Source organism: Holophagales bacterium (genome assembly GCA_016719485.1).
Taxonomy (GTDB): domain Bacteria; phylum Acidobacteriota; class Thermoanaerobaculia; order UBA5066; family UBA5066; genus UBA5066.
On record JADJZB010000026.1, the window covers coordinates 1 to 113703 of the forward strand.

The following is a 113703-nucleotide window of genomic DNA, read 5'->3' on the forward strand; positions in this document are numbered from 1 at the left end:
CGTCGGCGCGCAGCCAGGTCGCTCGAGCGCGCACGACACGAGGTCATCGCCTTCACCGACGACGGCTGCGTCCTGGAGCCAGGGTGGCTCCAGAGCGGTGGGCGCAGGTTCCTCCGCGCCGGCAGCATCGGCATGGTCGAGGATGGGTCTGCCACGAAACTTTTGACGCCTTCAGCCATCGACACCTACTATGCGACCTTCCACCGCAACACCACCTGGGGCCAGGACGATGATCATTAGAGCTGCCGAGCACGACCTCCAGCCGGACTACAGGGGGCGGCCGCGTGCGCCGCTACCGGATGGGCTTCTTCCACTTCTCGAACAGCAACCTGGCTCTCCGCCGCCTGTGCCCGCGACCTCGGCGGCTCCGACCTCCCGGCGATTAGATCCGAGGACGTGGAGAACGCTGCTGCGCCTCGCGCGCAGTGACTGGGTCGCCCTGAGGAGCACGGCGCCGTCGTGAGGCCACAAGGGCGCGGCGCTTTCGTTGCGGATTCGTCCCCCAGCTCTGGGGATGGGGTTTTCAGCTGCGCGTACCGGAAGACCGGCCTCGGGGTTCCACCTCTGCCGGGTACGGACGGACGACCACCAGATCAGCCCCGCGTACGAAACATAAACGGTTCCTTACCCGCCTGCATCTTCGTCACCGACTTCCATCTCTTTCCTTCTGGCTCCTCCTCCTCATTACTCCCGCGGCGGCCGCCAGACTCTGGCCCGCGGCGGGCGCAGCGGCGGCAATCGCCACCTGACGTTACCTCGGGCGCTCGCTCGCGGACGAGCGCCGGGCCAGGACTTCCGCCGGGGAGACAGCCGCGCTCGCCTTCCACCACTGGGTCGCCAGCATCCCCTTCAAGCCACGTCCGGCGTCCTGGGCAGCCTGCGGCACGGGCTGATCCTGCTGCCGGCCTCGATCTTCCCTGACCCTCGACGCCCTCGGGAGGCAGCCGAGAGAGGCGCTACTGCAGCTCCCGCGCGCAGCATGCGCCCCGCAGAAAGACATGGAGACCCGGACGTGAGCGGCGAGGACCGGTGAAGACGATCGGCTCCTTCTACGGCGCGACGGTCGACCGTGGGGACGGGAGACGAGGAAGTCGCGCGACTCCTCGCGGTGTACGACGCTGCTCTCTTCACCGCGAGGCACCGCACGCGGGCAGGGCACCTGTCGATCGGGCGGCCGCAGGCGTCCCGACTACGGCGCGCTCCCGCCGCTCACGGCGACCGTCTACCCCGGAACATCGCTACTCCGGCGGGACCTGACTGCATCGTTCCGCTTCGGCCGGGCGCTCGCCTCTACGACCGCAGGCTCCGATCGCTCGACGTGTCGTGCGACGACCTCGACCTCCTCCACGAGATCATCTACCTGGCGATCCCTCTCCCGCGTCTCCGAAACGCTCCGAACGCGACGGGCTCCACCGCGTCCACGCCTTCGGCCTCCGAGGCCGGAGGGATGCGGCGCTCTTCCTGATGCCTCCGGCGGCGGGGAAGACGACGCTCACGCTCGGCTCCCTGAAGCTCAGGGCTCCATTTCGACTCATCTCGGAAGACAGCCCGTTCGTCGACCGAAGGGCGCCGCGTCCACCTTCCGCTCCGGATCGGCATCCTCGGCACCCAGCCGCCTCCTCTCCCGGCAGAGACGTCACCTTCATCCGGAGGATGGAGTTCGAGCCAAGCACCTCGTCTCCCTGCCGCCTTGGGGGACTGCCTGGCCACCGGAAGCGTCCGCGCCGCGGTTCTCTTCATCGGGCGGCGAAGCCTCGGGGGGAGCTGCACGATCCGCGCTGTTGGGAAGTGGACGGGGTGGAAGCCGCTCGTCGAAGGGATGATCGTCGGGGTGGGCTCTACCAGGGCGTCGAGTTCCTCGCAGGACGTCGGTCCTGGATCTCCTGAGGCTGGCCGCCTGGGGCTCTCCCGCACGCGCCCCATGGGCGCTCCTGCGCCGCCCGACGTCCGTCGTGGAGCTCCGGAGGACGGAGCGGTCAACGTCGAAACCGTCGGGCGTTCCTGGCCGCGAAGGGCTTCGGCGCGAAGGCTCGGAGCCATCGCGGAGGATGATGCCGGGCGCCCCCGCCCCCGACCCCGACCCCGGCCCCTTTACGATCGCGGCACGCTGGTCCCTGGCCGGGCTTATCGCGTTCGCCGCGCCGCTGCGCCTCCGCCTCCTCAGGGTCACCCAGGTCGAGTGGTGGATTCCACGATCTACCGCTGAGGCCAGGGGAGGATCGCTTCAGGGCTCCATGAGGGCCCCTCCTCCGAAGGCACCGCGCGCCACTCCTCCCGTGGATCGGCGCGCTCTCCTACGGCGCCGGCCTCGACGAGGCCGGGCTCTCTACCGCGAACGTCGTCTTCTCGGTCGGCACGGTATGGCTGATGTTCAGGGCGGGAGCCTCCTCGCCCGGAAGGCGTGCCGGCCTCGTCTCGGGCCTGATGGCGGTCTCCTGGGAGTCGCTCTTCTTCGCAGCGGGTGCTCACGGAGACGCCGGCCCTCTTCTTCTGGGTGCTGTCGATCGTCGTTCATGCCGAGGCCGCCGTGCGGGCCGGACGGCCTGGCTGCCACTCCTCGGGCCGGCCGTCGCTTTCGCCTACTCGCGCACTTCCGCGCCGCCGCGACGTCTCCGCCCTCGCGCCCCACTTCGTCGTCGCGGGGACGTGGAGGCGGCTGAGGCAGAGGGGAGGTCCTCGCCTCGATCGCCCTCGGGCTCTGGGCTCCGCGTCGTACGCCGCCTTCTCCGCGCGAAGGTGGGGGCGCCGTTCGAGCTCTCCGGTCGTACCAGGTCAGCGCCTCGGCTCGATCGGGACCGCGCAGCTCGGCGTCTTCGCGCGATACCTCGACTACGTCCCGTCTTACCTCGGCAGCTTCCTCTTGCGCTTCTCCTCGCGCCCTCGCGTTCGCTCGGCGGCGCGCTGCTGTCCCTCGCAAGGGGCGCGATCCGCGATCGGCGCGCGCGGCTCCGCCGGGGAGTCCTCCTGGCGGGGCTCGTTCTCGTGCCGCTCGCCGTGCCGGGTTTCTTCGAGAGTTCCACCACCGTCTCGGGGTCCTCTGCCTCCCGGGCTCTTCCTCGTGCTCGGCGCTGCCGTAGCCAGGATCGAGGCCTGGGTGCGCGTACAGAGCGTTGCGGTCGCGCGCGCGTGCGTCGCCGCCGTCCTCGCCGTCGCCGCCACGCAGCAGCTCGCGACGGCGGACGCGTGGCTCCACGCGGAGGGACGTCGTACCTCTCGGTGAAGGACGCCGGGCTCTGGGTCGGCGAGCGGGCGGACACGGGAGCCGTCATCGTGACGACGTCCTGGCCCCAGGTGAACTTCTACGCCGAGCGCCCGGCCGCCGACGTGCCCGGCACGGCCAGGAGTTCGAGGCGCTGGTGCTGAGCAGGCGCGCGCCCTTCCTCGTCCTCTCCGACTACGAGCGGATGCCGGCTGGGTGGGCCCCTACCCGAGGCGAACGCCGCCCGGCTGCCCCTCGTCTTCGCCTCCGGGGACCTCAAGGGTACCGGACACGCGTCTACGACCTCTCACGGCTCACCGGCGATTCGGGCGGGCGCGAGCTCGGCCGTCTCGATACGCGCGCCGGGGAAGGGCTCCGGCCCCGCGCTCGCGGCGACGTGGTCGGCCTCCCGTGACGGGAACGGGCGCCCCGCGGAAAGCGCGTGCCGGGCGAGCCCGGCGCCGAACCCCAGCGCGCCGCAGAGGTAGTGGAGCCCGTGCAGGGGAATCGCGGCGACGAGGAAGGCCGGCCCGCGGAGCGTGACGAGGCGCCGGTAGAACGGGACGTTCGCCGCGAGAAGCGCCACGAGAGCGGGGGCGGCCAGGAGAAGACCGAGAAGCGGCCAGAAGGGGATGGCGACGAGCCCGGCGACGAGCGTCAGGGCGGCGGCGGTACTGACCCGGTGGCCGGGCCGCAGGTTCAGGTCGCGGGGAAGACGGCGCTCGGCCAGGATCAGCTCCGTCCACGGGAGGGCGCGGTCGCGCACGTCCGTCACGACCATGCCCCAGAGGCTCCAGCGCTTGAGGTGCTTCACCTGGAGGGACCGGTCGAGGCGGATGCGCCGGCCGGCCCGGACGAGCCGGGAGCCGAGCTCGATGTCCTCGACCGAGGGTCGGGCATAGCGCTCGTCGAAGCCTCCGCTCGCGCCGAGCACGCTCGTCCTGAGGGCGCCGCAGCCCGACCAGAACGACGACGCCTCCGGCTGACTCGTCTGGTGGACGTGGTGGTGGAGCAGGTTCCGGAAGACCGAGACGACGCCGGGGCCGCGGGAGCGGCGTCGTAGGAACCGAAGATGGCCGTCGAGCCGCGGATCCTGGTCGAAAGCCGCGGCCACACGGTCCATCAGGTCTGACGGCGCGACGACATCGGCGTCGAGGAAGAGCACGACCGCGCCGGCCGCCTCCCGGGCGCCCCGGTTCCGCGCGACCGCGGGCCCTTCGCCGCCGTTCGTGACGAGCACCCTCGCTCCCGCTGCGGCGGCGAGAGCCGTGCATCCGGGCGCCTCGCCGTCGACCACGACGATCACCTCGCCCGCCGGAGGCCGGCAGGAGGCCACGGAGGCGAGGCAGGCGCGGAAGCCCTCGTCAGCATGATGGGCGGGGATGACGACGCTGACGGCGGCGGCACTCACGCGCGGGTCCGGCAGAACACCCTCCGTCACGGCGGCAATGGTAGCCCGTTCGGCCGAAACCCGGGATCTGCGGCGAGGGGCCGGGGAGCGCCTCAGCCCTCCTCGGCCGCCCGCTCCTCGTGGTGGTCGCTCTCGGTGTTGATGTCCCAGACTCTCGCCTTGTCCGTCCGGCCCGCGAGGAGGTCGTCGACGGCGGTCATCGCCGTGAGCATCGAGTGGTCCTGGTTGTTGTAGCGATGCATACCGTTCCGGCCCAGGACCCAGAGGTTCGGAATGCCGTCGAGGAACGCGCGCAGGCGCGGAAGGCGGTCGTAGCTGCCGAGGTACGTCGGGTAGGCCTTCGGCATCCGGATGACGACGCCGTCCCTCACCTTCAGGGGGTCGACGATGCCGATCCGCTCCATCTCGGACACCGCGAGCGCGATCATTGCCGCGTCGTCGAGACGCCAGGCCTCGTCCCCGGCGTTGCAGAAGTACTCCAGCCCGATCCAGGCCTTGCTCGGTCGGCGACCATGCCGGGCCTCCAGTTGTTGAAGACCTGCATCCGGCCGACGAGGACGTCCGGCTCCTGGATGTAGATCCAGTTGTCCTGGATCAGGCCGCCCCCCTCCTCTTCGACCTCGAGCCGGTCGACGAGGAGCCCCACGGTAATGAAGTCCCGGTAGACGAGGCCGGCGGCGACCTCCGCTGCTTCGGGAGGCGCCGGCGGGTCGAGCGCCCGGACGAGGTGCCGTAGCGGCATCGTCGAGAGGACGACGCCGGCGGGGACCGTGTGGCGGCGCCCCTCTCCGTCGGTGTACGAGACCGACGAGAGCCGCTCGCCTTCGCGGGTCAGCCCGTCGACCCGGCAGCCGAGCCGGACCTCGCCGCCCCGCGCCTCGACCCGCCGCGCGACCTCCTCCCACAGCTGCCCCGGGCCGAGCCTGGGGTAGAGGAACCTCTCGATGAGCGAGGTCTCGACCGCCTTCTGCGAGAGGTCGCCGGCTGCGCCGCGCACCAGGACCTGCAGACGGTGGCGCACCGCCTTCGCGACCGAGAGGCCCCTGATCCTCTGTGCTCCCCACTCGGCGCTGATGCTCCCGCACGGGACCCCCCAGACCTTCTCGGTGTAGTCGCGAAAGAAAGTCCGGTAGAGCTCGCGCCCGAAACGGTTGACGAGGAAGTCCTCGAGGTTTCTCTCGGGCGCGACGGGCCGCACGACGGCCCGGAGGTAGCTGGCGCCGATCCGGACGGACCGGACGAGGCCGAGGTTGCGGAAGGTCGAGAGGCTCAGGCGGATCGGGTAGTCGAAAAAGCGCCGGCCGTGGTAGATCCGGGAGCGCCTCTCACGGAGGAGCATGACGAGATCGGCGTCGTCCGTCGCCGTTCGACCGTGCTCCTCCCCGATCGACCGTGCCGCTCCCTGGTAGGCGATCGCCGCTCCGGCTCCACCTCGCTCGAGCGGCAGGATCGAGAGCCACCAGTCCATCACCCGGTCGGACTTGGAGAAGAAGCGGTGGCCCCCGAGGTCGATCCGGTTGCCGTTGTGGGTGACGGTCCGGGCGATGCCGCCGACGAGCCCGCTCCTCTCGAGGACGACGGGCCGGACGTCGGAACGCGTCGCGAGCTCGTACGCCGCAGTGAGCCCGGCGGGCCCGGCACCCACGATGACGGCGGTACGTTGCTGGCTCATGGAGGTACGGGCTCGATGGGCCGCGGAGGTGGGCGGCGCGAGTGGCCGCCCGCCGTCGCGGGACACCGAGCGCGGATGCTACCGCGACGCGCCGTCGCCGAGCAGGTCGAGCATCGACTGGATGTCGGCGATCTTGTCGCGCGGGGCCCCGCGAAGGGCGCCGCGCGCGACCTCCACCTCGTCGAGACGCTTCCAGTCCGAGAAGGCGACGACCGGCACCCCGCGCCCGGAGAGTCGCGCGTTCATCTCCTCGCGCGGCGGCAGGTCGCGCGGGGCGGCCGTCCCGGCTCGCCAGTCGTCGAACATCCGGGCGACCACCTCCGCCGATCCCGTCCGGTGCGAGCCGATGAGGCCCTTCGCGCCGGTTCGCGCCCAGCCGACGACGTACTCGTTCGGGACGATCCGGCCCGTCGAAGGGTCGAAGACCCGCCCATCCCGGTTCGAGACGGTCCGCGCGGCATCGTCGAAGGGAACGCCGGGGATCTGGTCGGCGGCGAAGCCGACCGCAGTGAGGGCGAGCCCCGCCTCGAGGGATTCGGTCTCGCCGGTCGGCCGGGCGACGACCGTGCCGTCCGGGCCCGCCTCGAGACGGTTGCGTTCGAGCGTCAGCCCGGAGAGGCGGCCGGAGGCGTCGGCCACGAAGGCCGAGGGGGAGACGCAGAACCGCAGGTGCAGGATGCGCGCCTTGCCCGTCGGCCCGCGGACGGCGGCGTCCCGAAGGATGGCGAGGTTCTTCTGCCGCTGCGGCGAGCCGGCGACCTCCGCCTCGCTGGCGGGGTCGAGGACGAGCTCGGCCGGATCGACGCAGAGGTCCGTGTCGGCCAGCTCCGCCAGCTCGCCGAGCTCTTGCGGCGTGAAGGCGGCCTGTGCGGGCCCCCGCCGCCCGAGCAGCCAGATCTCGCGTACGCGGCTCGCCGCGAGCGCCTCCCGCACGGTGACGGGCATGTCCGTCGACGCCAGCTCCTCGGGTCAGGAGGAGGATCCGCGCCGCGTCGACGGCGACGTTGCCGTTGCCGATGATCGCGGCCCGCCCGGCATCCAGGCGGATCCGCGCCAGGCGGTAGTCGGGGTGCCCGTTGTACCAGCCGACGAAAACGGTCGCCGGCGTCGAGCCGGGAACGCCCTCGCCGGGAATTCCGAGCCGCCGGTCGGCCTCGTTTCCCGTCGCGTAGACGATCTGGTGGTAGTGGTCGCGCAGGTCCTCGACCTTGAGATCGCGACCGAGCCTCACGTTCCCGAGGAAACGGAAGGCCGGCCGTTCCGCCGTCCGCTCCAGGACCCGGGCGACGCTCTTGATCTTCGGGTGGTCGGGGGCCACGCCCCCCCGCACGAGGCCGTAGGGCGTCGGAAGGCGATCGAAGACGTCGACCTCGACGGCCACCTCCGTGCCTCGCAGCAGCGCCTCGGCGGCATAGAAGCCGGCCGGGCCGGAGCCGACGACGGCGACGCGCAGGGGAGAGGGTCTTCCTGCGGTAAGGCTCATGGCGACGGGGGCAGGCTATCCCACGCCGGGGCCTTTGGTGCGTCAGGTCTTCCTGCGGAACAGGCGGGCTCCCGCCTTCACGACGCCGACCGCCAGGCCTCCGGCGACGACCCCGACGAGGGCCCCGACGAGGGCCGGGCCCAGCGCAGCCACCAGGCCGCCGCCGGCCGCGAGCCCTTCGGCGAAGTGGTGGAGGGGCGGGATGCCGTGGACGAGGATTCCGCCGCCGACGAGGAACATCGCTGCGGTGCCGGCGATCGACAGGACCCGCATCAGGACGGGCGCGGCCTTGAGGATCCCGCCGCCCAAGGCCCTGCGCAGCCGCGCGTTCGCCGACGTGCCCTCGCTCCGGCTCAGGTGGATACCGAGGTCGTCGAGCTTCACGATGGCGGCGACGAGGCCGTAGACGCCGACGGTCATCGCGATGGCGACCCCGGCGAGCACGCCGAGGCGCGTCACGAAGGGCGCTGCGGCCACCGTGCCGAGCGTGATCGCGACGATCTCGGCCGAGAGGACGAAGTCGGTCCTCACCGCTCCCTTGATCTTCTCCTTCTCGACCTTCGCGAGGTCGACGTCCGGGCGAAGGAGGGCGGCGGTCAGCTCGGCGTGGTGGGCCTCGTCCTCGCCCTTCCCGTGCAGGAGCTTGTGGGCGACCTTCTCGAAACCCTCGAAACAGAGGAACAGCCCGCCGATCATCAGCAGCGGCGTGACCGCCCACGGCGCGACCGCGCTGATGGCGAGCGCGGCCGGCACGAGGATCAGCTTGTTGACCATCGAGCCCTTGAAGACGGCCCAGACGACCGGCAGCTCGCGGTCCGCGCGCACGCCCGTCACCTGCTCGGCGTTGAGCGCGAGGTCGTCCCCGAGAACGCCGGCCGTCTTCTTCGCGGCGGCCTGCGAGAGGACGGCGACGTCGTCCGCGACCACCGAGGCCTTCTTCGCGGCGACCTTGGTCAGGATCGCGACGTCGTCGAGGACGGTGGCGATGTCGTCCAGGAGGGCAAGGAAGCCGGAAGCGGGCATGGACGCGGGATGCTAGCAGGCCGCCAGTCGCGAGGGCATGCCCTCGCGACGGGATTGACGGCCGCGCGCTTCGTCAGTCCGACAGGACCTTCAGCTTCCCGGTCTCCCCCTCGACGGCGACGTGGAAGACCTCCTTGTAGTCGTCGCCGGAGTAGGAGACGTGCCAGAGGGTCGTTCCGGGCTTCACCGCGCTCGCGACGATCCCGAGCGTCACCTTCGCCCCCTTCGCGCGGTGTGCGGCGCCCCCCGCCTCGTCGGCCATCTGCACGAGCTTCTTCGAGTCGAAGAGCGTCTCCGGCTTCACGGGGATGCCGCGCCCTCCGGTTCCGTCCATCTCGAAGGTCGTCAGGACGCCGTCGTTGACGCTCATCATGTTCATCTTCCCGGCGGACTTCGACGACCACTTCAGGTTCCAGGCCGTCGAGCGTCCTTCCGTGTCCACCGGGCCCGTGGAGAGATTGCCGAAGCCGAAGAGCTCGGCGTCGGCCTGCCACTTCACTGCGGCGGCCTTCGCCTTGTCGTACGCCGTCTTCGCGTCGACCGCGACGGACTTGCCGGCGCCTTTCGGCTGGGCTGCGGCCGGGATCGCAGCAGCAAGGAGGAGAGCGGCGAGCGTGGGGAGGACGAGTGGTCGTCGATTCGACATTCGGGTGACCTCCGTCAGAAGAGCTTGAAGTTCAGGCCGATCGTGCCCGCCCAGAAGTCGCCGTTGTAGTCGGCCACGGCGCTCTCGAAGGCCTCGTCGACGCTGTCCGCATTGAGGAAGACGTAACGGACGTCGCCGTTCAGCGAGATGGTCTTGCTGAGGTTGATGTCCACCCCGGCGCCGGCGTGCGCGGACCACTTCGAGTCCGTCACCTCGCCGATCCCGACGTCTTTCCCGTTCACCTTCAGGCTGCTGTAGGTGCCCCCGCCGAGGAGGTAGAGCCCGACCTTCGGGAGCTTGATCAGGTAGAGCATCCCGGAGACCTGGAACGGGACGTTCTCGATGTCGACCGAGCCGAGCTGGCCGAGGTCGTAGGTGTCGCTGTAGTACGACGCCCGGGCTTCGGCCCCGATGATCCAGAAGAGGTGGAAGCGCGCCTGCGCGCCGCCGACGAAGCTGTTCCCGTTGCCCCCGTCCGTTCCGACGACACCTCCGTGAAGGCCGAGATCCATCCCGAAACCGTCAGCTGCGGCGGGGGAAGCCGCGAGGGCGAACGCGAGGAGCGCGAGGGCCGGAAGGGCCATGGACTTTTTCATGAACGCAGGTCTCCTTCTACCGGAAGTGCCCTAAGCTAACATGGGCCGGCTGCGGGAAGCACCGCGGTCGACCCGCGAATCGCTCAGCAGCCCTTCATCATCTCCGCCATCCGCTTCTGCATCTCCTCGGGGGAGACGTCCTCGACGTGGGTGGCGAACGCCCACTGGTGGCCGAAGGGGTCCGTGACCTTGGCGAAGCGATCGCCCCAGAACTCGTCTTTCGGCTCCTGGGTCGCCGCGCAGCCGGCTTCGACGGCCCGCTTGAACGCCGCGTCGCAGTCCTCGACGTAGAGCATCATCGTGCAGGTCGTCCCACCCCTCGAGATCGGGCCGAGCTGGCCCCAGTCGGGGAACTCGTCCGAAACCATCACGATCGAGCTGCCGATCTTCACCTCGGCGTGCATCACCATGTCGCCCGGTCCCGGCATCCGGAAGAGCTCCTCGGCGCCGAGCGCCTTGTTCCAGAGCTCGATCGCCGCCGCGGCGCCCTTGACGCAGAGGTAGGGGGTGACGCTGCCATACCCCTCGGGAATCGGGTTCACCTTTCCAGCCATCGTCGTCTCCTTTCGTTCCGCCCCGGAAGGGGCACTCTTCCCGGCCACGGGCTCTCCCCGCGGACGGTGTTCTCCCGATGTGTCGTTCCGACGTACTACGTCAGACGGCCCTCCGGGTTTCCTACCGGGCCGCCCTTTCCGTACCGCGCCGTCACGTATCCGGTGACGAGACCGACCAGTGCGCCGGGAAGCATCAGCTCGAAGTAGTACTTGCCCATCTGCGCGGCCACGAGGTAGGCGAAGAAGCCGCTCACCAGGACGCCGAAGACGATCGTCGCCGGAATCGAGGCGACCTTCTTCGAGAAGAAACCGATGAGGAGACCTGCGACGAGCCCCTTGAACGTCGACCCCATCACGATCCCGAGGATGTCCTTGCGGACCTCGGGCGTGAACCACGCCGTGAGCCCGTCGAGAACGCCGAGCCCTCCTCCCAGAAGCAGCCCCAGAAGCACCTTGTTCATCGTCGATCTCCCTTCATCCCACCTGTTCAACGGCCTCGCCGTTTTCATTAACGCCCGGTCACGAGGAGGATCGCGGCCCGCGCCGCGAGGTAGGCCGCCACGAGGAGGAGCGCCACGCGGTGCCGGCCGGCAAACCGCGCGGCTCTCTCCCAGAACCTCTCGCGATAGGCCGTGACCGGTTCTCCGTCCAGGAGGCGGGTCACGTCCGCGGCGAGAGACGGAACGTCGGGGTACCTCTCGTCCTGCCGGGCGGCCGTCGCCCGGGCGACGATCGCCGCGAGGCGGCGGCTCGTGGGAACCGCCTCCCCGACGAGTGCGGCGAGCAGCGCGCCGAGGGCGAAGACGTCGGCGCGGTGGTCGACCCCGCCTTCACCCCGGGCCTGCTCCGGGGCCATGAAGCCGGGCGTCCCGAGGACCGACCCGGCGGCGGTCCCCGCCGCGGGAGGGGCCTTCTCCACCGCCTCGCCTGCCGGCTCCGCCCCTCTGCGGCTGGGGCGTTCCAGGCCCGCATCCGAGATCACGCGCGCGATCCCCCAGTCGAGGACGAGGACCTCTCCGAACGGCCCGACCATGACGTTCTCGGGCTTGAGGTCGCGGTGGACGACGCCGCGCGCGTGGGCGAAGGCGACCGGCTCGCAGACGCGCAGGAAGAGCCGGAGTCTCTCGGGGAGAGTCGCGAGGCGCGCCGCGGCCACGTCGAGCCGTTCGCCGCGAACGATCTTCATCGCGTAGAAGGGGCGCCCGTCGGGGAGGCTCCCGACGTCGTGGACCGGGACGATCCCGGGGTGCTCGAGCCGCGCCAGGACGCGGGCCTCGAGCCGGAGGCGGGCGGCGAGATCCCCGGAATCGTCGGGAAGGTCGAGGACCTTCACCGCGACGCTCCGCGCCAGGTCGGGGTCCTCGGCCTCCCAGACGCTCCCCATCCCTCCGCGGCCGATCTCCCGGAGGAGGAGGAATCGGGTCCCCGAAAGATCTGGGGCTCGAAGCGCCCGGGCGAGGCGCCCGACGTCCACCCCCGCCAGCGGCCTCACGGCCCGTCCACCCCGAGGAGGGCCCGCGCCTCGAGCCGGAACTCCTCGTCGCTCCCCGTCATCTCGCCCAGGAGGCCGAGGACGATCTTGCGGAGCTCGCGCCGCGCCAGCGAGAGGCCGTTCGTGACGTCGGAGACGGAGACGCCGAAGCGCTGGGCGAGGGCGGCATAGGGGGGAGGAGGCTCTCCCTCCGCCCCCAGGTCGTAGATCTCGAAGAGGCGCGCCGCGATCCCCTTGCCCCGCCCGGCGAGGGCGATCTCGAGCCGCGCGAGGCCGAGCTCGAGGACGCTCCGCGCCCACTCCTTCTCGAACTCGCGCTCGGGCGACTCCCCGGGAGCGGCCAGCGCGTGCTCCAGCTCCTCGCGGGCCCCCTCGAAATCGAGGGACAGGAGAGGCACCCCGCCCCCCCGCTTCAGCCGCCCCGCCGCCTTCTCCGCGTTGGCGACGAGGCCGTCGACGCAGACCCGGAGGTACGTGCGGAGCTTCGCCTTCGACGGATCGAAGCGGGCGAGGAGGTCGCGCTCGAGGAGCTCGGCGAAGAACTCCTGCGTCAGGTCGGCGGCTTCCTCGTGCTCCTTCCCCCACTTCCGGCGCACGTGCCGGTAGACCGGTCGCCAGTAGGCGGCGACGAGCGTCTCGAGCGCGCGCCGGCGCTCCCCGGCGTCCGCGCTTCGCGCCGCCTCGACGACCGAGGCCCGCGTCGGCGGGAAGAAGCCTGCGCTCATCCCTTCGGACGGAGCCTCTTCAGGACCTGCACCTGCCCGCAGTGGTAGAGGTCGTGCGCCGCCACGCCCCGCACGAGGTGGAGCGCCTTCGCACGGGCTGAGCCCGAGAGCCCGGGAGCGTCCGGGCGACGGCGGCGACGAGCGCGCCGTGCTCGGCGGCGAGGAGGGCGAGATCGGCCTTCCACGCGGCCTCGTCGGGCTCGCCCTCCGGGCGCCGGAACCAGTTGCTCCCCTCGAGGGCGAAGGACCCTCGCTTCTCCCCGGTCAGCTTCCGCCTCACCGCGTACTTCCAGTAGGCGGCGTGAAGGGCCAGCTCCCAGGCGTTCGGCCGCCCCTCTCCCGGGGCGCCACGCCGCCTCGCCCGCCGTCATCCCGCGGAACGAGCCGCGCAGGTTCGTGCCGTGCCACGACTTCCTCTCGAACGCCTCGGCCAGGAGGTCGATGAGCAGGGACGTCTCGGGATCGCGCGGGGTTCGCGCCATCGGGCCACCTCTCGAACGGGAATAAAGCGGGAGTTTAGGCCCCCTTTCCGTGCGTGACAGGGAGCCGTCCTCCGGGGCATCGTCCGCCCGACGGAGGCCCACATGCCGACTCCCCTGGACCGCCGACGGTTCCTCGCCCGCTCCGCAGCCTCGGCCGCCGCGCTTCTCGCGGTGCGCGAAGGGCTCGCGCAGTCGCTGGCCGTACCGGCTCCCGACGCCGCCCCGGCCGCTCCGGCCTCCTCCGCCGGTGGTCTGGTGCGCCTCGGCCAGAACGAGAACCCGTGGGGCCCGTCGGAGGCCGCCCGGCGGGCCGCGGTGGACGCCGTCTCCTCTGGGAACCGCTACGTCCAGGGAGTCCCGGAGTTCGAGAGAAAGCTGGCTGCGCGCGAGGGGCTTGCTCCAGAGCAGGTCGTCCTCGGCTCAGGCTCCCACGCCCTCCTCTGCATGGCCGCCGCCGCCTGGGGCTCGGCCGGCGCCGAGGTCGTCACCGCCGACCCGACCTACCCCGGCCTCGGGCTCTACGCGGAGGCCCTCGGCGGAAAGGTCGTCCGCGTTCCGCACGACCCCGCGTTCCGGACCGACCTCGCCGCGATGGAGGCGCGCGTCGGGCCGGCGACGCGCCTCGTCTACGTCTGCAACCCCGCGAACCCGACGGGTACCGTCGTCGATCCCGCCGCGCTGCGCTCCTTCTGCGAGCGGGTGTCGGCGAAGGCGGTCGTCGTCGTCGACGAGGCCTACCGCGACTACCCCGACGCCGCGCGGTTCGCCTCGATGCTCCCGCTCGTGAAGAGGGGGCTCCCCGTCGTCGTGACGTACACGTTCTCGAAGCTCCACGGCCTCGCGGGGCTCCGCGTCGGCACTGCGATGACGACTCCCGCCCTCGCCGGCGCGCTCCGGAAGGTGCGGATGGGGGGCGCGCCGCTCGCCGTCTCCAACGTCGCCGTCGCGGCCGCGTCGGCGAGCCTCGACGACACGGCGTTCCTCGAGTCGTGCCGCCGCCGCACCGTCGCCGGGCGCGAGGCGCTCGCGGCATTCCTGCGCGAGGAGGGGCTCCCGACGCCGCCGTCGGAGACGAACTTCGTCTTCGTCCCGATGGCCTCGGGCGCCCCGGAGCTCGCGCGCGCCCTGGAGGCGCGCGGCATCCGCGTCTCCGCCCGCGACCCGAAGCTCGGCCTGCGGGTCACCGTCGGGACGGAGGAGGACATGGCCCGCTTCCGCGTCGCGTTCCGCGAGGCGCGGGCGGCGCTCGCTTCCGCCTGACTGCTACAGCCCCCCGTCGAACGCGACCTTGCCGCCGACGATCGTCGCGAGGACGCGCGTCGAAGGGATCTCCGCGTCCGGAATCGTCGAGAGGTCCTTCGAGAGGACGACGACGTCGGCGAGCTTGCCGGGCGTCAGCGTTCCCTTGAGGTCCTCCTCGAATCCGGCGTATGCATTCGCGACGGTGTAGGAGCGAAGGGCCTCCAGCCGCGTCATCCGCTGCTCGGGAAAGAAGGCCGGCCCCTTCGCCGGCTGGCGCGTCACGGAAGCGTGGATGGAGGCGATCGGGTCGACGTCCTCGACGGGGGCGTCGGTCCCGTTCCCGATCCGCGCGCCGGCGTCGAGGACCCGGCGCCAGGCGTAGGCCCCTTCCCTCGCGCGCTTCTCGCCGAGGCGGGCGGCGACGAACGGGGCGTCGGACGGGCAGTGGATCCCCTGCATCATCGCGAGGACCGGGAGCCTGGCGAAGCGGGGAACGTCGGCCGGGTCGAGGTGCTGCGCGTGCTCGATCCGGAAGCGCAGGTCCTTCTTCGGGTGGCGCGCGAGGACGCGCTCGTAGACGTCGAGGACCTCCCGGTTCGCCCGGTCGCCGATCGCGTGGACGCCCAGCTGGAAGCCGTTCGTCACGGCGATCTCGGCCGTCCGCTCGAGGTCCTTCATGGCGTAGGTGTTCAGCCCGGTGCTCCCCGGCGCGTCGGCGTAGGGCGCCAGGAGCCACGCCCCGCGCGAGCCGAGGGCCCCGTCGGCGAGCCGCTTGATGGCCCTCACCGTGAGGTGGTTCCGTCCCGCGCCGACGACCCTCGCCTTCGCGGCGCTCTTCTCGAGCTCCTCGTTCGAGGCGGAGAGCATCGCGTAGACGCGGATGCCGAGCGTCCCCGCCTCGGCCCGCTGCCGATACCGCTCGACGACGTCGAAGGAGACCCCCGCGTCGTGGAGGGTCGTGACCCCCTTGCGGAGGCACTCCTCGACGGCGAGGTCGATCCGCCGGTCGAGGTCGGCGGTCACCTCGGCCGGAGTCCTTTTCGCGAGGTCGGCCTTCAGCGCCGCGTCGACGAGGTCCTCCGCGGTTTCCCGCAGGAGGCCCGTCGGCTCGCCCGAGGCGTCCTTCAGGATGTCGCCTCCCGCGGGCGGCTTCGTGTCGCGGCCGACGCCGCCGCGCACGAGCGCCGCGGCGTTCACGAAGGCCGCGTGCCCGCTGGCGTGAGAGAGAAGGACCGGGTTCGACGGGGAGGCCGCGCTGAGACTGGCGTGGAGCGGAAACCCCTCGACGTTCGGCTCGGGGGGCGAGCTCCACTCCTTCTGGTGCCAGCCGCGCCCCAGGATCCACTCGCCGGGGCGGGCCTTCTTCACGGCCGCGGCGACGCGTGAGACGACCTCGTCCCAGCTCTTCGCACCCCTCAGGTCGAGGGCGATCCGGGCGTCGCCGATCCCGGCGAGGTGCGCGTGCCCGTCGATGAAGCCGGGGCTGGCGGTCCTTCCGGCGAGGTCGATCACGCGCGTCGCGTCGCCTCGGAGTCTCTCTATTGCGGCATCGGTGCCGACGGCGACGATCCGGTCCCCGGAAACGGCGATCGCCGTCGCCTCCGGCCGGGCGGCGTCCATCGTCACGACCTTTCCGTTCTTCAGGATCAGGTCCGCGGGCCTCTCCGCCGACACCGCCACGAGCGCACCTCCGAGAAGGACCGCCAGGCCACCGCCGAGTCTCCTCACGCGTCACCTCCGCAGGGCCGCATTCTGCCCCTTCCGCTCGTCGGCGGAATCGACCGCTCGTCGGCCGGCCGCGCCGTTCGCCGGCTTCCCCGTGACGCCCCGGCCCCGGCGGATCAGATTTCCCGCATGATCGGCGCACCCGGACCGAATCCCACGACCCGCGCGGACGCGAAGTCCCTGCTGGCCATCCTGGAGGTCGTCGTGAAGAGAGCGCTCGTTCTGCTCGCCGCCATCGTTCTCCTCGCCCTTCTCCTCGTGCCTCTCCTGGCGACGGCGGCCCCTCCGGAAGAGGCCGACGCGGCGGTCCGGGCGCCGGTCGAGGCCTACCTGCGCGGTCACGCGACGGGCGACGGCGAGGAGTGGCGGAAGGCCTTCCACCCTTCGGCCATGGTCACGGGCGTGAGGGACGGCAAGCTCGTCTCGATGACCGCGCCCGACTTCGTGTCGCGGGCCGCCGGAAAGCCGCCCGCCGACGAGGCGCAGCGCAAACGCCGGATCGTCTCGATCGACGTGGCGGGCGACGCGGCCCTCGCGAAGGTGGAGCTCGACTACCCGAAAGTCTTCTTCGTCGACTACCTCTCGCTCCTGAGGATCGACGGCGAGTGGAAGATCGCCCAGAAGACCTACACCGGCACCTCGAAGAAGGCGCCTTGACGCCGCGTCGGCGGCGCCCGACCGGAATCACACCGTGAAGCTCCCCGGCCGTCCCTTCTGGATCGCCCAGGTCGCAGGCTGGGGCGGGTATCTCCTCGTCCTCTGGCTCTCGGGTCTCGTCTACCTCTCCGAGCCGTCCTTTGCCGCCCTCCTCGAGAACCTCCACTTCAAGGCGGTCGCGGCGGCGGGTGGATTCCTCACGAGCGTCGGTCTCTGGGCCGTCTACCAGCGGCTCCTCCCCGAGAGACCGAAGACCGGGAGGATCGTTCTCGTCGCCGTGACCTTCTCCTTCCTCCTCGGTCTGGTCTGGTCGGCGGCGGCCGCGCGGGTGCTCTGGCCCGAGAAGCCACTATGGCCCGGCGCTTTCAAGAGCGCCACGAACTACGGCATCACGCTCCTGGCCTGGAGCGCGCTCTACCTCGCCTTCACCTATCGCGCCCGGCTCGACGCCGAGACGGAGCGCGCCCTGCGCGCCGACGCCCTCGCGAGCCAGGCGCGCCTCGAGATGCTCCGCTACCAGGTGAACCCCCACTTCCTCTTCAACGCGCTCAACTCCATCCGTGCGCTCATCGAGGAGGACCGGGACAAGGCGCGCCTCATGGTGACCGAGCTGTCGGAGTTCTTTCGCTATTCGCTCCTCCACGCCCGCTCGGGCGAGATCCCTCTCGAGGCCGAGCTGGAGGCCATCCGCAGCTACCTCGCCATACAGAAGATCCGCTTCGAGGAGCGGCTCGAGGTGAGCTGGGAGGTCTCCGCCGAGGCGTCTGCCGCGCACCTCCCCGGTTTCCTGGTCCACCCGCTCGTCGAGAACGCGGTGAAGCACGGCATGGAGACGAGCCCGATGCCGCTGCGGATCGGGATCGCGGCGCGCCTCCGGGGGCGCCGCCTCGTCGTGGAGGTGACGAACAGCGGGAGGCTCGCGCCGAACGGGACGTGCGAGGGGACCGGCACCGGCCTCGCGAACGTCCGCGAGCGGCTCGCGCACCACTTCCCCGGCCGCCACTCCTTCACGATTGCCGAAGAGAAGGACCTCGTCGTGGCCCGGCTCGAGGTCGACACGGAGGCACCGTGAAGCCCCGCCTGACGGCGCTCGTCGTCGACGACGAGCGTCTCGCCCGCGTCGAGCTCCGCCGGATGCTCGCCGTCCACCCCGAAATCGAGGTCGCCGGAGAGGCGGGCGACGTCGCCGAGGCCGAGGCCGAGATCGCCCGGCTCACTCCCGACGTCGTCTTCCTCGACATCCGGATGCCGGGCGCGAGCGGCTTCGACCTCGTCGAGAAGATCCCCGCCGGGACCCGCGTCGTCTTCGTGACCGCCTACAGCGAGTACGCGCTCCGCGCCTTCGAGGCGAACGCCCTCGACTACCTGATGAAGCCGGTCCCGCCCGAACGGCTCGCCGCCGCCGTCCGCAAGCTCCTCGACGGAACGCCGTCCGCGGCGACGCCCGGCCGGCCCCTCCACCTCGACGACCCGCTCATCGTCCCCGCCGGGACGCACTACCGGGTCGTCCGGGTGCGGCAGATCGTCTGCCTCCGGGCCGCGCGCGACTCCTCCGAGGCGGTCACCGCCGACGGCCGGACGACGCTCGTCGGCAGGAGCCTCAAGGAGTGGGAGGAGCTCCTCCCGCCCCGCCACTTCCTGAGGGTCCACCGGTCGACGATCGTGAACGTCGACCACGTGGAGCGGATCGAGCCCTGGTTCAAGGCCGGGTTCCGGGTGCGCCTGCGCGGCCTCGAGGAGCCGGTCGAGGTGAGCCGGCGACACGCGGCGCTCCTCAGGGCGCGGCTCGTCTGACGGCTCGGGCGGGACCTCGGTTAGCATCCCCGCCACACATCATGAGAACGCTGCTCCCCGGCCTCGGCACGGCCGCCCTCGGCGTCGCCGTCCTCCTGACGCTCGCCCTCGCCCTGACGACGAAGCTCTTCACGCTCCGGCCCCCGAGCGGGCCCGACGCGATGGGGCTCGTCGTCGTCTTCTTCCTCCCCATCGGCGCGTGGCTCCTCGTCCTCTTCGGAGCCCTCGTCTGCGTCGCGCGCGGGGGATTCGACTGGGTGAGCCGTTCACCGGGCATCCCGACGCTCGCCGTCCTGGGCACCGTCGTCGGACTCGGCATCCTCTCCGTCGGGGCGGCAGTCTTCTCGCTCGAGGTCCGTTACGCGTCGCGGACGGTTGCCGGCCTGGCCGGCGGCTTTCTTCTCCCCCTCCTCGTGATCGGCCTCCTCGGGTTCCTCCTCTGGTCCGAGCCCGGTTCCGTCTCCGGGACAGCGTGGCTTCGCCCTGCCGGTGCGGTCCTCGCGGGTCTCGCCGTACTCGCCTACTGCGGAGCGTTCGCGCTTTTCGTCAAGGATTCCGCGGAGGACGCCAGGAGGGCCGAAGAAGGGCGCGTCGCCGACGAGGCGCGGCAGGCCGAAATGCGGGCCGAGGACGCCAGGCGCGTCGAGGCCCAGGCCGCCGAGCTCGCGGCGCTCCCCGACGACGCCCCGCTCGAGACGTTCCTCACGCACCTCTTCATCGACAAGAGCGAGGCGCACCACCGGAAGGCCATCGAGCGCATCCGGGCGCTCCCTGGGCTGACGGAGAGAATGGCGGCGCGACTCGAGCACCCCGAGCCGCTCCAGCGCGAGTACGTCCTGAATTTCGTGAAGATGGCCGGGGCGCCCGACCCGGCGTGGGAGCCGCTCGTGCGCCAGGCGATCGTCCGTCTCGCGGCCGATTACCGCGCGGAGGCGAAGGACCTCTCCCTCGGCCGGATCACGCACGTGAAGGGGCTGTCGTGGGGCGCCCTCCTCGCCGCGCAGACGTTCGGGCCGAAACGCTTCGAAGCGGAGGCCAGGGAGCTCCGAGAGGCCGTCGCCCGGTGGCCGAACGAGGAGCCACGGAACGACGCGCTCGAGGTCATCGACCTCTACCTCGCGGGCGGGCCCCTCCCGGAATAGCGGGCGCCCGCCGTTACCGCGGCATCAGCCCCAGCGCCTTCGGCCAGGTCCCCGTCGGCTCCCAGGGCTGCGGGTGAAGCACCCGCTCGACGAGGAACTCGGCCATTTCGGCCACGATCCAGCGGAAGGTCTCCTCGCCGACCGAGTTGAGGTCGGCGTCGGGGGCGCAGTTCATGAAGTCGATGGCGTACGGGACGCCGTCCCGGACGGCGAACTCGACGGTGTTCATGTCGTAGCCGAGCGCATCGCAGAGGGCGAGGGCGTCCTTCGTCACGCGCAGCGCCATGTCATCCGGGACGACCTGCCCGGCGACTGCCGAATAGCGCGACTCGTGGGGCTCCTTCGGGGCGTACGGGATGATCTTCACCTTCCGCCGGCCCGCGACCCAGCAGCGGTAGTAGTCGGTGAACTCGATCGCCTCCTGGGCCATCATCGTCAGGGTGTGCGTCTTGTCGTACGCCTCGAAGAACTCCTCGCGGCTGTGGACCTTGTAGACGTCCTTCCAGCCGCCGCCGTAGGCCGGCTTCATGAAGATGGGGAAGCCGAGGTAACGGAAGACCTCGTCCCAGTCGACGAGCCCCATGTTCCGGAACGACTTCTCGGTCGTGTTCGGCGGGTGCTCCTTGTGCGGCAGGAGAACCGTCCGGGGCACGGCGACCCCAACGGCCCTCGCGACGACGTTGTCGAAGAACTTGTCGTCGGCCGACCACCAGAACGGACTGTTGACGATCTGCACGCCGCGCGCGGCCGCGCACTTGAGGAACGTCCTGTAGAACGGCACCTCGTGGCTGATGCGGTCGAGGATCACGTCGTACGTAAACGCCTGCTCCTGCGAGACGTGGCCGATCTGGACGGGCTCCCCCTTCACCGCGAGGCCGCGACGCCGGGCCAGCTCGTTGATCTCGTGGCAGAGGGCCCACGGAAAGGTGTCCTCCATGCCGAACAGGACCCCGATCGTCTTCACGCTCACGTCACCCTCCACGGATCCGGTTCTTCCGCGTCCGGGATCGTATCGGACCCCCCCTCGAGCCGCAAAGCTCCGAGCCTCGATAGACTCCGTGGCATGAGGCGCGAATACCACTCCTGGGTCAGTCACCACCTGGGCCGGACGATGGAGTTCCTCTGGTTCGGAGACCGCGGCTACCCCGTCGTCATCTTTCCCACCTCGATGGGGCGCTTCTGGCAGGCAGAGGACTTCGGCCTCACCGGCGCTCTCGCCGACAAGGTGGATGCCGGCTACATCCAGCTGGTCTGCGTCGATTCCATCGACACCGAGAGCTGGTACAACAAGAACGCGCCTCCCGCCTACCGCGTGAGGCGGCACGCCGACTACGACCGCTACCTCTCGAACGAGCTCGTCCCCTACATCCAGCACCGCTCCGGCCGCGGCGACCTCGGCGTCTGCGGCGCCTCGTTCGGCGCCTACCATGCCGCGAGCTTCGCCGGGCGCTACCCGGGCCTGGTCACGAAGGCGGTCCTCTTCTCGGGCCTCTACCACGTGGGGCAGTTCCTCGACGGCTACTGGGACGACCTCTGCTACTTCCACTGTCCAGAGGCCTTCGTCGCGAACGCCGACGAGGGGCTCGTCCAGCGCCTCCGCCAGGTCGACTGGTTCGTCGCAACCGGCGAGCACGATGCGCTCATCGGCGAGAACCGGCACTTCGCGGGCCTCCTGCAGGGCAAGGGGATCCCCGTCCACGCCGAGTTCTGGCCCGGGGTCTTCGGGCACGACTGGCCGTTCTGGCGCGACGCCATACGGCGATTCCTGTAGGAACCGGGAAGGAGGGAGCCGCCCGGGGGCTGTCCCGCCCGGCTCGGAACGAATCCTGCAAACCGTTCTCACGAAACGACATGACATCGCCGGGGAAAACCCCCGGCGCGTCGCCTGCGTATAAAACTGCCAAGGTGAGGTGTCCATGACCATAAGCAGACAAGTCCTCGTCGCCACAGTCGCCACAGTCGCCGCGGTCCTCCTTCTCGGAGGCCCCGCCGCGGCCCAGGAAGTCAAAGCCGAGGAGCACGTCCTCCCGAACGGGATGAAGCTCCTCCTCGTCCATCGGCCGGACGAGCCGTCCGTGTCGGCCGGCTGGGTCGCGAAGGTCGGCAGCGTCAACGAGCGCGTCGGCATCACCGGCATCAGCCACCTCTTCGAGCACATGATGTTCAAGGGGACGACGACGCTCGGCTCGAAGGACCCCAAGCGGGACCTCGAGATCATCGGCGAGCAGGAGAAGCTGCGCGACGAGATGCGGGCCGAGGAGTCGAAGATGCGCGCCGCCTGGCGGCGGGGCGAAGTCGACGACATCACGAAGCCGGAGAGCAAGACTCCGCGCTACAAGGAGCTCGAGGTGAAGTTCGACGCGCTCGTCAAGGAGCAGCGCGACCTCCTCGTGAAGAACGAATTCGACCGGATCTACACGAAGAACGGCGCCTCGGGGATGAACGCCTTCACGACGAACGACCTGACGGCCTACTTCATCACCGTCCCCAAGAACAAGCTGGAGCTCTGGTTCTGGATGGAGTCCGACCGGCTGAAGGACCCCGTCTTCCGCGAGTTCTACGCCGAGCGGGACGTCGTCTACGAGGAGCGCCGGCTCCGCGTCGAGTCGACCCCGACCGGGAAGCTCGACGAGGCGTTCGAGTCGATCTTCTGGCACTCGACGCCGTACACCTGGCCCGTCATCGGCTACGCCTCCGACGTCGCGAACATCACGAAGGCGCAGGCCGACGACTACTTCGCGACCTACTACGCCCCGAACAACCTCACCGCCGTCCTCGTCGGCGCCTTCGACAGGGCCGAGGCGCTGAGGCTCGCGAACGAATACTTCGGGCGCATTCCGCGCGGAAAGGTCGCGCCCCCCGAGGTCGTCACGCTCCCGACGAAGTGGCAGTACGACCTGCGCTTCGAGGGCGAGGCCGACACGAACCCCACCGCCGAGATCCGCTGGCACACCGTGCCGTTCCAGCACAAGGACTCGTACGCCCTCTCGGTCCTGGCCGAGCTCCTGAACGGCCGGACGGGGCGCCTCTACAAGTCGATGGTCCTCCCTTCCGACGCCGTCGCGACCCAGGCGAGCGCCTCGCACAACTCCTTCGGCGCCCCGGGCAAGTACGCCGGGTCCTTCACGTTCGGCGCCGAGGTCAAGGAAGGGAAGACGCCGGCCGAGGTCGCAGCAAAGGCCCTCGGCGAGATCGAGCGCCTGAAGAAGGAGCCCGTCCCCGTCGACGAGCTCCAGAAGGTGAAGAACAACATCGCGGCGGGATCGTTCCGCCGGCTCTCCTCGAACTTCCCGATCCTCGTCCAGCTGATGGTCAACGAGGCCTACGGCGACTGGCAGGAGATGAACACCGGGCCGAAGAAGCTCGAGGCGGTCACGGCCGCCGACGTCCAGCGGGTTGCGCAGACCTATCTCGTGAAGGAGAACCAGGCGACGGCGCTCGTCTCTCGCAAGGCGGGCTCGGCCCCGTCGGAAGACGACGCCGCCCTCGCGGACGTCCCGGAGCAGATCCGCCCGATGATCAGGCAGTCGCTCCAGCGCCTCGGCGCCGAAACCGACGCCGCGAAGCTGAAGGACGGCATCGCGAAGATGGAAGCCCAGTCGGCCCAGGTGCCCCCCGAGATGAAGAAGGGTTTCGACCTGCTCGTCGCGAAGGCGAAGGAGCGCCTCGCCGAGCTCGAGACGGCCGGGAAGAAGTGAGGAGCGGAGAGTGAAGACCAAGGTGAAGACGATGAAGACCCTCGTTCGGACGTCCGCCCTCGCCGTCCTCGGCGCCCTCCTCCTCGCCCCCGCAGCCCAGGGAGTCCCGCCGCATCCGGACAAGCTGACCTACCCGAAGTTCACCTACCAGCCTCCGACGGCGAAGGAGTACAGGACGGTCCTGAAGTCCGGCCCGGTCGCCTTCGTCGCCGAGGACCGCGAGCTCCCGCTCGTCTCGGTCACGGTGACCCTGCGCGGCGGCACGTACCTCAGCCCGCCCGGGAAGGAAGGGCTCGCCGAGCTGGCCGGCTACCTTCTGGCGCGCGGAGGGACGAAGTCCAAGACGGCCGAGCAGCTCGAGGAGCGCCTCGCCTTCCTCGCCGCCAACCTGAACTCGAGCTACGCCTTCGACCGCGGCTCCGTCTCCCTCAACCTCCTCGCCAAGGACCTCGACGAGGGGCTCGCGATCCTCCGCGAGGCGCTCACCGAGCCCCGTTTCCAGGACGACAAGCTGAAGCTCCGCAGGGACCAGCTCCTGACCGAGATGAAGTCCCGCAACGACGACACCGCCGACATCGAGCAGCGGGAGCGCGGCTTCCTCGCCTTCGGCGAGGGCTACTACCTGAACCGCTACTGGACGAAGGCCTCCCTCGAATCGATTACACGCGACGACCTCGTCGCGTTCCACCGGAAGTGGGTCGACCCGAAGAACGTCGTCGTCGCCGCCTCGGGAGACTTCGGAAAGGGCGTCACCCGGGCGCAGATGATCGCCAAGCTCGACGCCCTGTTCGCGAATTGGCCGTACAAGGGCGAGGCGGCGCCGTCCGTCCCGAAGCCGGCCCACGCGATGGCCCCCGGCCTCTACCTCGTCGACAAGGACGTCAACCAGGGACGCGTCTCGGTCATGCTCCCCGCGCTCCAGCGCGACGACCCCGACACCTTCGCCGCCCTCGTCATGAACGACATCCTCGGCGGCGGCGGCTTCACGAGCCGGATCACGAACCGCGTCCGCTCCGACGAGGGGCTCGCCTATTCGGCTGGCTCCGGCCTGCCGGGAGGCATCTGGTTCCCCGGCACCTTCCGCGCCTCCTTCCAGTCGAAGGTGCGGACCTGTGCCTACGCCACCCAGATCGTCCTCGAGGAGATGAAGAAGATCCGCGAGGCCGACGTCACGGACGAGGAGCTCCAGACCGCGAAGAGCTCCTTCATCGACACGCTCTCGAGGAACTTCACGACGAAGGGCCAGACCATGAGCGTCTTCCTCGACGAGGAGTTCACGGGCCGCTTCGCGAAGGAGCCCGAGTACTGGCGCAGCTACGCCGCGAACGTCGAGAAGGTGACGAAGGCCGACGTGAAGCGGGTCGCCCAGCGCCTCCTCGCGACGGACAAGGTCACCGTCCTGGCCGTCGGCAAGAAGGACGACATGCTGAACCCCGACCCGAAGCACCCTGTGAAGTTCCCCGAGCTGACGGCGGGCAAGGTGACCGACGTCCCGCTCCGCGACCCGTTCACGATGAAGCCGATGGCGGCCGGAACGAAGTAGCACCGGGCCCGCGTACGCTGAGTCGGAAGGCTGGCGGAATCCGGAACCGAAAGGAGTCAGGAGTGAGGATTCGACTGACGGCCCTGCTCGTCTGCGGACTCGCCGCGAGCATGGGCCTGGCGGCGGCTCCGCCGAAACCGAAGATGACGACGGACATTCCGGCCGGGATCGCCGCGCCGGACATGGTGCAGACGCGGCTCGGCACGCTGAGCTTTTTCGACGGCTTTCCGGACGAGGCGACGGTCGGGAAGGTCTACGACAACCTCGACTTCCAGCGCGCGGTCCAGTCCTACCTGCTGGCTCTGGCGCCGGTGAACATGGCCGGGCTGCGCGAGGGATTGCTCGGAGTCGGCCCCGCGAACGTCACCGTCCCGACGTTCGAAGCCAACATGAACGCGCGTTCGATCTTCCTCACGGCGAACGCGACCACACCCTACACGTGGATCTGGATCAACCTGCACGACGGCCCGCTGGTGGTCGAGGTGCCCCCCAGAACGCTCGGCATGATCGACGACTTCTGGTTCAGGTACGTGACCGACATCGGAATCGTCGGCCCGGACAAGGGCAAGGGCGGCAAGTACCTGCTGCTGCCGCCCGGGTACCAGGGCGAAGCGCCCGCGGGGTACATGCCGGTGCGGGTGCCGACGTTCGAGTCCATCCTCGTCTGGCGCAACATGCCGGTGAAAGGGGACATCCGGCCTGCGATCGAGAGCCTGCACAAGAACACGCGCATCTATCCCCTGTCGCAGGCCGGGAATCCGCCGCCCAACAAGTTCGTCAACGTGTCCGACCGGGCCTTCTCCACGGTGGCGCCGGGGGATTACCGGTTCTGGGAGCTTCTCGACTACGTGGTCCAGAACGAACCCGTCGCGTCGCTCGATCCGGTCACCCTCGGTTTCTTCGCCTCGATCGGCATCGAGAAGGGGAGGCCTTTCGCGCCCGACGCCCGCATGAAGGCGATCCTGACCGAGGCCGCCGCGGTGGGCGACGCGACCGCGCGCACCCTCACCTACAAGAGCCGCATACCCGAGGCCTTCTATTATCCCAAGAGCACCTGGCGCCAGTGGCTGGGCGGCTACAAGTTCGAGAAGCAGCCCGGCGTGGCCTACCTGGACGCGGCCGCCTTCTTCTATTTCTACGCCACGGGAGTCACGCCCGCGATGGAAGCCAAGATGGTCGGCCAGGGCTCCCAGTACGCCGTCGGACTCCTGGATTCCCAGGGCAATCCGCTGGACGGCGGCAAGACCTATCGACTGCACGTGCTGCCCAAGGCTCCGGCAAAGGACTTCTGGTCCGCGATCGTGTACGACAACCAGACCCGTTCCATGCTCCAGACCGACGAAGACTTCCCGCAGGTGAGCAGCCTCGACAACGGCCTGGTCGTCAGCAAGGACGGCTCGGTGGACGTCTACTTCGGGCCCAGTGCCCCTTCCGGCATGGAAAACAACTGGATCCAGACCATCCCCGGCAAGGGGTGGAACATGCTGTTCCGGCTGTACGGCCCGCTCGAGCCCTGGTTCGACAAGACGTGGAAACTGAGCGAGATCGAGCTGTTGAAGTAGCGCCCTCCGGTGACGACCGGTCACAGCGGACGGCATTCCCCCGCTGTTGAAACGGAGCGTTCGCGGGTCCTGACCCGCAAAAGGCGCCCCCCGGCTTCCGGGGGGCGCTTCCTTTTCGGCTATCGTCGGGCGCGATGCGTCCTGCCCTGCCGATCGCGCTCCTCGCCGCCGCCTCCCTCCTCGCGCCCGCCCTCGCCGTCTCCGGCGCCGACCCCGCGCCGAAGAAGGCGCTCACCCTCGAGCGCGTCTACGCCGCCGAGCCCCTCGTCGAGCCCGCGCCGACGGCCCTCCGGTGGAGGGACGCGACGCGCTTCACCTACCTGAGGAAGGCGGGCTCCGGGCCCGAGGCGAAGGCCGTCCTCTGGGAAGAGGACGCCGAGACGGGAAGGCGCGGAAGCTCCTCGAGGCGATCCCCGCCGAGGGGACCGGGAAGGACGGCAAGCCCCGGACGTTCCCCGTGGACGGCGCGACCTGGAACGAGGCCGGGACGGCGCTCCTCGTCGCCGCCGAGAAGGACCTGTGGCACTACGAGCCCGGCGCGAAGGCGGCCCGGCGGCTCACGAACGACGAGGCCGAGGAGGAGCTGCCGGGCTTCTCCCCCGACGGCGCGAAGGTCGCCTTCGTCAAGGGGAACGACCTCTGGTTCGTCGAGGTCGCCACGGGCAAGGCCACCCGCCTGACGGCGGACGGGAGCCCCACGCTCCTGAACGGTCGGCTCGACTGGGTCTACGAGGAGGAGCTCGCGGGCCGCGGCGACGGCCGGGCCTACGAGTGGGCGCCCGATTCCTCGGCGATCGCATTCCTGCGCCTCGACGTCTCGAAGGTCCCGGAATACCCGCTCGTCGACTTCCTCCCGACGAACGGAAAGCACCTGCCCCAGCGCTACCCGAAGCCCGGCGACCCGAACGCCTCTCCGTCGGTGAAGGTCGTCGGCTGGGGGAGCCCCGACGGGACGACGACCTCGAGGGTCGTCAACTTCGACGGGAACGACGTCCTCCTCGGCCCGGATCTCTCCTGGACGCCCGACTCCTCGGCCGTCGCCTTCACGAAGATGAACCGGACGCAGACCCGAATCGAGGCCTTCCTCCTTCCTCGATCCGGGGACGGCGTCCTGCGCAGCCTCCTGACGGAGACCTCGGCCTCGTGGATCAACGCCCACCAGCCCCCGCTCTTTCTCCCCGACGGCTCCGGGTTCCTCTGGCGCTCCGAGCGGAGCGGGTTCCTGCACCTCTGGCGTTACCGGATGGACGGCACGCTCGTCGGCCCCGTCACGACGGGAGATTGGGCGATCGAGGGCGACCCGAAGCTCGACGCCGGGTCGGGCGCGGTCTTCTTCACCTCCACCGCGAAGGATCCCCGCGAGCGGCACCTCTACCGTGTCGGCCTCGACGGCTCCGGCCTCGCACAGCTCACGTTCGACAAGGGGACGCATCAGGCGATCCCCTCCCCCGGCGGGCGGTTCGTCCTCGACGCCTGGTCGAACGTCGACACGCCCCCGCGCGTCGTCCTGAGGCGGCAGGACGGGACGCTGATCCGGAGCGTCTTCGTACCGAAGACGTCCCTCGACGAGTTCGCCCTCGCGACGACGGAGATGGGCTCCTTCACCGGCTCCGACGGCACGCTCTTTTACACGAGGCTCGTGAAGCCGGCCGACTTCGACCCGTCGAAGAGGTACCCGGTCGTCGTCTACGTCTACGGCGGCCCGCACGCCCAGCTCGTCCAGGAGCGCTGGGGGGGCACGTCCCTGCTCGACCACGTCCTCGCCTCGAAGGGGTTCCTGGTCTGGGCGGTCGACAACCGCGGCTCCGGCGGGCGCGGCCTCGCCTTCGAGTCGGCGATCCTCAGGCGCCTCGGCGAGGTCGAGCTGAAGGACCAGCTCGAGGGGATCGCCGAGCTGAAGAAGCTCCCCTTCGTCGACCCGGCCCGCCTCGGGATCCACGGCTGGTCCTACGGCGGCTACATGACTCTCACCGCCGCGACGCGCGCGCCGGGGGTCTTCCGGGCCGCCTTCGCCGGCGCGCCGGTGACCCACTGGAAGTACTACGACTCGATCTACACCGAGCGCTACATGAAGCTCCCGAAGGAGAACCCCGAAGGCTACGAGGCGACGGCCCCGCTGACGCACGCTGCGCAGCTCGGCCCGAAGCTCCTCGTCGTCCACGGCACGGCGGACGACAACGTCCACATGCAGCAGTCGATCGCCTTCGCCGACGCCCTCAACAAGGCGCGCAAGGAGTACGTCTTCGTCCCCTTCGCCGGCATGAAGCACGGCCCCCGCGACCGCGCGACCCGCCACGCCGTCCACCAGCGCCTCGTCTCCTTCTTCGAAGAGAATCTCTGACGGGGTCAGGTCTTGATTTTCCATTGTAGAACCCGGGCGGGGCGCGCCGAGGGACCCGCGCGACGGCGCGGCCGTCCTCTGTCAGGATGAGACCGGAGGTTCGCATGGCCCACCCCGTCAAGGACCCGATCAACTGGCTCTACCCCGAGATCGAGCCGTATCGCACCGGCCGCCTTCGCGTCTCCGACGTGCACGAGCTCCACTTCGAGGAGTGCGGGAACCCCGCCGGGAAGCCCGTCGTCTTCCTGCACGGCGGACCCGGCGGCGGGACCGACGGGAAGATGCGGCGCTTCTTCCACCCGGAGAAGTACCGGATCGTCCTCTTCGACCAGCGCGGCAGCGGGAAGAGCACGCCGCACGCGAGCCTCGAGGCGAACACGACGTGGGACCTCGTCGAGGACACCGAGAAGGTCCGCGAGCACCTCGGCATCGCGAAGTGGCAGGTCTTCGGCGGCTCCTGGGGCTCGACGCTCGCCCTCGCCTACGCCGAAAGGCACCCCGACCGGGTCACCGAGCTCGTCCTGCGCGGGATCTTCCTGCTCCGCAGGAAGGAGATCGAGTGGTTCTACCAGGAGGGGGCCTCGATCCTCTTCCCCGACGCCTGGGAGCCCTACCTCGCGCACATCCCCGAGTCCGAGCGCGGCGACATGGTCGCGGCGTACCACCGGCGCCTGACGAGCGACGACCCCGGCGTCCGCCTCGCCGCCGCGAAGATCTGGAGCGGCTGGGAGGGGGCGACGTCGAAGCTCCTCCCCGACGCGGCCTTCACGGGGCACTACGAGGAGGACGAGTTCGCCCTCGCCTTCGCGCGGATCGAGGCCCACTACTTCCAGAACCGCGGCTTCTTCGAGGTCGACGACCAGCTCCTGCGCGACGTGGGCCGGATCCGGCACATTCCCGCGGTCATCGTCCAGGGCCGCTACGACGTCGTCTGCCCGATCTTCAGCGCCTGGGCGCTTCACCGCGCCTGGCCCGAAGCCGACTTCATCGTCACGCCCGACTCCGGCCACAGCGCCTTCGAGGCGCCGAACAGCCGGGCCCTCGTCGCCGCGACGGACCGCTTCGCCAGCCTCTGACCCTGACCCGGCAGCCCGATGCGCGCCGGGCGGCATCCGCCGCCCGGCGCGCAGAGTGTAGAGCGTAGACCAGACCCCATCCTTGGGTCCGTGGATATCATGCGGGCGTGCTTGGGGTATCGCTCGCGTTGGCGTTCTTCGCGCTCCTCTTCCGGCTCGTCTCCCCTTCCGAGATCCGCGCGCTCCTCGATCTCCACCTTCTCTCGCTCTTCCTCGTCCTGATCCTGGCGGTCGAGTGCCTGAAGCGTTCGGGCCTCGTCGAGGCCGTCGTCGGGAAGGTCCTTTCGCGCGTCCGATCCGAGCGGACGCTCGCCGTCGCCGCGATCCTCACGACCGGGGCGGTGTCGGCGATGGTGACGAACGACGTCGCGCTCCTGCTCGTCGTCCCCTTCACGCTCGCCTTCGAGAAGGTCGCGCCGGAGTTCGACCCGCTCCGCGTCGTCGTCCTCGAGATCCAGGCCGCGAACCTCCTCGGTTGCCTCACGCCGACGGGCAACCCCCAGAACCTCCTGCTCTTCTCGCGCGGCGGCTTCACGACGGCGGGGTTCTTCGCGGCGCAGCTTCCGTGGGTCGCGGGAATGGCCGTCGCCACGCTCGCCCTCGTCCCGATCCTCGTCCCGCGTCGTCCGCTGCCCGCGCCGCCGGAGACGGAGCGCCCCGTCGAGCCGCGGCTCGCGACCGCAGGCCTCTTCCTCCTCTCACTCCAGCTCCTCGCGATCTCGCAGGCGATCCCGCGGCTCGCACCCCTCGTCGCCGCCGTTCCCGCCGCCGCCCTCCTCGGGCGCGGTCTCCTGAAGACCGACTTCACGCTGCTCGGCGTCTTCTCCGCCCTCTTCGTCGGCGTCGAGGGGCTCCGCCGCTCGGCGCTCTTTACGGCGCTCGACCCCGTCGCGCTTCTCGGCGCGACGCCCGCAGGCTTCGTCCTCTCGGGCGCGCTCCTCTCGCAGATCGTCTCGAACGTCCCGGCGGCGATCCTCCTCGCCCCCGAAGCGGCGCAGGCGGGGGGCGGGGTCCTCTTCACCGCGCTCCTCTACGGCGTGAACGCCGGAGGTTGCGGAACCCCGATCTCATCCCTCGCGAACCTGATCGGCGCCGACCTCTACCTCCGCGGACGCGCCCATCGCGCCCCGTTCTGGAGGGTCTTCCTGGCTGTGTCGTTCGCGCTTCTCACCGTCGCGGTCGCCCTCTCGCTCGCCCTGGCCTGAGGGGGGGGTCAGGTCTACCTTCTACACTCTGCGCACGGGCGCAGAGTGTAGAAGGTAGACCTGACCCCATGATTCTGCCCCCCGGGCTCTATTCCCAGCGGAGGGCTTCGATGGGGTCGAGGCGGGCGGCCTTGAGGGCGGGGTAGAGGCCGAAGAAGAGGCCGATGGAGAGGCTGACGCCGAGGCCGAGGAGGACGCTCCAGAGCGGCGTCGCGGTCTTGAGCGGCGAGACGGCCCCGACCACGAGGGCCGTCAGGAGGCCGAGGCCGACGCCGACCGCCCCGCCCAGGCCCGTGAGCGTCATCGCTTCCGTCAGGAACTGGAGGCTGATGTCGCGCCTGAGCGCCCCGACGGACTTGCGCAGGCCGATCTCCTTGGTCCGTTCGGTGACGGAGACGAGCATGATGTTCATGACGCCGACGCCGCCGACGAGGAGCGCGATGGCGGCGATGAAGACCATGACCCCCGAGATCGCGTTCGTGACCGCCGTCATCTGGGTGATCATCTTCTCGGCGGTGAAGATGGCGAAGTCGTTCGGTTTGTTGAACGGCACCTTCCGCCGGGCCCGGAGGATGTTCGTCCCTTCCTCGATCGCGTTCGGGATCAGCTCGGGTGACCTCGGGATCGTGGCGATGTGGAGGGTGTCGCCGCCCGAGTTCTTGATCTGAGGGAAGAAGACGTCGAAGGTCGTGATCGGGATCAGGATGAAGTTGTCGGGGCTGCCGCCCATCTGCGAGCCCTTCTTCTCGAGAACGCCGACGATCAGGACCCGCCGCCCGTTGATCGTGATCGGCTTCCCCACCGGGTCCTTCCCCTCGAAGAGCGCGTCGACGACGTCCCACCCGACGACGGCGACGTCGGTGGCGTGCTGGACGTCGACGTCGGTGATGTTCCGTCCGTCCTGCATCGTCCAGTTGTTGCAGACGAGGTAGCTCTGGGTGCCGCCCGAGACCGTCGGCGAGTTCGCTTCCTTCCCGTTCCCCTTCACCTTCGAGCCGCCCCAGAGGTAGCGCTCGGGCGAGACGGCGGCGATGGAGGGGGCGAGGCGGGCGATGGCCTCGGCGTCCTCGATCGTGAGGTCCTTGCGGTTGCGCTCTTCCTCGGGAGGCCGGTGGCCGCCGCCGAAGAAGCGGGGCTCGAACTTCTGGAACTGGACGAGCGTCGTGCCGAACGACGAGAAGGCGGCCATCGTCGACCGGTTGAAGCCGGTCACGAGCGCGACCATGGCGATGACGGTCCAGACCCCGATGACGATGCCGACGATCGTCAGGAAGGCGCGCAGCTTGTGCGCGCGCAGGGCGATGGACGCGAAGCGGAGGTTCTCTCCCAGCGTGCGGCGGAGGCCGTCGAAGAAGCGCTCACTCATAGCGAAGGGCCTCGATCGGCGGCAGGCGCGACGCCTTGACCGCCGGGAAGACGCCGGCGAGAAGGCCGGTGAGCGTGGCGAGCGTGAGGCCCGTGAGGATCAGGCCGGGGGTCACGAGCGTCGGAAGGGGCGAGAACGCGTTGATGAGGGACGAGATGATCCATCCGAAGAGGACGCCGACGGCGCCGCCGCCGAGGGAGAGGAGGGCCGCCTCGAGGAGGAACTGGCGGCGGATGTCGCGCTTCTTCGCGCCGATGGCGAGGCGGATGCCGATCTCCTTCGTCCTCTCGACGACGGAGACGAGCATGATGTTCGCGATGACGATCGCCCCGACGACGAGCGAGATGCCGCTGATGAAGACGAGGAGGGCGAAGGCGCCGGCCGAGATCGAGCGCCAGACGACCTGGATCGCCTCGGCCGTGACGAACGAGACCGGGTCGGGGGCCGAGGGCGCGGTCTTGCGGAGCGCCCGGAAGATGGCGCGCGCCTCGTCCATCGAGGCCGGAATCCCTTCGACGCCGCCCCTGGCCTTCACGTAGATCGACAGCCCCCGCCGCGCGCCCCAGGCCTTCGCGAGAGCTTCGCGCGGGACGTAGACGACGTTGTCCTGGCTCTGCCCGAAGGCGGAACCCTGCTTGACGAGGAGGCCGACGACGCGGAACGGGATCCCGTCGATCGAGATCGTCCGGCCGACCGGGTCGAGCCGCGGGTAGAGTTCGTCGCGGACCTCCGTCCCGATGACGGCGACGAAGGCGCGCCGCTCGTTCTCCGACTCGGTGAAGAAGCGCCCGAGGTCGACGTCGAGGTTGGAGAGCTCGGCGACGTTCGCCGTCACGCCCGAGATCTGGACGTCGGAGAGGCGCCTGCTTCCCGACCTCACCGGGCGGGTGGTTCCCGAGCGGGCGCCCACCATGGCCGCGGTCTTCGAGAGGCGCTGGAACATCTCGAAGTCGCTCTTCTGGATCCGCTTCCGCTTCAACGCCTCGAGGAACCCGTCCCGGGTCGTGATGATGCCGAAGCGCTCGATCGTGTAGACGTCGGGGGAAAGGGAGAAGAGCTTCGTCGCGACGTAGTTGTTGAGACCCTGGATGACCGACACCACCGCGATGACGGTCATCACCCCGATGATGACGCCGAGGAGCGTCAGGAACGACCGCAGCTTGTGGGCGCTGATGGCCCGCCAGGCGACGCGGAGGAGCTCCCCGTTCAGCATGTCGACGGTCTACGAGCTCTTCTCGTCCCGCGGGACGCCGCTGTTGTCCACCTTCACGCGGTCGCCGATCCGGAGGGCCCGGAGCGCCCGGAACGGGCCGGAGACGATCTCGTCGCCCTCCTTCAGCCCCTCGACGATCTCGATCTGGAGCTCGGCCGTGATGCCGGTCTTCACCTTCCGGAAGTCGACCTTGCCGTCCTTGTCGACGACGAAGACCCCCTCGACGTCCTTCTTCTTTTCCTTGTCTTCGGCGGACGGGGTCGGGGTCGGGGCCGGCTTCTTCCCCTTCTCGACGCGCTTGAGCGAAGACTCCTCGGCGACGACGAGCGCCGGAATCGGGATCGCGAGGGCGCCGGGCCGCTTGTCGGTCTCGATCTCTCCCGAGACGGAGAAACCGGGGCGGATGGCGGCGGGCGGGTCCTTCAGCTGGACCTTGACCTTGAAATTGACGGCCGTGGCGTCGGTCCCGAGCGCCGACTTCGTGATCGGGCTGCCGCCGATCTCGGTCACGACCCCCTCGTACTTCTTGTCCGGCCAGGCGTCGAGCGTCAGCTTCGCCTTCTGGCCCACTTTCACGTTCGGGATGTCGGTCTCGTCGACCTCCATCTCCGCCTCGACGATCGACATGTCGGAGATCGTCAGGAGAACGGTGCCGGGGTTGTTCATCGTGCCGACGACGGCGTTCTCGCCCTGTTCGACGGGGCGCGCCGTGACGATGCCGTTCATCGGCGCGACGAGGGTCGTCTTGCCGAGGGAGTCCCTGCTGCCGAGGAGCTGGGCGCGGGCCTGCTCGATCCGCCGCTCCACCGCGTTGAGCGAGGCGATTCCGGCGTCGAGCTGGAGCTTGGCCTTCTGCATGACCTGCTCGGATGTGATCTTCGCCTCGAAGTTCTTCCGCTCGCGGTCGTAGTCGCGCCGGGCCTGCTCCACCGTCGCCCGGTCCGCCTCGCGCTGGGCGAAGAGGGCCTCGAGGTTCGCCTGCTGCGCCTTCGTGGAGGCGTCGTACTGGGCCTTGTCGATCTGAAGGAGGAAGTCCCCCTTCTTCACGAGGTCTCCCTCCTCGACGGCGAGGTTGACGATCTGGCCCATGACCTGGGAAGAGATCTCGACCTTGGTTTTCGCCTGGACGCGTCCGTTGCAGCTGACGGTCGAGACCAGGTCCGACTTCCCCACCTTCGCGGTGGTGACGCGGGTGAGGTTCCGGTCCTTGCCGGCGACGGAAGCGACGATGACGAGGGCGACGACGACAACGGCGACCGCCCCGAGGATCCATTTCAGCCGGGAGCTCATCTGTCTCGCATTCCTTTCGAAAGGGGCGCCGGAGGGCGCCAGAAGGTGATTACGCAGGAAGGCCCTCCCGAGTTTCCCGACCGGGGGGCCACCCGGGACGGAAAGCCCCCGATTCGAGGGTGTTACGGCGGCCCGGGAGGCCTCAGCCGGCGGCGACCCGGTTGCGCCCGCCCGCCTTGGCCCGGTAGAGGGCTTCGTCCGCGCGTCCGAGGAGCACGGCCGCCTCGAGAGGCTTCGGGGAGTCCTCGGTGGAGGCGACCCCGATCGAGACGGTCAGGGCCACGTCGACGCTCTGGCCGAGGGGAAGGGCCTCCGTCGCCCGGCGGATCCGCTCCGCGACGAGGGCTGCGCCGACACGGCCCGTCATCGGCAGGAGGACCGCGAACTCCTCCCCCCCGATCCGGGCGGCGAGATCTCCCTTCCGGCAGCACCGGTTCAGGACCCGCGAGAAGCCCGCGAGGACCTCGTCCCCGACGGCGTGGCCGTGGGTGTCGTTCACGCGCTTGAACTCGTCGAGGTCCATGAACAGAAGGCTCGCCGGGCGCTCGTGGCGGGCGACGCGGGCCACCTCTGCATCGAGAGCATCCAGGAACGCCCGCCGGTTCGCCAGGCCCGTCAGGGCGTCGGTCAGCGCGAGCTTCTCCAGGATCTCGTTCTTGGCCGCCAGCTCGCCGAGGGCCTTCTGGAGCCGCAGCCCCACCCTCACCCGGGCGTTCAGCTCGACCGGGTCCACAGGCTTGACGAGGTAGTCGTCCGCACCGGTCTCGAGGCCCGTGACCTTCGCTTCCGTTTCCCCCCGGGCCGACAGCATGAGGACGTGCGTGAATCGCGTCTCGTCGCTGCCCTTGAGGATCCGGCAGAGGGTCAAGCCGTCCATTCGGGGCATCTGCCAGTCCGTCACGACGACGTCGGGCCGGCGGCTCCTCACCTTCGCGAGAGCCTCCTGTCCGTCGGCCGCCGAGTCGACGTCGCACCCCGCAGTGCCGAGGGCCTGCTCGAGGATCCTCCTCGAGAGTGGGTCGTCGTCGACGACGAGGACGCGGGGGCGGAACTCGGCCACGGCTGCGATCGAATCTTGACACGGAGGGGGGTGGCGGAGGAGGAGGGATTCGAACCCCCGGAGCCTTGCAGCTCAACGGTTTTCAAGACCGCCGCCTTAAACCACTCGGCCACTCCTCCGGCGGAGGAACTGGCGGACAGGGGGGGATTCGAACCCCCGGTAGGCTTTTAAGGCCTACGACGGTTTAGCAAACCGTTGGATTAAGCCACTCTCCCACCTGTCCGCTTCCCGCGGGGCGCGAATATTACCTCAGCCGGGCCGTCGGATCTCGGAGAGCCCTCCGCAGTACGGCCGGAGTGCTGCCGGGATCCCGACCGACCCGTCCTCCCGCTGGAAGTTCTCGAGGATCGCGACGAGCGTCCGCCCCACCGCCAGGCCCGACCCGTTGAGCGTGTGGACGTACTCGTTGCGCGTCTTCCCGTCCGCGCCCGCCCTCTTCACGCGGATCGCGGCCCGGCGGGCCTGGAACGCCTCGAAGTTCGAGCAGGAGGAGATCTCGCGGTAGGCGTTCTGCCCCGGCAGCCAGACCTCCAGGTCGTAGGTCTTCGCCGAGGCGAACCCCATGTCGCCGCGGCACAGGACGACGCGACGGTACGGCAGCTCGAGCCGCTCCAGGACGGTCTCGGCGTCGCGGGTCAGCTGCTCGTGCGCCGCGGGGGAGTCCTCGGCCCGGGTGAACTTCACGAGCTCGACCTTGTCGAACTGGTGCTGGCGAATGAGCCCCCGGGTGTCCTTCCCCGCCGCTCCGGCCTCGGCGCGAAAGCAGGGGGTGTAGGCGCAGTAGGAGATCGGGAGCTGCTCGTCCCGAAGGACCTCGTCGCGGTGGAGGTTCGTGACGGGCACCTCGGCCGTCGGGGCGAGGTACCAGTCGGTCCCCTGCAGGCGGAAGAGGTCCGCCTCGAACTTCGGGAGCTGACCGGTCCCGAAGAGCGACGCGGCGTTCACGATGAACGGCGGCAGGACCTCGCGGTAGCCGTGCTCGCGGGTATGGAGGTCGAGCATGAAGGCGATCAGCGCGCGAGAGAGGAGCGAGGCCTCTCCCGAGAGGACGGTGAAGCGCGCACCGGTGACCTTGGCCGCCCGCTCGAAGTCCAGGATGCCGAGGTCGGGTCCGATCTCCCAGTGGGGCCTCGGCGTGAACGAGAAGGCCCCCGGCTCGCCCCACGTCTTCAGGACGGTGTTGCCGGTCTCGTCCTCCCCCTCGGGAACGCTCTCGTGCGGGACGTTCGGCAGGGCCTGCTCGATGGCGAAGAACTCGCTCTCGATCTCCTCGACCCTCTTCTCCTGCGCCGCGACGGAAACGCCGAGAGCCTTCGCCCGATCCATCTCGGCGGTGGCGTCTTCCTTCGCCTTCTTCTTGCGGCCCACCTCGGCCGAAAGCGTGTTCCGTTCCGCTTTCATCGCCTCGACGATGGTCAGGACGTGGCGGCGCTCGGCGTCCAGCTCCCCCCAGCGCGACAGGGACCCGGCATCGAACGTCCTGCTGCGCAGGAGGTGGGGTATCTCGGTGAAGTGCGTGCGGAGGAAATCTCGAGCCAGCATGGGAGGCGAATTCTACGGCGGCCCCGATAATCCGCCCGATGGAGAGGCTTCCCGCCGGAGTCGTCGTCGTGAACTGGAACGGGGGAGCGCTCCTCGATTCCTGTCTCGACGCCCTCGACGGGCAGGGAGCCGCGAGGATCGTCGTCGTCGACAACGGCTCAGAGGCGGCGGAGCTCCGGCGGCTCGCGGACCGCGCCGGCGTCGTCGTCCTGCCCCTCGGGACGAACCGGGGATTCGCCCCCGCCTCGAACGCCGGGGCCGTCGACGCCCGCATGAAGGCCCTCCCCTACGTCGCTTTCGTCAACAACGACGCCGTCCTGGCGCCGGGCTACCTCGCCGCCTGCATCGCGGCGCTCGAGGCCGACCCGGGCCTGTCCGCCGTCCAGGGCGTCGTCCTGGACGCCGGGGGACGGCTCGTGGACGGCCTCGGCATCGCCTGGAACAGGCGCCGCGAAGCCGTCCAGCGCGGGCACGGCGCGCCGCCTCCCGCCGCCGACGTGCCGCCCTTCCCGGTGGCGGGCGTCTCCGGCACGGCCCCGGTCTTCCGGCGCCGCGACTTCGAGCGGGCCGGGGGATTCGCCGGGTCGTTCTTCGCCTGGTACGAGGACGCCGACCTGGCGCTTCGCCTCCTGCGCGCCGGGGGGCGATTCGCCTGCGTTCCCTCCGCGCGGGCGCGCCACGTCGGCTCGGCCACCGGCCGGCGTACTCCCGGTCTCAAGTGGCGGCTCCTGTTCCAGAACAGGGTCCGGACGCTGCGGCGCAACCTCTCGGCCACGGCTCGCTTCAGGACGCTCCTACGCCACCCGCTGCCGCTCCCCGCCCTCAGGGACGCCGTTCTCGAGCTCGGCCTGGCGAGGGCGCTGGGCGCGGTGGCCGGGGCGGCCCTGGGAGTCTTCGCGAACCTCGCGGAGGACCGGGCCGCACGCCGGGCCCTCCCGCTCCTGACGAGGCTTCCCGAGTGATCGCCGATCGGGCCCGCGTGAGGGCCGTCGTCGTCTCCTGGAACTCGGAAGGGCTCGTCGGCCGGGCTGCCGCGTCGGTTCCCGCTCCCGCCCGGGTCGTCGTCGTCGACAACGCCTCGACGGACGCCTCGGCTTCGGAGGCCGAACGGGCCGGGGCCGTCGTCGTGCGGCTCGCCGGGAACAGGGGATTCGGCCCCGCGTGCAACCTCGGCGCCGGCGAGGTCGACGGCCTCCCGCCCGCGGAGACGCTCCTCTTCCTGAATCCCGACGCCGCGCTCCTCGACGGCCCGGCCTCCCTCGAGGCCCTCCTCGCCGAGCTGGACGCCGACCCTGGCGTCGCTGCCACGGCGCCTGCGCTCGAGGGGGACGGACAGGAAGCGTTCCAGCTCCGGCGCCTCCCCTCGCTCGGCTCTCTCGCCCGGGAAGCCTTCCTCGTGAACCGCCTCTTCCCCCGGAACCGGGGATTCCTCCGGGAGCGCTACCTCGACCGGGACCGGCGCGCACCGTTCGACGTGGAGCAGCCGGCGGCCGCTGCCCTCCTCGTCCGGGCCTCGGTCTTCGCCCAGGTCGGCGGATTCGACCCCGCCTTCGCCCCGGCCTGGTTCGAGGACGTCGACCTCTGCGCGAAGATCCTCGAATCGGGGTACCGTATCCGCTTCGTCCCCGCGGCTCGCGCGAGCCACGTCGGCGGCACCACGATGCGCGCGCTTCCTTACGACGACTACCTCCCGCTCTACACGCGGAACCTCCTCCGATACCTCCGGCGGCACGCGGGGTTGCCGTCGCGCGCCGCGGCCCGGATCGTCCTCGCCGCCGGGGCGATCCTCCGCCTCGCCCTCCTCCCCGTCGTCCGGGGAGACCACGCGCGCCCCGAGGCCGCCCGTGCCTACCTCCGCGTCCTGAGGGGCCTCGTCGGCTTCGGCTTCAGGAGCGCTCTCCTGCCGGAGAAGGTCTGAGTGGCGCGCGTCCTCGTCTCGCTCGTCACGCACGACGAGTCCCGCGACACGGAGCGCCTCCTGCCCACCCTCTTCGCCCAGACCTACCGGGACTTCGAGCTCGTCGCCGTCGACAACCGCTCCGAAGACGGCACGCGCGCGTCCCTCGCCGCGGCGAAGAAGCTCGCCCCGGTGCCGATGGAGATCGTCGCCTCGCGCGAGAACCTCGGCTTCACCGGAGGCCACAACGTCGGGATCGGCAAGGCCGTCGCGCGAGGGGCCGAATGGGTCCTCGTCCTGAACGCCGACGTCGTGCTCGCCCCGGACTACCTCGAGTCGCTCCTGGCCGACGCGGGGCGCCCCGGGCACGAGTGGGTGGGCGCCCTGACCGGAAAGATCCTGCGTGCCGACGGGCCGGATCTCGAGCCGACGACCGTCGTCGACACCGCCGGCATCCGGATGACGCGGAGCGGACGGCACTTCGACGTCGGCGCGGGCGACCCCGACACCGGGCGGTGGGACCGGCCCGCCGAGGTCTTCGGCGTCTCGGGGTGCGTCGCGCTCTACAGGGTCGCCGCGCTCGAGGACGTGAAGATCTCGACCGGCTGGTTCGACGACGACTTCTTCGTCTACCGCGAGGACGTCGACCTCGCCTGGCGCCTGCGCGGGCGCGGCTGGTCCGCCCGCTGCCAGCCGGCCGCGGTCGCCTGGCACCGCCGGCGCAGCCTCCCCGAGCGGCGCCGTGCGATGTCCGTCCTCGCGAACCTCCACTCCGTCAAGAACCGCTTCCTCCTCCGGGTCAACAACGCCGGCTCCGACCACCTCCGCGCGACCTTTCCCCTCACGTTCGCGCGGGACGCCGTCGTCGTCGGGGGGTGCCTCACCGTCGAGCGGACCTCCCTCGAGGCGCTTCGATGGCTCGCGCGCAACCGGACGCGTCTCCTGGCGAAACGCCGCGAGATCCTCGGGCGGCGCACGGTCTCCGACCGCGCGCTCCTGCGCTGGTTCGGCCCCGACCCGGGCGGCGCGCGGATTCCGGACCTGGACGCGTGAGGGTCGCCATCCTCGGGACGCGCGGCGTCCCCGCGGCGTACGGCGGGTTCGAGACGCTCGCCGAGGAGCTCTCGGTGCGGCTCGCCCGGCGCGGCCACGACGTCACGGTCTACGCCCGGCGCGGCTGCGTGCGGGAGGAGCTCGCGTCTTTTCACGGCGTGCGTGTCGTCTTCGCGCCGACGGTGAGGCACAAGTACCTCGAGACGGTCGTCCACGGCGTCACTTCAGGTCTTCACGCGGCGGCCGAGGGGTACGACGCCGTCCTCTTCTGCAACGGGGCCAACGCCCTCGCCTGCCGCCTGCCGCGCCTCCTCGGCGCCGGAACGCGCGTCCTCCTGAACGTCGACGGGCTCGAAAGGAACAGGCGGAAGTGGAACCGGGCGGGCAAGGCCGTCTACGCCCTGTCCGAGCGCCTCTCGTGCGTCCTCCCCGACGTCGTCGTCACCGACGCGAGGGAGATCCGCCGCTACTACCTCGAGCGCTACGGCCGGGCCTCGGCCTACGTGCCCTACGGCTCCGATCTCCAGGCGCCGGAGGATCTCTCGATCCTCGGCCGGCTCGGCCTCGAGAACGAGGGATACGTCCTCTACGTCTCGCGCTTCGAGCCCGAGAACAACCCCGACGCCGTCGTCCGGGCCTTCCGCGACGTACCCGGCGACCGGCGCCTCGTCCTCGTCGGCTCGGCCCCGTACGCCGAGCAGTTCATCGCCCGCCTGAAAGAGGAAGCGGCGAAGGACTCCCGCATCCTTCTCCCCGGGGCGGTCTACGGCGAGGGGTACCGGGCGCTCCTCGCACATGCTTCGGCCTACGTCCACGCGACCGAGGTCGGCGGAACGCACCCCGCCCTCATCGAGGCGATGGGCTTCGGCAGGCCGGTCCTCGTTCACGACAGCCCCGAGAACCGCGAGGTCGCCGGCGACGCCGCCCTCTGGTGGGATGCCCGGGACCCGGCCACGCTGACCCGCCTCCTCGGCTCGCTCCTGCCCGACGCCGTCCGGCGCGAGGCCCTCGGGGCATCGGCCCGGCGGAGGGCGCAGGAGCGCTACCTCTGGGACGACGTGACGACCGCCTACGAGGCGCTTCTTGGGGGCCTCCCGGCGGGCGGGCTACCATCGGGGAAGGAATGCTGAAGCAGCAGGCCCGGGCCGTCGCCGCCTCGCTCTATGCCGCCGACCTCGCCTCGACGCTCGGCGCCCTCGCCGCCGCGTACCTCGTCCGGAGCGAGATCCTCCCCCGTTTCTTTCCGGAGCGCCTGACGGCGCTCTATCCGTTCACGGTCTACCTCGTCCTCGTCGGGCCGATCGTCGTCATCTGGACCGGCCTCCTCTTTCTCTCCGGCGCCTACCGGAGCCGCAGGACGTCGGGCCTCAAGGACGAGACGCTCCTCATCGCCAAGATCGTCCTCGGCGGGACGGTCGTCCTGACGATCCTCGTCTACGGCCTCCGCCTCGACTTCATCTCGCGGCCCTTCCTGCCGCTCTTCGCGTTCTTCAACACCCTGTTCCTGGTCGTCGAGCGCATCGCCGTCCGGATGGTGGCGCGAAAAGTCCGGGCCCAGGGCTACAACTTCAGGACGGTCGTCCTCGTCGGCGACACGCCGCGCGCCCGCTCCATGGCCCGGCTCATCCACGACCACCCGTGGTGGGGACTGCGTCTCCTCGGCCTCGTGAGAGAGCGTCCCGCGTCGTCGGAAGCGGGGACGACGGCCGGAGGTCTCCCCGTCCTCGGGTCGCTCGAGGACTTCCCGACGATCCTCACCTCGCTCCCGGTCGACGAGGTGATCCTCGCCGTCGACCGGGGCGACATCGAGACGCTCGAGGACGTCTTCCTGATGTGCGAGGAGATGGGGGTCAAGACGCGGCTGATCCTCGACTTCTTCCCGCACGTCTTCGCGAAGGTCGAGCTGGAGGAGTTCGACGGGACGCCCCTCCTGACGTTCTCGACGACCCCCACGGAGACCGGCGGCCTCCTCGCCAAGCGGGTCCTCGACGTCGGCATCGCCGCGACGCTCGGCCTGGTCGGCCTCCCGTTCGCCGCGCTCCTGGCGCTCTTGATCCGCGTCTCCTCGCACGGCCCGGTCCTCTTCCGGCAGGTGCGCTGCGGCCTGAACGGGCGTCCGTTCACGTTCTACAAGCTCCGGACGATGGTCGAGGGCGCCGAGGGGCTGCTCCCCGAGGTGGCGCACCTCAACGAACACGAGGGGCCCGTCTTCAAGGCGTCGCACGACCCGCGCGTCACGGCCTTCGGCCGCTTCCTGCGCCGCTTCTCCCTCGACGAGCTCCCGCAGCTCTGGAACGTCCTGAAGGGCGAGATGTCGCTCGTCGGCCCGCGCCCGCCGCTCCCTGAAGAGGTCTCCCGCTACGAGAAGTGGCAGCGGCGCCGTCTCTCGATGAAGCCGGGCCTCACGGGCCTGTGGCAGGTCTCCGGGCGGAGCGACCTGCCGAGCTTCGACCAGTGGATGGAGCTCGACCTCGCCTACATCGACAACTGGTCGCTCACGCTCGACTTCAAGATCCTCCTCCGGACGATCCCGACGGTCCTCAGCGGCAAGGGCGCGCGCTGACGGGGGGCCGGGGGGGGGGGGGGGGGGGGGGGGGGGGCGGGGCGGGGGGGGGCGGCGGGGGCCGCGGGGGCCCCCCCCCCCGGGCCCGGGCCCCCCCCCGGAGGGGGGCGGGGGGGGGCGCCGGGAACCGGCGCCTCACACCCCGCCGCCGAGGACCTTGTAGAGCGTCACGAGGTTCGCCTGCTCGGCGAGGCGGACGCCGACCGCCCCCCGCTGGGCGTTGAAGAGCGCCTGCTGGGCGACGAGGACGCCGAGGTAACCGTCGAGGCCCGCCTTGAAGCGGGCGTCGGAAAGCCTCGAAAAGTCCTCGAGTGACTTCACGAGGGCCTCCTGGGCGTCCCTCTGCGTAACGAGCGTCGTCCGGAGCGTAAGGCCGTCGTTCACCTCGGCGAAGGCGGTCTGGATCGCCTTCTCGTAGGTCGCGACCGCGATCTCGCGGTCCAGCTTCGAGACCTTGAGGTTCGCGATGAGGGAGCCGCTCGCGAAGAGCGGGGAGACGATCTGCCCCGCGAAGCTCCAGACGTTCGTCCCGGACTTGAAGAGGCCGTCGAGGTCGGGGCTCGAGGTGCCGAAGCCGGCCGTGAGGGAGATCCGCGGGAAGAACGCCGCCCGGGCCGCGCCGATGTTCGCGTTCGCGCCACGGAGGAGGTGCTCGGCGGCGAGGATGTCGGGCCGGCGGAGGAGGACGTCCGAAGGCAGGCCGGCCTCGAGCCCTTTCGGGTCCGTCACGGCGACGAGCCGCTCCGGGAGGAAGTCGGCCGGGACGGGCGTGCCGGCGAGGAGATCGAGCGCGTTGCGCGAAACCGCGACGGCGCCGGTGAAGGAGGCGACGGCCGCGCGGGCCGCCTCCACCTGGCTCTGCGCCTGGCTGAGCTCGAGGTCGGAGCCGATTCCCGCGTCGCGGCTCTGGCGGATCAACCCGTAGGAATCCTGCTGCGCCGCCAGCGTCGCCCTCGAGATCCGGAGGTTCTCCTCGCTGGCCGCAAGGCTCAGCCAGGTGCCGGCGACCGCGGCGACGAGGGATGTCTGCGCGCCCCGCCGGGCCTCCTCGGTAGCGAGGTACTGCTCGAGGGAACGGGCGTTCAGGCTCCGGATGCGCCCGAAGAGGTCGAGCTCCCACGAGGCCATGCCGAGGCCGACGGTGTAGGACGAGCTGGTGCTCGCCTGCCCGTCCTTGCCGATGCTTTCCGGAATCCGGTACCTCTCGCCCGTCGCCTGGACGCCGATCGTCGGGAAGAGCTCGGAGCGCTGGATCCGGTAGAGGGCCGCGACCCGCTCGACGTTGAGGGTCGAGACCCTGAGGTCGCGGTTGCTGGCGAGCGCGAGGTCGATGACGGACCTGAGGCGCGCGTCGGTGAAGAACTCCTGCCAGGGGACGTCCCGGACCGCCGGCAGAGCGGCAGGAACCGATTCGGTCTCCGCGGGGGCGGTGGGGGCGGTGGCCCCGGCGCCGGCCGCCTCCCTGAAAGAGTCCGCCACCGGCAGCGCCGGCCGTTCGTACTCCGGGATCATCGTGCAGCCGCCGAGAAGGAGCGTCGCCGAGAAGAGGGCGGATGCGTGCGGGATCAGCTTGCGGTTCATGTCACTTCCCCTCCGCCGGGAGCGGAGTCTCGAGGACAGGAGGCGCCTCGACGGCCTTCTTCCTCTCGAAGACCTTCACGACGAGGACGTAGAGGAGCGGGATGAGGAGGACGGCGAGGAAGGTGCCGCTCAGCATGCCGCCGAGGACGCTCGTGCCGATCGCCTTCTGCGCGCCGGCGCCGGCGCCGGTCGCGAGCGCGAGCGGGAGGACGCCGAAGCCGAAGGCCAGGGACGTCATGACGATCGGGCGCAGGCGCGTCTTGGCCGCCTCCATCGTCGCCTCGACGAGGCCCATCCCCTTTTCGCGGTTCTGGACCGCGAACTGGACGATGAGGATCGCGTTCTTCGTCGTCAGGCCGAGGACGGTGAGGAGGCCGATCTGGAAGTAGACGTCGTTCGCCATCCCTCGCGTCGAGGAGGCGATGACGCCGCCGATGACGCCGAGCGGGAGGGCGAGGACGATCGAGATCGGGACCGTCCAGCTCTCGTAGAGCGCGGCGAGGACGAGGAAGATGGCGAGGATCGAGAACGCGTAGAGGAGCCCGGCCTGGGACTCGGACATCCGCTGCTGGTAGGAGAGGCCCGTCCACTCGTGGCCGACTCCGGAAGGGAGCTTCGCGATGAGCTCTTCCATGGCGTTCATCGCCTCGCCCGAGCTGTGCCCCGGCGCCGGCTCGCCCTGGATGTTCATCGCGGGGAAGGCGTTGTAGCGCTGGAGGCGCGGGGGACCGGAGACCCACCGGCCCGAGGCGACGGCCGAGAGAGGCACCATCCGTCCCTGCCCGTTCTTCACGTGAAGCCGGTGGAGGTCCTCCGGGAGCATCCGGAAGGGAGCGTCGGCCTGGGCGTAGACGCGCTTGACGCGCCCCCCCTGGACGAAGTTGCCGACGTAGGCGCTGCCGAAGGCCGCAGAGAGGTAGCGCTGGATCCCGTTCACGGGAACGCCGAGCGCCCCCGCCTTCTCCCAGTCGATGTCGACCTTGTACTGCGGCACGTCGGGCATGCCGTTCAGGCGGACGCGGGCGAGTCGCGGGTCCTTGTTTGCCAGGTCGAGGAGCTCGTTCACCGCTTTCGTGAGCCCTTCGTGTGCGAGGTCGCCGCGGTCCTGGACGTAGAGGTCGAAGCCGGTCGCGACACCGAGCTCGGTGACGGCCGGGGGCGGGAAGACGAAGACGACCGCCCCGCGGTATCCCCCGAAGACCCTCATCGCCTTGCCGGCGACGTCCTTCGCGCTCAGGCCAGGCCCCTGCCGGAGGTCCCAGTCCTTCAGCTTCACGAACATCAGCCCCTGGTTCTGGCCGCGCCCCGCGAAGCCCGACCCCCGGATCGCCCCGCACGACTTCACCGCGTCCTTCTGGTCGACGAGGAAGTGGTGCTCGAGGTCCTGCATCACCTTCTCGGTCTGCTCGAGGGTCGATCCGACGGGGAGCTGGATCATCGCGATGAGGTTCCCCTGGTCCTCGTCGGGAAGGTACCCGGTCGGCATCCGCTGGTAGAGGACGGCCATCGCGCCGACGATCGCGAGGAAGACGAAGGCCCAGCGAGCCCGCTTGCCGAGGACGCGCCCGACCCACCCCATGTAGGTGTCGCGGAGCCTGTAAAAGACCCGGTCGAACCAGAGGAAGAACGGCCGGAGGAGCCTTCCGCCGCTCTCCGCCGCCTCGTGCCCCTTCTCCACCGGCTTGAGGAGCGACGCGCAGAGGACGGGCGTCAGGACGAGGGCGACGACGACCGAGAGGAGCATCGAGGAGATGACGGTGACGGAGAACTGCCGGTAGATGACGCCCGTCGAGCCGGGGAAGAAGATCATCGGGCCGAAGACCGCCGAGAGGACGAGACCGATGCCGATCAGCGCGCTCGTGATCTGGTCCATCGACTTCCGGGTCGCCTCGAGCGGGGAGAGCCCCTCCTCGCTCATGATCCGTTCGACGTTCTCGACCACGACGATCGCGTCGTCGACGAGGAGGCCGATCGCGAGGACCATCGCGAACATCGTCAGCATGTTGATCGAGTAGCCGAACGCGCCGAGGACGCCGAAGGTGCCGAGAATGACGACGGGAACGGCGATCGTCGGGATGAGCGTCGCGCGGAAGTTCCCGAGGAAGAGGTACATGACGAGGAAGACCAGGGCGATCGCTTCGAAGAGCGCCTTGAAGACCTCGTTGATCGCGACCCTCACGAACGGGGTCGTGTCCATCGGGTAGACGACGCTCACGCCGGGCGGGAAGAACTTCGACAGCTCGTCCATCTTCGCCTTGACCCGGTCCGCGGTGTCGAGCGCGTTCGCCCCCGCCTCCTGCCGGATCGCCAGCACGCCGGCCGGCTTGCCGTTGAAGCGGAAGGCGACGTCGGGGGCCTCGGACCCGAGCTCGGTCCGCCCGACGTCGGAAACCTTGACGACGGAGCCGTCGGGGTTCGTCCGGAGCGGGACCGCCCCGAACTCTTCCGGCGTCTTCAGGAGCGACTGGACCCGGATCGACGCATTCAGGCGCTGCCCCGGCACGGCGGGAGCCCCGCCGAGCTGGCCGGCCGAGACCTGGACGTTGTAGGCGCGCAGGCCCGCGACGACCTCGTCCGAGGTCATCCCGAATTTCGTCAGCCTGTCGGGGTCGAGCCAGACCCGCATGGAATAGGCGCTGCCGAAGACCTCCACCTCGCCCACCCCCGGGACGCGGCCGAGGACCGACTCGATCTTCGAGACGGTGTAGTCGTTCAGGTCGGCGTTCGTGAGGCCGCCGTCCTCCGAGACGAGGCCGACGATGAGGAGGTAGTTCCGCGTCGACTTCGAGACGGTGAGGCCCGTCTGCTGGACGACGTCGGGAAGGGCCGCGAGCGCGAGCTGGAGCTTGTTCTGTACCTTCGACCAGGCGAGGTCGGCGTCGGTGCCGGGCGCGAAGGTCAGGGTGACGCTCGCGCTGCCCGAGGAGTCGGCCTCCGAGCTCATGTAGAGCATCCGGTCGAGGCCGGTCATCTTCTGCTCGATGATCTGGACGACCGAGTCGGCGACCGTCTCGGCGTCCGCTCCCGGGTACATCGCCCGGATCGAGATCGACGGAGGAGCGATCGGCGGGTACTGGGAGACGGGGAGCTTCACGATCGCCATCGCCCCCGCGAGCATCATCGCGATCGCGACGACCCAGGCGAAGACGGGGCGCTGAAGGAAGAACCTGGACATGGCGCCCCCTTACTTCGCGGCCGCCGGCCCGGGCTTCGCGGGTCCGCCGGGCGCGGGCCCCGCGTTCGCCGTCGTCCCGAAGGGGACCGGCTTCACGTCGGCTCCGGGACGGACCCGCTGCAGTCCTTCGACGATGACGCGGTCGCCGGCGGCGAGCCCTGTCGTGGCGAGCCAGCGGTCGCCGATCGCGCGGTCCAGGACGAGCGTCCTCTGCTCGGCCTTGCCATCCGCTCCGACGACGAGGCAGTAGGGTTCTCCCTTCTGGTCACGCGAGACGCCCTGCTGGGGCACGAGCATCGCGTCCGTCCGGACGCCCTCCTCGAGGATCGCGCGGACGAACATCCCGGGGAGGAGAACGTGGTCGGGATTCGGAAAGACCATCCGGACGCTGACCGAACCCGTCGTCGGGTCGACCGTCACGTCCTGGAACTTGAGCTTTCCTTCGCGCCCGTAGGGCGTCCCGTCCTCGAGAACGAGCTTGACCTTGCTCCACGAGGAGTCGTTCCGGGTGAGGCCGCCCGTCCGGAACCCCTGCCGGAGGCGCAGGAGCTCGGCCGACGACTGGACGACGTCGACGTAGATCGGGTCGAGCTGCTGGACGGTCGCGAGCGGGACGGGCTGGTAGGCCGTCACGAGAGCGCCGACGGTCACGCTCGACCTCCCCGTGCGGCCCGAGATCGGCGCGCGGATCGGCGTGTAGGAGAGGTTGACGCGGGCGCTGTCGACCGCGGCCTTCGCGGCCGCGACGCTCGCCTCGGCCTGCAGGGCCGCCGCGGCCGCGTCGTCGTAGTCCTGCTGGCCCGCGGCCCGGATCTCGACGAGCCCCTTCAGCCGCTCGGCGCGGAGCGGGCGGCCGGGAGGTTCGCCTCGGCCATCGCGAGCGACGCCTTCGCCTGGTCGTACGCTGCCTGGTAGGGGGCCGGGTCGATCTGGTAGAGGAGCGCGCCCGCCTTCACGTCCGTGCCCTCCTCGAAGGCCCGCTCCCGGATGAGCCCGTTCACCTGGGGGCGGACCTCGGCGACGAGGTAGGGCGACGTCCGGCCGGGGAGCTCGGTCGTCAGGACGACCCTCTCGGGGCCGACCGTGACGACGCCGACCTCGGCCGGGCCCATTTGCCGTCCGGCCGGAGGCTTGCCGCAGCCGGCCGTCAGCGCCGCGACGGCGGCGACGAACGAGAGGATCGGAAACGAGCGGAAGCGGTGTTTCATCGAGTTCTCCATCGAAATCTGTCGAGGTCAGAAAGAGCGGCCGCCCGAGCCCTCGCGGCCCGGGCGTGGCGTCCGGGGCGACGGGAGTGCGGCCCGGCCCGGACCTTCGATGCGACTCGCCGGCCAGTCCCGGCCGATCGAATCGAGGAGAGCCGTCATCGCGACACCCGTCGCCACCATCCGGGCGCCGGTCCCGTGGATCAGCGCCAGGAGGTATCGACCGGCATCATCGACGCGGTCGACGCCGGTGAGGTCCAGCCAGGCTGTCTTCCCGGCAGTGGTGTTGCGCGTCGTGCGCCAGCACTCCTCGAGGTCGGAGACCCACGTCCCGGCGAGGTCCCCCTCGAGCTTCATTCGGACTTCTTCGGCCTCGGACTGACCGTGATCTTCAACATCCGCGATTTCCTCGCGGGCGAGGTCATCGCAAGGGAAATGCCTGACGGGCGAAGGGTCCCCAGGCGCTCTCAAACACAAATGGAAACGTTTTAGACATTAGGCGGCCCGCGGGACCTCGGGCGGCGCCAGAGCATTGGCGCCAGCGGGCTGGCGTTTGCCAACAGGCTGGCACCGACCGGTCGAAGGGACGCCGCCCTGCCAGGGGCGCTCGCGTCACCGGCCCGGTCTGGCGATCCCCAGCTTCTTCAACCGGAACTGGAGCGTGGAGCGATTCATCCCGAGGCGCGCCGCCGCCCCGTTCGCCCCTCCGAGGACCCAGTGCGTCTCCTCGAGGGTGGAAAGGACGTGCTCCCGTTCCGCCTCCTGCAGCGTCCGGCCTCGGGCGGTTCCCGGGGCGTGCGGCCCGTGCGCCCTCAGCTCGTCCAGCGGGACCCGGAGGACCGGGCCCTTCGTGAGGATCATCGCGCGCTCGATCAGGTTCTGGAGCTCGCGGATGTTCCCCGGCCAGTCGTAGCGCGCCAGGGCCGACATCGCCTCCGCGGGGATCGTCTCGACGGCCTTGTTCATCCGGCGGCCGAGCTGCTGGACGAAGTGGCGCACGAGGAGGGGGATGTCCTCGGGACGCTCGCGGAGCGCGGGGACGTGGATCGGAAAGACGTTCAGCCGGTAGAAGAGGTCGGCGCGGAACGTCCCCGCCTCGACCATCGCGGCGAGGTCGCGGTTCGTCGCCGCGATGAGGCGCGCGTCGGTCCGAAGGGTCCTCGAGCTCCCGAGGCGTTCGAACTCCCGCTCCTGCAGCACGCGGAGGAGCTTCGGCTGCAGCTCGAGCGGAACCTCCCCGATCTCGTCCAGGAAGACGGTCCCTCCGCTCGCGAGCTCGAAGCGGCCGACGCGGTCCGCGATCGCGCCGGTGAACGCGCCTCTCTGGTGGCCGAAGAGCTCGCTCTCGAGAAGGCCGGCGGGGATCGCCGCGCAGCTCAGCTTCACGAACGTCCGGCCGCCGCGGGCCCCGCGCTCGTGGATCGCCCGGGCGATCAGCTCCTTGCCCGAGCCGGTCTCGCCGGAGATGAGGACGGTCGATTCCGTCGGCGCCACGGTCTCCACCTGCTTGAGGACCCGGCGCAGGGCGTCGCTCCTCCCGACGATCTCGTCGAAGCTCAGCTCGCTGCGGATCTCGTCCTCGAGGTAGAGCTTCTCCTCGGCGAGCTGGTCCCTCAGCCCCGCGATCTGCCGGTAGGCGAGCGCGTTGTCGAGCGCGGTCGCGACCTGGCCGGCGACCTGCCCGATGAGGTCCATCTCGTCCCGGTCGAACTTCTCCTCCGTCCGCCTCATGACGGTGAAGATGCCGAGAGGACGCCCGCGGCTGACGAGCGGGAAGGCGTACCCGGAGGTGATGCCTTCCGCCCGGAGGCGCTGGGTTCCGGTCTCCGCGGGGCCGTCGAAGCTCACCTCCCGCGGCTGGCCGACGCTCAGGAACTCCCCCATCGCGCTCCCCTCGACGGGAATCACGGCGCCCTCCCTCATGAAGCCGCGGCTGTCCGGGAAGTCGAGGACGTAGAGGCGGGCCTGCGTCCCGCCCTCGTCGACGAGGACGACGCTCGCGAGGTCGCACCGGAGCACCTGCCTCACGTTCGCCGCGATGGAGCGGAGGAGGTCCTGCAGGTCGAGGTTCGAGAGGACCCGGTTCCCGACGTCGAGGACGAGCTTCAGGCGCTCGCCGCTTCTCGCGAGCCGCTCGTTCGCGACCCGGAGGCGTTCGAAGCTCGCGGCGCCGTCGATCGCGAGCGCGACCTGGTCGGCGACGACGGAGAGGAATTCCAGCTCCTCCCCGGGGTACGCGTCTTCCCGCCGGCTGGCGACGCTCATCGCCCCGAGCCGCGCGTTCGCAGTCGTGAGCGGGACCGCGCAGAGAGAGCGGATTCCGTGGCGCGCGAGGGCCTCGCGAAGGCCCGGAATGTCGGGCTGTTCTCCCGTCGGCGGCCAGGAAAACGTCCTCTGAGTCGCAACGACCCTGGCCTCGAGCGTCTCCTCGAGCGGAATGGTGCCCACCGGCGAGAGGACGGACTGGTCGTCCGCGCGCAGGATGTGCCAGCTGGCGCCCTCTCCGACGACGTCCTGCAGGAAGAGGCTCAGGTGGTCGAAAGAGAGGATCCGCTGGAGCTCGTTCGAGAGGGCCCGGATGAGCTCCTCGGGGTCGCGGATCGCGCCCAGGACCTTCGAGACCCCGAGGAGACGCCGGAAGCGCTCCTCGAGGGTGATCCCGGGACTCGACGACCCGCCGCCGCTCACACCCGGTCAGCTCAGAAGCGGAGCGTCAGCCCGGTGTGGAGGTCCCACTGGTAGAGGTAGTTCGAATCGTAGTAGGTGTAGCAGCCGTACCAGGGGTCGCAGTAGCCGTACCCGCTGCTCGAGGAGTTGAGGTAGACGGGCATGAAGCGGAACCCCAGGCGAAGGCCCATGGCATCGGAGAGGTAGACCTTCGCCCCACCGCCGATGCTGCCCGAGAACCGCGTCAGGGAGGAGAACTGCGGGGCCGGCGTCAGGATGCTCACGCCGAGGAGAAAGTCGGCGTAGGGGCGGATCTTGGCGCCGTAGGTGCCGAACATCCAGAGGCCGCCGATCTGGATCGTATCGACGTTCAGGTGCGTGATGCGCCCCGTGTACCCGGCCGGAGGCGTCTGCAGGAAGGTCGCTTTCAGCTCGGTGTCCTGGTGGCTCCAGATGAGCTCGGCGGTGAGATTGGGGCGGATCGCGTACTCCACCGTCAGGCCGAAGCTCAGGGCCGCAGGCACCTCCAGGCTCTCGATGAAGGCGCTCGTAGCCGTCGAAGCCGTGCCGCCGATGCGGTACCCGACGGTGGGGGTGATCTCGAACTTGCGTTCCTCCCTCACCCGGCCCTCCAGCTGGACGGGCATGCCCGTCGACATCGGCGTCTGGGTGTCCGGCGGAGGAGGAGCGGCCACGGGCGGCTTGTAGTACGCAACGGCCTCTCCCGAGACCTTGATGACGGCGTCGCGCTCGAGCTTCTCGAGGTACTCGGCGAGCTTCTTCTGGAACTGGGTCTCCTGCTCCTTCTTGAGGATCTCCGCCTTGACCTCGGAGTAGGGCCTATAGGTCGCGGGCATCTTCTCGACGACCTTCAGGACGTGCCATCCCGACCGGGTCTGGATCGGATCGGAGATGCCGCCGGACGGCAGAGAGAAGGCGGCCGCGTCGAGGGCCGCCGCGAGCTCGCCCTTTCCGACCGTCCCCATGTCGCCTCCCTTGGATCGGGTCGGACCGTCGGAGAACCGCAGGACGACATCCTCGAACTTCGTCCCTCCCCTCGCGAGGGTGACGGCCTCCCTGGCCTTCTCCTCGGCCCCGGGCCCGGCGTTGATCAGGACCTCGGCGACGCGCACCTTCTCGGGCACGGCCCAGGTTTCCTTCTCCCTCTCGTAGGCGAGCCGAAGGGCGTCGTCGGAGAGGTCGACCTTGCTGTTGACCTCGCGCCCGACGACACGCTGGATGGTCGTGGAACGCTTCAGCTGGTCGCGGAGCCTGTCGGGCGTGAGGTTCGAGGCCTCGAGCGCCTTGACGAAGTCCTCCTCGGAGGTGACCTTGTTCTGCTCCTTGAGACGCTTGATCTGCTCCTCGACCTCGACGTCGGTCGCGACGATGTCCAGCTCGCGCGCCCTGTCCTCGAGGAGCGCTTCGTTCAGCAGCTCCCTGAGGACCGCCTTGCGGACGTCGTCCCGCCGGGCGACGTCGAGGCCGGGAGGAGCCTCCCGGAGGGCCACCTCGGTCCTCTCGTCCAGCTGGCTCTGCGTGACGATGCGGGCGTTGACGTGGACGAGGATCCGGTCGATGACCTCGGCAGCCGCCGGAAGGGCCGAAAACGCGAGGGGGGCGAGGATGGCGGTGCCGATGAGGCGTCGGAGCGTCGTCACGGGGCGGAGTCTAGCGAAAACCGGGCCGCCCCCCCGACGTAGGGGAACGGGAGGTGCTCCTCGATGACCGCCACGCGCCAGCGGAGGCTCGAGGCCGCCAGCAGCGACGCGACCGCTTCCGAGCTCCTCCTCTCGGCCACGGCCAGCAGGAGGGCCGGGCGCGCCTCCTCGAAGGGGACGACCCGCCCGTCGGCCCGCTCCTCCACCCGGAAGAGGTGGACCCCGTGGCCCGCGGGCAGGATCGGGCTGACGCCGCCCGCCTGGAGGCCCCACACCGCCTTCTCGAACGCGCCCGGCAGGTCGGTGCGCTCGAGCCACCCGAGACCGCCACCCGTGGCGGCGTTGGGAGCCCGGCTCACCTCCTTCGAGACCGTTTCCCATTCCGCGCCCGAGAGGACCTTCCGGCGGGCCGCCTCGGCCGCCTCGCGCGTCGGGAAGATCATCTGCGACAGCTTCACGAGCGGCGGGTGACTCCAGCGCTCGGGCTGCCTGGCGTACTCGGCCCTCAGGTCGGCGTCATCGATCGACTCGAGGCGGGCGGTCCTCGCGAGGACCTCGCGGCGCCTCTCGGAGGCCGTCTCACCCTTCGGCTGCGGGTCGGCGGCGTCGACGGCCTTCTGGAGGAGGCGCTCCTCGAGGTACTGGTCGAGGAGGCTCGACGCGACCTGGGGAGAGACCTCCACGAGGGGGGCCCCTGCCGCGGCGCGGACGTAGGTCCCGAAGTCGTCCTCCTCCACCGGCTCGTCGCCGATGAGGGCGATGACCGACGCGCTCCGGGCGGCGTCCGGACCCCTGCGGGAGCAGGCCGGTGCGACGAGCAGTACGGAGAGGAGGAGCGGGACGAGACGGTTCACGGCGGTCCTCCGGCGAACGCGGCGAGGAGCCCTGGCGCCGTGAGGGCGCCGGGACGCGCGAGGGACTTGAGGAAGCGGCCCGCCACGCCGCAGACCTCCTCCGTGTCGGGCGAAAGGCCCCGGAAGAGCTCGGGAACGCGGAAGGCGTCCGGCCCGGTCGCCGTGAGCTGCCGGCCCTTGAGCGCCGAAAGGAAGCGGTCGGGATCGAGACGATGGCCCGTCTCGAGCGTGACGGCCAGCTCGGCGCCGCGCCGCTGGATCGTGCGGACGCCCAGGTCGAGGGCGAGAAGGCGCAGCCTCGAGAGGCCGAGAAGGCGCGCGAACTCGGGCGGCGGGGTGCCGTAGCGGTCCTCGGCCTCCTTCGCGAGATGGTCGAGGGCGTCGATGCCGTCGGCCGTCGCGAGGCGCTTGTAGAGAGCGATCCGGAGGCTCTCCTCGCCGATCCACTTCGCCGGCAGCCCGAGCGGCAGGCCGAGCTGGAGCGTCACCTCGCGCTTCTCGACCACCGGCTCGCCCCTCAGCTCGCCGATCGCCTCCTCGAGGAGCGTGACGTACGTCTCGAAGCCGACGGCGTCGATGTGGCCCGACTGTTCCCCGCCCAGGACGTTTCCCGCGCCGCGGATCTCGAGGTCCTTGGCGGCGATCCGGAAGCCGGCGCCGAGGTCGGAGAACTCCTGGATGGCGCGCAGGCGCCGGCGGGCGTCGTCGGTGAGGGCCATGCCGGGCGGGACGAGGAGCCAGCAGGAGGCGGGCTTGTCGCTCCGGCCGACCCGGCCTCGCAGCTGGTAGAGCTGCGAGAGGCCGTAGAGGTCGGCGCGGTCGATGATCATCGTGTTGGCCGTCGGAATGTCGAGGCCGTTCTCGACGATCGTCGTCGCGAGAAGGAGGTCGGCGGCGCGCGTCGTGAACGCGCGCATCGTCCGCTCCAGCTCCCCTTCCGACATCTGGCCGTGCCCGACGACGACGCGGCACTCCGGGACGAGCTCGGCGAGCCGCTCGCGCCAGACGCCGAGCCCCTCGATCCGGTTGTGGACGAGGTAGACCTGCCCTCCCCGGTCCAGCTCGGCGCGGATCGCCTCCCGCACGACCTCGTCCCCCTGCGGCACGACGTGCGTCGCGATGGCGAGGCGGTCCTTCGGGGGGGTCTCGATGACGGAGAGGTCGCGGATCCCGCCGAGGGCCAGGTTCAGGGAACGGGGGATCGGCGTCGCCGACATCGAGAGGACCTCGACCGACGCGCGCAGCTCCTTCAGCTTCTCCTTCTGCGCGACGCCGAAGCGCTGCTCCTCGTCGATGACGACGAGACCGAGGTCCTTGAAGGAGACGTCCTTCGAGAGGATCCGGTGCGTCCCGACGACGACGTCGAGGGTCCCCTCGGCGAGACGGCGCACGACCTCCTTCTGCTCGTCGGCGTTCCGGAAGCGGGAGAGGAGGTCGATCGTCACCGGAAACGCGGCGAAGCGGCGCCTCAGCGTCCGGTGGTGCTGGTCGGCGAGGATCGTGGTCGGGGCGAGGATGGCCGCCTGCTTGCCGTCGAGGACGCACTTGAAGACGGCCCGCATCGCGACCTCGGTCTTGCCGTAGCCGACGTCGCCGCAGAGGAGCCGGTCCATCGTCTTCTCCGACTCCATGTCGCGCTTGATGTCCCGGATCGCGCCGAGCTGGTCGGGCGTCTCCGTGAACTCGAACGCCTCCTCGAACTCCTTCTGCCACGGCGAGTCCTTGGAGAAGGCGTGCCCCGGCGTCGTCGCGCGGCGCGCGTAGAGCTTCAGGAGCTGCTCGGCGATGTCCTTGACGGCCTTTCGGACCGACGCCTTGCGCTTCGCCCAGCCGGTACCGCCGAGCTTGTCGAGGGGCGGAGCGGGCCCGTCGCCGCCGCTCTGGTACTTCTGGAGGAGATCGAGCCTCTCGACCGGGACGAGCAGCCGGGAGTCGCCCGCGTAACGCAGGTCGACCATCTCGCGGGCGACGCCGACGTCCTGGATCGTCACGAGGCCGCGGAAGAGGCCGATGCCGTACTCGCCATGAACGACGAAGTCCCCCGGTTTCAGGTCCCTGAGGTCCGAGAGAAACGCCTCGGAGGCGGCCCTTCGCCTGGGGGCGGCGGCGCGAGGCTCGCCGAGCACGTCGGTGGCCGTGAGGACGAGAAGCCCCCCCGGACGGAAGAGGAAGCCCGACGCCGGGCCGCCGTCGAGGAGGCGGCAGGCGCCCGGCGCCAGCGGCGCCGTCGCGTCTCCCTCGGCCCCTGCGAACGCGATCTCGTACTCGGCGAGGATCCGCGCGAGGTGCTCGCGCTCCCCCTTCGTGGGCGCCGCCAGGACGACGGAGAGGCCGTCGCGCCGCGCCCGCTCGATCTCGCGCGGTACGTCGGGGAGCCGATCCTCGAACGAGAGGACCTCTTCCGCCCCCACGAGGAGCGTCTCTCCCGCCGGCACCGCCGCCGCGAAGGCGACGAGCGCGCGTCCGCGCACGAGCTCCGCCATCCGGTCGGCGTCCCCCGCGAGGCGGATGGGGTCCGGGAGGGACTTCCCCTGCTTCCTCACCTTCTCGTAGTCGAGGCGGAGGAGGTCCGCGGCGCGGGCGAGCTCCTCGGCCACGCCCTCGGGGTCGTCGACCGCGAGGGCGAAGGAGCGGGCGTGGTCGAGGATCGAGGCGGGGGTCTCGCCGGCGTGGAGGAGCGGGAGGAGCTCCTCGAGACCGTCGTTCTTCCTCGGGGCGTCGGGATCCCGCGGGACGGGCGGCTCGTCGTCCTCCACCCGGCAGGCGGCCAGGACCGCGAGAGCCCTCTCGCGGCTCTTCGGGGTGTCGGGCGTCGCCGACATCGGAGGCAGGAGAACGCGCGCGAGGGTTCCCGTCGACCGCTGCGTGTCGGGGTCGAACGTCCGGACCGACTCCACCTCCTCGAACCCGAGCTCGATCCGGACCGGCTCGGCGAGGTTCGGGGGGAAGACGTCGACGAGGCCGCCTCGCACGGCCAGGTCGCCGCACTCGGTGACGAGGTCGGCCCGGGCGTAACCCTCCGCGACGAGCGCGGCGACGAGGCGCCCCACCTCGATGCGCTCTCCCGGCGCCACGACGAGGCTCCGGCGCCTCACGTCGTCGGGCCCCGGGAGGATCCGCAGGAGCGCCCGGGCCGGGACGACGAGGAAGTCGACGTTTCCCTCGGCGAGGCGGGCGAGCGCCCCGTACTCCTCGCGCCGCACCTTCAGCGACGGCGGGATTCCCTGGTACGGCGTCAACGACGGCGCCGGGAAGAAGGCGACGCGCTCCGGCCCCAGGACCGAGGCCGCGTCGCGATGGAGCGCGGCAGCATCCCTCTCGTGCGCGCAGACGACGGCCCACCTCAGCCCGAGCGCGGCCGACGAGGCCCCGAAGAGGTAGGGCAGGAGTCCCGGCGGGGCGCCGACGAGCGACACCCCTCCCGGGGCATCCTCGAGGACCCGGGCCTCGAGGCGCGTCAGAAGGTTCGCCACGGAGGGCGCGGCGGCGACCTTGTCGAGGAGGGGGTCCCTCCGGCCCTGCACGAACGGGATTATCGGGGAGCCCCCCGCGGACCGGTAATCCACGACTTACCCCCGATTCCGCCCCCGATTCCGTGCCAGGCGTGAAATCGTGTATTGCAGCTGCAATACACGATTTCACGCCTGGCACCGTCTCGGGCCGGGGATACGCCTAGAATGACGCCCCGCGGCGGGCCCCGGATTCCGGGGGTGCGCCGACGCCGTCACGAAGAGGACCCCATGGCCGCTCTCATCGAAGCCATCGAGATCAAGCGCAAGAGTTTCTTCGAGCACGAGGGCGAGCCCTACGCCTGCCTCGACGTCTCCATCTCCACCCCCACGGCGCGAGGCGGCCAGACCCTCGTGCGCGTCAAGATGCGCAACCTCATCACGCGGGCCGTCTTCGACAAGACGTTCAAGGCGGGAGAGAAGTTCAAGGAGCCGGACCTCGGCAAGGTCGACGCGACCTACCTCTACTCCGACGGCGAGGGCTTCCACTTCATGGACCAGGAGTCGTTCGAGACCCTCACGCTCCAGCCCGACATGGTCGGAGAGAACAGGCTCGTGCTCGTCGAGAACACGATCGTGGGGCTCCTCAAGTTCAATGGACACCCGATCGACCTCGAGCTCCCGTCCCACGTGGAGCTGACCGTGACCTACACCGAGCCGGGCTTCCGCGGAGACACGTCCAGCGGCGGCGCGACGAAGCCGGCCACTCTGGAGACGGGCCTGGAGGTCCGCGTGCCTCTCTTCATCAAGGAGGGAGACCGGGTCAAGGTCCACACCGAGACCCACGAGTTCGTCGGCCGGGCGTAGGCCGGCTCCGCCGGGGGCGGCCGGTACAATCGCCCCCTCGCAGGAGGCGGAACCGAACTTGGAGCCCACCCCCGTCAGTCCGGAGGTTCAGGAAGCTCTCCTGGAGCTTTCGCAGTACCTGTCCGACACGCTGCCGCCGATGATGGTCGCCGGCTCGGTGGAGCTCCTCGCCTCGCAGCCTCCCGTCCTCGTCGCCGAGCAGATCCGGGGCTGGACGGCCGCCCAGTACCAGGGCCGCACCGCGAGCCTGCCCGTGTCCGACTACCTCTTCCACGCGCTGAAGAAGATCCACCTCCTCGCCGAGCTCAAGCTCGTCCCGACCGACAAGGCCCTCCGGCTCCTCGGCGGCATCCTTCCGCTCCTGGAGACCTTCTGCCCCGAGGAGGACCGCGGCCTCCTGCGCGACAACGTTTCCCGCCTCGGCAGCGCGGCCACCGTCCTCACCTCTCCGGTGGAGACGATCTACCGCCAGGTCGGCACGGAGCAGCCGCTGGCCTCGCGCGGGCGCCCCGCGGACGCACCGCCGACCGCCGCCGGAGCCGCCCCCTCCGCGGCCGCCTCCCTCGCGTCCCCGGCGGGGCCGCAGGCGACCACCGACGACGTGGCTCGCGGCCTCGCGCGCTTCGGCCTCCTCGTCGAACGGCTCGAAAAGTCGCTTCCGAAGGAGGGTGGGAGGAAGCCGTCGGACGCGCTGACCGCCCAGCTGCTCGCGACGGCCGCCACCGCGTCCCGTTCGAGCCGCGAGCTCGAGGAGAACCTCGCCCGGCTCTCCCGCATCGGCGTCGACGTCCCGACGGGAGACGCCCTGTTCCGCAAGCTCTCGGAGAGCCTCCCGGGGTGGGGCGTGCCGGTGAACCCCGACGCGGACGAGACGATCGGCCCGGGCGCGCGCGGGAGCGTCGTCGGGGCGATGAGGCGCCTCGTCACCCTCGCGCCTGGCGCCGAGGAGGGGGCGAAGCGCTTCCGCGAGATGGTCCAGGCGGGGATCGAGCAGTTCAACGAGGGCAACCTCGGCAGGGCGGTGACCCTCTTCAGCCTCGCCGAGCAGGTGATCCGGCGGGAGAGGGTCGAGAAGCCGGTCGCCCAGGCGATGCGTGCGCGCTCTCACGAAACCCTCGACGCGGCCCGGATGCGCGCCTACGCCGAGAAGCCCGAGAACCACTTCGGCCTCAAGACCATCCTCGACTTCTTCCCGGCACTGCGCCCCGCCGGGCTCCTCGAGTCGCTTCGCGAGGAAAGGAAGCGGGACGGGCGCCGGCTCCTCCTCTCTCTCCTCGAGGTGCACGGACCTCCCGCGCGCGACGCCGCGCTGGAGAAGCTCTCCGCGGCCGCTTCGGTTCCGGCGGACGAGACCGACTGGTATTTCCTGCGGAATCTCCTCTACGTGCTTCGGAAGGTCCCCAGGACCGCGGAGGCCCCGTCTGAAGGCGAGATCGACTTTCTCTTCCGCCTCTCGGAACCCTCGCAGCCCGTGCCCCTCGTCAAGGAGGCGCTCGCGAACCTGGCGCAGACGCGGCACGAAAGGGCCGAGCAGATTCTCGTGGCCCGCCTCTCGCAGCTCGAGTCGACAGTGGCGAAGGCGGGTGCGGTCGTACCGCCCGACCTCCTCCAGCTCCTCGACAAGACCTGCAGCGCCCTCGCCCGGCAGGGGACCCCCGCGACCCTCCGGGCCATCGTCGACCACGGCCTGAAGGGCGCGGTCGGGCCTTCCGGCTCCGTCGTCCGGCTCGGCCACCTCGGCGGACACGACCTGTCCTCGCAGGAGGACCTCGTCGACCGCCTTCTCAAGGCGCTGCGCAGCGTGCTGCCGGTCAAGGTCCTCGGCTTCGTCCTGTCCTCCAGCGGCAGCGCCGACGCCGAGGCGCGGCACCTCGTGAAGGCCCTTTCGGGGACTCCCGCACCGCCGGTCCAGCGTCTCTTCGAGGAGATCGCCCGCAAGTACCCCGACCGGGAATTCGGCCGCGAGGCGAAGAAGGCCCTCGCCTTCTTCGAGCAGCCGCGCAAGGCCGCCGAGTCTCCCGGGCCCGCCAGCCTCGCGGGAGACCTCGAGGTCTTCGGCCTTCCCACCCTTCTCCAGACCCTCGAGCAGACACAGGCGACGGGGATGCTCACGCTCAAGGACGGTCGCGGCTCGGAGATCGGCGGGGTGGCGTTCGAAGGGGGGCACGTGAGGGGCGCCGCGTCCGGGACGCTCCGCGGCGTCGACGCTTTCCACCAGCTTCTCGAAAGGCCCGCAGCGGCGTCCTTCGCCTTCGCCCGCGCCGCCTCGCTGCGGCCCGAGGACGCCAACCTCCCCACGCCACAGCCCGTCATGGGCCTTCTCCTCGAGGGGATGCGCCGCTACGACGAGCTGCAGCGCTCCGCTGCGCTCATCCCCGACGGCGCGCGCCTGCGCCCCACGGGGTCGAAGCCGACCCGCCTTCCGCAGGAGGACGATCCGAAGCTCCTGTCCGCGGTCTGGGCGAGGGTCTCCCAGGGGGCGACCGCCACCGAATGCGAAGGCGTGTTCGCCACCGACGCCTTCCGCGTCCGCCGCCTCCTCGTCCACTGGGTCGAGGAGGGGTCGCTCCAGGTCGTCCCGGAGTAGACCCCGGAGTAGCCCCCCGTGCCAGGCGTGCAGTCGTGTATTGTTTTCAACAATACACGACTGCACGCCTGGCACGAGATCGGGGCCGGGGCCCCGGAGGCGCCTAGAACCCGGCTCGGAGCGTGACGAGGAACTCGTCGGGGTGGACGACGGCGGCCTTCGTCCGCATGTCGTGACGGGCGTACTCGACGGTCAGGTCGACGTTCCGGACGATGCCGGCGCGGAAGCCGACGTCGAACTTCGACCAGTCCCACGCGAAGGACGGGGCGAGGAAGCCGGCGGGCGTGGAGAAGGCGTTGTCGATCCGCGAGACGCGGACGGCGGGCTGGATCCAGTTGAACCAGGGCTGGTCGCCGACGGCGAAGAGGCCGTTCAGCGGAATGCGCCAGGCCGCCTCCACTTCGTAGCCGCGGCGTACCAGGCCCGCGAGGTCCTGGTAGACGTACTGGCCGAAGAGAGAGAAGCGCTCCCAGCGCGCTTCGACGTTCACTCCTGCCTCGGTCTTGTCGCGGCCGTCGATCCAGCCGGCGGTCCCGGGAGGAACGTCGTCGAGAAGGTCGAGGTCGCCGCCGTAGACCGTCCCCTCGATCGCGAGCCGGTCGGCGAGCTGGCGGTGGTACATCCATCCGAGGACGTCGAGCCCGCGCCTTCCGTCCTGGGACACGACACGGAAGCCGAGACCGCCGCCGGCCTGGAAGCCGCCGTCGAGGCGCGTGTCGTTCGCCTGCGCGTCGTAGAGGATGGGGAAGCCCGTGCCGTACGGCGCGTCGTCGAGACGCGAGAGATCCTCTCGCTCCGGCGTGCCGTTGTCCCCCGCCAGGGCGTTCGGGTCGCGCAGGAAGACGGGGTTCCCGTTGGCCCCCGCCGCGCGCCAGTAGAGGACCTTGCCGAGACTCCCGCCCGCCTCGACACCGATCTCCTCGAAACGATTCACGGCCGTCCCCCAGAGACCGTAGCTCTCCAGGCGCCGCGTCAGCTGCTTGGCGAAGCGGGGCGCCTTCCCCGCCTGGACGTAGAGGCTCGTGCCGTCGAAGGCCTTCAGCCCGTCGACCCGCTTGCCGAAGCGCAGCCACGCCTCGCGGACCCTCACCGCGTCCGCCGTCGACGTCGGGTTGCGGTTGTAGAGGTCGATGAAGTGGATCTCGACCTTGGCCTTCAGCCCTTTGGTCAGCTCCCCCTCGCCGATCAGGTTGACCGTCGAGACCTCGAACGAGCCGCCCGGATCGACGGTGGCCTCGAAGACGTCGACGCCCTGCATCCGGCCGACCTTTACGTAGTAGTTCTTCGAGTCGCGAAAGTGGAGCTTGACCTCGCCCTTCAATCGGAATCGGCCGTCTCCCGTCGAGAGCCCGCCCCCTTCCTGCGCAGGCGCCGGGAGAGACGTGGTCGCGAATAGCGCGAGAACGATGGACAGCGACGTGCGGCGGGCTCGAGCGCGCATGGGAGATCTCCTTCCGGCGAGTGCGCGAATCCTAGCAGGGACCCCGCACGCAGCGGCAACTCCCCGACGCCCTACTGCCTTTCCCGTCGCCCTCTTGCCCGCCGCCCCTACGGCAGCTCGACGACCGTCCTTCCCCCTTCCGTGACCGTGAAGGCCTTCGGCGCGACGCCCTCGACCGCCAGGGTGTAGCTGCCCGGGGCGAGGTTCTCGAGGAGCTCGGTACCGGCCGCGGGCAGGGTGACGTGCCCCTCGTTGCCCCACGAGCGGTAAGGGTGCGGCTGCCCGAGGGCGTTCCGAAGCGTCGCGCTCCCCTTCGCCCGCGACGCCTCGCCCGGGAGGATCTCGACGCTCCCCCCTGGCGTCAGCGCCACCGGGAGAGGGGCGCCGGGGACGACGACCCCTTCGAGGACCTGCGTCGCGTAGCCGTTCGAGCCGACGACGAGCGAGTACCTGCCGGGCCTGAGCGAAGAGATCTCGCCCTTGCCGTCGCCGTCGAGCGAGAGCCACGTGGAGGTGACGTTCGCGCCCGCTCCGTCCTTGACCCTGACGTTGGCCGAGCGGAGCGGAATCTGGTAGATCCCGTCCCTCACGCGGACTTCGAGCCCCTCGCCCCGGGTCATCTCGATCGTCCCCGCGTCGCCCCCGTCCTCCGTCGCCGAGGCGTTGTCGCTGGCCTCCTGGTAGCCGGAACGGCGAAGGGTGAGCTTGTAGGCTCCAGGCTCCACGTCGTCGACGAAGAAGCGGCCGTTCGAGTCGGAGGTCGCGAAGCCCGGGCGAGCCGATGGCGTGCCGTCGAGGGCCGCCGTGATCCGGGCATCGGCGAGGGGCTGTTTCGTCGAGCCGTCGACCACGACGCCGAAGAGGCGTGCCATCGGCAGGTCGACGTCGAGCGAGGCCTCCCCGTCGATCCGGAGCTCCTTCGATACCGTGCGTCCTCCCGACCCCGGCGCGCCCTGGACGTTGACGGTGTAATCGCCGGGCGTGATCCCCTCGATCCGGTAGGAGCCGCTCTCGTCGGTCCGCGCCGAGCCCGACGAGGAACCACGGCCGCCGCCCACGAAGACCCTCGCCTCCGCCACCGGCTGCCCGCCGCGCGTCACGCGCCCCGCGAGCGCGCCGGTCCCCTCGAAGACGACCTCGGCTTCGGCCTCTCTCTGCCCCTCGGCGATCGTCACGCTCCCGGTCGCCGACCGGGTCGACCCCGCGAGGAAGTCTCCCGCGGTGGCGCGGAGCGAGATCGTGCCGGCCGGCGCGCCGGCCAGCTCGAACCGCCCGTCGGCGCCCGTCCGCGCGGACGCCCAGTACTCACGGGGACCGTTCGCGTTGACGCTCACCCCCGGCGCGGGACGCGTCGGGAAGGCCCGAGACGACGCCGCGGATCGTCGCGCCTCCGGCGAGGACGAGCGTGACGTCCTCCTTCGTCTCCCCTGCCACGAGAATCGCTTCCACGGGCTCCGTCGTCTGGCCGGGAACGCTCGCGCGGAGCGTGAAGCGTCCGGGCGAAAGATGGTCGAAGCGGAACCGCCCGGAGGCGTCCGTGGTGGCCGACTCGCCGCCGCCGAATCCGCGCCCCGGCGCGTTCGCCCCTTCGAGCGCCACTTCGGCCCCCGGCACGGGCTGCCGCGTCTCGGAGAGGACGACGCCCCCGAGGGAGCTTCCGCGCGAGAGGGCGACCTCGACGCTGCTCCCCCCTTCCTTCAGGTCGACGTTCTCCGTGCGGTCCGTGTAGTCGGCGTGCTGGACGGAGACGGTCACCTTGCCGGGGGCGAGCCCCTCGACCTCGAACCGGCCGTCGACGTCGGTGACGAGGTCGCCGCCGAAGCCTGACGCCGGGAACGCCGCACCGCCGGTTTCTCCGGAAATCCCTACCGTCGCCTCCGGGACGCCCCGCCCGGACCTCGCGTCGGTGACCCGCCCCTTCAGCGTGCTTCCGGGCGGGACCCGGATCTCGACTCCGTCCGTCGTCGTCGCCTCTTCTACGACGACGCCACCGGCCCGACCGGCCTGGTACCCCTTCGCCGTCACGACGACCTGCCACTTCCCGGCAGGGACGTCCTCGATGGCGAAACGGCCGTCCGGGGCCTCGACGGCGACCGCCTCGCCCGCGCCTCCGAAACCGCGGCCTCCGGCCCGCCGCCCGGCACGCATCACGTTGCCGCCCCCGAAACCCGGACGATCCGCCTGGAAGGAGACGTCGAACGACGTGAGCGGCTGACCGGTCCTTCCGTCGACCGCAACACCCTCGATCCGGCCGGCCCCCTCGACGATCCACTCGACGTCCGCCGCGGGCGCCACGATGCCTCGCTTCAGCGGCCCGGGCCCCCCCGCGAGGGCCACGGCGAAGAGCTGCAGGTCGTAGGCTTCCCCGGCCTTCAGGCCGTCGAGGAAGAACGCCCCGTCCGGCCCGGTCGGCATCGCGACCGACCCGAAACCTCCCGTCGGCGCCTTGCCGGACAGCCGGGGTATGACGAGGTAGCCCTCTGCGCCCCCACCGGTCTTGCGGAGGACGAAGCCCGCGATCGCCGCCCCCGGGGAGAGCACGACGTCGACCGGTTCGGGATGCGTGTCGCGCACGAGCCTCAGCGGGTCGACGACCTCCGTCGCCCGGCCCGGCGCCTTCGCGCTGAACGCCCAGTCGCCGGCGGGAATCCCCTTCAGCTCGAAGCGCCCGTCGGCACCGCTCTTCGCCGAGGGCGATCTCCGAGACGCCGCCGAAGCTCATCTGCATCATTCGTCCTCCGCTGGAGGAGCGGACGACGCGCGACTGCGAGAGCGCCACCTCGACGCCGGCGATCGGATTGCCCTCGAGGTCCTTCACCGTCCCCGTCAGAACGAGGCCGCGCCGCAGGGTGACGATTGCTCCCGTGCGCGTTCCGCCGGCCACGAGCGAGATTCCCCCGAGCTTTCCCTTCTCGTAGTCCGGGTGCTGCACGTCGATCCGCTGGTTCTCGCCCGGTGGGAGACGCGAGACGGAGAAGGTTCCGTCGGCGCGCGAGCGGATCCTCGCTCCCGTGTCGCCCGCCCAGGCCCGCATCACCAGGCGGAACGGGCTGTCGCCGCCGGAGACGACGGACCCTCGCGTCCGCCACCGGCCCGCCGTCCTCGTCGACGACCCGCCCCGAGAGCGACGCGCCGCGCGTGAGCGGGACGTCGAGGACCTTCGTCGCCCCTTTCTCGAGCCGGACGTTCGCGCGCGTCCACCGGACGTGCGCGGGCTCGTCCGCGCGAACGGTCACGTCCGCGGGCCGTAGCCCCTTCAGCCGGTAGCGTCCGTCGGCCCCCGAGCGCGCCACGAGCCGGCCCGGGCCCGAGGAGACCGTCAGCTTCACGCGCGGGACGGGCTTCAGCGTGGCAACGTCGAGCGTCCGCCCCTCGAGGACCGTCGGCGGGGCGAGCGCGAGCACGACCGGCTTCCCGCCCGGCACGGGCGTCACGCCGGGAGCTTCGGCGAATCCGTCGTCCCCGGCGTCGGCGACGACGCTCCCGCGGCGGGAAGGAAGATCGGCGAGACGGAAGGTGCCGTCGGCGCCGACCTCGACCCAGCGGGTCTCGAGCCCGTCCCCCTCGTACCGCACGAGCGCACCGGCCGCAGGCTTGCCGTCCCTCTTCTTCACGCTCCCGGACAGAGGCGCCCCCGCCACCAGGGCGATGGCCCGGCTCTGAGCGCCCCCTTTCGCCCCGCTCAGGTGCGCCGGCGCGAAGCCGTCCGCCACGACGAGCAGCTCGTTGCGCTCGGACGCCGCATTCTCGAAGCGGAACGTCCCGTCCGCGCCCGTGCTCGATTCCTCGGGGACGGGGCTGAGACCGAAAGAGCCGTCGAAGCGCCCCCGCGCCGTCAGCGTGACGCGCGCCCCGGCGACCGGCCTGCCCCCCGGCCCTGTGACGCGCCCCGCCAGCGCCTCGGCCTTCCGGAGCGGCAGCTCGCCGAGCTCGTCCGTCTCGGATGCGTCGTAGATGCCCTCGAGCTCTGCCGCGATGGCACCCTTCGCGGCGATGCGGACGCGGTAGAGGACCTCCTTCCCGGGCGCGGCGGGAACCGTGAGGGCGAACGCCCCGCCGGACCCGGCCGTCACCGAAGCGAGCGCCTTCGGCTCGGCCTCGCCCCGCGCCTGGCGGCGCGCCTTCTCCAGCGGCTCCTCGAACGGGATCGCCGAGACGATCGCGGCGGCCGGCTTGCCGTCGATCGCGACGGTGCCGCTCAGCGTTCCCGCGGAAGCGGACGGGCCCGGGAGGACGAAGACGAACGCCAGAAGGGCGACGGCCAGACGGGTTCGAGTCACGAGGACCTCCATGGGCTTCCTGCGGCGGTCCGCCGCGGGCATCTCCTGGGACGCACGGAACGAACGCTCAGTTTACGGAGGGCGGCCTCCGCGGTCACGCGCATCTTCCGCCACGGCTCCACGACGACCTTCGGCCCTCCGGCCCACCGGTCCTACAATCCGAGGCCTGCACCCCGGAGGGAACGTGATGAGCCAGCCGATCGTGGTCCGGAAGTACGAGAACCGCCGTCTCTACGACACGTCGTCGAGCCGCTACGTCAACCTCCCCGAGATCGCCCAGATGGTCCGCGAGGGGGCCGAGGTGCAGGTCGTCGACGCGAAGTCGGGCGAGGACATCACGCGGGTGATCCTCACGCAGATCATTCACGAGGACGCCCGCCAGAAGAAGGGCGAGCTGCCGCTCCCGTTCCTGCGCGAGCTGATCGTCACCTCCGACCGGGCCTTCCGCGACTTCCTCTCCTGGTACTCCGACGCCGCGCTCTCGGCGCAGCGAGGGGCGAAGGAGGTCTTCACGCCGCTCGCCCACGCCCTGCCGTTCCTCGAGAGGACGCTGGAGACGCTCCGGCAGAAGGCGGCACAGGGGGGCCCGGGCAGGCCCGAGACCGCGGCGACCTCGACCAGGCCGGACGACGTCGAGAGCCTGAAGGCGCGCATCACCGAGCTGGAAGCCCAGCTCTCCGTGCGGCGTGCTCCGCGCCGAAAGGCGCCGAAGGCCGAAGCCGTTCCCCGGCGGGCCGCCCGGCGGCCCGCGCGCTGACGGCGCCGTCCGGGTCCGCTCCTTACGCGACGATCCGGGTCAGCGCGGCGTAGAGATCGGCGGCGCTCGCGGGCCTGCGATCGGGCCGCTTGGCCAGGCAGGCGAGGATGAGCCTCTCGAGGTAGTCGGGCAGGTCGGGACGCAGCGAGCCCGGCCGCGGCGGCTCGGCGGAGACGTGCTTGTGCATCACCTCCGCCGCCTCCTTGCCGAGGAAGGGGCGCTGCCCGGTGAAGAGCTCGAACAGGACGACGCCGATGGTGTAGAGGTCGCTCCGGGCGTCCAGGTCGCGCCCGAGCGCCTGCTCCGGGCTCATGTAGTGCGGCGTCCCCACCGTCAGCCCGTCGAGGGACGCGTGGTCGGACCCGTCGGCCGTCCGCGCGATGCCGAAGTCCATCACCTTCACGACGCCGTTCGGCAGGACCATGATGTTCTGCGGCTTGATGTCGCGATGGATGATTCCCGCCTCGTGGATCGCGGTGAGCCCGCGGCAGAGCTGCTTGGCGATCTGCAGGCCGGGGGCGAGGGCCACTGCGCCGCGCCGGTCGAGGAGCTCGCGCAGCGTCGTTCCGGGGACGTACTCCATCGTCAGGAAGCGGAGGCCGTCGGCCTCGCCGAGGTCGTGCGTCCTCACGACGTTCGGGTGGGTGATCTTGCGGGCGAGGCGAATCTCCTGCTTGAGCGTCTGGACGGCCTGCGTCCCTTCCGCGAAGGCCTCCGGGGTCAGCACCTTCAGCGCGACCTCCTCGTCCAGCTCCCGGTCGAGGACCTGGTAGACCGCGCCCATCCCCCCGCGGCCGAGAACCGAGAGGACGTCGTACCTCCCGGCGAACGTGGTGCCGAGGCGCGGGCCGGAGGCGGCGGCGCGGGCGCCCCCGGGTGAAACGGTCGCGGCGGAAGTCACCGAGGTCGGCGCGACGCCGCGGGTGGCGTCGGCAGGCCTGCGGCGCATCTCGGCGAGGAGCTCCTCCAGCTGGCGCTTCTCACGCAGCTCGCCGACGAGCGCCTCGAAGGCGCGCGCGAGCAGGCCCACCTCTCCGCTCCCTCCCGACGGGAGCTTCACGTCGAGGTTGCCGTCCCGGACGGCGATGGCGCCCGCGGCCAGCTGCTGCAGCGGCCGGGCGATCCGGCCCCCGAGGAGGAAGCTGACCGGGATCGAGACGACGAGGACGCCGAGGCCGACGAGGAGGAGCGTCTCGCGGATCTTCCGGAAGGCGGCCGTCTCCTCCTCGCGCGAGCGCGAGACGACGACCGCGCCGAGGGCCTCGCCGGACGCGGAGAGAACCGGGATCGCCTTCACGACCCGCCGCTCGCCGCTCACGACGAGATCGAGCGGCCCCACCTCCGCCCCCTCCCGGAAGAGCTTCGCCAGGACCGACGGGTCGCCCTTCAGGGCGGGGACGAGCATGTCGCCCCCGAAGTCGTCGGTCGCCGCCCCGATCTCGAGCTGCGGAGGCGCCCCCTTCTTCGCCGTGTCGGCGACGAAGGCGACCTGCCCGCCCGTCAGATCCCGGAGCTCCCGCGCGCGCGCCTCGTCGAGCGGAATCGACGCGGCGACGACGCCGACGAGGCGGGCCTCCCCCTTCTGGGGATCGCCCGCGACGACCGGCGCCGCGGCGACGATGGCGAGGGTCTTCCCCTCCCGGATCGTCGCGGCCGACTCCGTCCAGGAGTCGAGCGGCTCGGCCACCCACGCGACCTCGCGGAACGAGCGTCTCTCCTCCTCGACGGGGGTCCGGTCGCTGCGCGCCACGAGGACGCCCCCGCGGTCGAAGAAGAAGAACGTCCGCGCGTTCAGGATCTGGGCCTTGTCCTTTGCGGTGTCCCAGACGGTCCCGACGGGAGAGTCGAAGATCGCCTTGATTCCCGGCTCCTCGGCCACCGACCTCAGCGTCGCCTTCAGCTGCGACTCGAGGCCCGTCCGGTAGAACGCGACGTCGCCCGGGATCTTGCGCAGGGCGGTCCGAATGCTCTCCTCCGCGATCTGGTTCGCACGCCACGTCGCGATCGCCACCGCGAGGCCGAGCGTGACGACGACGAGGAGCGCGGCCGAAAGGAAGTACTGCGTCTTCAGGCGAAGCCCTTTCGCCGCCAGACGCGCGCCGCCGAGACCTGCGCTCAGCGGACCGGAGGCGCCGGCGCGAGGGGCGACCACGGTGGGGGCGGATTCGGAGAGGGAGTCTTCAGTAGCGGTTTTCATCGTCGTCCGGCGGGGGATAGTTCTTCCCGTGCTTGTTCTTGTGGGGTTGCTCTTTCCACTGCGACGCGTCGAAGGGAACGGTGACCTCGATCGTGCCGCCCGCCGGGACAGCGACCGTCCCGCTCCACTCGCCACCCCGCTCCTCCCAGACCTTCAGGGTCTGGCGGCCGGCCGGGACGCCGGACACGAGAGCGATTCCGTCTTTTCCGGCCTGGGCGTAGAGGTTCCCGTCGACGACGACGACGTAGGCCGCCATCTGGGGGTGGATGTTGCAGTAGACGCGGACGACGCCCGGCTTCTCGAAGCTCGTCTCCCGCGCGGCCCCGTTGCGGTAGAGACCGAGGTCGAACGGCGAGGTCTCCGAGAGACTGAAGACGTTGTGGAAGATCTTGTCGTAGTTCGGGAACGTGACGGCCGATCCCTTCGGGACCGCCAGGACGCGCGGCTCGAACCTCTTCTCACGCGAGGCCATCCGGGGACGCGCTGCCGGGGACGCGCCGCGCAGGCCGGGAAACCAGGCGACGGCGTCGGCTGAGGGAGCGGCCTTTCCGTCGGCTCCGGTCACGAGGACCTTCACCCGCACGTTTCCCGGCGGGATCGGCGTCGGGGTCGGGCGCGGCGTCGAGGTGGCCGCCGGCAGAGGAGTGACCGCAGGCAACGGCGTTACGGCAGGCGGCGGGCTCGGAACCGGATGCCAGGGCGGGCTCGGCACTGGGGACGGTGCCCACGGCGGGGTCGGCGCAGGGGACGGACCCCACCGGGGTACAGCGGTCGGGCTCGACCTGCGCAGCGCGGGCGTCGGCACGGTCCGGTCGTACTGACCGGCGACGGTCCGCGGGTGGAGCGCCAGCAGCGCCACGCAGGCGAGGAGGGGTCGCGAAGGCATACGGTTCAGAACGATTCTATGCCGAGAGCGACGCCATCTCAGACCGGATGCGGCGGACGGCCTCGACGACCTCCGACGCCGCGAAGTCGACCTCGGCCACCGTCGTGAACCGGCCGAGACCGAACCGGATCGTCGCCTTGGCGAGGGCGTCCGGGACGCCGAGCGCCCGCAGGACGTGGCTCGGCTCGGCCGACGCCGTCGTGCAGGCCGACCCCGAGGAGACCGCGAGGTTTCGAAGGGCCGTGATGAGGCGCTCCCCGTCGACGCCCGCGAAAGAGAGGCTCAGGTTGCCCGGCAACCGCTCGACCGGGTGCCCGTTGAGGGTGACGCCGTCGAGCGCGCCACGGATCGCCCCGTCGAGCCGGTCTCGCAGAGCGACCAGGCGCGCCGCCTCGACGTCGCGCTCCCGGGACGCGAGCCGGACGGCCGCACCGAAGCCGGCGATCCCCGGTACGTTCAGGGTCCCCGAGCGGAGGCCTCGCTCGTGTCCGCCGCCGAACACGAGGGGCGCGAGGGCCACCCGCGGCCGGCCCCTCACCCAGAGCGCACCGACTCCCTTCGGGCCGTGGAGCTTGTGGGCGCTGAGAGAGGCGAGCGCGACGCCGGAACTCACGTCGAACGGCACCTTCCCGAGGGCCTGCGCGGCGTCGGTGTGGAAGAGGACGCCGCGTGAACCACAGAGCGCGCCGATCTCCGCCACCGGGTTGAGCGTCCCGACTTCGTTCTGGGCCGCCATCAGCGAGACGAGGATCGTCCGGTCCTTCAGCGCCGCGGCGACCGCCTCCACCGCGATCCGCCCCGTCTCGTCCGGTGCGAGAACCGTCACTTCGAACCCCTCCGCGGCGAGCTGCCGGCAAGGGTCGAGAACGGACCGGTGCTCGACGGCGGAGGTGACGACGTGGTCTCCCCGACCGCGGGCGGCCCTGGCGGCGCCGAGGATCGCGAGGTTGTTCGACTCGGTCGCGCCGGACGTGAAGACGATCTCCGCGGGCTCGGCGCCGAGGGCCGCCGCGATCTCCTCGCGTGCGGACGAGACGGCGCTCTCGGCGGCCCAGCCGAAGGCGTGCTGGCGGGAGGCGGCGTTCCCGAAGTCCCCCGTGAGCCAGGGGAGCATCGCCTCGAGGACACGCGGGTCGAGCGGCGTCGTCGCCTGGTGATCCAGGTAGACGGGCCGCCGGCGGCTCACGGCGCGGCGACCGCCGCCGACTGGCGCTGCGACTCCGGCGACCTGAGGATGTCCTCGAGCGACACGGCTTCGAACGCCCCGTTCACCAGGTGGTTGAGCCGGCGCATCGCGTCGGTCGCCACGCAGAAGGGGCGCGTCCGGCAGCGGCCAGTCGACGTTCCGCTCGAGCAGAACGTCAGCGAGATCGGCCCCTCGAGGGCGTTGACGATGGACCGGAGGGTCACCTCTCCGGCCGGCCGGGCCAGGCGGTAGCCGCCACGGCTCCCACGCTCCGACGTGACGAGGCCCGCGCGGGCGAGCCTCTTCAGGACCTTGGCGACGATCGTCGCGGAAACGCCGTACGTGGCGGCAAGCTCGGTGGTCGAGACGCACGCGTTGCGGCGCGCGATCTCGGTCAGGACGAGAATGCCGTAGTCGACGATGCGGTTGAGCTTCAGCATCGCGGAGCCCCCAACAGGCCACTATAGGCCCGGCGAGGGGCCGGTTCAATTCTGCGGATCCTCGCTAGACTCCCGCCGCGTGCCTGGGTTCCTTTCCCCCCCGCCCCGCGTGAGGCTCGTGAACGCCTTCGGGCGACCGTTCGACGGCGTCGTCGCCGCCGCGCGCACCTGCTACAGCCCGAAGGGGATCGTCACCCCCGAGGAGGTCGCGGGCGACGCGATCGCCGACCCCGCCGAGAGGGAGCGCCGCCGCGCGCGGCGCGACGCCCTGGCCCGGGACGTGTACCTCGCCGGGCACCACACGACGTTCCAGCACGCGCACTTCCAGTTCACGCTCGAGAACGTCAGCCGCCAGCTCGTCTGGTCCTTCCTCCACGCCCACCCCTTCTACAACTCCGAGCAGACCTCGCAGCGCTACGTCGAGGTGAAGCCGGGGACGTTCGCCGTCCCGCCGCTCGCGGGCGAGGCGCTCGAGGTCTACCGCGCCGCCTGCGAGAGGCAGACCCTGGCCTATCGCCGCCTCGGCGAGCTCCTCGTCCCCGTGGCCTCGCGGGCCTTCTACGGCACGTTCCGCGGGCGGGAGAGCCAGCCGGCCCGCTGGGAGAAGGCGATCCGCAAGCGCGCCCTCGAGGTGGCCCGCTACGTCCTCCCGGTCGCCACGTTCACGACGCTCTACCACACCGTTTCGGCCGTCACCCTCTTCCGGTACCGGCGCCTCGCGGCGACGTTCGACGCCCCGACCGAGCAGCGGCTGGTCGTGGAGGCGATGACCCAGGAGCTTCTCCGGCACGACCCGGCCTACGCCGGCGTCCTCGAAGAGCCGGTGCCGCTCGAGGCGACGCCCGAGTTCGCTCTCGCCGAACGCCTCTTCGGCGGTCCCCGCCCCGACCGGCCGGGCGACGCGTCGTTCCGCGCGCGATTCGACGCGGGGCTCGGCGGGCGGATCTCGCGCCTCGTCGATCGGAAGGCGCGGAACGAGGAGCTGCTCGCCGAAGCGGTCAGGGAGGTCGTCGGGATCTCTCCCGAAGCCCTCTCCGACGACGAGGCGATCGCCCTCGCGATCGACCCGGCCGGGAATACTCTCCTGGGCGAGGCGCTCAACCTCACCGACCACGGCAAGCTCGCACGGGCCCTGCATCACCCCGCCTACACCTTCCGCAAGAAGCTCTCCCACACGGCCGACAGCCAGGACCAGCGCCACCGGACGACCCCCGCCTCCCGCCCCACGCTCCACGCCTATCTCACCGACGACCCCGACTACGTCACCCCGATGCTCCTCGCGGAGCCCGGCGAGGCGAAAGCGCTCTACGACGAGACGATGGAGAGGACCTGGGAGGCGATCCGGCGCCTTCGCACCCTCGGCGTCCCCGACGAGTTCGCGCCTACCTTCTCCCGAACGCCGTCGCGCTGCGCTTCACCGAGTCGGCCGACCTCGCCGGCCTCCGCCACAAGCTCGCCATGCGCCTCTGCTTCAACGCACAGGAGGAGATCTGGCGCGCGTCCCTCGACGAGGCCGAACAGGTGCGGGAGGTGGAGCCGCGCATCGGCCGCTGGCTCCTCCCCCCCTGCGGGCTGCGCGCCCGCGCCGGCGCGAAGCCCGTCTGCCCCGAGGGCGAGCGTTTCTGCGGCGTCCTCGTCTGGAAGAAGGACCTCGCGGACTACCGGCGCCTCTTCTGACGCAGAACGGACCCCGGGGTCAGGTCCAAAACCGTGTATTGTCTGCGACAATACACGGTTTTTGACCTGACCCCCAGTTCTTTGACCCCCATCCCCTTCGCTTTATTCTTCGTTCTGCAGGAGGAGGCGGAGGGCCGTCTCGGTCGGGGTGCCGGGCGGGAGAAGGACGATCGGGAGCGTGCCGGGCACTTCGTCGCGGATCGCCGCGGCGACCTGCGGGTCGTCCGTGACCACGGTGTCGACGCGCGAGGAGCGGGAGAGCGTCTCGAGCGTGCCGTCGACGCCCCGGGCCGAGAAGAGGACCGCATCGGCCGGAAGGAAGGCCCGGAGCCGCTCGACGAGCCCCTCGTCCGCGGAGGAGACCAGGAGGTGCCTCACCGCGCTACCGGGCCGTCACCATCGGCGTCGCGACGGGGAAGAGCTTCCTGCCCATCGCATCGCCTTCCGCGGCGAAGACGACGAGGTAGTAGTGCCCCGGTCCCCGGTCGAGGGCAACGACGAGCTCGACCCTGCCGCTCGCGTTCGGCCGGAAGTCACCCGGCTCACCCGATGCCCACCGGGTCCCGGCCGGGGGATAGGGGCGGAGAGTCCGCAAGGCCGGCGGCAGGCCGTAGGAGCCCCGTGCAGAGATCTCGGACCTGGACATCGGCCTCGGAGGTTCCTCGTACGCGACCTCGACGGCGCCGACGTTCCAGCCGCGCGGGAGCTTCAGCGCGACGAGCGCCCCCTTCCCCGCCTTCACCGGCCCCGGGGGCAGCTCGGCCCACTCGAGAACGCGCCGGCTGTACTCCTCGGTCATCCGCATCTCGCCGCCGACGATCGCGAAGCCGATGCCGACGTGCGTCCAGATCGGGTCGAGAACCGTCCTGCGGTGGCCGTCGTCCGGCGGCCTCTCGGCCATGAAGGCCGCGTGCATCGCCTTCAGGAGCTCGACGGGGGGCTCGGTGAACTCGAAGCCGCGGCGGCTCTCGGCCGCGAAGTTCTGGGCGTGGTGGTCGATCCCGCCGGCGAGCGCCCAGCGCAGGTACGGCGGGCGCCCGGCGAGGTCCCAGTGGCCCGACGTCCGGTTCCGGGCCGCGTCCTCGCAGAACTCGTCCCCCACTTTCGCCCCGAGGAGGTCGTACGCCAGGGCCGGGGCGCCGTGCGCCGACCGCTCCTCGTTGATCACCCTGAGAAGCTCGGCCTTGGCCGCGGGGACGTTCTCGGCGTAGTCGGGCGCGAGGCTCGACATCACGACCCGGCGCGGCTCGGGGTCCCTGGCCGCCACGACGGGAAGGGCGGCGAGGGCCACGAACGCGGCGAGCGCCCGCACAGCAGTTTCCAACCGGGGGTCTCTCACCCGTAGAATCTTACGGGCCGGAAGGAGCCCGGTTGCAGTGATCCGATTCGGAACATCGGGTTGGAGAGTCGTCCTCGCCGAGGAATTCCCCTTCGCGAACGCCTGCTGCCACGTCCTGGAAGGCTGAGCGTCACCGTCCCCGATCGGGGAAGGAAGGAACCGCATGTACGCCATCGAAGAGATCCATGCCCGGGAGATCCTGGATTCCCGCGGGAACCCCACCATCGAGGTCGAGTGCCTCCTCGAGTCCGGGGCTTCCGGCCGCGCCGGCGTTCCGTCCGGCGCCTCGACCGGGACGCGCGAGGCCCTCGAGCTGCGCGACGGCGACCCGAAGCGCTTCGGCGGCAAGGGGACCCTCAAGGCCGTCGACAACGTCAACAAGACGATCGCCCCCGAGCTCCTCGGCTTCGACGCCCGCGACCAGGCGGGCCTCGACCGCCTCATGTGCGACCTCGACGGCACCGAGTTCAAGTCGAAGCTCGGGGCCAACGCGACGCTCGGCGTCTCGATGGCCGTCTGCCGCGCCGCATCCGAGGCGTGCGAGCTGCCGCTCTACCGCTACCTCGGCGGGACGGGTGCCGTCTCTCTCCCGGTGCCGATGATGAACGTCGTCAACGGCGGGGCGCACGCCGACAACCCGCTCGACCACCAGGAGTTCATGCTGATTCCTGCCGGGTTCGAGTCGTACCGCGAAGCGCTGCGCGCCGGGGCCGAGACGTTCCACGCGCTCAAGTCGATCCTGAAGAAGAAGGGGCTCGCGACCTCCGTCGGCGACGAGGGGGGCTTCGCGCCGGCCGTCGGCACCGCCCGCGAGGCGCTCGACGTCATCGTCGAGGCGATCGGCAAGGCCGGCTACAAGGCCGGAGAGCAGATCTTCCTCGCCCTCGACCCGGCCGCCTCCGAATACTTCAAGGACGGAACCTACGTTCTCGACGGCGAGGGCCTGAAGCTCTCTCCCGCCGAGATGGTCGCGTTCTGGGAAGCGATCGTGAAGGACTATCCGATCGTCTCCATCGAAGACGGTTGCGCCGAGGGAGACAGGGCCGGCTGGAAGCTGATGACCGAGCGGCTCGGATCGAAGATCCACCTCATCGGCGACGACCTCTTCGTCACGAACCCGAAGATCCTCGCCGAGGGGATCCGGGACGGCATCGCGAACGGCCTCCTCGTGAAGGTCAACCAGATCGGGACGATCACGGAGACGCTCGAGGCGGTGCGCATGGCGCAGGTCGCCAGCTACGTCACGGCCGTCTCCCACCGCTCGGGCGAGACCGAGGACACGACGATCGCCGACCTCGCCGTCGCGACGAACTCCATGTTCATCAAGACCGGCTCGGCCTCCCGCTCCGAGCGGCTCGCGAAGTACAACCGCCTCCTCCGGATCGAGGAGGAGCTCGCCGACGCCGGCCGCTTCTTCGGCCTGACGGTCAAGAAGTAGAGACGTGAAGAAGGACTGAGGAGCACGGCGAAGAGTTGAGGTTCGAGCGGATCTCCGGGCCGAGGGAAGGGTCTCGTCTCGAGGACGGGGGGGCGGTCTGCGCCGCCTCCCCGCCCCGCGCGGCGCACCGACGAGCCGCCGGTGTCGGGGCCCGCGGCACGCCCGGACCGTCCGCACGTCCACCCGCTTTCCTACGTCGGCTTCTCGCTCGTCCTCTCGGTCCTTCTCTTCGTCTTCTTCCTCGCCGGCGACCGCGGCCTCCTCCAGGTGAGGAAGCAGCGGGCGCAGGTCGGCGCGCTCCAGGCCGAGGTCTCGGCGATCGCCGGGCGGAACGAGTCGCTCGAGAGAGAGGTCGCGCGCATGACGAAGGATCCGGCCGCGGTCGAGAGGATCGCCCGCGAGGACCTGCAGCTCGTCGCCCCCGGCGACGTCGTCCTCGTCCTGCCGCCCGGGTTCGAGGAGAGGGTGACGCCAAAGCGGCCGCCCTCCTCCGGCGAGCCGGGGGCCCCACCCTCGCGCTGACGGAGCCCTCCCGCGTGATCCATCGCCGCGACGCCGAGCACCTCGACGCTTCCGACCCGCTCGCCCCCTTCCGCGACCGTTTCGTCCTTCCCGACGGCCTCGTCTACCTCGACGGCAACTCGCTCGGCGCGCTCCCGAAGGGTGCGACCGCGCGCGTCGCCGAAGCCGTCTCGCGCGAGTGGGGGGAAGGACTCGTCAGGAGCTGGAACGACGCCGGGTGGATCGACCTCCCTCGCCGCGTGGGCGACAAGATCGCCCGCCTCGTCGGCGCGGGAACCGGCGAGGTCGTCTGTGCCGACTCGACCTCCGTCAACGTCTTCAAGGTCCTCTCAGCGGCGCTCGCCCTCCGGCCCGGGCGCCGGACGATCCTCTCCGAGGAAGGGAACTTCCCCACCGACCTCTACGTCAGCGAAGGCCTCGCGCGCCTCCTCGACCGCGGATACCGGGTCCGTCTCGTTCCGAAGGGCGATGTCGTCCGCTCCTCGACACCGACACCGCCGCGCTCCTCCTGACGCACGTGGACTACCGGACCGGCGAGCGGCACGACCTCTCCGCCGTCACGCACGCTGCGCACGCGGCCGGCGCGCTCGCCGTCTGGGACCTCGCGCACACGGCCGGCGCGATGCCGGTCGACCTGACCGCCGCCGGCGCCGACTTCGCCGTCGGCTGCGGCTACAAGTACCTCTGCGGCGGCCCGGGCGCGCCGGCGTTCCTCTACGTCGCGCCGCGCCATCAGGAGGCTTTCCAGCAGCCGCTCTCCGGGTGGCTCGGGCACGCGGAGCCGTTCGCATTCGAGGCGGCCTATCGCCCCGCCGCAGGCATCTCGCGCTTCCTCTGCGGCACGCCGCCGATCCTCTCGATGTCGGCCCTCGACGCCGCGCTCGACGTGATCCTCGAAGCCGACCTCGCACTCGTGCGCGCCAAGTCGGAGGCGATCACCTCGTTCTTCGTCGAGGCAGTGGAGCAGCTCTGCGGCGACGCCGTGGGTCTCGTCTCGCCGCGCGTCCCTTCCCTCCGCGGCAGCCAGGTCTCCTTCTGGGGCAGGGGGCGCTCGCGGAGGTGCTTTCGTCGCACGCCCACGAGCGCCCCGAGTTTCGGCTGCGTTCGGCGGTGACGTGATCTACCGGTAGCGGGCCCGCGCCCAGTAGCCGGGGATCCAGCGGCCCCAGCGGTCGTAGTAGCCGGTCACCCACACCGCGCCGCGGTAGGGCCGGGCGATCCAACGTCCCTCGACGTAGGCCCAGCGGGCGGCGTCACGGTAACGGCGGTCGTACCGGTAGGCGTCCCGTCCGTAGCGGTCGTCGCGGTGGCGGTTCTCGTAGTTCCACCGGCCGTGGCGGTCATCGTGACGGACGTCGACGACGACGGGCAGGGGCGGCACGGGGAGGTGGCGCAGCACCTTGTGGGGCGCAGGCGGGAGCGGGAGATTCACGTGGACCCGCACGTCCGCCGGGGCCGACGGCGCCACCGCGAGGGTGAGGGCCGCCGCTGCGGCGAGGATCATGTTCCGGTTGGCGTTCTTCATGTCGGACCTCCTTGGACGATCTGTGGGAGTTCGTTGCTCCCACCCCGTCCATTGCAGGCCCGATGCCAGCCCGCCGGAACGCCCGAGAGTGCGGCGCGTCACTCTTTCGCGCCTGCGAAAGGTGCCATTCGCTCTCGACCGGGCCCTCAATCGCCCTCTGGAGAGGACGAGAAGCCTCCCGGCGAGCGCCGGGAGGCCCTTGGGTCACTACGCCGCGTGGATCCGGTCCTCGAAGGCCGCGAGAGCGGCCTTCGCTCCCTCGCCCATGGAGATGATGATCTGCTTGTAGGGGGTCGTCGTGACGTCGCCCGCCGCGTAGATCCCCTTCGTCGACGTGCGGCACTTGTCGTCCACGACGATCTCGCCGAAGCGGTTCACGTCGACGAGCCCCTTCACGAGAGCGGAGTTCGGGACGAGGCCGATCTGGATGAAGATCCCGTCGACCGGGATCGTCTTCTCCGCGTCGTTCCCGCGGTCGACGACCTTGATCCCCGTGACCTTGCTCCCGTCGCCGACGATCTCCGCCGTCCGGTGGTGGAGGACGATCTGGGTGTTCGGCAGCTTCTTCAGGTTGTCGACGAGGACCTTGTCGGCCTTCAGCTCGTTCATGAACTCGACCACGGTCACCGAGCCGCAGATCCCGGCGAGGTCGATCGCGGCCTCGATGCCCGAGTTGCCGCCGCCGACGACGACGACCCTCTTGTCCTTGTAGAAGGGGCCGTCGCAGTGCGGGCAGAAGGCGACGCCGCGCCCGATGTACTCCTTCTCGCCGGCGACGTTCAGCTCGCGCCACTGCGCGCCCGTCGCCACGATGAGCGACTTCGCCTGGAGCACCTCGCCCCCCGCGAGGCGGACCGTCTTGAGCTCGCCGTTCTCGATCGCCTCCACGCGCCGGTTGTCGAGGATCTCGACCGGGTAGCTGCGGACGTGGGCCAGGATGTCGGCGGCGAGCTTCTTCCCCTCGGTGTGCGTCGTCCCGATGAGGTTGTCGATGCCGACCGTCTCGAGGACCTGCCCGCCGACGTTCTTGGCGACGAGGGCCGTGCGGAGCCCCTTGCGAACCGAGTAGATCGCCGCGGACGCGCCGGCCGGACCGCCCCCGACGACGACGACGTCGTAGGGCTCGCGCGCCGGGAGGTCCTGCGCCGCCTCCGACGCTTCGGCGCCGTAGCGCTCCTCGAGCGCGTCGATCAGCTCCACGAGACCGGCCCGGCCCACGGAGACCTGCGCGTTCTCGTGGATCGTGGAGATCACCGTCGGGACGCCCTGGATTCCCAGCTTCTCGACCTCGCTCTCCGCGAGGCCGCCGTCCACCATCTCGTGGACGAAGTCGGGGTGGATCAGGGCCATCTGGTTCAGCGCCTGCACCACCTCGGGGCAGTTGTGGCACGAGAGGGAGACGAACGTCCTGAGGCGGACGGGCCCCTTCAGGTGCCTGATCCGGTTCTGCAGCCCTTCGTCCGGCCTCTTCCCGAGCCCCGCGGCGTTCAGGACCGCGAGGACGAGGGAGGAGAACTCGTGCCCCCCGGGAATCCCCTTGAAGAGGATCGACGCGGAGCACCCTTCCACGGCCACCTCGAACGAGGGGATCGCGGCGGGCTCTCCCTCGACGCGGTGAACGACTTTCCCCGGTGCCGTCGCAGCGATGTCGGCGAGCATCGTGGTGAGCTCGTCCTGCTTCGGGTGATCGGACGGGCGCTGGCGGAGGACGATCGTGACCGGGAGGTCGCGGTAGAGCTGCTGGAGCTGCGCGGACAGGGAGGCGTCGAGCATGAGGTTTCTCTGTTCCTATTCGGGTGTGCGCGGGGACGAGCTCCGCTTTCCGCAGGAACTCCCGCTCGCGCCGGAGTCGGTGGGCCCGAACGGCTGGAGGGGACGCGGCTCCCGAGGGGCCGCGTCTCCTCCACGCCGGGTCCGGATCAGATCTTGCCGACGAGGTCGAGGCTGGGCTTGAGGGTCTCCGCGCCCGGGGTCCACTTCGCGGGGCAGACCTCGTTCGGGTGCTTGGCGATGTGAACCGCCGCCTGGACCTTGCGGAGGAGCTCCTTGGCGTCGCGGCCGATGCCGTTGTCGTGGATCTCGACGATCTTGATCTGCCCCTTGGGGTTCACGACGAACGTTCCGCGGTAGGAGAGGCCGGCGTCGTCGATGTGGACGCCGAACGCCTTCGAGAGGTGGTGCGTCGGGTCGGCGAGCATCGGGTAGTGGATCTTCTTGATGGTCTCGGAGGCGTCGTGCCACGCCTTGTGGGTGAAGTGGGTGTCGGTCGAGACGGAGTAGATCTCGGCGCCGAGCTTCTTGAACTCGGCGTAGTTGTCCGCCAGGTCGCCCAGCTCCGTCGGGCAGACGAAGGTGAAGTCCGCCGGGTAGAAGAAGAAGATCGCCCACTTGCCGGCGAGGTCCTTGTTCGAGATCTCCTTGAAGGCGCCCTCGTGGTAGGCCTGCACCTTGAACTCGGGGATCTGGCTGTTGATGATGCTCATGCTGTCTTCTCCTTGCGTAATCAAGCGGGCGATCGCCTCGCTATTTAGACTACGTCCAATATAGAACAGACGGATTGAAAAGGGAAGCCCGGCCCCTCGATGAGGCTTACCGGCCGGGGAATGGAACGACACGATGGCCGGCCAACGCCACCCCTTCCCGGCCCGCGGCCACGGGCCGGCGCTTGACTTCCCCCCTGCGCCCCGGTATCTTCCCCCTCCCTTGACGCGGGGTGGAGCAGCCTGGTAGCTCGTTGGGCTCATAACCCAAAGGTCGCAAGTTCAAATCTTGCCCCCGCAACCATACATAAGTCCGCGAGGTGAAAGCGGTTACGGGTACCCGGCGGAAACGCCGGGTTCTTCGTATTCGATCGAATCCCTAGGTCATCCCTAGGTTGGACGCGCTGGGCTCGCTGTTGATGCGGGTTGAGCCGCTCGGGTCGGCGGGTTCGCGCCGCGTCTGCTGGGGTGTGCGGGTCCCGCGCCGGCCGTCGCTCTCTCCCGAGACAGGCGGCCACCCTGGCCGAGGTCGCCGGACCGAAATCCCTAGGTCCATCCCTAGGTTCGAAGGGAGCGATTGGAGGCGTAATACCGGTCGGCGATCGTCTAGTAGAGAGATAACTCCCCGAACTCCTTGGCCGATGCGACCACATCACCAAACCACTCGTCATTCCTGAGCGCGGGGTAGCGTGTCAGGAGGAGCTCGGCAGTTCCCCGTACGTCGCGCGCGTACGAGAGAGCGATCGTCGCTGTCCACGTCGCGCCCTCGATGTCTCCGCGCTCGATGAGAATGGCGACCGCGTCGATGAGCTTCGAGGCGATGCCCGGATCCTGGCCGAGCAGCATGTCGACGCACTGCCCGAATGTTCCTCGGCCCCACTCCTCGATATCGGCCGCACGGGTCAGCAGGACGATCTCGTCCGGCGTCCAGACGAACGTCTGCTTGACCGTTTCCTCGACGTGCGGGGGAATCCAGGTGCGCTTCGTCCAGAAGACGTCCGGGTGTGGCGTCGCGTACGACAGGACCGTGATGGCTTGGCGGAGGGGGAGCGGCTGGAGATCGACGAGGAGGCGGCGCAGGATGACGAGGTAGCGAGCGTCATGCCGACCGAGTGCCAGGGTGTCCCAGATGGCAGACGCCTGGTCCGACGCGCTCGCCGAGAGCAATGCGAGAGTCGCCGCTCCACCGTTGATCGCGGCGTAGCCGGCGACCGCCGAACAAAACTGCCCCCGCAAGCTCCTCGCGTCGAGGACGGCGTGCCGCGGGATCGGAACGCTCCCGCCTTCCTGTGTCGGGTGCTCGCGGAGGTGCCCCGTGAGGTCGCCCCACCGCAGCGTGCCGTCGCTCGGGTCGTAGACTAGCCCGAAGACCGGGACGGTCGACCGCCGCCAGAGCGAGGCGTGCGTGTCAACGGGGACGACGTAGTCGCCGCTCGCCGTCTTGAACGAGGTGCCGGACTTGATCTGGACGGCTACGCAGAGCGGGGTGACTTCGTCGCCGTCCACGAGGTCGACGTACGCGTCCTTCCCGAAGTCGTTCTGCTGATCGACGACCTGGAAGACGCAATCATGTTCCTCGAAGAAGGCCCGTGCGGTGTTCACGCCCTTCAGGTTGGTCCGCCGTGTCTTCGGCAACTTCACGCTCACCGAACCATCGTACTCACCGGGAGGAATCATGCGAGCACGTCGCCGATCGCCCTCGCGCCGTTCAATGTCGACGTCCTGCGAAAGCTCCCCTGGAGGACCTCCGTTCCAGCGGGCAGAAAGCTCTCCGCCCACACACTCTTCTGCTCGTTAGTGACGCGACCTCCTGCGCTCCCGTGTGCCGCTCCTCCTGACACAGCGTCTCGGCGACCATCGGAGCCTCACGACGACGCTCGGTTACCTTCGGGTCTTCCCTAGCGATCTCGCGAACGCGATTTTCGGTCTACGCTTCCATCTGAAGGCTGAGCACTCCGGCGGGAAGAACAAGCGGGTTCGTCGGGCGGCGATGTGGCCCTGACGCTAACCTCCGCTCTAGTCGATGGTATCTCTGGCGGACGTCAGTTCTGGCTAACCTTCACGAAGAGCCACAGGTGTGTAACCTGGATCGCCCCCGATGGTCGACCATCATCAGCGGCGACACCGGGTCGATCATGCTTCGTTGCGATCGCCTCTCCCTCACACCGATCCTCGCAGCACGGTCGCACCGCGCCGACATCGAGGACCGAGAACTCCTCCTGCCGCCTCAGCAGGTACTTCCCGAGGTTCTTCGGCGTGGTATCGCACTTCCGGACGTACGCGAGCATCAAGGCGGCCTGCATGGACCACCCGTACTCACCGATCACGTATCGTTTGAGGCCTTCCTTACAGTACAGGTCGATGCCCTTGCCTGGCTCGATGAGTTTGCATTCCGCGAAGATGCCGTACACCTCGTGCCGCGCCCGGTAGGGACGAGTGCTACTTAGCCGGAATACGAGATCCGGCTTCTTCTTGATGCTCTTCCCATCCCAAGACGGCACCTCGGCGCCCCGCTCGACCGACGAGAAATGCTCCTTGCTGAACAGGGTGATGGCCTTTGGCTCCCCGTAGAGTGTATCGAGGAGCCTGCGCTGAAGCGCGAAGGTGATCTCATCTTCCAGTGCGGTCGACGGGTTGCAATCGATAGCGTTCCCCGGTTCCTGAATCTCCTCCCACGCTTTGCACAGCACCGCCTCCGCCGCTCGCAGCAAGCCAGGCGGTACTTCGTGTGGCGCCGTGCGCTTGGCAGTCACGTCCATCTACGCGTGGACTACCTGTTGGAGGTCTTTGCTGTAATCCTCGGAGAGCCGGCGGGCGCACAACCGGCCGCGACTCGGAGTCAGATATCGCATCTGATTGATCATCGCGATCGTGATCCCTCGGCCGCCGGGGCCAATCACCACGATCTGCGAGCTGCCGAAGGCCTCCGCCAGAACGTGCGCGTCTGGAACAACGGAGATGCTCGCCTGGTCCTGACCGGCGCTCCCAATTGCAAACCACACCCAAGAGTCCTTCGCCGAGATAATGCTCGCCTGCAGCCTGTCGTCGTCACGGAGCAGCCGGAGCTCCGCGTTGAATTCCGAGAGAAACCTCTTCAGGACGGTATCCGAAGCCGACAGCTGTCCCCAATCCTTGTTCTGCTTGAAAGGCAGGCTAGCGGCTAACGTGTCGTGGACCACCTGAAGATCAGCGTCGCCCAACTTGTAGCAGGCCATCACGAAGCTGTTCATCGCCGCCCGCATCTCGTTCGGCGTCGCGCAGAAGGCCCTAGAGAGCTCCTCGATCTTGTCTTGATGAACACGCGGGAGAGATTCGAGAGGCACGATCGGCACCCTGTCGAGGTCCTCCTTCGTGATCTCCTCCCGCTCGACCCCGAGCTTGCTACTCGTCAAGAGCACGTAATACAGGAGCAAATCACTGCTCAGGACGAGGTGGAGATATCGAGCGAGCTTCTCCGCTTCCGCGTGACCGTGTGTGCTCAATCCGTAAAACGACTCATTGAACGCGACATCGCGTAGAGCAAGGTGCGCCCAGCGAAAGCATTCCCGCGCTCGCGGGGCGACTGGACATAGCACTAACGGCGCGCGGTAGATCTCCCGAGATCGAGGGTAGAGAACCCGGCTGATCGTGAACGGGAGTAGCTTTCGCGTGTCGATCAACGGGGCAAGATCGTTGCGACTTGCCAAGGTCGGCAGCCCGTGAAGCGCCCCGGCACTTTGGTGCTCTCTCGCGCTCCCACCGACTTGGAACCCATCTCCGTACGTGAGACTCAAGCCTTCCCAGAGCTCATGCAGGGGGCGGCCGCGCGACTCGATCTGTCGAAGAACCGGGATGTCCAGCGCGGACCCTCGGAACATGATCTTGAAGAGGTACGCGTTCTCCGCCACAGCCCCGTGCCAAATGGGCTGCGCCGCCGAATAGTCGATGCGGAAGCTGCCGAGACTATTCAGAGCATCGTCGATGAGGGGACTGGCGTACGTGAACTCATCTGCCGTGCCCGGCTTTGTGTTTTCAGCGAGGATGAAGCAAAACGGCGCACTGACTCGCGGCCATACCGAGGTGTGACGCAGGGCTGCTCCGTTCAGAATGCTGCGCACCCGGAGCGCTCGAAAGACGAGGTTCCGGGCCAATTGTCCCGGCGCGGACTGCTTGAAGAGGAACCGAGCATGCATGAGGAACGCAATGCGACCGCTTGGCTTTGCCCACTGCATCGCGACGAGCAGGAAGGCGAGATCGGGGTTGTCGTCCGGGAGACCGGCGGCTCGAGCGTCGTCAGCACCGAGGCGTTCCCTTACGGGTGCGCGAACCGCTTCGAGGAGCGCCCTCCGTCGCGCCGCTGTACGTTTTGTGACGGTCCACGGTGGATTCCCGAGCACCAGGTCAAATCGCGCGAGAAAGCCACTGTCTGCACCGTGCTGGAGGCTACCAAGAGCGTCCTGGTCGAACTTGAACAGAACGGATCCAAGGAGTTCCTTGAAACCGAGTTTGCTCAGAGGGCGTGGCTTGACGTCCACCTCGAGAGCCGTGAGATACAGACTGAGTGCCGTGAGACGGAGCGCCGTTGGGTTTACATCGAAACCAGCAAGCTGTTCGTACAAGATCCGTCGAATCTCAGCACTGGTGGGTGGCTTCCCATAGTGCTTCCAATGAGCAGCCACCAGCCGACGGAACGCAGCGACGAGGAACACGCCGGCGCCCGCCGCAGGGTCGAGGACTGTCGCGGTCCATGGCCGAGGAAGACCATCGAAGGCCTCGGCGACTACGTATTCCGCGAGCTGTCGCGGCGTGTAATAGACACTCTTCGATCGCGATGAGGCGTCGTACTTGGCGCAATGGCTCTCGTAGACCTGGCTGAGTAGGCCAACGGGCACGTGACCGAAGTCGATGTCGCCCCAGTCAAACATGAGCTGGCCAGAGGGTTGGGCGCGGTGTGCGATCAGAGCGAGTTGACCCAGGATGTCGCGTCGGTTTCGCTCGGAGAGTTGCTCAAGCCTGCGTGAAAGTCCGCTAGTGCCGAATGATAGCGGGAGGAGATCTCCGTTGAACGTCTCATCGAGCCACGAGGAGGTGGCCTGGGCGCGCGATGGTGTGCTGAAGCACTCCCCGTATTCGGAAGCAGCCTGGCAGACTTCAGTGAGGTCTTCTGGCTTGACGATTTCGCGATCGACGAGGAAACGAAGGAAGAGGGCTCTGCCCGAGAGGGACAGCGCATCGTCTGCACCCAGACCGCTCCTGCTGATCTTGTCTGTCGCGCTCTCAAGGAGCGAGAGAATGAGGTCCGCAGAGTACTTTCGGCGGGCATCGATTTCTGGGCGCAGGCCGAGACTAGGAACGAAGGATCGCGATTCCGGATCGTGCTCGGTGATCGACCGCACTGGCCGTGCAGTAGCCTGCCCAAAGTCGTAGAGAGTGAGACGTCCTGGTTCGACGAACGCTAGGAACGGCGTATCGGCGCGATACGCCACGATCCTGTGAAGAGAAGGGAGCTGCTGCTCGTCCGGCGGTCCCCCACAACGTACAAAACGCTACGGCCTCCGAGTTCGACGACGCCGTCGATTCTGTCCGCGCCGCTGAGCCGTAGGATGTCGAGATACGGGAGCTGGCGCGGATCCGAACGGCCCTTATCCAGAAGCAGCACGGACTCTCGCGAGGCGCCGAACGCCTCAAGCAACGAGGTCAGGTTGGCCTTCGACATGCTCTTAGGTTAGGGGCGCATGAACATCGTGAGTTTAGCAGACCTCGAAGTCACTATCATTACGCATCTTAGCGCGACAGCCGATTCCGGGCCCGCACCTTCGCACGTAACCGTCGTCCAGCTTCGGGCGCTATGCCTCGGCTTGAACCTCGTGGGGAAGGCGCGCAGTGGTACGTCATCACGAGGCTTGTGTGGACTGGCAGCTCCATTAGCAGCCGGTCGAGCGCACCCGCCGGTCGAGAAGTTCCTTCATCGACTTCGGGTGCGCGCCGTCGATCTTTCCGGTGAGCCCGAAGCACGCCCCGAGGACGAGGGGGTCGGACAAGGGCGGCCCGGAGCCGCGTCGTGCGCCCGCGGATCGCGCTCGGCGACTAGATTTCCTGCAGCCATGAGCGTCCGCTCATGGCTGCAGGTCGTCTCGGCGAGGATGGCTGGGCGCCGGGGTTCGAAGTGGAGACACGTGGATTTGTCGTGTCGGCACCGGGGGGAGTGCTCGAGCATGGTGGGAGAGCCCTCTCACCATGGGAGACCTGCGACCCAGGACTCGAAGCTGGCTTGTGCGACGGAGAGCGTCGGGTGCGGCATCGAAGAGCTCCTGCATTCAGCCAAACGTGAAGGAAGGCGACGAGAGAGAGGGAGCGTCGTCGCTCGACGGAGGGGCGTGGGGGGAAGGAGCCGCCCTGGCGAACAACCAGGGCGGCCCTCCGGGATCGGCGTTAGCGCGTGGGGACGCCCGCCTCACGCACGGGCTGGAGCTCGTCCGGCGAGAGTGTGCCGTGGAGCCACTTCGCGATCGCGCATGCCGACCAGCGTGGATTCCCGCGACCATTTCGGACCGGCTTCGGCAGGATGCCCCCGCGCGAGTGGTAGGTGTAGATCGAGGCGATGGCGTACGCCGTGAGGTACGCAACCTCGCTTGGAGTCAGGGTCGGTTTCTTCGGGTGGAGAAGACCGCATCCCGGGCATTCTCGAAGTTCGAGCGCCGCCGGGCCGGATTCGGTCGGAGGAGTCGCCATGGGGGCCTCCCTTTGTACTGAGCGATTCCAGAAAGGGCTACAAGGAGAGACCGATGCGCTCCTCGCGTTCAGCAGTGCGCCAGACGGCCGAGAAAAACCGGTCGGCTTTCGCACGAAGCGCCTCGGCGCGCTCCGCTCGTGTCGTCGGTAGCACGGGCGGATGCGCCAGATCCAGGGAGGTGAGCAGGACCAGCTCGCGGTCCCGCGGGTTGAGAGCGTCCACCGCTCGCCGTACTCCTGTTGCGAGCCGGGCCTCGAGGCTCGGCGTCGCCGCGACGTAGAGGAGACGGAAGGGGCGGACTGCGGTTAGCCCGTTGCTCCCGAGGAAGGTCGGGACGGCCTTGGCCGCTCGCGCGGCGTACGCTCGGAGTCCAGCTGCGTGGGCGAGTTCTTCGAAGACCGTTTCCTTTCGTCCTGTCTCCACTTCAATGAGCAGTGGCTGGACGTGGACCTCACCGCGCGCCTCTGACCGAACGACGATCAGGGCATCGGGGCGAAGCGTGAGGCGAGCCTGGCCGTCCGCGAGGAAGAGGCGCGACCGCAGTGCAGGCGTCAGGTGCTGCTCGATCGGGGCGGTCGGGATCTCGAGGCTCACTTCCTTGTCGAACCTCGAGAAGACGATCTCGCCCTTGGGGAGCGCGCTCGCTCCGGCACTCGCGAGGGCGAGCAGGTTTGCGATCGCGAGCTGATGGTGGAGCTGCCCGAGTTCGATCCTCTCGACGGCCGTTCGCGTCTTCGCCACGTTCTCGACGACGCGGAGGAGCGCCTGCTCGTCCCTCGTCGTAAGGGAGGCGAGCGCTTGTGCGCCTCGCCGACCGAGGAGGTAGTAGTTCGGCTGCGATCCCGTTCCGCGCGGGGCCGGGGGCTGCAGCCGGTCCAGGAGCCCGGCCTTGTAGAGGGCCTGCACGCGGTCAACGAGACCGCTGTACCCGCCGAAGCGCTCGGGGTCGAGGCGAAGACTGTCGAGAGAGACGAAGTGCCAGTCAGCCGCGGCCTCGAGGATCGCCAGATCCCGGACTCCGAGGGCCCGGCGCTTCCCGTCCGCTCCATCCACCAGGTGTAGCCGCTCCTTCGTGCTGGGCGGCGTCGTAGATGACGGCATCGTCGCGGCTATCGTCGTTGTGGCCGCCGCCTTCGGCGCCACCGGCGGCTCCGCTGGCTTCGGGGCCAGTGGGACCGCCGCGACCGCTGCTGTTCCGCCAGGCTCGAACGGGAGGCGGCCGCGTCGATTGGCCCGGGCCACGTCCTGTTGAAACGCCCGTGCTTGCTCTGCGACAGGAACGCCGAAGAGCTCCGATGGATATTCCCGCTGCCTGTCGAGGAGGACCCTGCGAGTCTTCCCGCCGTAGGAGAGGAAGAGCACGTGGTCCGGGGTGCGGAGAATCTCCTGCGCCTCGACCATCGCCTGCTCGGATACCGGGGTGAAGTGGAGGAGCTTCGACCATGTCTCGCTCGCCTGCTTCGAACGCGTCGATTGCTCCTGGTGCCCCTTCGAGTCGGCTGTCCCGCTCGTGATGCTTTCGGTGTTCCCAGTCGAGTTCGCCGAGCCAGCGTTCCGTCCGCTCCCCTCCCCGCGACTGATGCCTCGGGGCGTCTCCAGATCGAGGGGTCGAATTCTCCGCGTTCGTCGCTGCTGTAGCTTCGTCCGTCACTCTCGGAGTTCGACTGAGACGATCCGAAGGTCTCCGCGCGTGACCGCGTTTCGCCCCACGACCGACCTAGCGATTCCGCCAGCCCCGCTGTCTCTCCGCGGCTCGTCGTCTCGTACGGGATGAGGAGGCCGTCCGGCTGGAACTTCCGAAGTCGGTAGGCGAGATCCGTCGCCGTCTTCAGCGCGTCCACGCCCTCGGGCCGGAACTGCCCGCGGAGCTTCGCGAACGAGTACATGAGATCCGAGAGGCCAGGCGAAACGCTCTCGAGCTGGGCGGCGCGCTGGTGCAGGAGGACGACCGACCAGCGCTTGTTTCGCTGGATGGCCCAGTCCTGGGCCACCCCGCTGTCGACCCAGAACGGTTCGTCGATCACTTGGAGCCCGTACGCGGTCGGCAGGCGATTCGGCTCCCGCGCTCGCACCCACGTCCGGACGATGGAGTCGTACGCGCGGAAGAGGACGGTCGCGAGCGTCAGATCCGAGAGGACGTGGGAGATGAGGAGCTTTCCTCCCGAACCAAGGAGGCGCGGGAGATCCAGAGTCTGGTCGTTCACGTAGTCGGCGCCGGGCGACACGTGAAAGTAGTTGAGGGCGTTGTCGGTGCTTTCCGTTTCCTGGCGATACGTCGGCTTCGGGAGGCGTTGAAGGGCCAGGAAGATCTGCACCTGATCTCGATGGAAGCCGACTTCCTCCGGGAGAAGGCCGATCCGCTCGGCCTCGGTGAGGCAGAACGGGAGGAACCCCTCGCGTCCGAGGAGTAGGTCTTTGTACTCCCGGATCGGGCGCCCGGCGGCGGCGAGGATCGTGATGACGCTCATGGCCACCCGACGGAACCGCACCCGCTTGTCCGCGTCGTCGGCGAAGAGCCGGTTGAAGACCTGATAGGTCCGCGTCGCAACCTGCTCGAGCGTCTCGCGCCGACCATCCGGCAGCATCTGCCTCCGGAGAAGGTCGATCGAGATCTGTCGTTCCTCGCCGCCGAAGACGAGGAGCGGGTGACGGAGGACGAACTGGGCGGCTTGCTCCCGGAACTCCGGGAACCGGTCCGCGTAGGCCATGCGTCGCGTCGCGAGGCAGGCGACTGCGTTGAAGACGTTCGTCGCGAGTGTCCCCGCGCCGTCGAAGATGACGGTGGGAAGCGGCGCCCGCAGGGCCTGGTAAAGCGGCCCGAGAATGTGGTTGCTCTTCCCTATCCCGATCTCCCCGACGCACCAGTAGGACGTCAGGAAGTGGCTGAGGGAGAGGACCATCCTCTGGCCGGTATCAAGATCCGTTCCGAGAGGAAACGTATGTTCGAGCGGTGATGCTCGCGTGGGCGGCCTGAGCGCGATGCTGTGGTCGGGCATGGGATACCTCCTGTAGGAAGTGCTGTCAGAACCGGGCTGCCGGGAAGGGCTCCGTACCGCTGAAGACGCTCTGTTCTCGATCGATGAGATCCCGAAGCTTGCGGGCTTCCTTCGCGGCGATCTCACCCTCGAGCCGCGCGAGACGCTCGCGGTACCCATCGGAGAGTTTCGCCGCCCACTGCTCTCGAGGCATCCTGAGGTAGGTTTCGGCGGCCTTCGCCGCCTCGCGAATTGCCTCGAGTTCGGGCTTGCCCTGGAGGGCGTGCTGTTCCCGATAGACGAACCGGACGACGGGGGCGATCGGGTGGCAGGTGTCGTCGCCGTAGATGGCCGGGTAGAGGAACTGCCGCAGCTCGTTTCGCGTTGCCGGGGTGCCGATGCGTTCGATGACGCTTTCGGCGTCCGCCTCCGTGGCTCCGGCCGTCGGCGTGGGAGCCGGACGGCTCCGCGCGAACGCCGTGTCATACCGATCTCGCTCCGTCTTCGCTCGAACGTCGAGACGCCTCGTTCGCGCCTGGTCGTAATCGAGCTCGGCCTCTTCGAGGAAGGCACGCGCGCGGACGTCACTCGCCAGTATCTCGAGGCGGGCCTCCTCGCGGGCGTTCCGTTCCTCGCGGTTCCGTCCGAGGTTGATGGCCGTTCGCTGCGCTTCCGCTGTCGCGGCGGCCAGGTGCTGCTGGGCGCAGATCGCGACTGATCGCGCCCGGAGTTCTTCGGCCTCGAGTGTCGCCCTCGCGTGGTCGAGCCGCGCCTTCGCGACAGCGACTCCCACGCGATCCTCGCGTGTGGCTTCGCGAATGTGGGCGCCGTCGTGGATATCGTGGATCTGGTCCATCGCGCGGGCGTGGTGGACGGCGGCGTCGTCACAGATCTTCTTGGCCGCTGCCCCAATCTCTGCCCCCCGCTGGATCGAGAGCGCCACAGCGTTTCTTGCGTCGGCCCGGGAGCTGGCCGCACGGGCGAGGTTTGACCAGCCCTGCGCGACGGCGCGCGACGTCCGTTCGAACTTGCGGGCGTCTCGCGGCGATCCCATGCTCTGGCTCATGAGCTCTGAGCTTGAGGAGCCATCGTGGATCGGGCCGGTGATCTCATCGGGTTGCAATACCCGCATCGACGAGGACGACGGCGAGCTCGGGACGAGCCCGGCCTTCGGGCTGGCCGGCTCTTCCGATTCGATGCGATCGGCAGGGCCAGTCGCCCGTGGCCCAGTTGGGACACTCTGGAAGTGGGGGCGGCTGTACTTCGGTACGTACATGATTAGCTCCTTCCCGTAATCGCGCTGACGCGCTGGATGAACCGTGCTTCTTCTTCGTCCACGGCTGATGAGAGACGCTGGATTCGCAGGGCGTCGGCGCGCAAGCGCTGCTCGAGGGCCGCCGCAGCCCTGGCGTGCTCCTCCGGACTGATTACGATCTGGCGGGATCCGCTCCCTCGGGTCGCGAAGCCCGCGACGATTCCGATCACCAGTACTCCGAGGAGCAGCCAGCCCAGCCTTGACTCCACGAACCCCGCGAGGCGGCTCGGTGTTGGGACCTGCACTTCGCGATAGACGGTCTGTATGACCGGCTGCGACGTCGGAGCCAGCGGCGCCGCGCCTGCCCGCCCGGCACCAGCCCCGGTGTCTTCCGAGGCCGGCTCCGGGGTCATCGCCACCACCGTAGGGCTCGCCTTACTGGCCACTTCCTGTTCCCGCTGCTTGACCGCCTTCCTTTGCGCATCCGCAGCTTCGGCCCGACGCACGGCGATCCAAGAGAGGTACCACTTCAGTCCGTGGACCGTCCTGTTCTCCTCTGCGGCTGCTCGCTCGACCATGAGGGAGGGAGATGACGGGTTGCCGTATTCGCGACCTCAGTGAAGGTCGAGGTGATGTCGTCCCACGCGTACATGCCGGTGCATTCGCCCGGGACGTTCATTCGGATGACGCCAGCTAGCCTCGGCTCATAGCCATCCGGGCGATTCACCACGATCGGCAACGACCCCGCGAGGACCTTGCTGGTATCGCGAAGCCCGAAATGCCTCGGAGGAGCCTTAAATCCAGCCGTTTCGCAGGGGCCGCCTCCGATGATCGCTCTCATTGCTGTCCGCGCTTCTTCCACGGTCGCGACCGAATTGCGCCTCGCCTCCGCTTTCGCTGGGACGTCGCACCCGAGCACGATTGCTGCGAGGATGACTGGGCGCCACGCACGGGCGCTCGTAGGGTTCTTCACGCCTCACCTCCCGCCGACTTCACGGATTCGGAGGTACGCGGGCGGCCGCGGCGGGGAGCCGCGGGCGGCTCATTCGGCGTGTCGCCGACGAGCGAGCGGAGGAAGGTTTGGATGAGGGCGATCGTCTGGCGCAGGCCCTCGGTGTCGGTCGGAGTATGCGTGGCGGTAAGGGTGAGTCGCGGAGACTCGATGGACACCTTGATCTGGTCGTTCACGGGATACCTCCACAAAGAGAAAGCGGCGCCCGGAGGCGCCGCGGTTGAACCGATCGGTCGCGATCAACGCGACCATTGAAGGACGTATTTCTTGTTCGGACCCCACGGAAGGGAGCACCCGCCGTAGAGTCCACGAGACCTCCCGGACGCTCAGCACGTCCGCGTTGTCCATGAGAGAGCGAAACGCTCTCCGGGGGGCCGCGGTCTCGCGGCCTTCGGTGGGGCCCCCCTGGTTCTCAAGGCACCGCTCGGCCGCTGGGGCCGAGGCGTCCGGGAAACTCCCCCCGGCGGGTTGTGTTCGTCGTTGCTCGCTACCACCCACTAGGAGCAGCATCTATGCCATTGAATTCAAATGACTTAGATATACTTCTGAATCATTCAGAAGCATCCCGCCCTCACCGTCCTCGACGGGGGCTATCCCAGCTCGTATAAAGAGCGGGTGCACGAAATGGTGTACTTCACGAGATGACGACGCCCGCCTGTTCCCTTTGTGATGCTCCCGAGGTTCGCCCGAGACGCCACCTGACCTCCGACGAGAACGGCCGAACCATCTGCCAGTCGTGTGTCGAGGCGGGCGTCAGGGCGTATCACAAGGGGGGCGTCTCTCTCACGATCCCCCCCGCCCCGGCGCCTCCGAATCAATGCGCTCTCTGCGCCGGCGACACCTCCGTGGGGGCCACCTACCGAAGCGATCTTCGGCGCGCTGTCTGCCAGGCCTGCGTCGAGAAGGCCGTCCGCGCGCATGTCGCGGGGGGTGTCCGGCTCGACGTTCCGGCGCCACCTCTTCCGCTTGACCGCTGTGCCCTGTGCGGCCGCATCCAAGAGAACGGGGTGTTCTTCGTGACCAACCCGCCGCTTGGCTCAGCCTGCGGCCCATGTATCGAGGAATGCATGGCGCTCGTCGAAGAGCGGAGGGGTGATATCGCGTTCGATGAAGCGGCGTCGCCGGATACGCCCACGACACCCGCCGAGGTCCGGAACCTCGTCCGCCGGCTCGTTCGCCCCGAGCTGCCCTCGGAAGCGGAGTACTCCGCCCGACAGCAGGAGATTCTCGTTCGCTGGCTCACACCGTCCGCTGGCGGCGGCCCTGCTCCCTCCGTCTCCGCTGACGAGGTCGCCCAGCTTCTTCCGGATTACCTGCGATTCCGCGAATACATTGAAGAGCGACTCGCCCCCGTCGGCGCCCGGATGAAGGAACAGGAACGGGAGCACCACAATCGCCGTCTCGCGCCGTCCGATTACGCTGCAATGCTGGAGCAGGCGATTCCTGTATTTATCCGACCGCTCGGCGCGGCCGGTACCGGCCCGGCACTCTTCGGCTCGTTTCTTTCCAGGCTCGTCGAGCAGGTCCGTAACGGAGGCCCGCACGAAGTCCGCGACATTCTCCCGGTTCTCTTCGCTCCCGAGCTTCGGAGCCCAGAGATCAACGGAGGCGCGGCGGATCCTAAGAGCGATGGCCTCTTCATCAACTCGCTCGTCCGTCCCACCCTCGCACGGCTCAAGGCTTCCGCCAATGCTGTCTCGTCGCACGATGGTCGCCCGTATTTCGTCCATCTCATCATCGAGGGGGCTGAGCGCTCGAAGGGCCCGGTGAAGCTCCCCTACAGAATTGCCGTCCTCTTCTCTCACAGAGCCACGGGGGCACCTCGCTTCGCCCTCCGAGCGCCCGCTGCTCCTTCGCCTTCTCGAGCGCGCTCTTGCGTCAGACGTCCTCGATGGTCGCGTCAGGGTTGACGCTCTTGGCCCTTTCGCCCCCATCGTCGAGAACGCCATCCGCGCTGTAGCGCTCGAAACGAGACTCACGCCAGGTCGATTGCAGCTCGCCGCGACCATGCTCACGCTCGAGCGCTCCTCGCGCTCGTGACCGATGACGAGAAGACCGACGTGCTCCGCACTGTCCTCGGTCTCGATGTCGCCGGATTCCCTCCACCCCTGTCGTGGATGCCCGGCGCCACATTCGACGACTGGTTCCTGGATAAGGTTCGAATACCCCTCGCGACAATCCGAAAGCGGACGCCTCGTTCCTGCGAGCGCTACGCCTTCGCGACAGCCTGCTCTTCCACGAGAAGCTCCTGTACCTCGCCGCCTACAGTCACTCGGAGCCTGATCGTCGGGCGGAGCTCGCGGGTGCCATTGAACGCCCGATCCGCTTTGGCGCCTCCGCGACCCCCGCTCCCTCTACGCCCTTCGACCTGACGTCAACGCTGAATCTCCGAGTGAGTCAACCGCGTGACCTTCTTTCCATCTTCTCGCGATACCTCTCCGTAAATCTAAAGAATGAGGCGGACGCCCTTTCTGCCCTCAGAGACTCGCCTTCTGCGTGACCGCCCGCCTCCTCGCGATGCCGTATCGTTCATCGGTTCCTGCCCCGTCGTCTGCTCCCACCCTTCGGCCCTCGCGGTCCCGACTTCAGCTGGACTGTCGTTTCAGCCACGCGAGGTATGTGTCTGCGATAGCGAGGACGTCTTCCCGCCGCTCCAGCATCTCGCGCCCTTGGACCGCCGCCTTCAGGGCCACGCACGCGAGGACGGAATCCTGGGTTCCGCTCCGCTGTCGTCCGATCGTCGGCATCGGTTCCGGGACCGAGTCGGCGGCCACCTCGACGGAGCCCATGAGCTCAATCCTTGGGATGACCCTCCCGTCTGGACTGATGCGTTCTGTCGCGCGGACCTGAAGCTTCGAGCCACGGCGGATCTGGAGCCGGTCGAGCTCGGGAAAGAGGGAGCGCGGGTGAAAGAACGTGTGCTGTTCGCCGTCGGGCGTGGCGACACGGTAGGCCCGGTACGGTCCGTACTGCGACATGCCCTCCTTCGGGGTGTCGAAGAGGACGGTCAGTTCCGTCGTTGCGCCGGACGGGAGAAAGGAATTCGACGCCATAGGCTTCGGGGGATTAGGGACCGGAGGTCGGGTGTGGATATGACGGGCTGCGGAATGCCCGCTCGGACGATCCGTCACTCGGGACCGTCAGGTGGCGGGCATCCCACAGCCCTTGGAGCACGCGGCGGCGTTTCCCACAGATCCACGCCCGCTGCTAACGAGAGCTCCTTCTCTTCTCGAATAGAAATGCGGCCCGGGAACGGCCTTACGCGTCCGACTTCGCGCCCGGTTCATCGAGACTCACGGAGGCGACGCCGTCTTTCTTCTTGTACGTCAGGAGATTGATCTCCCCTGCGCGGATCTCCGTCATGTACTTCCGCTCGCCGTCTTTCTCGTAGGCGCGGTTCAGGATCGTGCCTTCGAGGTAGATCCCGGTGCCCTTTGTCAGAAACTTCATGCAGATCTCCCCGAGCTTTCCCCAGGCGACGACGCGGTGGTAGTCCGTGACTTCCTTCCTCTCGCCGTCCGACGTTGTGGATCGGTGGGTCGCGACGGGGAAGGTGGCGCGCACGGCTCCGGTCTTCGTAGCGAAGGTCTCGGGATCCGCGGCGAGGTGACCGACGAGGATGACTTTGTTGACGCTGCGCATAGTGGTGGGTTGTCAGGAAATGAGGGTGATTCGGGATAACCGCGAACTTCGCTTACCTGTCTGTGTCAGTCGCGTCCGTCCCGCTCTGGCGATCCGCTGGCCTCCCGATACTCCAGCCCTGGCCTTGAATCGCCCTGAGCACATGACGGAGGACCTCTTCGTTCTCGGCGAAACCGCCCGCGAGTGCGTCGAGCGAACCGCCCTTGTAGAAGCCACCTTCGTCGTGGATCACCAGACGGCCGTCGAGGACTTCTCGGTTCAGACGATCGAGAAGCGTGACGATGCCCGCGTGGACGCGGACCCGGTCGTCCGCGTACTGCGTTTTGACGAAGGCGTAGGGAAGAATCCCCGTACCTTCGACCCACTCGAGGCCGAAGGTCTCGCAGCCGGGGTCCGGATCCCAGAGCGCCATTCGGACCGTTCCCGTAGCGTCCCGGGATCCCCCCTTCGCCGCGAATTCCGTATACCGCCGGTTCTCCTCCCGGAAACCTTCCTCGGAACTTCCACCCCAGGCGCGTTCCGATCTCCGTCGTGAGGGCGACGGCGCGTTCGAACCGGCCTTCGGCGGGTCTCGGGCTCAGGCCTCCGGCCGGCCTCCGTGTAGTAGTGAATCGTGACACCCATCGGAGGTAGGAGTTAAGGGATGGCCGGAGTGAGCACCGACGCGAGCCGGTCGAGTTCCGCGACCGAGGGGCCGACGGGAACGAGGTCGTACCCACGCTGAATGAGGCGCACGACCTTCGTCGCCTGAACGAACAGCGAGCGTGTTTCCGGATCGAAGGCGAGGGCTCCCTCGACGCGAAGGAGAGAGCCCTTTTCCGCGCCGGCGATCGCGGCGGCCTCGAGGCCGAGACCGACAACGGTGATTTCGGTTCGAGGCAGGTCCTCGATCTCCAGGTCGACGGTTGCCACGACGGGACCGTTCGCCGTGAGTCGGACCGTCGGAGCCCGCGCACGACCTTGGAGCGTTACGTGGTTCTCGGTGTTCCGCATGGCGGGTGGATTAGGAATTGGGACGGACCTCCGCGCGCCAGCGCGGTAAATCCGCCCATAAAACGACGGGCCGTTTCGGGAAATGCTCGCGGCGGGTCGGCCCTAATGCCGAGAGGCAGGCCGGTCGTTCAGCGCTGTTCGCCTGGCCTTCTCCAGTGGGCCTTCGCCGAACAGTCCGGAGCTGGCCCGTGGGGTCGTGGCAACGGGAGAGGCGTGGCCAGGTCGGGAGGACCGTGGCAGGGGCACACCCCCAAGGGAAGCGGGAAGATTACGAATCCCCTGCTCTCGGCAATACCCCGAGCGGATCCATCTGGGGCGTCGTGGGTTCCCGCGAGAGCAACGGTTGTTACGCGACTGAGAACAGGGGGTGATCTCTGAGTTCAAGGGGGCGCTTCTGACCTGCCCCCGTTTCCCGTACAACTCGGGTTTGGAGACTCCGGGTTGAGATCGTAGCAGTCGTCGGCTGCGGGCTTCGTGGCTTTCAAGCGGCCTCGCTCCGAAACTGAGCCGCGAACTCTGCCGGTGTCCTGTCGCCGATGGAACTGTGGGGACGGACCTCGTTGTAGTCGACGCGCCAGGCCTCGATGACCTCCCGAGCGTGCCGGAGCGACGTGAACCAGTGCGCCTCGAGGCACTCTTCGCGGAGTCGCCCGTTGAAGCTCTCGATGAAGGCGTTCTGGGTCGGCTTGCCGGGTTGAATGAACCGGATCTCGATGCCTCTCTCCTCCGCCCAGGTCAGGAAGGCGCGGCTCGTGAACTCCGGACCGTTGTCGCAGACGAATGTGCTGGGGAAGCCTCGGGTCAACCGGAGCTCCTCGAGGAGGCGGACGACTCTGAGGCCGCCGATCGAGGTGTCCACATGGATCGTCGGGCACTCCCGGGAGAAGTCGTCGACGACGGTGAAGGCACGAAACCGTCGGTTGCCCTCGAAGCGATCCGCGACGAAGTCGATGGACCACCGCTGGCATGGAGCTGTCGCGGGCATCAGTGGCTGCGGCCGCTGCCAGAGCCGCCTCTTGGGTCGTTTTCGCGGTAGCGCGAGCCCTTCGGACTGGTAGAGCCGGAAGAGCCGCTTGTGGTTGATCTGGTGTCCTTCTCTTCGAAGAAAGATCCCCAGCCTTCGGTATCCGAATCGTGGACGCCCAGAGGCCAGCGCCCGGATCTTCTCTCGCAGCTCCGCGTCCGTTGCCCGGCGGGCTTCATATCGGTACGTCGATCGGCCCAGCCCGACCAGCCTGCAAGCTCCTGCTTCGCTCCGGCGGAATTCCGTGACCATGACGCGCGCCGCCTTCCGCTTTGCCGCGGGCGTCACCACCTTTTTCCCAGCACCCCCTTCAAGGCCGCGATGTCCAGGGCCTGTTCCGCCACGATGTGCTTCAGGCGCCCGTTCTCATCCTCAAGGGCTCGAAGTCGCTTGGCCTCGCTCACCTCCATCCCGCCGTACTTCGCCTTCCAGCGGTAGAAGCTCTGCTCGCTGATCCCGTGTCGTCGGCAAAGGTCCTTCGTCGGCGACCCGGCCTCGGCCTCCTTCAGGACGCCGATGATCTGCTCCTCCGTGAACCGCTTCCCCTTCATCGAGTTCTCCTTCCGTAAGTCTATGGAGAACTCCAAACCTCCGCTGCCCAGTTATCGGGGGGCAGGTCACTTCCTCACCCCTGCATGATCTGCAAGACGCCGCAGGGTCCGGTCGGCTCGGTTCCGCTCTCCTCGCGCCTCCGCTCCTGCCTGACACGTTCATCTCATTTTCGGCTCGGGACTTGCGCTCCACGCAACTTATTGTGCAGTATGGATACGACACATACCCCTACTCTCCATGTCCCGACGCCCCACGAGTGCGCTGCTCCTCGCTGCGCTAGTTCTTCAGCTCGTCGGTCCCGCGGTTCCGCTCTCGCTCGCGAGACTCGCGCCACCGGACACGGAGGGGCAGGCGCCCCTCACCTTCAAGACCTCGAAGGTGCTCCCGACGGTAGAGGAGCGCTTGGGCCAACGCGCTACATCGGCGCGCGAGGATCAGTACATCGCCCCGGATCCGGCGGATGAGCCGAGCCCCTCGCCGAGGACGGGACATACACGCTCGGGAGAAACACCGATGTAAACCCGGATGCTCCAGGACGCGTCAAGGCGAGCACGGATCCGTACCGCAGCGAGCATCGCTCGGCTCGGGCCACCGCGAAAGCCGATCAAGACGCTCCGGTCACGCTCCTTCGAACGGACGTCTCCGGGCAGATCACGACGAATACGACGTGGGCACTGGCAGATAGTCCCTACGTCGTTACGGGCGCGATGTCGGTCGTCTCGCCCGCGGTTCTCACCATTGAGCCGGGAGTCGTTGTGAAACTCGACGGTGGCGCGAGCCTTGTCGCCTTGGAAGGCGCGACGATCCTAGCAGCCGGCACGGCGCAGAGCCCCATCGTCGTGACCTCGCTCAAGGACGACTCGGTTGCAGGGGACACGAACGAGGACGGAGATGCCACGAGTCCCGCGCCCGGCGACTGGGCGACCTTCGGGTCCGAGGGTCGAAATACCGGCCAGACCGTGATTGCGGCGTACGGCACGTACCAGCATATCCAGATCCGCTACGGCAGCATCTTCACGGGACGGTTCTCGCTGCTCACGCTCACGGACGCGCTCATCGAGAACATGAGTACCTACGGACTCAATCTCGAGAAGAACCCGTCCACGACGCGAAGCTTCGAGCGCCTCACGATGCGCAAGAACACGACGCACGTGAACATGTACGGCGTGCCGTCCGCGATCACGATCAAGGACAGCATTCTCACGCAGTCGTCGTACTGGGCCGTGCTCGCGTCCAGCGCGACCGCCGTCCGCCTCACGAACAACCGCATCGACCTCAATGACTCCGGCACGCGCTACGCGATTAACGCGTCGTCGTCGCCGATGGTGCTTCGCTACAACTCCATCGCGTGGAATGGCAACCCGGACACCGGCTTCGTCTATGGCCTCGCGAGCACCGGCAGCACGGTGGATGCACAGTACAACTCCCCTGGTCCGCGAAGGCCGGCGTCGGCGTCGATGTCGCAACCGGGAACCTCGTTCTCACCGAGACCGACATCGCGATTCCCACCGTCGGCTTCCCTCTTACCGTCTCGCGCACCTACAACAGCCTGACCGCCTCGACCGTGACAGGCGTCTTCGGCAATGGCTGGACGTGGAACTACGGCGTGAACCTCGACGTCACGACGGATACCTACGGCGCGCTCCTGACGTCCGCGGACGGGGCGAAGCACTACTTCAAGCGAAACGCCGATAACACCTTCACGGGCGAGTACGGGCTCTTCAGTCAGCTCTCCTACGACAGCACCGCGCAGGAGTACACGCTCCTGCACCCAAACCAAGACCGCGAGATCTTCGACAGCGCCGGACGGCTCGCGCGCCAAGTGGACCCCGACGGCAACACGACCACGCTCACACGCGACGGATCGGGAATTCTGACGACGGTCACCGAACCGACCGGTCGCATGCTCACCTTCACCTACGCCTCGGGGCGGATCGCGACCATCACGGATCCGCTCGGGCGTGTGTACCGCTACACGAATAACGGTACCCTCACGAAGCTTGAAAAGGAGCTGCCGGCGACGACGGTCTTCGCGACCTGTACCTACACGTACGGCGCGAATAGCGTCCTGACGAAGCGCGTCGGGTGCGACGGCGACACGCTCGAGCAGACCTTCAACGCGACCACAAAGAAGGTCGAGACCCAGACGCTGAACGGGGTGCAGGTGCGTCTCGCGTACGGCCCCGTCACCGACAGCCTCACCGGAGTGACCTTCCCGCAGTACACGACGGGCGTCTGGGACACGTTCGGAAAACTCCACCTCTACTACTACACGAAGAGCAACGCGGTCTTCGAACATGACCGAGAGAACTTCCAGGACGCCTACGGCACCTACTACTTCTACCAGGAGGACCGCTGGGAGTACGCGACCTTCGTGTCGTCGTCCTACACCGACATCCTCAGCCGGCGCACCAGCACCGAACGGAACTGGCGCCGCGGGACCGTCCTCGCCTCGACGGACGAAAGCCTAAATCGGCAGACGGAGTTTACGTACGACGCCTTCAACAACCTCCTGACGACGACCGACCCGCTCGACCGCGTCCAGACGAACACGTACGACGCCGAGCACCACCTCGTCTCGACCGAGAACGCGCTCGGGAACGTGACGACCACGACCTACACGCCGGCCGGTCTCGTCGCGACCGTGACGGACGCCCTCGATGCCGAGTCGTCCTTCACCTACGACAGCTACGGCTACCCGGAGACGGTGACCACCGCGACGAACGAAACCGTCACGTTCGACTATGACATCGCGGGCAGGAAGCTCTGGGAGGAGACACCGGACGGTGAGCGTACGACGTACACCTACGACGGGCGCGACAACGTCCTCACGGTCACCGACCCGCTCGGGAACGTGACCACCACCGTCTACGACACGAAAGGCCGGAAGGTCACGGTCGAGGACGCCGACGGGTACGAGACGACATTCGCCTACAACGATACGAAGAACGCGCTTGTGACGACGACCGACGCTCTGGGCGGCGTCGTGACCTACACCTACAACCCGAACAACACGCTCCAGAAGGTCACGGACGCCCTCGGGCACATCACGAGCTTTACCTACGATGCCTTCGGCCGCCAAGCGAGCGTGACGGACCCCCTCACACGGCTGAACCAGACCGTGTACCGCGCCGACGGGAGCACGTGGTACACGATTGACGGACGTGGCAACCGGACGGACTACAGCTACAACGCCGGCGGCGAGCTCACGACCGTCACGTACCAGGACGACGCCACAGTCACGTTCCTCTATGACGGCGTCGGGAACCGGACGCGGATGATCGACACGGACGGGCAGCTCGACATCACCTACGACGACCTGAACCGCCCCCTCACGCGCACCCGGACGAGTCCGGCCGGAACCGAGACCGTCACCTACGCCTACGACGAGGTCGGGAATCTCGAGACGCTCGGCTACCCGGGAGGATTCTCGGTCACGTACGCCTACGACGACGCTCGGCGCGTCACGACTGTCACGGACAGCCAGAACCGCGTGACGGAGTACGACTACAACACGAACGGTCGGATTCTCACGGTTGCTCTGCCGAACGGAACGAACGCGACCTACGCCTACGACGACGCCGGGCGGATTACCTCGGTCACGCACTCACTCGGGCAGACCCCGTTTGCCACAGTCGGGCACACCTACGACGACCGTGGGAACCGGCTCACCCGAACCGTGGACGGAACGACCGAGAGCTACACCTACGATGCCCTGGCGCGGATCACGGAAGCCGCCTACCCAGGGAACCGCACGGTCGGCTACGTCTACGACGCGACGGGTAACCGGACCCAGAAGACCGATCCACTCGGAGCGACTGCCTACACCTACGACACTGCCGACCAGCTCCTGAACGCGGGCGACGGTCTTCGGACGTACGACCTCGACGGACAGCTCGCGCGCATCGGGGCGAGCCGCAGCTTCACCTGGAATGACCGCGGCCAGCTCACCGGCGTCAGCGCCGTCACCACGAACGCGGCACCGACTGCCCGCGCCGGAGCGGATGCGTCCGGGAACGTCGACTGGTTGATGTTCCTCGACGGAAGCACTAGCACCGACCCGGAGGGCATCGCACTCAGCTACACCTGGACGGAAGTCGCAGGAAACCCGTCGACCGGAGTCCTGCGCGGGATCCACGCATCAAGGCCCGCGCTGCTCGCAGGTGTCGCCGGCACCTACCAGTTCGATCTCGTGGTGTCCGACGGCGCGCAGACCAGTACGCCGGACCGCGTCCAGGTAGCGATCGCAACTGGACTGCCGCCCGCCACCGTCCAGACCGTCGTTCCCGCATCCGGCCTGAGCGGGTACGTGGTGTCGAACCTGCCGAATGGGCGCTACTTCACGAGTGACACCCTCATCACGGGGCGTTCGTCCACTGTGACCTTCCACGGGGCCGCGCAGTTCGCGCTCCCCACTCCTCCGCCGCAAACAACCCTCACCGGAGCCACACTCACCCTCTGGGGTAAGCAAGTCGCGAGTAACACCGTGACGGACCAGTGGTCGGTGCAGCTCCTTCCGACGGATATGGATCCGACCTTCGCGCAAGCGACCTACACCACAATCACGGGAGCGACTCCCGACCGGACGCTCACTCCGGTGCTCGTCGGCCTCGGACAGGTCGTCGCGAATCAGGCGGACGCCTGGACGTTCACGGAAGACGACCTCGCAGTGCTGCAGGCGCGTCTCGACGGATCGGGGAAGCTCTCACTCCGGACCCGCGGCGATTCGCTCGGGACGTACTCGCGCGTGTTCTGGTATTCGGGGAATACAACGGTCGCGAACCGGAAGCCGACGCTTTCGCTCTCCTACACCCCGGATCCCCTCCCCGACCAGGCACCCTTCGCCCATGCCGGGAGGAGCCAGACTCTCGACGCGCCGGGAACCGTCACGCTCGACGGGCGCGCCTCGTTTGACGCCGAAGGTCCCGTGACGCTCCTCTGGACGGCACATGCGGCGAACCCCGCATCCGTGACGTTCACGGACGCGACGATCGCGGAGCCGTCCGTCACGCTCACGGTTCCCGGAACCTACCGCTTCGACCTCGCAGTCACGGACGGGGCGGACGTGACAACCACCGCCTCGACGTTCGTCGTCGTCCGCAGTGCCCCGCTCCCGACCACGTCCTCGTTCACCTACGACGGGGACGGTGACCGCATCGCGATGACCGTGGGCTCTGTGACGACGCGCTTCGTCGTGGATCCGCTTCCCCAGAACGCGCGCGTCCTTGCCGAGCGGACGGGTGAGACCTGGACGTACCACGTCTACGGGCACGACCTCCTCTACTCCGTGACGGGGGCCGCATTCACCGTGCTCCATAGCGACCCGCTCGGGAGCACGATTGCGACGACGGATGCGACCGGCGCCGTCACCGCCCGGTTGCGCTACGACGTCTTCGGCGAGCGCCTGGACTCCGACGCGTCCACAACCGCCTACACCTTCGCTGGCGAGCGCATGGACCTGACCGAGCTCCAGTACCTTCGTGCGAGGTACTACGACCCGACCGTCGGTCGGTTTATCTCCCGCGACCCCTTCCCAGCACAGGCCGCGGACACGCAGACGTTCAACCGGTACGTCTACGTAAAGAACAACCCGACAAACTATGTGGATCCGAGCGGGGAGTGGTTGGAGACCGGCTGGGACATCATTAATGCCGTCTACGACCTCTATGACGTCGGCAAGCGGCTCTGGTACGGAGAGCCTGTCGGAGAGGCCCTGCTCAACCTCGGCATGGACTCCGCCTCCGTCGTTCTTCCCTTTGTGCCAGCAGGTGTGACGCGAGCAGTGAACTCAGCAGATGATGTCGTTGACGCTGCACGAGGCGCGGGAAAGGCAATCGACAACGCGGACGACTTCAAGCGCACCTATAACCTAGAAGACGGGATGGAAATGAGTACGGATGATGCTCTCCGGAAGGCCGAAGAAGTCCTCGGGCCCGGCTACACCGAGGTCGGTACTCCTGGCAGCGGCGTCTTCCGTTCGACCGGTTCCCCCAACCAGGTACGAATGAAGTCCAGCGACTTGTCGCCCACGAACAACCATGCCGGACGACCACACATCAACTTTGAGCTGCTGCCGACTAGCGGGAAGGGCCCCATGCGGTGCATTATTCACCTGTTCTTATCTGACTGCTAACCCCTATGATCATCAAGCGAGCGAAGGTAGTGCGCTGGCTGCCAGCCTCAGACCCTGATCGACACAAACACGAGACGGACAAGGGTTTCCACCGAGTTCCCAACCTGGCCAAGAGCAATACCCTAGGAGACCGACGTGATCGTCATCTGCTCCGCCGAGAACGGCGAGTACATAGATGAAATCTGGTATCTCACGCTCGAGGAGGCTCTCGAGGACATCCCTACTGGCTTCGTCTTATCACCCGAAGGGTGGGTGGACGAACCGCTTGCCGAATAGCCTTCCGCGACGCTTAAGAGTGCTGTAGCCAGATCCCGCCAACGCCTTCCGACACCGGTCAGCAGTTCACCCCATTTGAACAGTCCCGGGTAGCGCCGATACAGTGCTCCGGCCAGCTCCAACAGCCAGAACTCGTGGGAAGACACCGTTCGCACTCGGCCCGGACGGTGTCTTCCGTCAAGACCGCGAGCAGCACAGTGAATCGCTCGCTCGGTCATCGCGCCGCTCGCGATACTCTTCGGCCGCATGGACCCTCGTGACTTTCTCACCCCAGAGATGCGCGCCCTTCTCGCATCCCATCGCGACCTTCAAGAGCGGGCGCTTGGGCCGACTCTGAGAATCATCGACGACATTCGTCGACAATCCGACGACTTGATTCGTCCTTTCGCTCCGCTCCTCTCGACCTCACCCGGTTCGTCTCCTCCCCAGCGATTGATGAGGCTATCCGCCGCTCCGAGGTCCCCGTGCTCGAGGAGCTGCGACGAGCCATCGCATTCCCTACGCCCCCGACCGATGCCCTATCCGGGGACGTGTCCCGCCGTCTTGCTGAGGAGCTCTCCGGGCTTCCGGCCATCGCCCGAGTCGCCTCTTGGTACCCCCTGCCCCCCTCTCGGCGCCCTCGACCCTGCGACGCTTCACGCGCTCCTCGTCCCACTGGAACTCCACGCCTCGTTTGCCGCCGACACGTTCGTCCGCCTCCGAGGATGAAGCGAGCGACACGCGGAGGGCTGCCCTTGCGACCGTTCTTCGTCATTCGGCCATCGAGCGCGACCTCTACGCCGACGTGCTCGTGGGGCTCCCTCCTCCGATCGATCCGGTCACTGCCGAGGACCTGACGTACACGATCGGGCCGGATGGACGAGAGGAACTGCTGGCTCGGGCCGACGCTCTCTTGGCCGTCGATGCGTCCCTCGACGCGAGCACCACTGCCCACGACGTGGCGCTCCTGGTGGCGAAATCCTGCAGCTCCTTGGCCTCATCAATGCCGCGGCAAGAGCCGCCGGACGCCCCGAGATCTTCCCTCCGACCTCGCGGGTGTACACCGAGAGCCCTGTCGTATGCCTCACCATCGCCCGAACGGTTGCCGATGTGGCCCGCGTCGTGAACGCCCTCTTCCTCCTCCTCTACGAAGGTGGCGGCTCTAACTCGCTGCGACTTCTCACGCCGCACGGTGGTCCGCTCGAACCCGAACAGTGCGATGCGGTCTGGTGGTTGAAAGAGCTTCGGCGTATCGAGTTCCACGATCTAGATCACGGTGACCCGACCGAGAGCCGGCGCAAGTGGCGTCAGTACGGCAAGACGCTTGTCGCGATGGGGCTCAACCATGTGCCTTCGACACCGGAAGAGTTCGCCCTTCTCCAGCGCCGCCTCTACGAAGGGCTCGTCGCCGTTCTGCGGCGAGCGCTCGCCTCGCTCCCCCTCCCCTCCGCGTAGAGGGCGCCGGGTACTCAGACTCCCTGGCGCCTCTCGTTCACGGGTCGGGCTCAATCGCGCCGAAGTACCCAGAGGCCTGGTTGTTCTCCCAGCACTTCCGGGTGATCGGGAAGGTGTTTCCCGCCGCGAGCCCTGCTACGCGCTGAAGGAGGCGCACGAGCGGACGCTTCCCATCGCCCTTCTCATCGAGTTCGGTCGCACCCGCGGCAATCACGCGACTCACGAGGACCCGAAGCAGGTCGGGTTTCGAGAGCCCGTAGTTCAGCCGCGCGCTGTAGAGCGCCGCGAGCGGATCGCCCTTCCGCTCGTCGTAGGCCGCCATCGCCTCCTCTATCTCCTCCTCGGCGAACTGGGCACGTCTTTCAGCCACAACAGAGAGTGCCTCTGCGATCTCAGCGTGGCTGAAGTTGTCGAACTCGATGCTCCGCTCCCAGAGATGTACGTACTCCGGACGTGTCAGTGCCCGGCTCGGGTTGAGGCGGGATCTCGCCCCCCGCAGCCGCTTGGCGACCCGAGGCACGTCATTCTCGCTATCGAGCACGATGACAACCGGCGTTCCCCGATGGTGGTGATCGTCGATGAGTTTCTCGAGCGCGCCGTACGGGTCTTGATTCCTCCGCCCCGTGAACTCGCCGACTCCTCCGAGCGTTCGGACTTCGATCCCGAGGACGGCTGGCCGCTGCCCGAGAAGCTCCGCAAGGATGCGCGGGAACTGCTCTGCCTCGCCCGGCCCTTCCACGACGAGCAGGAGGCGCGGTCGCGGGTTCAAATGGTACTGGTTCGCGATGCACTCGAGATGCGCGAGCGTGTCGTTCGTGATCCCTGGTCCGTAGAGACTGTCCCGCGTCCACGTCTGGCCCTCGTCAGGAGGAGAGAGCGCGGTGCCGGTTAGCTCGGCGTAGAAGAGCCGTCCCATGTGCTCCATCGCGTACAGGTCCTGCGCCCGTTTCGCATCACCTCTAAGGCGCTCCCGCTCGTCGAGGGCGACGAAGCAGACGAGGTCGTACCACGCCGCAAGGGGATCTGCGTATCGCGCGGTCGTCTGAAGGTGCGAGACAAACAACCGCACGGCCTCCGCCGTGGTGCCGAGTTCGGAGAGGATCGCGGACGCAGCCCACGAGCCCGCGTACTTCCACCAGTCCCACGGATCAAAGCCGATCGACGACCGCACGCTGATTGTCCGACGGTCCGTCTGCGTTTGCGGGAAGTACCGCGACGCGAGCGCCTGCGCGAGGAACGCCACGGCGTCGTCGTACGGGACGGTTCGGACGCAGTCGAGATCGCGCTTCAACATCTGGTCGAGGTTTTCAGCGAGCTTCCGAAATCCCTCCGCGTCCGTTTCGGCGAACGCGTCCAAATGGATCTCTTGCGTGAACAGATCTTGGCGCCGCGCGAGATCCTGCACCTGGAAGCGCGAGTAGAGGGCGAGGTCCACTGGTCGGTGTGGCTCATCGCGACTTCTTTTCTCCCACGGTAGGTATGGACGTTCGGCCGGGTGCCACAGATGACCGTTCTCCCGGTACCACTCCAGTGTCTCGCGCTCCTGCGCGAAGCGGGCATGTCCTTCACGCAGAGGCCCGTTCCACTCCTCACCCTCCGCGAGAAGACCAATCGTCTCCATGTGCCCGTTCGGCCGCTGCTCCTGCTTCTCACGAATCCACGGTCGCCGGACCCGCATCATCGGCCGAAAGATCCCAAGCCGATCGAGTCGTTCAAGACGCTTAACGTCCGTGTCGATGCCGCGTTCCTTCGCGTAGGACGCGAAGTCGTCCGCCGCCAAGAGAGCGCAGATCTCAAAGCAGTCGTGCTGAATCAGGAACCGGATGCGATCCGCGGGCGCGAGTGATGGGAAGCACCCGGTAGCGTAGCCCGTGATGCGCTCTCCCGGGCATCGCCGCGTTGAGCTGCTTCGGCTCGTCTGTGCCATCAGCGTGCCGTTCGCTTCATCGGCCACTCTTGAGTCCGCGACCGCTTCCTGCTTCTATCGGATCGCTCGGCTGCCAGGTCGTTTTTAAACCTGATAGGAGTATTCTTCGCTCGACCTTAGCCACGCTCGATCATGGTTCCTCACCCGGGACGGCGACGCCTCCAGATCCTCCTCGCAGTCGTTATCACGCTCGGACTGCTGTTTCTGATTCCGAGCAAGGTCACGCTCCCCTCACTCACCATCACAAATGCGTCCTCGGTGCACTCCGGCGCGTGCAGTTTGAGGTCTTGCGGGCAGGTCCCTGAAGAGCTTCAGGAGAAGGATGCATCACTCGCCGATGGCATCACTATGCTGACAGATATTCCACGCGAGGCGACGAAGACATCTTCGTATCGTCCCGCTGGAGAGTTCGCAGCGGGCCTCATTATCGAGAGCTCTTCCGGCGCTCGCGAGCAGTACGTCATCGGGTACACGCAGTCTGCTGACCTAGAAGTTGTGATCAGCGACGGACACGTGACGTATCAAGAGACGGGCTTCCTTTCAATCCAAAGCGGTGGAGAGGCTGGGCGTATTGGACCCGCCACCCTCGCACAGCTCCCACAGGATCGGCTCTGGAATGATCGAGACGTTTCGGACGAGAAGAACCTCCCGTCAGACGGAGAGGTCGATACTGCGGCGAATGCGACGAGTACACCCTACAGAATTACATTCAAACGATAGAGCTCCTGATCCGTGGGTACACGAAGACGGCTCTGGAGCTCGCACCATGCACGGAAGCAACGGGGGTGGTACGCCGGGAGCGACCTAAGAAAGCTTGATTGTTCTACGGGAGGCGAGACATGGCGCGAAACGCGAACGCTGTACTTCGTCGAAGGTCGCCTCCTTGGATCTGCTCTTGATCGCGAGCAGATTGACGGGACGTATGGCTCGCAATACCGCCGCGTTCGCTCTCGCACCCAAGAGGCAAGCACGTACTTCCATGGGGAGGCGGACGTGAGCGACGCTACGACGATAGAGCTCCTGTCAGCGCTCCGTACTAGCCTCGCCGACCCGTCGCGCGCTCATGCAACGGCAGCAGCGCCCCTATGAGATGCCTCCCGGCGTGGCTCTCCATGTTGAACCGCCATAGCCATACGGCCGTGTGCAGCGCATCGTCGTCGCCCCGGTCGAAGAGCGCGAGCGGACCTGCGACGTCCTCGTATACGCTCGAGAGGTCTTCATAGATAGACCCTGCGACCGGCGCCTCGTCTTCGAACGGATCGAAGACCATCCAGTACGCTTGGTCCCCTACTGCCCGTTCTATCTCTGCCGAGAGCTTTACGTGCACTCCGGACTCTTTCGTTTCGCCCGGATCCGTCTCCGGCAAACGCATACTCAGTTCATAGAGCCGAGCGAGCTGCGTGGCGCATACCCGCGGGAAGTCTTCGACGGCTTTAGGAGCCTCGATCAGCTCGATGTACGCCCGCACTTCCTTCACGAACGCCTGCACGACCGCGTTGTCTCGCAGATTCTCCATCGCTCCTACGGTACGCCGAGGATGCTTGCGCCGCGAGAGCGACAGACTCCAACGCTCCTGCCCCCACGCAACCCTAGAGGCGTTTGCCCTAGCACCTGGTAAAGTGGTTGCGCATTTGCACCTACTGCTTAAGTGAGTACGAAGCTAGTCGCCTCCGTTCGCGTCAATACAGGCAAGACTCGTCATTACGTGGCGGGAGAGTCTGGGATACAAGAGATCTCGACAGCCATCTCGGTGCGAATCGAATCTTGTGATAGTGCGTTCTATCTCTTCCGGCTTGATGCCGAAGGCCACATTGTCGCAGACACATGGCACCAAACCATTCAAGAAGCTAAGGCACAGGCAGCTTTTGAGTACGAGATTCAAGAGGGCGATTGGAGCGTAGCTGCTGACCCAGATGATAATGCTCTCAACACTTCAGGTACGGGCGAATAGCGCCGATCGTCGCGTCGTCTCCAACTATGTGCAACGCACCTTTGCGCTTGTTTCACTTGTCACGCTGGCTCTCTTCACGAGTGCGTGCGCACGTGCCAACGCACTCGTGACCGTTCAGAATGCATCTCCGGAGACAATACAGAATGCGACTATTGTGGTGAGCGGCGAGGAGATTCAGATACGTGCGTTGAAACCGAATGAGTCAACGACGAGGAAATACACGATTGGAGTCGAATCTGATTTCGCCGTGCGCGTCGTATTTGCCGATGGCCGCACCCTCGTTCGTAACGTGGGCTACGCGGATGCCGGGCTGAATACGCACGACTACCTGACGATCTCCGCCGACGATGTCACGTACTCTTCTACACTCGAAGGGTCGAGCCAGTCGGAACGCTGAAGTGCCTGCTGCCGTATGCCATTTGGCCTAGCCACGCACGCTTTCCCGTTCGGGTCCTTCATTCGGCGCGTCTTCGGCGAAACAGGCCACGCTCCACCCCTACCGTACCGGTGTTCTACTTCGTTAGACTGCAGACAGAATGATCTCCTTCGTCTCACTCCCATGCGGCGCACGGTTCCATGAAGCCTTCACCGCTCATGTGCCTTCCGTGACGAGCAAGGAGGGTCTTATCCTCGAGGTGTCAACGCGCCTCCATTTCCCGCTGAAATGCGGAATGAACTGGGATGCTCTCAATGACATCCTCTCTTACACGTACTGGCTCGAGGAACGCCGCGTAGTCATCGTTCATGACGAGCGCCCGGAGCTGACGCGGGAAGAGCTGGCTATTTACCTCGGGGTACTGCGCCATGTGATGGCCGATACTCTCGTCTACGAGGGACGCGCGTACGACGAGATCGACGTCGTGTTCCCTCTCGAGGCGTACGACAGCGTCCAGCACGCTATCGTCGACTCGATCCGGCGCGATGAACTCCGCGGAAGTCTGTAACCTCGCTCGTACAATTATTGTCTTGGCCGCCCACCGTGCGCAGAATCGCCGCTCGCTGTACGATTCCTATGTCATTCCTGATCCCATCCTATGAAACTCAGCGAAGCGCTGTCGATCCGCGCTGATCTCCAAAAACGAATGGCGCAAGTCCTCGAACGGGCGTGCAACTGTGCGACATACCAGGAGGGAACGAAGCCCCCGGAGGACGCAAACGTGCTCTATCGCGAGTACGGGGAGCTTGCCGCGCAATGTGAAGCTCTCGTGCAGCGCATCAATCAAACGAACTCCGCGACGCGCATCGAAGGAGCGAAAACGATCTCCGATGTCATTGCCGCGCGCGACACCTCCGCCTGCGCGCCGAAGCCGCACGTCGACTCGCGGACGCCGCGATTGATACGGCTCCACGTATCGGCCGTTCCGAGATCCGCACGATCACCAGTATCGACGTCCCGTCCCTCCGCGCGGAATTCGATGCGCTCATGAAGCAGCACCGCCTTCTCGATCACACCATCCAAGCCTCAAACTGGGAGACAGATCTTATCGATTGAAAGAGCGGGTAGCGCAATCGGCTGAGCGTGCGCACAGCAGCGACCGTCCTGCAACTGACGGACTCTGGTGCACCTGGCTCACGTGCAGTGGGTTCGAGTCCCACATTCACATCGAACGAGCAGCACCGTGACACGCGTATCGCGTAGCGAGCACAACGTACTTCCAGTGCACAGACAGCCGAATGCGTGAGGGTGGGTATGGGGATCTCCTGAACAACGGTCACTTGCGACCGCGCGTTCGTCTTCACGCTCTTGAGTCCAGGACCGCTTCCTGCTTCAATCGGAGCGCACCACGTCCTTTCCATTGCCACGTGAACATCTGGCCTTGAGCACCCCCGCTTGGGGCCAAAACCGGTTCCGCGACGAGCATTTCGTCGCATATGGAAGCCATAAACACCACTTTCCCGCCTGGCTCTGGGCTTGCGGAGCTTGAGGCCACTGGTTCGAATCCAGTCGGGTGCACACTGGCTTACAGATGCGCTGAAACGCGAAGGGCCCGTTGCCTTTCGCTTGGGGCCATGGCCCCAAGCGGGGTAAACGCTTTGCGGCCTGATTGGCCCACCGCCGGCGGGGCGTTCACGAGGTATGGAAGGGCTGGAAGCTACCTCCCACCCCTATGGTTTCCCGTTCCCCCCAGTGGCCCCAAGCCCTAAAAGCTGGAGTGCGGCCCCCTGCTGAAACGCTTGAGGCCGCTCCCTCGTTCGTCACCGAGGACGATCGTGTCTTCCTGGAGCGCCTCGATGAAGCGCAGCGGCGCTTCCGCGACCACGCCGAATACGTCTTGAATCACAGCCGCGCCACCATCAAGACCTACAAGATCTCCTACGACGTGTTCCGTCGGTTCCTCCTCGACCGCGCC

Annotated in this window: 88 protein-coding genes, 3 tRNA genes and 4 pseudogenes; 36 read left to right on the forward strand and 59 right to left on the reverse strand. The window is 68.7% G+C overall.

Annotation, left to right across the window (positions count from 1 at the left end; all coding sequences use genetic code 11):
• Positions 1–1318: 1318 nt before the first annotated feature.
• Both IPN03_18130 and IPN03_18135 read left to right on the forward strand, forming a co-directional pair.
• Positions 1319–1465, forward strand: a complete 147-nt coding sequence (locus tag IPN03_18130) for a hypothetical protein (protein ID MBK9375582.1) — start codon at positions 1319–1321, stop codon at positions 1463–1465.
• Between the two features lie 1718 nt (positions 1466–3183).
• On the forward strand, positions 3184–3363 hold the full coding sequence (locus IPN03_18135; GenBank protein MBK9375583.1) for a hypothetical protein: 180 nt from the start codon (positions 3184–3186) through the stop codon (positions 3361–3363).
• Positions 3364–3506: 143 nt separating this feature from the next.
• Here IPN03_18135 and IPN03_18140 read toward each other — a convergent pair whose 3' ends face one another.
• From IPN03_18140 to IPN03_18190, 11 genes and pseudogenes are all read right to left on the reverse strand, one after another.
• Positions 3507–4640, reverse strand: a complete 1134-nt coding sequence (locus tag IPN03_18140) for a glycosyltransferase family 2 protein (protein MBK9375584.1) — start codon at positions 4638–4640, stop codon at positions 3507–3509.
• A gap of 62 nt (positions 4641–4702) precedes the next feature.
• Positions 4703–6282: pseudogene (locus IPN03_18145) on the reverse strand (NAD(P)/FAD-dependent oxidoreductase).
• A 78-nt stretch (positions 6283–6360) separates the two neighbouring features.
• Positions 6361–7735: pseudogene (locus tag IPN03_18150) on the reverse strand (FAD-dependent oxidoreductase).
• Positions 7736–7807: 72 nt separating this feature from the next.
• A complete protein-coding gene (locus IPN03_18155; GenBank protein ID MBK9375585.1) occupies positions 7808–8788 on the reverse strand; it encodes a DUF808 domain-containing protein in 981 nt (326 codons plus the stop codon).
• Positions 8789–8861: 73 nt separating this feature from the next.
• Positions 8862–9434 (reverse strand): hypothetical protein, encoded by a 573-nt coding sequence (locus IPN03_18160; GenBank protein MBK9375586.1) that lies wholly within the window; start codon positions 9432–9434, stop codon positions 8862–8864.
• Between the two features lie 14 nt (positions 9435–9448).
• Positions 9449–10030, reverse strand: a complete 582-nt coding sequence (locus IPN03_18165) for an outer membrane beta-barrel protein (GenBank protein ID MBK9375587.1) — start codon at positions 10028–10030, stop codon at positions 9449–9451.
• An 83-nt stretch (positions 10031–10113) separates the two neighbouring features.
• On the reverse strand, positions 10114–10584 hold the full coding sequence (locus tag IPN03_18170) for a VOC family protein (protein ID MBK9375588.1): 471 nt from the start codon (positions 10582–10584) through the stop codon (positions 10114–10116).
• A gap of 95 nt (positions 10585–10679) precedes the next feature.
• Positions 10680–11045 carry a hypothetical protein gene (locus IPN03_18175; protein MBK9375589.1) on the reverse strand — a complete coding sequence of 122 codons (366 nt, stop codon included), beginning with the start codon at positions 11043–11045 and terminating at the stop codon, positions 10680–10682.
• Between the two features lie 47 nt (positions 11046–11092).
• Entirely contained in the window at positions 11093–12076 is a 984-nt protein-coding gene (locus tag IPN03_18180; GenBank protein ID MBK9375590.1) for a serine/threonine protein kinase, read from the reverse strand.
• Positions 12073–12801 carry a sigma-70 family RNA polymerase sigma factor gene (locus IPN03_18185; protein ID MBK9375591.1) on the reverse strand — a complete coding sequence of 243 codons (729 nt, stop codon included), beginning with the start codon at positions 12799–12801 and terminating at the stop codon, positions 12073–12075. The genes IPN03_18180 and IPN03_18185 overlap by 4 nt, the downstream gene beginning before the upstream one ends.
• Positions 12802–12820: 19 nt before the next feature.
• Positions 12821–13081: a hypothetical protein gene (locus IPN03_18190; protein MBK9375592.1), complete on the reverse strand. Its 261-nt coding sequence runs from the start codon at positions 13079–13081 to the stop codon at positions 12821–12823.
• Between the two features lie 304 nt (positions 13082–13385).
• Here IPN03_18190 and IPN03_18195 point away from each other — a divergent pair, with 304 nt between their 5' ends.
• Complete coding sequence (locus tag IPN03_18195) at positions 13386–14543, forward strand: histidinol-phosphate aminotransferase family protein (protein MBK9375593.1); 1158 nt, start codon at positions 13386–13388, stop codon at positions 14541–14543.
• A gap of 3 nt (positions 14544–14546) precedes the next feature.
• Here the strand turns inward: IPN03_18195 and IPN03_18200 are convergent, their stop codons facing one another.
• Positions 14547–16145: an amidohydrolase gene (locus IPN03_18200; protein MBK9375594.1), complete on the reverse strand. Its 1599-nt coding sequence runs from the start codon at positions 16143–16145 to the stop codon at positions 14547–14549.
• 234 nt (positions 16146–16379) lie between these two features.
• Here IPN03_18200 and IPN03_18205 point away from each other — a divergent pair, with 234 nt between their 5' ends.
• From IPN03_18205 to IPN03_18220, 4 genes are read left to right on the forward strand one after another with little or no spacing between them, the layout of a single operon-like run.
• The gene (locus IPN03_18205; GenBank protein ID MBK9375595.1) at positions 16380–16907 is read left to right on the forward strand and encodes a nuclear transport factor 2 family protein; all 528 of its coding nucleotides are present in this window, start codon (positions 16380–16382) and stop codon (positions 16905–16907) included.
• A gap of 34 nt (positions 16908–16941) precedes the next feature.
• Complete coding sequence (locus IPN03_18210) at positions 16942–17979, forward strand: histidine kinase (GenBank protein MBK9375596.1); 1038 nt, start codon at positions 16942–16944, stop codon at positions 17977–17979.
• Positions 17976–18701 carry a response regulator transcription factor gene (locus tag IPN03_18215; GenBank protein ID MBK9375597.1) on the forward strand — a complete coding sequence of 242 codons (726 nt, stop codon included), beginning with the start codon at positions 17976–17978 and terminating at the stop codon, positions 18699–18701. The genes IPN03_18210 and IPN03_18215 overlap by 4 nt, the downstream gene beginning before the upstream one ends.
• A 41-nt stretch (positions 18702–18742) precedes the next feature.
• Complete coding sequence (locus IPN03_18220; protein ID MBK9375598.1) at positions 18743–19843, forward strand: hypothetical protein; 1101 nt, start codon at positions 18743–18745, stop codon at positions 19841–19843.
• A 13-nt stretch (positions 19844–19856) separates the two neighbouring features.
• On the opposite strand, the gene IPN03_18225 is transcribed toward IPN03_18220, so the two are convergent.
• Positions 19857–20813 (reverse strand): hypothetical protein, encoded by a 957-nt coding sequence (locus IPN03_18225; GenBank protein ID MBK9375599.1) that lies wholly within the window; start codon positions 20811–20813, stop codon positions 19857–19859.
• 93 nt (positions 20814–20906) lie between these two features.
• On the opposite strand from IPN03_18225, the gene IPN03_18230 reads away from it, so the two are divergent.
• From IPN03_18230 to IPN03_18260, 7 genes are all read left to right on the forward strand, one after another.
• A complete protein-coding gene (locus IPN03_18230; GenBank protein ID MBK9375600.1) occupies positions 20907–21614 on the forward strand; it encodes an esterase family protein in 708 nt (235 codons plus the stop codon).
• Between the two features lie 145 nt (positions 21615–21759).
• Positions 21760–23541 (forward strand): insulinase family protein, encoded by a 1782-nt coding sequence (locus IPN03_18235; GenBank protein MBK9375601.1) that lies wholly within the window; start codon positions 21760–21762, stop codon positions 23539–23541.
• Between the two features lie 10 nt (positions 23542–23551).
• Positions 23552–25084: an insulinase family protein gene (locus IPN03_18240; protein ID MBK9375602.1), complete on the forward strand. Its 1533-nt coding sequence runs from the start codon at positions 23552–23554 to the stop codon at positions 25082–25084.
• 110 nt (positions 25085–25194) lie between these two features.
• Positions 25195–26646, forward strand: coding sequence for a DUF1254 domain-containing protein (locus IPN03_18245; GenBank protein MBK9375603.1), 1452 nt, complete (start codon positions 25195–25197; stop codon positions 26644–26646).
• A 457-nt stretch (positions 26647–27103) separates the two neighbouring features.
• Positions 27104–28987 carry a DPP IV N-terminal domain-containing protein gene (locus IPN03_18250; GenBank protein ID MBK9375604.1) on the forward strand — a complete coding sequence of 628 codons (1884 nt, stop codon included), beginning with the start codon at positions 27104–27106 and terminating at the stop codon, positions 28985–28987.
• Positions 28988–29091: 104 nt separating this feature from the next.
• Entirely contained in the window at positions 29092–30063 is a 972-nt protein-coding gene (gene pip / locus IPN03_18255; GenBank protein MBK9375605.1) for a prolyl aminopeptidase, read from the forward strand.
• Positions 30064–30170: 107 nt separating this feature from the next.
• A complete protein-coding gene (locus IPN03_18260; protein ID MBK9375606.1) occupies positions 30171–31268 on the forward strand; it encodes a hypothetical protein in 1098 nt (365 codons plus the stop codon).
• Positions 31269–31356: 88 nt separating this feature from the next.
• On the opposite strand, the gene IPN03_18265 is transcribed toward IPN03_18260, so the two are convergent.
• From IPN03_18265 to serS, 7 genes are all read right to left on the reverse strand, one after another.
• Positions 31357–32634, reverse strand: a complete 1278-nt coding sequence (locus tag IPN03_18265; protein MBK9375607.1) for an ABC transporter permease — start codon at positions 32632–32634, stop codon at positions 31357–31359.
• A complete protein-coding gene (locus IPN03_18270; protein ID MBK9375608.1) occupies positions 32627–33847 on the reverse strand; it encodes an ABC transporter permease in 1221 nt (406 codons plus the stop codon). Before IPN03_18270 ends, IPN03_18265 begins: the two co-directional genes overlap by 8 nt.
• Before the next feature lie 9 nt (positions 33848–33856).
• On the reverse strand, positions 33857–35137 hold the full coding sequence (locus tag IPN03_18275) for an efflux RND transporter periplasmic adaptor subunit (protein ID MBK9375609.1): 1281 nt from the start codon (positions 35135–35137) through the stop codon (positions 33857–33859).
• Positions 35138–35279: 142 nt separating this feature from the next.
• The gene (locus tag IPN03_18280; protein ID MBK9375610.1) at positions 35280–36197 is read right to left on the reverse strand and encodes a diguanylate cyclase; all 918 of its coding nucleotides are present in this window, start codon (positions 36195–36197) and stop codon (positions 35280–35282) included.
• A gap of 31 nt (positions 36198–36228) precedes the next feature.
• Positions 36229–36316 (reverse strand) — tRNA-Ser (locus tag IPN03_18285).
• Positions 36317–36327: 11 nt separating this feature from the next.
• Positions 36328–36420 (reverse strand) — tRNA-Ser (locus IPN03_18290).
• Positions 36421–36446: 26 nt separating this feature from the next.
• On the reverse strand, positions 36447–37739 hold the full coding sequence (gene serS / locus IPN03_18295; GenBank protein ID MBK9375611.1) for a serine--tRNA ligase: 1293 nt from the start codon (positions 37737–37739) through the stop codon (positions 36447–36449).
• A 38-nt stretch (positions 37740–37777) separates the two neighbouring features.
• Here serS and IPN03_18300 point away from each other — a divergent pair, with 38 nt between their 5' ends.
• Genes IPN03_18300 through IPN03_18320 form a run of 5 tightly spaced genes read left to right on the forward strand, consistent with a single transcriptional unit; the run spans position 37778 to position 43252 of the window.
• The gene (locus IPN03_18300) at positions 37778–38701 is read left to right on the forward strand and encodes a glycosyltransferase family 2 protein (GenBank protein ID MBK9375612.1); all 924 of its coding nucleotides are present in this window, start codon (positions 37778–37780) and stop codon (positions 38699–38701) included.
• Positions 38698–39657 (forward strand): glycosyltransferase, encoded by a 960-nt coding sequence (locus IPN03_18305; GenBank protein MBK9375613.1) that lies wholly within the window; start codon positions 38698–38700, stop codon positions 39655–39657. Before IPN03_18300 ends, IPN03_18305 begins: the two co-directional genes overlap by 4 nt.
• A complete protein-coding gene (locus tag IPN03_18310; protein ID MBK9375614.1) occupies positions 39658–40689 on the forward strand; it encodes a glycosyltransferase family 2 protein in 1032 nt (343 codons plus the stop codon).
• Positions 40686–41819, forward strand: a complete 1134-nt coding sequence (locus IPN03_18315; GenBank protein MBK9375615.1) for a glycosyltransferase — start codon at positions 40686–40688, stop codon at positions 41817–41819. Before IPN03_18310 ends, IPN03_18315 begins: the two co-directional genes overlap by 4 nt.
• Positions 41813–43252, forward strand: a complete 1440-nt coding sequence (locus IPN03_18320) for a sugar transferase (GenBank protein ID MBK9375616.1) — start codon at positions 41813–41815, stop codon at positions 43250–43252. Before IPN03_18315 ends, IPN03_18320 begins: the two co-directional genes overlap by 7 nt.
• A gap of 135 nt (positions 43253–43387) precedes the next feature.
• On the opposite strand, the gene IPN03_18325 is transcribed toward IPN03_18320, so the two are convergent.
• From IPN03_18325 to mfd, 8 genes and pseudogenes are all read right to left on the reverse strand, one after another.
• Positions 43388–44833: an efflux transporter outer membrane subunit gene (locus tag IPN03_18325; GenBank protein ID MBK9375617.1), complete on the reverse strand. Its 1446-nt coding sequence runs from the start codon at positions 44831–44833 to the stop codon at positions 43388–43390.
• A 1-nt stretch (position 44834) separates the two neighbouring features.
• Entirely contained in the window at positions 44835–48008 is a 3174-nt protein-coding gene (locus tag IPN03_18330; GenBank protein MBK9375618.1) for an efflux RND transporter permease subunit, read from the reverse strand.
• A 9-nt stretch (positions 48009–48017) separates the two neighbouring features.
• Positions 48018–49216, reverse strand: a pseudogene (locus tag IPN03_18335) (efflux RND transporter periplasmic adaptor subunit).
• A 27-nt stretch (positions 49217–49243) separates the two neighbouring features.
• The gene (locus IPN03_18340) at positions 49244–49570 is read right to left on the reverse strand and encodes a hypothetical protein (GenBank protein MBK9375619.1); all 327 of its coding nucleotides are present in this window, start codon (positions 49568–49570) and stop codon (positions 49244–49246) included.
• 255 nt (positions 49571–49825) lie between these two features.
• Positions 49826–51823 (reverse strand): sigma 54-interacting transcriptional regulator, encoded by a 1998-nt coding sequence (locus IPN03_18345; GenBank protein ID MBK9375620.1) that lies wholly within the window; start codon positions 51821–51823, stop codon positions 49826–49828.
• A gap of 89 nt (positions 51824–51912) precedes the next feature.
• Positions 51913–53541 (reverse strand): peptidylprolyl isomerase, encoded by a 1629-nt coding sequence (locus IPN03_18350; protein MBK9375621.1) that lies wholly within the window; start codon positions 53539–53541, stop codon positions 51913–51915.
• On the reverse strand, positions 53538–54395 hold the full coding sequence (locus tag IPN03_18355; GenBank protein ID MBK9375622.1) for a peptidyl-prolyl cis-trans isomerase: 858 nt from the start codon (positions 54393–54395) through the stop codon (positions 53538–53540). Before IPN03_18355 ends, IPN03_18350 begins: the two co-directional genes overlap by 4 nt.
• On the reverse strand, positions 54392–57919 hold the full coding sequence (gene mfd / locus IPN03_18360) for a transcription-repair coupling factor (protein MBK9375623.1): 3528 nt from the start codon (positions 57917–57919) through the stop codon (positions 54392–54394). The genes IPN03_18355 and mfd overlap by 4 nt, the downstream gene beginning before the upstream one ends.
• A 216-nt stretch (positions 57920–58135) precedes the next feature.
• Between mfd and efp the strand changes: the two genes are divergently transcribed.
• A complete protein-coding gene (efp, locus tag IPN03_18365; protein ID MBK9375624.1) occupies positions 58136–58711 on the forward strand; it encodes an elongation factor P in 576 nt (191 codons plus the stop codon).
• Between the two features lie 58 nt (positions 58712–58769).
• Positions 58770–61298 carry a DUF4388 domain-containing protein gene (locus IPN03_18370; GenBank protein MBK9375625.1) on the forward strand — a complete coding sequence of 843 codons (2529 nt, stop codon included), beginning with the start codon at positions 58770–58772 and terminating at the stop codon, positions 61296–61298.
• A gap of 103 nt (positions 61299–61401) precedes the next feature.
• Here the strand turns inward: IPN03_18370 and IPN03_18375 are convergent, their stop codons facing one another.
• The 4 genes from IPN03_18375 to IPN03_18390 form a co-directional block, all read right to left on the reverse strand.
• Positions 61402–62739 carry a hypothetical protein gene (locus tag IPN03_18375; GenBank protein MBK9375626.1) on the reverse strand — a complete coding sequence of 446 codons (1338 nt, stop codon included), beginning with the start codon at positions 62737–62739 and terminating at the stop codon, positions 61402–61404.
• Between the two features lie 107 nt (positions 62740–62846).
• On the reverse strand, positions 62847–64073 hold the full coding sequence (locus IPN03_18380; protein ID MBK9375627.1) for a carboxypeptidase regulatory-like domain-containing protein: 1227 nt from the start codon (positions 64071–64073) through the stop codon (positions 62847–62849).
• Complete coding sequence (locus IPN03_18385; protein ID MBK9375628.1) at positions 64045–65313, reverse strand: carboxypeptidase regulatory-like domain-containing protein; 1269 nt, start codon at positions 65311–65313, stop codon at positions 64045–64047. Before IPN03_18385 ends, IPN03_18380 begins: the two co-directional genes overlap by 29 nt.
• Before the next feature lie 80 nt (positions 65314–65393).
• Positions 65394–67019: a carboxypeptidase regulatory-like domain-containing protein gene (locus IPN03_18390; GenBank protein ID MBK9375629.1), complete on the reverse strand. Its 1626-nt coding sequence runs from the start codon at positions 67017–67019 to the stop codon at positions 65394–65396.
• Positions 67020–67206: 187 nt separating this feature from the next.
• Between IPN03_18390 and IPN03_18395 the strand changes: the two genes are divergently transcribed.
• Positions 67207–67776 carry a polyhydroxyalkanoate synthesis regulator DNA-binding domain-containing protein gene (locus tag IPN03_18395; GenBank protein MBK9375630.1) on the forward strand — a complete coding sequence of 190 codons (570 nt, stop codon included), beginning with the start codon at positions 67207–67209 and terminating at the stop codon, positions 67774–67776.
• Positions 67777–67798: 22 nt separating this feature from the next.
• Here the strand turns inward: IPN03_18395 and IPN03_18400 are convergent, their stop codons facing one another.
• The 4 genes from IPN03_18400 to IPN03_18415 form a co-directional block, all read right to left on the reverse strand.
• Positions 67799–69973: a protein kinase gene (locus tag IPN03_18400; GenBank protein ID MBK9375631.1), complete on the reverse strand. Its 2175-nt coding sequence runs from the start codon at positions 69971–69973 to the stop codon at positions 67799–67801.
• Complete coding sequence (locus tag IPN03_18405) at positions 69957–70538, reverse strand: hypothetical protein (GenBank protein MBK9375632.1); 582 nt, start codon at positions 70536–70538, stop codon at positions 69957–69959. The genes IPN03_18400 and IPN03_18405 overlap by 17 nt, the downstream gene beginning before the upstream one ends.
• A 337-nt stretch (positions 70539–70875) precedes the next feature.
• On the reverse strand, positions 70876–72045 hold the full coding sequence (locus IPN03_18410) for an aminotransferase class V-fold PLP-dependent enzyme (GenBank protein MBK9375633.1): 1170 nt from the start codon (positions 72043–72045) through the stop codon (positions 70876–70878).
• Positions 72042–72485 carry an Rrf2 family transcriptional regulator gene (locus IPN03_18415; protein MBK9375634.1) on the reverse strand — a complete coding sequence of 148 codons (444 nt, stop codon included), beginning with the start codon at positions 72483–72485 and terminating at the stop codon, positions 72042–72044. The genes IPN03_18410 and IPN03_18415 overlap by 4 nt, the downstream gene beginning before the upstream one ends.
• Before the next feature lie 79 nt (positions 72486–72564).
• Between IPN03_18415 and IPN03_18420 the strand changes: the two genes are divergently transcribed.
• Complete coding sequence (locus IPN03_18420) at positions 72565–74232, forward strand: FAD-dependent thymidylate synthase (protein ID MBK9375635.1); 1668 nt, start codon at positions 72565–72567, stop codon at positions 74230–74232.
• A gap of 32 nt (positions 74233–74264) precedes the next feature.
• Here the strand turns inward: IPN03_18420 and IPN03_18425 are convergent, their stop codons facing one another.
• Together IPN03_18425 and IPN03_18430 are read right to left on the reverse strand one after the other, a co-directional pair.
• Complete coding sequence (locus tag IPN03_18425) at positions 74265–74540, reverse strand: hypothetical protein (GenBank protein ID MBK9375636.1); 276 nt, start codon at positions 74538–74540, stop codon at positions 74265–74267.
• A gap of 4 nt (positions 74541–74544) precedes the next feature.
• Entirely contained in the window at positions 74545–75474 is a 930-nt protein-coding gene (locus IPN03_18430) for a CAP domain-containing protein (GenBank protein MBK9375637.1), read from the reverse strand.
• Between the two features lie 190 nt (positions 75475–75664).
• Between IPN03_18430 and eno the strand changes: the two genes are divergently transcribed.
• The 3 genes and pseudogenes from eno (at position 75665) to IPN03_18445 (ending at position 78575) form a co-directional block, all read left to right on the forward strand.
• Positions 75665–76939, forward strand: coding sequence for a phosphopyruvate hydratase (gene eno / locus IPN03_18435; protein ID MBK9375638.1), 1275 nt, complete (start codon positions 75665–75667; stop codon positions 76937–76939).
• Positions 76940–77080: 141 nt separating this feature from the next.
• On the forward strand, positions 77081–77461 hold the full coding sequence (locus IPN03_18440; protein ID MBK9375639.1) for a septum formation initiator family protein: 381 nt from the start codon (positions 77081–77083) through the stop codon (positions 77459–77461).
• Positions 77462–77475: 14 nt separating this feature from the next.
• A pseudogene (locus tag IPN03_18445) lies at positions 77476–78575 on the forward strand (aminotransferase class V-fold PLP-dependent enzyme).
• Positions 78576–78581: 6 nt separating this feature from the next.
• On the opposite strand, the gene IPN03_18450 reads toward IPN03_18445, so the two are convergent.
• The 3 genes from IPN03_18450 to ahpC form a co-directional block, all read right to left on the reverse strand.
• Positions 78582–78986 carry a hypothetical protein gene (locus tag IPN03_18450; protein ID MBK9375640.1) on the reverse strand — a complete coding sequence of 135 codons (405 nt, stop codon included), beginning with the start codon at positions 78984–78986 and terminating at the stop codon, positions 78582–78584.
• A 207-nt stretch (positions 78987–79193) separates the two neighbouring features.
• Positions 79194–80759: an alkyl hydroperoxide reductase subunit F gene (ahpF, locus tag IPN03_18455; GenBank protein MBK9375641.1), complete on the reverse strand. Its 1566-nt coding sequence runs from the start codon at positions 80757–80759 to the stop codon at positions 79194–79196.
• A 146-nt stretch (positions 80760–80905) separates the two neighbouring features.
• Complete coding sequence (gene ahpC, locus IPN03_18460; protein MBK9375642.1) at positions 80906–81469, reverse strand: peroxiredoxin; 564 nt, start codon at positions 81467–81469, stop codon at positions 80906–80908.
• Between the two features lie 224 nt (positions 81470–81693).
• Here ahpC and IPN03_18465 point away from each other — a divergent pair.
• A tRNA-Met gene (locus tag IPN03_18465) sits at positions 81694–81770 on the forward strand.
• 302 nt (positions 81771–82072) lie between these two features.
• Here IPN03_18465 and IPN03_18470 read toward each other — a convergent pair.
• The 16 genes from IPN03_18470 to IPN03_18545 all read right to left on the reverse strand — a co-directional run bounded on the left by IPN03_18470 (position 82073) and on the right by IPN03_18545 (position 99630).
• Positions 82073–83113, reverse strand: coding sequence for a DUF4365 domain-containing protein (locus tag IPN03_18470; protein MBK9375643.1), 1041 nt, complete (start codon positions 83111–83113; stop codon positions 82073–82075).
• A gap of 395 nt (positions 83114–83508) precedes the next feature.
• Complete coding sequence (locus IPN03_18475) at positions 83509–84219, reverse strand: hypothetical protein (GenBank protein MBK9375644.1); 711 nt, start codon at positions 84217–84219, stop codon at positions 83509–83511.
• Positions 84220–84225: 6 nt separating this feature from the next.
• The gene (locus IPN03_18480) at positions 84226–86841 is read right to left on the reverse strand and encodes an N-6 DNA methylase (protein ID MBK9375645.1); all 2616 of its coding nucleotides are present in this window, start codon (positions 86839–86841) and stop codon (positions 84226–84228) included.
• A 59-nt stretch (positions 86842–86900) separates the two neighbouring features.
• The gene (locus IPN03_18485) at positions 86901–87161 is read right to left on the reverse strand and encodes a hypothetical protein (protein MBK9375646.1); all 261 of its coding nucleotides are present in this window, start codon (positions 87159–87161) and stop codon (positions 86901–86903) included.
• A 716-nt stretch (positions 87162–87877) separates the two neighbouring features.
• Positions 87878–88177 carry a hypothetical protein gene (locus IPN03_18490; GenBank protein MBK9375647.1) on the reverse strand — a complete coding sequence of 100 codons (300 nt, stop codon included), beginning with the start codon at positions 88175–88177 and terminating at the stop codon, positions 87878–87880.
• Between the two features lie 37 nt (positions 88178–88214).
• Positions 88215–89231 carry a replication-relaxation family protein gene (locus IPN03_18495; protein MBK9375648.1) on the reverse strand — a complete coding sequence of 339 codons (1017 nt, stop codon included), beginning with the start codon at positions 89229–89231 and terminating at the stop codon, positions 88215–88217.
• 56 nt (positions 89232–89287) lie between these two features.
• Positions 89288–91078, reverse strand: a complete 1791-nt coding sequence (locus IPN03_18500; GenBank protein MBK9375649.1) for a hypothetical protein — start codon at positions 91076–91078, stop codon at positions 89288–89290.
• A 121-nt stretch (positions 91079–91199) separates the two neighbouring features.
• Positions 91200–92207, reverse strand: coding sequence for a hypothetical protein (locus IPN03_18505; GenBank protein ID MBK9375650.1), 1008 nt, complete (start codon positions 92205–92207; stop codon positions 91200–91202).
• Between the two features lie 224 nt (positions 92208–92431).
• Positions 92432–92986 carry a hypothetical protein gene (locus IPN03_18510; protein ID MBK9375651.1) on the reverse strand — a complete coding sequence of 185 codons (555 nt, stop codon included), beginning with the start codon at positions 92984–92986 and terminating at the stop codon, positions 92432–92434.
• Between the two features lie 391 nt (positions 92987–93377).
• Positions 93378–93596, reverse strand: coding sequence for a hypothetical protein (locus IPN03_18515; protein ID MBK9375652.1), 219 nt, complete (start codon positions 93594–93596; stop codon positions 93378–93380).
• 861 nt (positions 93597–94457) lie between these two features.
• Positions 94458–95225 carry a hypothetical protein gene (locus IPN03_18520; protein MBK9375653.1) on the reverse strand — a complete coding sequence of 256 codons (768 nt, stop codon included), beginning with the start codon at positions 95223–95225 and terminating at the stop codon, positions 94458–94460.
• Positions 95226–96005: 780 nt separating this feature from the next.
• Positions 96006–96398, reverse strand: a complete 393-nt coding sequence (locus IPN03_18525; protein ID MBK9375654.1) for a hypothetical protein — start codon at positions 96396–96398, stop codon at positions 96006–96008.
• Positions 96399–96678: 280 nt separating this feature from the next.
• On the reverse strand, positions 96679–97062 hold the full coding sequence (ssb, locus tag IPN03_18530) for a single-stranded DNA-binding protein (GenBank protein MBK9375655.1): 384 nt from the start codon (positions 97060–97062) through the stop codon (positions 96679–96681).
• A gap of 52 nt (positions 97063–97114) precedes the next feature.
• Complete coding sequence (locus IPN03_18535) at positions 97115–97474, reverse strand: hypothetical protein (GenBank protein MBK9375656.1); 360 nt, start codon at positions 97472–97474, stop codon at positions 97115–97117.
• Positions 97475–97698: 224 nt separating this feature from the next.
• Entirely contained in the window at positions 97699–97974 is a 276-nt protein-coding gene (locus IPN03_18540; protein MBK9375657.1) for a hypothetical protein, read from the reverse strand.
• A gap of 562 nt (positions 97975–98536) precedes the next feature.
• Positions 98537–99630 (reverse strand): IS3 family transposase gene (locus IPN03_18545; protein MBK9375658.1). Its coding sequence is split into 2 segments (ribosomal slippage): positions 98537–99387 and positions 99387–99630, totalling 1095 coding nucleotides; the frame shifts between segments, so codons are not numbered across the junction.
• A 708-nt stretch (positions 99631–100338) separates the two neighbouring features.
• On the opposite strand from IPN03_18545, the gene IPN03_18550 reads away from it, so the two are divergent.
• The 4 genes from IPN03_18550 to IPN03_18565 all read left to right on the forward strand — a co-directional run bounded on the left by IPN03_18550 (position 100339) and on the right by IPN03_18565 (position 107474).
• Complete coding sequence (locus IPN03_18550; protein MBK9375659.1) at positions 100339–101184, forward strand: hypothetical protein; 846 nt, start codon at positions 100339–100341, stop codon at positions 101182–101184.
• An 11-nt stretch (positions 101185–101195) separates the two neighbouring features.
• Positions 101196–105764, forward strand: a complete 4569-nt coding sequence (locus tag IPN03_18555; protein ID MBK9375660.1) for an RHS repeat-associated core domain-containing protein — start codon at positions 101196–101198, stop codon at positions 105762–105764.
• A 135-nt stretch (positions 105765–105899) separates the two neighbouring features.
• Entirely contained in the window at positions 105900–106040 is a 141-nt protein-coding gene (locus tag IPN03_18560; protein ID MBK9375661.1) for a hypothetical protein, read from the forward strand.
• A 1035-nt stretch (positions 106041–107075) separates the two neighbouring features.
• Positions 107076–107474 (forward strand): hypothetical protein, encoded by a 399-nt coding sequence (locus IPN03_18565; GenBank protein ID MBK9375662.1) that lies wholly within the window; start codon positions 107076–107078, stop codon positions 107472–107474.
• Positions 107475–107511: 37 nt separating this feature from the next.
• On the opposite strand, the gene IPN03_18570 is transcribed toward IPN03_18565, so the two are convergent.
• Positions 107512–109401 carry a hypothetical protein gene (locus IPN03_18570; GenBank protein ID MBK9375663.1) on the reverse strand — a complete coding sequence of 630 codons (1890 nt, stop codon included), beginning with the start codon at positions 109399–109401 and terminating at the stop codon, positions 107512–107514.
• 132 nt (positions 109402–109533) lie between these two features.
• Here IPN03_18570 and IPN03_18575 point away from each other — a divergent pair, with 132 nt between their 5' ends.
• Complete coding sequence (locus IPN03_18575) at positions 109534–110121, forward strand: hypothetical protein (protein ID MBK9375664.1); 588 nt, start codon at positions 109534–109536, stop codon at positions 110119–110121.
• Between the two features lie 316 nt (positions 110122–110437).
• Here IPN03_18575 and IPN03_18580 read toward each other — a convergent pair whose 3' ends face one another.
• A complete protein-coding gene (locus tag IPN03_18580) occupies positions 110438–110917 on the reverse strand; it encodes a DUF5063 domain-containing protein (protein ID MBK9375665.1) in 480 nt (159 codons plus the stop codon).
• A 403-nt stretch (positions 110918–111320) separates the two neighbouring features.
• Between IPN03_18580 and IPN03_18585 the strand changes: the two genes are divergently transcribed.
• The 4 genes from IPN03_18585 to IPN03_18600 all read left to right on the forward strand — a co-directional run.
• Positions 111321–111749 carry a hypothetical protein gene (locus IPN03_18585; protein ID MBK9375666.1) on the forward strand — a complete coding sequence of 143 codons (429 nt, stop codon included), beginning with the start codon at positions 111321–111323 and terminating at the stop codon, positions 111747–111749.
• Positions 111750–111888: 139 nt separating this feature from the next.
• The gene (locus IPN03_18590; GenBank protein ID MBK9375667.1) at positions 111889–112296 is read left to right on the forward strand and encodes a barstar family protein; all 408 of its coding nucleotides are present in this window, start codon (positions 111889–111891) and stop codon (positions 112294–112296) included.
• 90 nt (positions 112297–112386) lie between these two features.
• Complete coding sequence (locus IPN03_18595; protein ID MBK9375668.1) at positions 112387–112779, forward strand: DIP1984 family protein; 393 nt, start codon at positions 112387–112389, stop codon at positions 112777–112779.
• A gap of 726 nt (positions 112780–113505) precedes the next feature.
• A partial coding sequence (locus IPN03_18600) for a hypothetical protein (protein MBK9375669.1) occupies positions 113506–113703 on the forward strand: 198 nt, incomplete at its 3' end.

Excerpts from the sequence above, each read along its gene's own strand:
- IPN03_18155 (MBK9375585.1), bottom strand. The coding sequence starts at position 8,788 with ATGCCCGCTTCCGGCTTCCTTGCCCTCCTGGACGACATCGCCACCGTC.
- IPN03_18160 (MBK9375586.1), bottom strand. The coding sequence starts at position 9,434 with ATGTCGAATCGACGACCACTCGTCCTCCCCACGCTCGCCGCTCTCCTC.
- IPN03_18165 (MBK9375587.1), bottom strand. The coding sequence starts at position 10,030 with ATGAAAAAGTCCATGGCCCTTCCGGCCCTCGCGCTCCTCGCGTTCGCC.
- IPN03_18170 (MBK9375588.1), bottom strand. The coding sequence starts at position 10,584 with ATGGCTGGAAAGGTGAACCCGATTCCCGAGGGGTATGGCAGCGTCACC.
- IPN03_18175 (MBK9375589.1), bottom strand. The coding sequence starts at position 11,045 with ATGAACAAGGTGCTTCTGGGGCTGCTTCTGGGAGGAGGGCTCGGCGTT.
- IPN03_18185 (MBK9375591.1), bottom strand. The coding sequence starts at position 12,801 with ATGAGCGCAGGCTTCTTCCCGCCGACGCGGGCCTCGGTCGTCGAGGCG.
- IPN03_18195 (MBK9375593.1), top strand. The coding sequence starts at position 13,386 with ATGCCGACTCCCCTGGACCGCCGACGGTTCCTCGCCCGCTCCGCAGCC.
- IPN03_18200 (MBK9375594.1), bottom strand. The coding sequence starts at position 16,145 with ATGGACGCCGCCCGGCCGGAGGCGACGGCGATCGCCGTTTCCGGGGAC.
- IPN03_18205 (MBK9375595.1), top strand. The coding sequence starts at position 16,380 with ATGATCGGCGCACCCGGACCGAATCCCACGACCCGCGCGGACGCGAAG.
- IPN03_18220 (MBK9375598.1), top strand. The coding sequence starts at position 18,743 with ATGAGAACGCTGCTCCCCGGCCTCGGCACGGCCGCCCTCGGCGTCGCC.
- IPN03_18230 (MBK9375600.1), top strand. The coding sequence starts at position 20,907 with ATGAGGCGCGAATACCACTCCTGGGTCAGTCACCACCTGGGCCGGACG.
- IPN03_18235 (MBK9375601.1), top strand. The coding sequence starts at position 21,760 with ATGACCATAAGCAGACAAGTCCTCGTCGCCACAGTCGCCACAGTCGCC.
- IPN03_18245 (MBK9375603.1), top strand. The coding sequence starts at position 25,195 with ATGGGCCTGGCGGCGGCTCCGCCGAAACCGAAGATGACGACGGACATT.
- pip (MBK9375605.1), top strand. The coding sequence starts at position 29,092 with ATGGCCCACCCCGTCAAGGACCCGATCAACTGGCTCTACCCCGAGATC.
- IPN03_18265 (MBK9375607.1), bottom strand. The coding sequence starts at position 32,634 with ATGAGTGAGCGCTTCTTCGACGGCCTCCGCCGCACGCTGGGAGAGAAC.
- IPN03_18270 (MBK9375608.1), bottom strand. The coding sequence starts at position 33,847 with ATGCTGAACGGGGAGCTCCTCCGCGTCGCCTGGCGGGCCATCAGCGCC.
- IPN03_18275 (MBK9375609.1), bottom strand. The coding sequence starts at position 35,137 with ATGAGCTCCCGGCTGAAATGGATCCTCGGGGCGGTCGCCGTTGTCGTC.
- serS (MBK9375611.1), bottom strand. The coding sequence starts at position 37,739 with ATGCTGGCTCGAGATTTCCTCCGCACGCACTTCACCGAGATACCCCAC.
- IPN03_18300 (MBK9375612.1), top strand. The coding sequence starts at position 37,778 with ATGGAGAGGCTTCCCGCCGGAGTCGTCGTCGTGAACTGGAACGGGGGA.
- IPN03_18320 (MBK9375616.1), top strand. The coding sequence starts at position 41,813 with ATGCTGAAGCAGCAGGCCCGGGCCGTCGCCGCCTCGCTCTATGCCGCC.
- IPN03_18325 (MBK9375617.1), bottom strand. The coding sequence starts at position 44,833 with ATGAACCGCAAGCTGATCCCGCACGCATCCGCCCTCTTCTCGGCGACG.
- IPN03_18330 (MBK9375618.1), bottom strand. The coding sequence starts at position 48,008 with ATGTCCAGGTTCTTCCTTCAGCGCCCCGTCTTCGCCTGGGTCGTCGCG.
- IPN03_18340 (MBK9375619.1), bottom strand. The coding sequence starts at position 49,570 with ATGAAGCTCGAGGGGGACCTCGCCGGGACGTGGGTCTCCGACCTCGAG.
- efp (MBK9375624.1), top strand. The coding sequence starts at position 58,136 with ATGGCCGCTCTCATCGAAGCCATCGAGATCAAGCGCAAGAGTTTCTTC.
- IPN03_18375 (MBK9375626.1), bottom strand. The coding sequence starts at position 62,739 with ATGCGCGCTCGAGCCCGCCGCACGTCGCTGTCCATCGTTCTCGCGCTA.
- IPN03_18395 (MBK9375630.1), top strand. The coding sequence starts at position 67,207 with ATGAGCCAGCCGATCGTGGTCCGGAAGTACGAGAACCGCCGTCTCTAC.
- IPN03_18400 (MBK9375631.1), bottom strand. The coding sequence starts at position 69,973 with ATGAAAACCGCTACTGAAGACTCCCTCTCCGAATCCGCCCCCACCGTG.
- IPN03_18415 (MBK9375634.1), bottom strand. The coding sequence starts at position 72,485 with ATGCTGAAGCTCAACCGCATCGTCGACTACGGCATTCTCGTCCTGACC.
- eno (MBK9375638.1), top strand. The coding sequence starts at position 75,665 with ATGTACGCCATCGAAGAGATCCATGCCCGGGAGATCCTGGATTCCCGC.
- IPN03_18450 (MBK9375640.1), bottom strand. The coding sequence starts at position 78,986 with ATGAAGAACGCCAACCGGAACATGATCCTCGCCGCAGCGGCGGCCCTC.
- ahpF (MBK9375641.1), bottom strand. The coding sequence starts at position 80,759 with ATGCTCGACGCCTCCCTGTCCGCGCAGCTCCAGCAGCTCTACCGCGAC.
- ahpC (MBK9375642.1), bottom strand. The coding sequence starts at position 81,469 with ATGAGCATCATCAACAGCCAGATCCCCGAGTTCAAGGTGCAGGCCTAC.
- IPN03_18485 (MBK9375646.1), bottom strand. The coding sequence starts at position 87,161 with ATGTCGAAGGCCAACCTGACCTCGTTGCTTGAGGCGTTCGGCGCCTCG.
- IPN03_18490 (MBK9375647.1), bottom strand. The coding sequence starts at position 88,177 with ATGGCGACTCCTCCGACCGAATCCGGCCCGGCGGCGCTCGAACTTCGA.
- IPN03_18500 (MBK9375649.1), bottom strand. The coding sequence starts at position 91,078 with ATGGTCCTCTCCCTCAGCCACTTCCTGACGTCCTACTGGTGCGTCGGG.
- IPN03_18505 (MBK9375650.1), bottom strand. The coding sequence starts at position 92,207 with ATGGGATCGCCGCGAGACGCCCGCAAGTTCGAACGGACGTCGCGCGCC.
- IPN03_18510 (MBK9375651.1), bottom strand. The coding sequence starts at position 92,986 with ATGGTCGAGCGAGCAGCCGCAGAGGAGAACAGGACGGTCCACGGACTG.
- IPN03_18525 (MBK9375654.1), bottom strand. The coding sequence starts at position 96,398 with ATGTCGCAGTACGGACCGTACCGGGCCTACCGTGTCGCCACGCCCGAC.
- ssb (MBK9375655.1), bottom strand. The coding sequence starts at position 97,062 with ATGCGCAGCGTCAACAAAGTCATCCTCGTCGGTCACCTCGCCGCGGAT.
- IPN03_18535 (MBK9375656.1), bottom strand. The coding sequence starts at position 97,474 with ATGGCGCTCTGGGATCCGGACCCCGGCTGCGAGACCTTCGGCCTCGAG.
- IPN03_18550 (MBK9375659.1), top strand. The coding sequence starts at position 100,339 with ATGTCGGTCGTCTCGCCCGCGGTTCTCACCATTGAGCCGGGAGTCGTT.
- IPN03_18570 (MBK9375663.1), bottom strand. The coding sequence starts at position 109,401 with ATGGCACAGACGAGCCGAAGCAGCTCAACGCGGCGATGCCCGGGAGAG.
- IPN03_18575 (MBK9375664.1), top strand. The coding sequence starts at position 109,534 with ATGGTTCCTCACCCGGGACGGCGACGCCTCCAGATCCTCCTCGCAGTC.
- IPN03_18580 (MBK9375665.1), bottom strand. The coding sequence starts at position 110,917 with ATGGAGAATCTGCGAGACAACGCGGTCGTGCAGGCGTTCGTGAAGGAA.
- IPN03_18585 (MBK9375666.1), top strand. The coding sequence starts at position 111,321 with ATGCTCTCAACACTTCAGGTACGGGCGAATAGCGCCGATCGTCGCGTC.
- IPN03_18590 (MBK9375667.1), top strand. The coding sequence starts at position 111,889 with ATGATCTCCTTCGTCTCACTCCCATGCGGCGCACGGTTCCATGAAGCC.
- IPN03_18595 (MBK9375668.1), top strand. The coding sequence starts at position 112,387 with ATGAAACTCAGCGAAGCGCTGTCGATCCGCGCTGATCTCCAAAAACGA.